General features: G+C 55.9%; 110 protein-coding genes, 2 tRNA genes and 1 pseudogene (2 of these 113 only partly in view). 50 read left to right on the plus strand and 63 right to left on the minus strand.

Annotated features, from left to right (window positions below):
- From ACSC94_RS08625 to ACSC94_RS08640, 4 genes are all read right to left on the minus strand, one after another.
- Window positions 1-332 carry the 5' portion of a YeaH/YhbH family protein gene (locus ACSC94_RS08625; protein WP_435640433.1) on the minus strand. 1,126 nt of this gene lie to the left of the window's left edge, so 332 of the gene's 1,458 nt are visible here — the first part of the coding sequence; the start codon lies at window positions 330-332; its stop codon lies off the left edge, out of view.
- Window positions 333-505: 173 nt separating this feature from the next.
- Window positions 506-2,569, minus strand: coding sequence for a PrkA family serine protein kinase (locus ACSC94_RS08630; RefSeq protein WP_435640434.1), 2,064 nt, complete (start codon window positions 2,567-2,569; stop codon window positions 506-508).
- 254 nt (window positions 2,570-2,823) lie between these two features.
- Window positions 2,824-4,002 carry an elongation factor Tu gene (tuf, locus tag ACSC94_RS08635; RefSeq protein WP_435640435.1) on the minus strand — a complete coding sequence of 393 codons (1,179 nt, stop codon included), beginning with the start codon at window positions 4,000-4,002 and terminating at the stop codon, window positions 2,824-2,826.
- 231 nt (window positions 4,003-4,233) lie between these two features.
- Window positions 4,234-5,127, minus strand: coding sequence for a hypothetical protein (locus ACSC94_RS08640; RefSeq protein WP_435640436.1), 894 nt, complete (start codon window positions 5,125-5,127; stop codon window positions 4,234-4,236).
- A 180-nt stretch (window positions 5,128-5,307) separates the two neighbouring features.
- On the opposite strand from ACSC94_RS08640, the gene ACSC94_RS08645 reads away from it, so the two are divergent.
- The 3 genes from ACSC94_RS08645 (at window position 5,308) to ACSC94_RS08655 (ending at window position 8,426) form a co-directional block, all read left to right on the plus strand.
- A complete protein-coding gene (locus ACSC94_RS08645) occupies window positions 5,308-6,108 on the plus strand; it encodes a hypothetical protein (protein ID WP_435640437.1) in 801 nt (266 codons plus the stop codon).
- Window positions 6,109-6,110: 2 nt separating this feature from the next.
- Entirely contained in the window at window positions 6,111-7,793 is a 1,683-nt protein-coding gene (locus tag ACSC94_RS08650) for a methyl-accepting chemotaxis protein (protein WP_435640438.1), read from the plus strand.
- Between the two features lie 177 nt (window positions 7,794-7,970).
- Window positions 7,971-8,426, plus strand: coding sequence for a hypothetical protein (locus ACSC94_RS08655; protein WP_435640439.1), 456 nt, complete (start codon window positions 7,971-7,973; stop codon window positions 8,424-8,426).
- A 126-nt stretch (window positions 8,427-8,552) separates the two neighbouring features.
- On the opposite strand, the gene ACSC94_RS08660 is transcribed toward ACSC94_RS08655, so the two are convergent.
- A tRNA-Gly gene (locus tag ACSC94_RS08660) sits at window positions 8,553-8,626 on the minus strand.
- Window positions 8,627-8,783: 157 nt separating this feature from the next.
- Between ACSC94_RS08660 and ACSC94_RS08665 the strand changes: the two genes are divergently transcribed.
- A complete protein-coding gene (locus tag ACSC94_RS08665; RefSeq protein WP_435640440.1) occupies window positions 8,784-9,611 on the plus strand; it encodes a hypothetical protein in 828 nt (275 codons plus the stop codon).
- A gap of 126 nt (window positions 9,612-9,737) precedes the next feature.
- Here ACSC94_RS08665 and ACSC94_RS08670 read toward each other — a convergent pair whose 3' ends face one another.
- From ACSC94_RS08670 to ACSC94_RS08725, 12 genes are all read right to left on the minus strand, one after another.
- Window positions 9,738-10,676, minus strand: a complete 939-nt coding sequence (locus ACSC94_RS08670; protein WP_435640441.1) for a hypothetical protein — start codon at window positions 10,674-10,676, stop codon at window positions 9,738-9,740.
- A gap of 182 nt (window positions 10,677-10,858) precedes the next feature.
- Window positions 10,859-11,677 (minus strand): SAM hydrolase/SAM-dependent halogenase family protein, encoded by an 819-nt coding sequence (locus ACSC94_RS08675; protein WP_435640442.1) that lies wholly within the window; start codon window positions 11,675-11,677, stop codon window positions 10,859-10,861.
- A 23-nt stretch (window positions 11,678-11,700) separates the two neighbouring features.
- Window positions 11,701-12,495: a polysaccharide deacetylase family protein gene (locus ACSC94_RS08680; RefSeq protein WP_435640443.1), complete on the minus strand. Its 795-nt coding sequence runs from the start codon at window positions 12,493-12,495 to the stop codon at window positions 11,701-11,703.
- Entirely contained in the window at window positions 12,492-13,469 is a 978-nt protein-coding gene (locus ACSC94_RS08685; protein ID WP_435640444.1) for a glucokinase, read from the minus strand. The genes ACSC94_RS08680 and ACSC94_RS08685 overlap by 4 nt, the downstream gene beginning before the upstream one ends.
- Complete coding sequence (locus tag ACSC94_RS08690; RefSeq protein ID WP_435640445.1) at window positions 13,470-14,390, minus strand: cation diffusion facilitator family transporter; 921 nt, start codon at window positions 14,388-14,390, stop codon at window positions 13,470-13,472. It lies immediately after the preceding gene.
- 96 nt (window positions 14,391-14,486) lie between these two features.
- Window positions 14,487-17,567, minus strand: a complete 3,081-nt coding sequence (locus tag ACSC94_RS08695) for a MexW/MexI family multidrug efflux RND transporter permease subunit (RefSeq protein WP_435640446.1) — start codon at window positions 17,565-17,567, stop codon at window positions 14,487-14,489.
- Window positions 17,568-17,632: 65 nt separating this feature from the next.
- Window positions 17,633-18,769, minus strand: a complete 1,137-nt coding sequence (locus tag ACSC94_RS08700) for an efflux RND transporter periplasmic adaptor subunit (RefSeq protein WP_435640447.1) — start codon at window positions 18,767-18,769, stop codon at window positions 17,633-17,635.
- Window positions 18,770-18,987: 218 nt separating this feature from the next.
- The gene (locus ACSC94_RS08705; protein ID WP_435640448.1) at window positions 18,988-20,205 is read right to left on the minus strand and encodes a response regulator; all 1,218 of its coding nucleotides are present in this window, start codon (window positions 20,203-20,205) and stop codon (window positions 18,988-18,990) included.
- A 12-nt stretch (window positions 20,206-20,217) separates the two neighbouring features.
- Window positions 20,218-20,604, minus strand: a complete 387-nt coding sequence (locus ACSC94_RS08710; protein WP_435640449.1) for a response regulator — start codon at window positions 20,602-20,604, stop codon at window positions 20,218-20,220.
- Window positions 20,601-22,811, minus strand: coding sequence for an ATP-binding protein (locus ACSC94_RS08715; RefSeq protein ID WP_435640450.1), 2,211 nt, complete (start codon window positions 22,809-22,811; stop codon window positions 20,601-20,603). Before ACSC94_RS08715 ends, ACSC94_RS08710 begins: the two co-directional genes overlap by 4 nt.
- Window positions 22,812-23,019: 208 nt before the next feature.
- A complete protein-coding gene (locus tag ACSC94_RS08720) occupies window positions 23,020-23,550 on the minus strand; it encodes a rhodanese-like domain-containing protein (RefSeq protein ID WP_435640451.1) in 531 nt (176 codons plus the stop codon).
- Window positions 23,547-23,861: an ArsR/SmtB family transcription factor gene (locus ACSC94_RS08725; protein WP_435640452.1), complete on the minus strand. Its 315-nt coding sequence runs from the start codon at window positions 23,859-23,861 to the stop codon at window positions 23,547-23,549. The genes ACSC94_RS08720 and ACSC94_RS08725 overlap by 4 nt, the downstream gene beginning before the upstream one ends.
- Window positions 23,862-23,931: 70 nt before the next feature.
- On the opposite strand from ACSC94_RS08725, the gene ACSC94_RS08730 reads away from it, so the two are divergent.
- Window positions 23,932-24,279: a carboxymuconolactone decarboxylase family protein gene (locus tag ACSC94_RS08730; RefSeq protein WP_435640453.1), complete on the plus strand. Its 348-nt coding sequence runs from the start codon at window positions 23,932-23,934 to the stop codon at window positions 24,277-24,279.
- Between the two features lie 51 nt (window positions 24,280-24,330).
- Here the strand turns inward: ACSC94_RS08730 and ACSC94_RS08735 are convergent, their stop codons facing one another.
- Entirely contained in the window at window positions 24,331-25,104 is a 774-nt protein-coding gene (locus tag ACSC94_RS08735) for an META domain-containing protein (RefSeq protein WP_435640454.1), read from the minus strand.
- 30 nt (window positions 25,105-25,134) lie between these two features.
- Window positions 25,135-25,722, minus strand: a complete 588-nt coding sequence (locus tag ACSC94_RS08740; protein WP_435640455.1) for a DNA-3-methyladenine glycosylase I — start codon at window positions 25,720-25,722, stop codon at window positions 25,135-25,137.
- A gap of 93 nt (window positions 25,723-25,815) precedes the next feature.
- On the opposite strand from ACSC94_RS08740, the gene ACSC94_RS08745 reads away from it, so the two are divergent.
- The 3 genes from ACSC94_RS08745 (at window position 25,816) to ACSC94_RS08755 (ending at window position 27,762) form a co-directional block, all read left to right on the plus strand.
- A complete protein-coding gene (locus tag ACSC94_RS08745; RefSeq protein WP_435640456.1) occupies window positions 25,816-26,877 on the plus strand; it encodes an NAD(P)-dependent alcohol dehydrogenase in 1,062 nt (353 codons plus the stop codon).
- A 22-nt stretch (window positions 26,878-26,899) separates the two neighbouring features.
- On the plus strand, window positions 26,900-27,256 hold the full coding sequence (locus ACSC94_RS08750) for a NirD/YgiW/YdeI family stress tolerance protein (RefSeq protein WP_435640457.1): 357 nt from the start codon (window positions 26,900-26,902) through the stop codon (window positions 27,254-27,256).
- A 302-nt stretch (window positions 27,257-27,558) separates the two neighbouring features.
- Window positions 27,559-27,762 (plus strand): hypothetical protein, encoded by a 204-nt coding sequence (locus ACSC94_RS08755; RefSeq protein ID WP_435640458.1) that lies wholly within the window; start codon window positions 27,559-27,561, stop codon window positions 27,760-27,762.
- 39 nt (window positions 27,763-27,801) lie between these two features.
- Here ACSC94_RS08755 and ACSC94_RS08760 read toward each other — a convergent pair whose 3' ends face one another.
- Together ACSC94_RS08760 and ACSC94_RS08765 are read right to left on the minus strand one after the other, a co-directional pair.
- The gene (locus ACSC94_RS08760; RefSeq protein WP_435642166.1) at window positions 27,802-28,884 is read right to left on the minus strand and encodes an NAD(P)H-dependent flavin oxidoreductase; all 1,083 of its coding nucleotides are present in this window, start codon (window positions 28,882-28,884) and stop codon (window positions 27,802-27,804) included.
- A 2-nt stretch (window positions 28,885-28,886) separates the two neighbouring features.
- A complete protein-coding gene (locus tag ACSC94_RS08765; RefSeq protein WP_435640459.1) occupies window positions 28,887-29,675 on the minus strand; it encodes a hypothetical protein in 789 nt (262 codons plus the stop codon).
- A 164-nt stretch (window positions 29,676-29,839) separates the two neighbouring features.
- Between ACSC94_RS08765 and ACSC94_RS08770 the strand changes: the two genes are divergently transcribed.
- Window positions 29,840-30,193, plus strand: a complete 354-nt coding sequence (locus tag ACSC94_RS08770; protein ID WP_435640460.1) for a zinc ribbon domain-containing protein YjdM — start codon at window positions 29,840-29,842, stop codon at window positions 30,191-30,193.
- Between the two features lie 37 nt (window positions 30,194-30,230).
- Here the strand turns inward: ACSC94_RS08770 and ACSC94_RS08775 are convergent, their stop codons facing one another.
- The 6 genes from ACSC94_RS08775 to ACSC94_RS08800 all read right to left on the minus strand — a co-directional run bounded on the left by ACSC94_RS08775 (window position 30,231) and on the right by ACSC94_RS08800 (window position 36,321).
- Window positions 30,231-31,535 (minus strand): hemolysin family protein, encoded by a 1,305-nt coding sequence (locus ACSC94_RS08775; RefSeq protein WP_435640461.1) that lies wholly within the window; start codon window positions 31,533-31,535, stop codon window positions 30,231-30,233.
- A 77-nt stretch (window positions 31,536-31,612) separates the two neighbouring features.
- On the minus strand, window positions 31,613-32,398 hold the full coding sequence (locus ACSC94_RS08780; RefSeq protein WP_435640462.1) for a hypothetical protein: 786 nt from the start codon (window positions 32,396-32,398) through the stop codon (window positions 31,613-31,615).
- Window positions 32,399-32,584: 186 nt separating this feature from the next.
- Entirely contained in the window at window positions 32,585-34,756 is a 2,172-nt protein-coding gene (katG, locus tag ACSC94_RS08785; RefSeq protein ID WP_435640463.1) for a catalase/peroxidase HPI, read from the minus strand.
- Complete coding sequence (locus ACSC94_RS08790; RefSeq protein ID WP_435640464.1) at window positions 34,728-35,195, minus strand: Fur family transcriptional regulator; 468 nt, start codon at window positions 35,193-35,195, stop codon at window positions 34,728-34,730. The genes katG and ACSC94_RS08790 overlap by 29 nt, the downstream gene beginning before the upstream one ends.
- Before the next feature lie 65 nt (window positions 35,196-35,260).
- Window positions 35,261-35,920 (minus strand): outer membrane protein OmpK, encoded by a 660-nt coding sequence (locus ACSC94_RS08795; RefSeq protein ID WP_435640465.1) that lies wholly within the window; start codon window positions 35,918-35,920, stop codon window positions 35,261-35,263.
- Window positions 35,921-36,235: 315 nt separating this feature from the next.
- Window positions 36,236-36,321 (minus strand) — tRNA-Tyr (locus ACSC94_RS08800).
- Between the two features lie 101 nt (window positions 36,322-36,422).
- Here ACSC94_RS08800 and rlmB point away from each other — a divergent pair.
- From rlmB to polA, 5 genes are all read left to right on the plus strand, one after another.
- Window positions 36,423-37,991: a 23S rRNA (guanosine(2251)-2'-O)-methyltransferase RlmB gene (rlmB, locus tag ACSC94_RS08805; protein ID WP_435640466.1), complete on the plus strand. Its 1,569-nt coding sequence runs from the start codon at window positions 36,423-36,425 to the stop codon at window positions 37,989-37,991.
- 141 nt (window positions 37,992-38,132) lie between these two features.
- On the plus strand, window positions 38,133-38,744 hold the full coding sequence (locus ACSC94_RS08810) for a glutathione S-transferase family protein (protein WP_435640467.1): 612 nt from the start codon (window positions 38,133-38,135) through the stop codon (window positions 38,742-38,744).
- Between the two features lie 192 nt (window positions 38,745-38,936).
- Complete coding sequence (locus tag ACSC94_RS08815; protein ID WP_435640468.1) at window positions 38,937-40,196, plus strand: MFS transporter; 1,260 nt, start codon at window positions 38,937-38,939, stop codon at window positions 40,194-40,196.
- Between the two features lie 452 nt (window positions 40,197-40,648).
- Complete coding sequence (locus tag ACSC94_RS08820; RefSeq protein WP_435640469.1) at window positions 40,649-42,130, plus strand: TraB/GumN family protein; 1,482 nt, start codon at window positions 40,649-40,651, stop codon at window positions 42,128-42,130.
- 54 nt (window positions 42,131-42,184) lie between these two features.
- Window positions 42,185-44,986: a DNA polymerase I gene (gene polA / locus ACSC94_RS08825; protein WP_435640470.1), complete on the plus strand. Its 2,802-nt coding sequence runs from the start codon at window positions 42,185-42,187 to the stop codon at window positions 44,984-44,986.
- A 121-nt stretch (window positions 44,987-45,107) separates the two neighbouring features.
- On the opposite strand, the gene ACSC94_RS08830 is transcribed toward polA, so the two are convergent.
- On the minus strand, window positions 45,108-45,893 hold the full coding sequence (locus ACSC94_RS08830; RefSeq protein ID WP_435640471.1) for an ion transporter: 786 nt from the start codon (window positions 45,891-45,893) through the stop codon (window positions 45,108-45,110).
- A 17-nt stretch (window positions 45,894-45,910) separates the two neighbouring features.
- The gene (locus tag ACSC94_RS08835) at window positions 45,911-46,681 is read right to left on the minus strand and encodes a DUF1223 domain-containing protein (protein WP_435640472.1); all 771 of its coding nucleotides are present in this window, start codon (window positions 46,679-46,681) and stop codon (window positions 45,911-45,913) included.
- A 170-nt stretch (window positions 46,682-46,851) separates the two neighbouring features.
- Here ACSC94_RS08835 and ACSC94_RS08840 point away from each other — a divergent pair, with 170 nt between their 5' ends.
- The 5 genes and pseudogenes from ACSC94_RS08840 (at window position 46,852) to rplT (ending at window position 50,067) form a co-directional block, all read left to right on the plus strand.
- On the plus strand, window positions 46,852-47,409 hold the full coding sequence (locus ACSC94_RS08840) for a DUF4864 domain-containing protein (protein ID WP_435640473.1): 558 nt from the start codon (window positions 46,852-46,854) through the stop codon (window positions 47,407-47,409).
- A 125-nt stretch (window positions 47,410-47,534) separates the two neighbouring features.
- Complete coding sequence (gene gpt, locus ACSC94_RS08845; protein ID WP_435640474.1) at window positions 47,535-48,155, plus strand: xanthine phosphoribosyltransferase; 621 nt, start codon at window positions 47,535-47,537, stop codon at window positions 48,153-48,155.
- A 177-nt stretch (window positions 48,156-48,332) separates the two neighbouring features.
- The gene (locus ACSC94_RS08850) at window positions 48,333-49,175 is read left to right on the plus strand and encodes an alpha/beta hydrolase (protein ID WP_435640475.1); all 843 of its coding nucleotides are present in this window, start codon (window positions 48,333-48,335) and stop codon (window positions 49,173-49,175) included.
- 251 nt (window positions 49,176-49,426) lie between these two features.
- A pseudogene (gene rpmI, locus ACSC94_RS08855) lies at window positions 49,427-49,618 on the plus strand (50S ribosomal protein L35); the annotation flags it as partial.
- Between the two features lie 71 nt (window positions 49,619-49,689).
- Window positions 49,690-50,067, plus strand: a complete 378-nt coding sequence (gene rplT, locus ACSC94_RS08860) for a 50S ribosomal protein L20 (RefSeq protein WP_435640476.1) — start codon at window positions 49,690-49,692, stop codon at window positions 50,065-50,067.
- A gap of 86 nt (window positions 50,068-50,153) precedes the next feature.
- Here the strand turns inward: rplT and ACSC94_RS08865 are convergent, their stop codons facing one another.
- The 3 genes from ACSC94_RS08865 to ACSC94_RS08875 form a co-directional block, all read right to left on the minus strand.
- On the minus strand, window positions 50,154-51,008 hold the full coding sequence (locus ACSC94_RS08865; RefSeq protein WP_435640477.1) for a hypothetical protein: 855 nt from the start codon (window positions 51,006-51,008) through the stop codon (window positions 50,154-50,156).
- Window positions 51,009-51,075: 67 nt separating this feature from the next.
- Window positions 51,076-51,873: a hypothetical protein gene (locus ACSC94_RS08870; protein WP_435640478.1), complete on the minus strand. Its 798-nt coding sequence runs from the start codon at window positions 51,871-51,873 to the stop codon at window positions 51,076-51,078.
- Window positions 51,870-52,643 (minus strand): hypothetical protein, encoded by a 774-nt coding sequence (locus ACSC94_RS08875; protein ID WP_435640479.1) that lies wholly within the window; start codon window positions 52,641-52,643, stop codon window positions 51,870-51,872. Before ACSC94_RS08875 ends, ACSC94_RS08870 begins: the two co-directional genes overlap by 4 nt.
- 273 nt (window positions 52,644-52,916) lie before the next feature.
- Here ACSC94_RS08875 and ACSC94_RS08880 point away from each other — a divergent pair, with 273 nt between their 5' ends.
- The 4 genes from ACSC94_RS08880 to ACSC94_RS08895 all read left to right on the plus strand — a co-directional run bounded on the left by ACSC94_RS08880 (window position 52,917) and on the right by ACSC94_RS08895 (window position 55,974).
- On the plus strand, window positions 52,917-53,975 hold the full coding sequence (locus tag ACSC94_RS08880) for a hypothetical protein (RefSeq protein WP_435640480.1): 1,059 nt from the start codon (window positions 52,917-52,919) through the stop codon (window positions 53,973-53,975).
- 96 nt (window positions 53,976-54,071) lie between these two features.
- A complete protein-coding gene (gene pheS, locus ACSC94_RS08885; protein WP_435640481.1) occupies window positions 54,072-55,163 on the plus strand; it encodes a phenylalanine--tRNA ligase subunit alpha in 1,092 nt (363 codons plus the stop codon).
- Window positions 55,164-55,168: 5 nt separating this feature from the next.
- The gene (locus ACSC94_RS08890) at window positions 55,169-55,480 is read left to right on the plus strand and encodes a hypothetical protein (protein ID WP_435640482.1); all 312 of its coding nucleotides are present in this window, start codon (window positions 55,169-55,171) and stop codon (window positions 55,478-55,480) included.
- Window positions 55,481-55,527: 47 nt separating this feature from the next.
- Window positions 55,528-55,974, plus strand: coding sequence for an N-acetyltransferase family protein (locus ACSC94_RS08895; RefSeq protein ID WP_435640483.1), 447 nt, complete (start codon window positions 55,528-55,530; stop codon window positions 55,972-55,974).
- Between the two features lie 15 nt (window positions 55,975-55,989).
- Here ACSC94_RS08895 and ACSC94_RS08900 read toward each other — a convergent pair whose 3' ends face one another.
- Complete coding sequence (locus ACSC94_RS08900) at window positions 55,990-57,033, minus strand: peptidoglycan-binding domain-containing protein (protein ID WP_435640484.1); 1,044 nt, start codon at window positions 57,031-57,033, stop codon at window positions 55,990-55,992.
- 145 nt (window positions 57,034-57,178) lie between these two features.
- Between ACSC94_RS08900 and ACSC94_RS08905 the strand changes: the two genes are divergently transcribed.
- From ACSC94_RS08905 to ACSC94_RS08925, 5 genes are all read left to right on the plus strand, one after another.
- Window positions 57,179-58,273 carry a hypothetical protein gene (locus tag ACSC94_RS08905; RefSeq protein WP_435640485.1) on the plus strand — a complete coding sequence of 365 codons (1,095 nt, stop codon included), beginning with the start codon at window positions 57,179-57,181 and terminating at the stop codon, window positions 58,271-58,273.
- Between the two features lie 63 nt (window positions 58,274-58,336).
- Window positions 58,337-59,629: a hypothetical protein gene (locus tag ACSC94_RS08910; RefSeq protein WP_435640486.1), complete on the plus strand. Its 1,293-nt coding sequence runs from the start codon at window positions 58,337-58,339 to the stop codon at window positions 59,627-59,629.
- A gap of 97 nt (window positions 59,630-59,726) precedes the next feature.
- A complete protein-coding gene (gene pheT, locus ACSC94_RS08915; RefSeq protein ID WP_435640487.1) occupies window positions 59,727-62,144 on the plus strand; it encodes a phenylalanine--tRNA ligase subunit beta in 2,418 nt (805 codons plus the stop codon).
- A gap of 145 nt (window positions 62,145-62,289) precedes the next feature.
- A complete protein-coding gene (locus ACSC94_RS08920) occupies window positions 62,290-63,435 on the plus strand; it encodes a hypothetical protein (protein WP_435640488.1) in 1,146 nt (381 codons plus the stop codon).
- Window positions 63,436-63,488: 53 nt separating this feature from the next.
- Complete coding sequence (locus tag ACSC94_RS08925; protein WP_435640489.1) at window positions 63,489-63,932, plus strand: RNase H family protein; 444 nt, start codon at window positions 63,489-63,491, stop codon at window positions 63,930-63,932.
- A 53-nt stretch (window positions 63,933-63,985) separates the two neighbouring features.
- Here the strand turns inward: ACSC94_RS08925 and ACSC94_RS08930 are convergent, their stop codons facing one another.
- Window positions 63,986-65,707: a long-chain-fatty-acid--CoA ligase gene (locus ACSC94_RS08930; RefSeq protein ID WP_435640490.1), complete on the minus strand. Its 1,722-nt coding sequence runs from the start codon at window positions 65,705-65,707 to the stop codon at window positions 63,986-63,988.
- Window positions 65,708-66,171: 464 nt separating this feature from the next.
- Between ACSC94_RS08930 and ACSC94_RS08935 the strand changes: the two genes are divergently transcribed.
- A complete protein-coding gene (locus ACSC94_RS08935; RefSeq protein WP_435640491.1) occupies window positions 66,172-66,750 on the plus strand; it encodes a cold-shock protein in 579 nt (192 codons plus the stop codon).
- 109 nt (window positions 66,751-66,859) lie between these two features.
- Here ACSC94_RS08935 and ACSC94_RS08940 read toward each other — a convergent pair whose 3' ends face one another.
- The 5 genes from ACSC94_RS08940 to acpS form a co-directional block, all read right to left on the minus strand.
- A complete protein-coding gene (locus ACSC94_RS08940) occupies window positions 66,860-67,396 on the minus strand; it encodes a GcrA family cell cycle regulator (RefSeq protein ID WP_435640492.1) in 537 nt (178 codons plus the stop codon).
- Window positions 67,397-67,710: 314 nt separating this feature from the next.
- Entirely contained in the window at window positions 67,711-68,634 is a 924-nt protein-coding gene (gene era, locus ACSC94_RS08945) for a GTPase Era (protein WP_435640493.1), read from the minus strand.
- Window positions 68,631-69,329, minus strand: coding sequence for a ribonuclease III (gene rnc / locus ACSC94_RS08950; RefSeq protein ID WP_435640494.1), 699 nt, complete (start codon window positions 69,327-69,329; stop codon window positions 68,631-68,633). The genes era and rnc overlap by 4 nt, the downstream gene beginning before the upstream one ends.
- 5 nt (window positions 69,330-69,334) lie before the next feature.
- On the minus strand, window positions 69,335-70,168 hold the full coding sequence (lepB, locus tag ACSC94_RS08955; RefSeq protein ID WP_435640495.1) for a signal peptidase I: 834 nt from the start codon (window positions 70,166-70,168) through the stop codon (window positions 69,335-69,337).
- Between the two features lie 74 nt (window positions 70,169-70,242).
- Window positions 70,243-70,653, minus strand: coding sequence for a holo-ACP synthase (gene acpS / locus ACSC94_RS08960; RefSeq protein WP_435640496.1), 411 nt, complete (start codon window positions 70,651-70,653; stop codon window positions 70,243-70,245).
- A 264-nt stretch (window positions 70,654-70,917) separates the two neighbouring features.
- Between acpS and ACSC94_RS08965 the strand changes: the two genes are divergently transcribed.
- Genes ACSC94_RS08965 through ACSC94_RS08975 form a run of 3 tightly spaced genes read left to right on the plus strand, consistent with a single transcriptional unit; the run spans window position 70,918 to window position 75,287 of the window.
- A complete protein-coding gene (locus ACSC94_RS08965; RefSeq protein ID WP_435640497.1) occupies window positions 70,918-72,051 on the plus strand; it encodes a PE-PGRS virulence associated protein in 1,134 nt (377 codons plus the stop codon).
- Between the two features lie 55 nt (window positions 72,052-72,106).
- Window positions 72,107-73,270, plus strand: a complete 1,164-nt coding sequence (locus ACSC94_RS08970; protein WP_435640498.1) for a PE-PGRS virulence associated protein — start codon at window positions 72,107-72,109, stop codon at window positions 73,268-73,270.
- A gap of 22 nt (window positions 73,271-73,292) precedes the next feature.
- The gene (locus ACSC94_RS08975; protein WP_435640499.1) at window positions 73,293-75,287 is read left to right on the plus strand and encodes a hypothetical protein; all 1,995 of its coding nucleotides are present in this window, start codon (window positions 73,293-73,295) and stop codon (window positions 75,285-75,287) included.
- On the opposite strand, the gene ACSC94_RS08980 is transcribed toward ACSC94_RS08975, so the two are convergent.
- The 3 genes from ACSC94_RS08980 to rpoZ form a co-directional block, all read right to left on the minus strand.
- Complete coding sequence (locus tag ACSC94_RS08980; RefSeq protein WP_435640500.1) at window positions 75,284-75,883, minus strand: DUF2062 domain-containing protein; 600 nt, start codon at window positions 75,881-75,883, stop codon at window positions 75,284-75,286. The genes ACSC94_RS08975 and ACSC94_RS08980 overlap by 4 nt on opposite strands.
- 20 nt (window positions 75,884-75,903) lie before the next feature.
- Window positions 75,904-78,075, minus strand: coding sequence for a RelA/SpoT family protein (locus tag ACSC94_RS08985; RefSeq protein ID WP_435640501.1), 2,172 nt, complete (start codon window positions 78,073-78,075; stop codon window positions 75,904-75,906).
- 110 nt (window positions 78,076-78,185) lie between these two features.
- Window positions 78,186-78,602: a DNA-directed RNA polymerase subunit omega gene (rpoZ, locus tag ACSC94_RS08990; RefSeq protein ID WP_435640502.1), complete on the minus strand. Its 417-nt coding sequence runs from the start codon at window positions 78,600-78,602 to the stop codon at window positions 78,186-78,188.
- Window positions 78,603-78,930: 328 nt separating this feature from the next.
- On the opposite strand from rpoZ, the gene ACSC94_RS08995 reads away from it, so the two are divergent.
- Window positions 78,931-79,596, plus strand: coding sequence for an NYN domain-containing protein (locus ACSC94_RS08995; protein ID WP_435640503.1), 666 nt, complete (start codon window positions 78,931-78,933; stop codon window positions 79,594-79,596).
- Between the two features lie 72 nt (window positions 79,597-79,668).
- On the opposite strand, the gene accC is transcribed toward ACSC94_RS08995, so the two are convergent.
- From accC to ACSC94_RS09035, 8 genes are all read right to left on the minus strand, one after another.
- A complete protein-coding gene (gene accC / locus ACSC94_RS09000) occupies window positions 79,669-81,009 on the minus strand; it encodes an acetyl-CoA carboxylase biotin carboxylase subunit (RefSeq protein WP_435640504.1) in 1,341 nt (446 codons plus the stop codon).
- A 48-nt stretch (window positions 81,010-81,057) separates the two neighbouring features.
- Complete coding sequence (locus ACSC94_RS09005) at window positions 81,058-81,462, minus strand: four helix bundle protein (RefSeq protein ID WP_435640505.1); 405 nt, start codon at window positions 81,460-81,462, stop codon at window positions 81,058-81,060.
- Between the two features lies 1 nt (window position 81,463).
- Window positions 81,464-81,916, minus strand: a complete 453-nt coding sequence (accB, locus tag ACSC94_RS09010; RefSeq protein ID WP_435640506.1) for an acetyl-CoA carboxylase biotin carboxyl carrier protein — start codon at window positions 81,914-81,916, stop codon at window positions 81,464-81,466.
- Between the two features lie 95 nt (window positions 81,917-82,011).
- Window positions 82,012-82,446 (minus strand): type II 3-dehydroquinate dehydratase, encoded by a 435-nt coding sequence (gene aroQ / locus ACSC94_RS09015; RefSeq protein ID WP_435640507.1) that lies wholly within the window; start codon window positions 82,444-82,446, stop codon window positions 82,012-82,014.
- Window positions 82,447-82,932, minus strand: a complete 486-nt coding sequence (locus tag ACSC94_RS09020; protein ID WP_435640508.1) for a copper chaperone PCu(A)C — start codon at window positions 82,930-82,932, stop codon at window positions 82,447-82,449.
- Between the two features lie 10 nt (window positions 82,933-82,942).
- Window positions 82,943-83,602, minus strand: coding sequence for a DsbA family protein (locus ACSC94_RS09025; protein WP_435640509.1), 660 nt, complete (start codon window positions 83,600-83,602; stop codon window positions 82,943-82,945).
- A gap of 36 nt (window positions 83,603-83,638) precedes the next feature.
- Complete coding sequence (locus ACSC94_RS09030; RefSeq protein WP_435640510.1) at window positions 83,639-84,421, minus strand: DsbA family protein; 783 nt, start codon at window positions 84,419-84,421, stop codon at window positions 83,639-83,641.
- Between the two features lie 38 nt (window positions 84,422-84,459).
- Entirely contained in the window at window positions 84,460-85,824 is a 1,365-nt protein-coding gene (locus ACSC94_RS09035) for a M48 family metalloprotease (protein WP_435640511.1), read from the minus strand.
- Between ACSC94_RS09035 and ACSC94_RS09040 the strand changes: the two genes are divergently transcribed.
- Together ACSC94_RS09040 and ACSC94_RS09045 are read left to right on the plus strand one after the other, a co-directional pair.
- Window positions 85,823-86,245 (plus strand): hypothetical protein, encoded by a 423-nt coding sequence (locus ACSC94_RS09040; RefSeq protein WP_435640512.1) that lies wholly within the window; start codon window positions 85,823-85,825, stop codon window positions 86,243-86,245. The two genes, ACSC94_RS09035 and ACSC94_RS09040, sit on opposite strands and share 2 nt — an antisense overlap.
- A 1-nt stretch (window position 86,246) precedes the next feature.
- The gene (locus ACSC94_RS09045; RefSeq protein ID WP_435640513.1) at window positions 86,247-86,957 is read left to right on the plus strand and encodes an RlmE family RNA methyltransferase; all 711 of its coding nucleotides are present in this window, start codon (window positions 86,247-86,249) and stop codon (window positions 86,955-86,957) included.
- Window positions 86,958-87,001: 44 nt separating this feature from the next.
- On the opposite strand, the gene ACSC94_RS09050 is transcribed toward ACSC94_RS09045, so the two are convergent.
- A complete protein-coding gene (locus ACSC94_RS09050; RefSeq protein WP_435640514.1) occupies window positions 87,002-87,589 on the minus strand; it encodes a hypothetical protein in 588 nt (195 codons plus the stop codon).
- Window positions 87,590-87,865: 276 nt separating this feature from the next.
- Here ACSC94_RS09050 and guaB point away from each other — a divergent pair, with 276 nt between their 5' ends.
- Window positions 87,866-89,359: an IMP dehydrogenase gene (gene guaB / locus ACSC94_RS09055; RefSeq protein WP_435640515.1), complete on the plus strand. Its 1,494-nt coding sequence runs from the start codon at window positions 87,866-87,868 to the stop codon at window positions 89,357-89,359.
- Window positions 89,360-89,587: 228 nt separating this feature from the next.
- On the opposite strand, the gene ACSC94_RS09060 is transcribed toward guaB, so the two are convergent.
- Window positions 89,588-89,794, minus strand: a complete 207-nt coding sequence (locus ACSC94_RS09060; RefSeq protein ID WP_435640516.1) for a hypothetical protein — start codon at window positions 89,792-89,794, stop codon at window positions 89,588-89,590.
- A 68-nt stretch (window positions 89,795-89,862) separates the two neighbouring features.
- Between ACSC94_RS09060 and ACSC94_RS09065 the strand changes: the two genes are divergently transcribed.
- The 4 genes from ACSC94_RS09065 to ACSC94_RS09080 all read left to right on the plus strand — a co-directional run bounded on the left by ACSC94_RS09065 (window position 89,863) and on the right by ACSC94_RS09080 (window position 93,230).
- On the plus strand, window positions 89,863-90,432 hold the full coding sequence (locus ACSC94_RS09065; protein WP_435640517.1) for an N-acetyltransferase family protein: 570 nt from the start codon (window positions 89,863-89,865) through the stop codon (window positions 90,430-90,432).
- A 158-nt stretch (window positions 90,433-90,590) separates the two neighbouring features.
- Complete coding sequence (locus ACSC94_RS09070) at window positions 90,591-90,989, plus strand: hypothetical protein (protein WP_435640518.1); 399 nt, start codon at window positions 90,591-90,593, stop codon at window positions 90,987-90,989.
- Window positions 90,990-91,108: 119 nt separating this feature from the next.
- Window positions 91,109-92,458, plus strand: coding sequence for an RsmB/NOP family class I SAM-dependent RNA methyltransferase (locus tag ACSC94_RS09075; RefSeq protein WP_435640519.1), 1,350 nt, complete (start codon window positions 91,109-91,111; stop codon window positions 92,456-92,458).
- Window positions 92,459-92,498: 40 nt separating this feature from the next.
- The gene (locus tag ACSC94_RS09080) at window positions 92,499-93,230 is read left to right on the plus strand and encodes a hypothetical protein (protein WP_435640520.1); all 732 of its coding nucleotides are present in this window, start codon (window positions 92,499-92,501) and stop codon (window positions 93,228-93,230) included.
- Between the two features lie 183 nt (window positions 93,231-93,413).
- Here the strand turns inward: ACSC94_RS09080 and ACSC94_RS09085 are convergent, their stop codons facing one another.
- Complete coding sequence (locus tag ACSC94_RS09085; protein WP_435640521.1) at window positions 93,414-93,797, minus strand: hypothetical protein; 384 nt, start codon at window positions 93,795-93,797, stop codon at window positions 93,414-93,416.
- Window positions 93,798-93,929: 132 nt separating this feature from the next.
- Entirely contained in the window at window positions 93,930-94,910 is a 981-nt protein-coding gene (locus tag ACSC94_RS09090; RefSeq protein ID WP_435640522.1) for a hypothetical protein, read from the minus strand.
- 63 nt (window positions 94,911-94,973) lie between these two features.
- On the opposite strand from ACSC94_RS09090, the gene guaA reads away from it, so the two are divergent.
- The 4 genes from guaA (at window position 94,974) to ACSC94_RS09110 (ending at window position 98,406) form a co-directional block, all read left to right on the plus strand.
- Window positions 94,974-96,596 (plus strand): glutamine-hydrolyzing GMP synthase, encoded by a 1,623-nt coding sequence (gene guaA / locus ACSC94_RS09095; RefSeq protein WP_435640523.1) that lies wholly within the window; start codon window positions 94,974-94,976, stop codon window positions 96,594-96,596.
- Between the two features lie 4 nt (window positions 96,597-96,600).
- The gene (locus ACSC94_RS09100; RefSeq protein ID WP_435640524.1) at window positions 96,601-97,434 is read left to right on the plus strand and encodes a hypothetical protein; all 834 of its coding nucleotides are present in this window, start codon (window positions 96,601-96,603) and stop codon (window positions 97,432-97,434) included.
- Between the two features lie 26 nt (window positions 97,435-97,460).
- Window positions 97,461-97,706 carry a hypothetical protein gene (locus tag ACSC94_RS09105; protein WP_435640525.1) on the plus strand — a complete coding sequence of 82 codons (246 nt, stop codon included), beginning with the start codon at window positions 97,461-97,463 and terminating at the stop codon, window positions 97,704-97,706.
- Window positions 97,707-97,869: 163 nt separating this feature from the next.
- Window positions 97,870-98,406: a hypothetical protein gene (locus tag ACSC94_RS09110; RefSeq protein ID WP_435640526.1), complete on the plus strand. Its 537-nt coding sequence runs from the start codon at window positions 97,870-97,872 to the stop codon at window positions 98,404-98,406.
- A 159-nt stretch (window positions 98,407-98,565) separates the two neighbouring features.
- Here ACSC94_RS09110 and rlmN read toward each other — a convergent pair whose 3' ends face one another.
- Complete coding sequence (gene rlmN / locus ACSC94_RS09115) at window positions 98,566-99,702, minus strand: 23S rRNA (adenine(2503)-C(2))-methyltransferase RlmN (RefSeq protein ID WP_435640527.1); 1,137 nt, start codon at window positions 99,700-99,702, stop codon at window positions 98,566-98,568.
- A 217-nt stretch (window positions 99,703-99,919) separates the two neighbouring features.
- On the minus strand, window positions 99,920-100,288 hold the full coding sequence (locus tag ACSC94_RS09120; protein WP_435640528.1) for a hypothetical protein: 369 nt from the start codon (window positions 100,286-100,288) through the stop codon (window positions 99,920-99,922).
- A gap of 197 nt (window positions 100,289-100,485) precedes the next feature.
- On the opposite strand from ACSC94_RS09120, the gene ACSC94_RS09125 reads away from it, so the two are divergent.
- From ACSC94_RS09125 to ACSC94_RS09140, 4 genes are all read left to right on the plus strand, one after another.
- Window positions 100,486-101,373, plus strand: a complete 888-nt coding sequence (locus tag ACSC94_RS09125) for a PEP-CTERM/exosortase system-associated acyltransferase (RefSeq protein ID WP_435640529.1) — start codon at window positions 100,486-100,488, stop codon at window positions 101,371-101,373.
- Window positions 101,374-101,522: 149 nt separating this feature from the next.
- Window positions 101,523-102,935, plus strand: coding sequence for a threonine synthase (gene thrC / locus ACSC94_RS09130; protein WP_435640530.1), 1,413 nt, complete (start codon window positions 101,523-101,525; stop codon window positions 102,933-102,935).
- A gap of 57 nt (window positions 102,936-102,992) precedes the next feature.
- Window positions 102,993-104,255, plus strand: a complete 1,263-nt coding sequence (locus ACSC94_RS09135; RefSeq protein ID WP_435640531.1) for a M16 family metallopeptidase — start codon at window positions 102,993-102,995, stop codon at window positions 104,253-104,255.
- Between the two features lie 23 nt (window positions 104,256-104,278).
- Window positions 104,279-104,914, plus strand: a complete 636-nt coding sequence (locus ACSC94_RS09140; protein ID WP_435640532.1) for a GNAT family N-acetyltransferase — start codon at window positions 104,279-104,281, stop codon at window positions 104,912-104,914.
- Between the two features lie 11 nt (window positions 104,915-104,925).
- Here the strand turns inward: ACSC94_RS09140 and ACSC94_RS09145 are convergent, their stop codons facing one another.
- From ACSC94_RS09145 to ACSC94_RS09155, 3 genes are all read right to left on the minus strand, one after another.
- On the minus strand, window positions 104,926-105,507 hold the full coding sequence (locus ACSC94_RS09145) for a YqgE/AlgH family protein (protein ID WP_435640533.1): 582 nt from the start codon (window positions 105,505-105,507) through the stop codon (window positions 104,926-104,928).
- Window positions 105,508-105,525: 18 nt separating this feature from the next.
- Window positions 105,526-108,096: a penicillin-binding protein 1A gene (locus ACSC94_RS09150; RefSeq protein WP_435640534.1), complete on the minus strand. Its 2,571-nt coding sequence runs from the start codon at window positions 108,094-108,096 to the stop codon at window positions 105,526-105,528.
- Window positions 108,097-108,161: 65 nt separating this feature from the next.
- A complete protein-coding gene (locus ACSC94_RS09155; protein WP_435640535.1) occupies window positions 108,162-109,265 on the minus strand; it encodes a PQQ-dependent sugar dehydrogenase in 1,104 nt (367 codons plus the stop codon).
- Between the two features lie 213 nt (window positions 109,266-109,478).
- Here ACSC94_RS09155 and ACSC94_RS09160 point away from each other — a divergent pair, with 213 nt between their 5' ends.
- Window positions 109,479-110,117 (plus strand): M15 family metallopeptidase, encoded by a 639-nt coding sequence (locus tag ACSC94_RS09160; protein WP_435640536.1) that lies wholly within the window; start codon window positions 109,479-109,481, stop codon window positions 110,115-110,117.
- Here the strand turns inward: ACSC94_RS09160 and ACSC94_RS09165 are convergent, their stop codons facing one another.
- From ACSC94_RS09165 to alr, 4 genes are all read right to left on the minus strand, one after another.
- Window positions 110,118-111,104: a hypothetical protein gene (locus ACSC94_RS09165; protein ID WP_435640537.1), complete on the minus strand. Its 987-nt coding sequence runs from the start codon at window positions 111,102-111,104 to the stop codon at window positions 110,118-110,120.
- A 63-nt stretch (window positions 111,105-111,167) separates the two neighbouring features.
- Window positions 111,168-111,947, minus strand: coding sequence for an ABC transporter ATP-binding protein (locus ACSC94_RS09170; protein WP_435640538.1), 780 nt, complete (start codon window positions 111,945-111,947; stop codon window positions 111,168-111,170).
- Window positions 111,944-112,717, minus strand: coding sequence for an MlaE family ABC transporter permease (locus tag ACSC94_RS09175; RefSeq protein ID WP_435642167.1), 774 nt, complete (start codon window positions 112,715-112,717; stop codon window positions 111,944-111,946). Before ACSC94_RS09175 ends, ACSC94_RS09170 begins: the two co-directional genes overlap by 4 nt.
- Window positions 112,718-112,883: 166 nt before the next feature.
- Window positions 112,884-114,020: an alanine racemase gene (gene alr / locus ACSC94_RS09180; RefSeq protein WP_435640539.1), complete on the minus strand. Its 1,137-nt coding sequence runs from the start codon at window positions 114,018-114,020 to the stop codon at window positions 112,884-112,886.
- Window positions 114,021-114,080: 60 nt separating this feature from the next.
- Between alr and ACSC94_RS09185 the strand changes: the two genes are divergently transcribed.
- Window positions 114,081-114,511: the 5' portion of a hypothetical protein gene (locus ACSC94_RS09185; RefSeq protein ID WP_435640540.1), read on the plus strand. 340 nt of this gene lie beyond the right edge of the window; the window shows 431 of its 771 coding nt (coding positions 1-431); its start codon is at window positions 114,081-114,083; its stop codon lies beyond the right edge, outside the window.

Consider the following 114,511-nt stretch of genomic DNA (forward strand, 5'->3'; position numbering starts at 1 on the left):
TCGCCCTCACCACCGTTGCCAGCATCGCCGCCGCCACCGCCACCACCGCCGCCATTCGGACGACGGAAATGTTCGCCACCGACGAACTCTTTGTTACCCGGGTGCACGATATCGTTGATACCGCCTTGACCATGGCTGATGTGCGGCTGTTTCAAATCGCGTTTTGGAATGCTGACATCCGTGCCACCGGCACCAATGTCGGTCACATTGCCATCGCTGATCGCGCGATCGACAGCTTTTTTGATGTAGCCCTTGTAACGCTCACGAAAACGGCGGCGGCTGGCGGTTATTTGCCCGCCGGACTGACCACGACGGTCGATGATCTCGCTCACAGCTCTTCTCCCTGAAGAATTTTTTTATTGTTTACGCTATGCAACGCGGTTTAGGCCTCAAAAGCAAGCTTTTTCACGGCGTTCCATCGGAATGGACACAGCGCGGAATACCCTCCCGTATGGGTTCGTATTCCGCGCTGCGCCAGATTCGGACTTAAGATCAGGTCGTAGAGTTAACCCAATGTCGGCTTGCTCTTGCGCACGCGGGAATACCATTCGGTCAGAACGCGTGTCTGTGCCGGGGTATAACCTTTATCGTCCATGCGCTTCACAAACTCTTCGTGACGCTCTTGCGCTTTCTTATCCGCTTTTGCGGTGTAAGAGATCACCGGAAGAATTTCTTCCATGGTCGTGAACATGCCTTTTTCGATCACGTTGGCCAACGGCTTGTACGATGTCCAGGACGGGTTTTTGCCACCATTGTTGGCGCGCGCCCGCAGAACATAGTTCACAACTTCGTTACGGAAGTCTTTGCCGTTCATGATACCAGCCGGTTTCTCGAACTTTTGCAGCTCTTCTTCCAGATCCGCGCGGGACAAGGTCAGGTTTGTGTCCGGATCGCGGTAGTCTTGATCCTGGATCCAGTGATCTGCGTACAGCACATACTGGTCAAACTTGTTCTGACCGAAATCCTTGTAGCTTTCGACATAGGCGGTGCTGATCTCTTTGCCAACGAATTCAACATATTTCGGCAGCAGATGTTCCTTGATCAGGTTGATGCGGCTTGCAGCAACTTCACCAGCCAACTGTTCTTTCTTGATACGATCTTCCAGAACATTCATCAGGCGGATCGGATCGGCGCTGATCTCATCGTTTGCTTCGTTAAAGACTTTGGACAGGGTTTTGAACGCCCAACGGGTATCCGAACCATCCATGCCTTCTTCGATACCGGCTTCATCGCGATAATCCGTGAACGGCTTAGCTTTTTTGTCCGTCTCTTTCAGGTTTTCACCGTTATAGACACGCATCTTTGCATAAACGGTCGAATGCGCCGTTTCTTTCAAACGGGTCATAACGGACCATTCGGCCAGCATTTCCAACGTACCCGGCGCAATCGGAGCCTTGGCCAGCGCGCTGCCGTTCAGCAGTTTCTGGTAAATCTTCAGCTCTTCGTCAACGCGCAGCGTGTACGGTACGCGCACCAGATAGGTACGGGCCAGGAACGCTTCGTTTTCTTTGTTGTTACGGAACTTCGTCCATTCGGATTCGTTCGAGTGGGCCAGAATGATGCCGTTGAACGGGATCATACCGATGTTTTCCGGGCTGGAGAAGTTGCCTTCCTGCGTTGCGGTCAGCAACGGGTGCAGCGTCTTGATCGGCGCCTTGAACATCTCAACGAATTCCATGATACCGCGGTTACCTGTGCACAGGCCGCCGGAATATGCGAAGGAACGCTGATCTTTCTGGGAGTACATTTCCAGTTTACGAACATCGGTTTTACCAACCAATGCGGAAATGTCCTGCGTGTTTTCGTCAGCCGGTTCAGTTTTGGAGATACCAACCTGATCCAGTTTGGACGGCCAACGCTTGACCACCATGAATTTGGAGCGATCGCCCTCGAATTCTTTCAGCTTCTGCACAGCCCACGGGGACATAATGCCCTTCATGTAGCGGCGCTCGATGCCATAGGTGCTTTCCATGGCTTCGGCCAAGGAACGACCACCAACGCGTTGGCTCGGATCGAACAGACCCAGCGGATCTTCGTTCACCGGGGAGTATTCCAGCTTCATTTTCGGCACACGCTGGCCATTAACTTCGACATCTTCATATACCGGCTCGCCAGCTTCATCCAGCTCCGGAACTTCAACAGCCAGTGTGTAGAACGGCTCTTGCTCCATCAGCTCTTTCAGGCGCTCGGCCAAAGAGGATTTCGCGCTACCAACAGGGCCCAGCAGATAAAGGATCTGTTTGCTTTCTTCCAGACCTTGAGCGGCGGCTTTCAGGAATTTCGTGATCTCACCGATCGTTTCTTCCATGCCGAAGAAGTCGGAAAACGCCGGATAAACGTTCAGAACTTTGTTGCTGAAAATACGGGACAGTTTCGGGTCCGTGCTGGTGTCCAGCTTCGTCGGCTCGCCAATGGCCTTCAACAGGCGCTCATGAGCGTTGGCGTAAGCCCATTTATCTTGTTTGCAAAGGTCGAGATAGGCGCTCAGCGAAATCGGAGCGTCCTGCTGCTTGTTGACATAATCGTCTTGGAGTTGCCCCAAGATCCCAATGGATTCGTTACTCGACATAGCATTCTCCCTGCTTCTGGTCGTTTTTTAAATTCGCTCTTCTTTGCATAAGCGTCATTTACCTAATTTCATTACAAAGAACGTGTCAACAAGAAATTGTTCAGAAATTATTAACCACTCACTACATTCGTTTTTGCGGCGCGGGCATAAAAACAGAATCGGCGGAAATGCTGGACCCGGAAAAATGAATAAAAAAATCCCCTCCGTTTCCGCGAAGGGGATTTTTAATTGTTTGATCCGTGGATCGTGAAAAATTACTTCACAATCTTGCCAACAACGCCAGCACCGACGGTGCGGCCGCCTTCGCGGATAGCGAAGCGCAGACCTTCGTTCATCGCGATCGGGCAGATCAGTTCGACTTCGAAGTTTACGTTATCGCCAGGCATAACCATTTCCGTTCCAGCCGGCAGCGTTACGATGCCCGTAACGTCCGTCGTGCGGAAGTAGAACTGCGGACGGTAGTTCGTGAAGAACGGCGTGTGGCGGCCACCTTCGTCTTTCGACAGAATGTACGCTTCAGCCGTGAAGTTCGTGTGCGGGGTAATCGAACCCGGCGCGCACAGAACTTGACCACGCTCAACGTCTTCACGTTTCGTACCACGCAGCAGAGCGCCGATGTTGTCACCAGCTTCACCGCTGTCCAGCAGTTTGCGGAACATTTCAACGCCCGTTACGGTCGTTTTTTGCGTCGGGCGAATACCAACGATTTCGATCTCTTCGCCAACTTTCACGATACCCTGTTCAACACGGCCCGTTACAACGGTACCACGGCCAGAGATCGAGAATACGTCTTCAACCGGCATCAGGAACGGCTTGTCTTTCGGACGGGCCGGGGTCGGGATGAACGCGTCAACCGCTTCCATCAGAGCCTGAATCGATTTCTCACCAATTTCCGGATCGCGTTTTTCCAGAGCGGCCAGAGCGGAGCCCTTTACCACCGGAATGTCGTCGCCCGGGAATTCGTATTTGGACAACAGTTCACGGATTTCCATTTCAACCAGGTCCAGCAGTTCAGCATCGTCAACCTGGTCTACTTTGTTCATGTAAACAACCAGGGACGGAACGCCAACCTGACGCGCCAGCAGGATGTGTTCGCGCGTCTGCGGCATCGGGCCGTCAGCAGCGGAGCAAACCAGAATAGCACCGTCCATCTGTGCCGCACCCGTGATCATGTTCTTCACATAGTCAGCGTGGCCCGGGCAGTCAACGTGCGCATAGTGGCGGTTGGCTGTTTCATATTCAACGTGCGACGTGGAAATCGTGATACCACGGGCTTTCTCTTCAGGAGCTTTGTCAATCTGGTCATACGCCAGTGCTTCCTTCGAGAATTGTTGCGTGATCGCGGCCGTCAACGTCGTCTTACCATGGTCAACGTGACCAATCGTGCCGATGTTTACGTGCGGCTTATTCCGCTCAAACTTACCCTTTGCCATTTCTAGTCTCTCCTAAGTTTTTGGAAATGTTAAAATAGCGCGGCACCCTATCGACATTGGCGGAAACGGACGCCTCCAGCGCATTAGGTTGAGGGTTTAGGAAAGTTGGCGCGCTGTGTCAACTGGTTTTAACGGCGGGATTTTTCATGGTTTTTCACCACGGGGAAAACCGGCAAAAAGAATGCAGCAGATTGCGTCCGCAATGCGCCCTATAATTTTTCATAATCGAAATTAAACGAAACTCTTCAGCGCGATCAGCACGGCGGCACACGCCACCACACCCAGCCCGGACCAGATATCGCCGTTATTTTTGCGCCCCACGGCGGCATAAACGGCCAGAATAATGACCGCATCCAGCAATTTCACCGCCGGAACATAGGCCGGGTTATCCGCCGCATAATAGGCATAGAGGCTGAGCAGCACCGTCGCCGCCATGACCATGCCAATCAGCAGCCCGCCGCGGATCGTCGCCGGTGCAAAAAACGTCGCGGGCGAGATCGGGCGACGGATCATCCCATAGGTGCCGAGCAGCGTAATCATCATCAAACCTTCAACGAAAACATAGGCATAGGGCCCCTGTTCGATCGCCGCATTCTGGGTCGTCAGCTTGGCCAGCAACGGCCCAATCGACGCCGCAAACAACACGAACCAGACCGTCCGCAACGCCCCCATCGACACCGGGCATTTGCGCAGATTGCTGGCGCAAAAGACCCATACGGCCATCACCGCCCCGATCCCCGCAAAGACCCACGGTGACCCGAGATATTTGTGCAGCAGATCCGGGTCAATCACGAACCAGAGCAGAAAGCTGATCAGGATAGATGACGGCAGAACGCGGCTGACCGCCCCGGCCCCGGCCTTCGGAATACCGCGGAAAAACACCACGTCACTGATGGACCACAGCACCGCGCCCAGCCCCAAAAACAAGTAAAACAGCGGTTGCGTCGGCAAGCCATTGATCAGCACGAAGGGCAGTGTGACGCACACACACGCCACCTTGCACCAGATGGCCAGCGCATAGCCCTCGACCCGCAGCCGTTCCTGCAACAGCATTAAAACAGCCGACAAAATTGCTGCAGCGCACCCAAAAAGAGCCCATGCGGGCAGCAGAAGAGGAAAAGCCATAACGCGCCCAATCGCCCATTAAAAGATCTTTAATAACAAGGCCCTATACAAGACACCCCGGCCCCCGGAAACCGATAATAAAAACCGCGGGCGGGTCCATCTAAACACATGTTTCAGAGAAGAATGATACTATCTTATTCCTGAGTACCCAACCTGCGTAGTCAATGAAGGCTGTACCGAATGTCGCACCCTCCCCTACATCGCCCCCTACATCGCCCCCTGATCCTTGGGCTGTTTGCCGTTTCCACCCTGCTTTTGTCCACGGCCTTGCCGGCCCATGCGGAGCCCCCCACCAGCGCGCTGGTGTCGGAGGATTTGATTGGCGAAATTCGGGACTTTATCGACCGCGACATCGTCCGCCTGTCGATTTTGAACCAGAACCAGAAATACAGCGCCCTGGACCCCGCCGCGATCACCGCGCTGGACGAACAATGGGTGGCCGAACTGAAGGCGGATGAGAAGCCCTTGGTCGCCGCGACGTTGTCCAACCCGCTCTCCACCTATCTCACCCGGATTCAAGCGCACTCCTCCGGCCTGTACACCGAAATTTTCGTGATGGATAAAAACGGCCTGAATGTCGGGCAGAGCAATCTGTCATCGGATTTCTGGCAGGGGGATGAGGGCAAATTCCAAAAAACCTACCCCGTCGGCCCCACCGCCGTGTTTGTCGATGACGCCGAATTTAATGACGGCACCATGACATGGAACGCGCAGGTCAACCTGGCCATCGCGGATGAAGGCGGCAGTGCCGCGATTGGCGCCGTAACGGTTGAGGTGAACCTGACCGAACTGCAACGCCGCATGGATGCGCGTAAGGATGTGAAGAAAGCGGAAGTCGAACCGCAGGCAGAGGCAGAGGCAGAGGCAGAGGCAGAACCTGCCCCTGTAGCCGCCGCAGAGCCGGAACCCGCACCACCCGCCGCCGCTGAAACAGCAACCCCGCAAGCAAGCACCCCGACCGCAGAACCCACAGGTGAGTAATCATGTTACAAAATATGTCGCTACAGAAAAAACTGCTTCTGGGTATGGGCTTCACAATGCTGATCAGCGTTGCGGTCGGTGCCTATATCTTTATCAGCGTGCTGAGCCTGCAAAAAAGTCTGGAATACGTTGAATCCGTCAATCAGGTGCAGAGCGAAGTCTACGCGCTGGAGCGCGATCTGGCCGAGGTGAAAACATCGCTGGCCGACTTCCTCAATTCCGGCGATTTGGCCAAGCGTGATTTGTACCTCAAGGAACAGGCCCAGTTGGAGGCGGAGAAGGACGGCACCATCGCCCTGCTGAAAACCATTGGCGGTGATTATACCGCCAAGGGCGAAACGATTTATACCGACATTGCCGCATGGAAAGACACCATTGTCGCCAAGCAATTGGATTATATGACCCGGCCCGAAACCGTCGATCTGGCCCGCCTGATTCAGGCGTCCGAAGAAAATGCCGCGATCCAGCGCAATCTGACCGAACATTTGAACGCGATTAACACGCCGCTGACCGAATTGTTGCATGACAGTGCGCAATCACAACGCCGCGTGATGACGACAACGCGCATGGTGGTGATCGTCGGTGCCATTTTGATGTTTGCGGCTACCGTGGCCGTGTCCATCTTCCTGGTCCAGATGATCAGCAAACCGCTGGCCCGTCTGGTCGGCGTGACCAACCGGCTGGTGCAGAAACAATGGGACGTGTCCGTCACCGACACCGACCGCAAGGACGAGGTGGGCCAGATGGCCTCCGCCCTGTTGCTGTTCCGCAATAACGGGTTGGAAAACGAAAAATTGCAGGAACAACAACGCAAAGAAGACGAAGCCCGCCTGCAACGCGCGCAGAAGATCGAGGCGCTGGTCGCCCGCTTCCGCGATGATTCATCCGCAACCACCAACGCGCTGGAACAGGCGACGACGGACATGCAATCGGCGTCCGACATGATGTCGCACATCGCATCCAAAACCATGGATCTGTCATCCCGCGTGACCGAGGCCGCCAGCGAAACCGGAACCAACGTGCAAAGCGTATCCGCCGCGACCGAAGAACTGACCGCGTCCATCAATGAAATCAGCGTCCAGTTGAACAAAACCAGCCAGCAATCGGTTGACGTTCAGCGCGCCGCCGAAACCGCCGTGACGCAAATGAAAACATTGGAAGAAACCGCCAACGCCGTGGGCAGCGTCATCCAGATCATTTCCGACATTGCCGAACAGACCAACCTGCTGGCCTTGAACGCCACGATCGAATCCGCCCGCGCCGGGGAATCCGGCAAGGGCTTTGCCGTGGTCGCCAACGAAGTGAAAACACTGGCCAACGAAACCGCCAAAGCCACGGAAAAAGTGCGCGAACAGATTGAAAGCATGCAGGCCCAAGCCCAGGACGCCGTCGGCATGATCGACAACATCTCCACCGTGATCGAGGATTTAACCGCCGCCTCCGCCTCCATCGCCGCCGCGATGGAAGAACAAAGCAGCGCCACACAGGAAATTTCCCGCAGCGTCGCCAACGCCGCCGTCGGCACCGAAGACGTGGTCCGCAACATCACGGAAGTCAACCACTCCACCGAAGAAACCGGCACGACATCCAGCAAGGTGCGCGAGGTTTCCGAAGAACTCGCCAAACGCTCCGAAACCCTGAAAACCAGCATTCAGACGTTTATTGAGTCGATTAAGACGGCGTAGGGTTGGCAGAAAAAATCAATAAAAACCCCTCCCTGTCGGGAGGGGTTTTTTGTTTTACTCACGCCCGGGACTACGATTTGAACCCGACAATAAAAGTCCGGTTGCAACTTTAAAAATTACAATTCAATATACGACGACATAAGAAACACAGCTTTTCCTTTCAGAAAGAACTGGCGAATGAAGCTAAAAATTATCCCGTTAGTTGTTGTTGCCATTGCCTTGTCAGGATGCGTAACAACCCGACCACCAATGACAGACCAACAAATTGCAAACGTGAACGACGCAGCGTTATGTTCCCTATCCAATACAGAAAACGACATAAGAATTGACGCCGAAATCATGTCAAGAAAACTGGATTGTGATCCGGCCGCGCTAGTTTGCTCTGCAAAAGGCCTTAAAAAAGGAACATCAAAATATACGCAGTGTAAAAAAGAGAAGGCTGCCGAAAACAACCTCCAAGCCCAAAAGCGGGCTAACCCGGCCTTCGGATATTGCTACGATAGCGGCTTTGAAACTGGAAGCCAGGCAATGGCAACTTGCATGGCCGCATGGAGTGATCGCGAACAAAAAGCCAAACCCTCTTACACAAGCTGTAGCGCCAAAGGTAACTCTATCCATTGTGCCACTTACTAATCTTCATTGCGGAAAACATGCAAAAAACCACAGCCAAGTGAGGCCATTGTGCCCCTTGGCTGCCCGCCACTCGTTTTCTGTTATAAGCGTTGAGAAATCACATCCACGCGCTAGGCGGGATAAAATTGGAGCGGGTGAAGGGAATCGAACCCTCATAGCCAGCTTGGAAGGCTGGAGCTTTACCACTAAGCTACACCCGCGCTCCGATTGGATGGTCCATATCTAAAGCACGGATGGGCAAAAATCAAACCGAAATCCACGGTTTTCCGCCCGTTTCGCCGCGATCCCGGTCAATTAACAGAATCATAAAGCTTTTCGCCCACAATTCCCCTGAAGAACCATGAGGATTTGCCCGCGATGGCCGATGAACCGAATACCAATCCGGGCACCAACCCGGATCAGGAGACCCCGCTGAAGCCCGTGGGCAAGGCCGGGAAAGTCATTGCCCCGACGGCGACGCAATCGGGTGCGGGGGTGGCGTGGAACAACGGGGCCGCCACCTATGCCGGCAGTGACGGCAAGGACATGTTCAATGGCAGCGAGAAAGACGACATCTTCCTGTCCAACGGATCAACCAAAAATCAAGACACATCCGATCCGGGGCGCGACCGTGAGAGCATGAATGGGCACGCGGGCCACGACGTCGCCATTCTGCCCGGCTTTCGTGAGGATTATAAGGCGGTGATGCCGCACGCCACCCAATATCCGAGCGCCAGTTCGCCGGCATGGGAAAACACCGACACGTTGTATGGTCGCGTGATCGCGTTGGAAAATATTCATACGGGCGAAAGTTACGTGATGAACAATGTCGAATCCGTTGTGTTCGACAAGGGCGACCCGTTCGCGAACCCGAAGCAAGCGGTGAAAGGCCTGCCCGAAAAAATTGAGAGCGGCGCGATGCAGAGCGCCAGCACACAGGAATTGCATTTACAGGCGCAGGCCGATTTATCACCCGCCGAACAACGCGCCGCCAAAGTCGCCGCCACCCGCGAATGCGCGCAAGAGGTGGCCGGACAATATAAACTGGGCATGGGCGTTGAAGGCATGATCGACATGGCCGATAAGGTCGTGCAAAAACTGGATCAAAGCGGGATTGAGGTGGATAGCCGCAAACCGCCGGAAGCCGACCAGCCCACGTCGAATGTTACGCAACGGGCTTTTGCGATGGATATAAAGCCGATGTGATAATCGGAAGGCCCTCTCCCTAGCCCTCTCCCAGAGGGAGAGGGGACATGAGGGGTGAAATTAAAGCTCTCTCCACACAATAATCTCCCTCTCCCTCTGGGAGAGGGTCGGGGAGAGGGCCTTTTTTCAGCGCTTCAACACCGGCACCGCCCGGCCATCCTTGCGGTATTCGCAGGCCGACCCGCCCGCTTCATAAACATTTTTCAAATAATCGAAATAGGATTTCACGGTCGCATAGGTGCGCGGATAATGGCGGGACAGGTTGCTGCCCCCCTGCCCTGAGGCCTCGGCCCAGAGTTCCGCGAACACTTCACGGCGCAGGCGTTGGCCTTCGTCCTGTTTCCCGCCGATACGGATGGGCATGTAATAATCCAGCGCCACCACATCCGGCTTTGTCCCGCGAATATGGCGCAAATCGTCCGTGATGGCGGTGCGGTAATCGCGGCGATCCGTCAGGCGGCCCTCGGCAGGGCCTGCGCCATCTTCAACGCTGTAATTCCCCAGAATATCATCCGCCATGTGTCCGGTTTCATGGTTCGCGATGCGGAACCCGCGCGCGATCTCTTCGTAAAACCCGATGGAGCGATACGTGCCATTTTTATTTTTACGCACATCGGCAAGCATAAAGGGGAAATACAGGCGGCGTTCATATTCCAGATACAGCCCCGGCGTAGTGTAACCATTGGCCGCATTTTTGCGCGACGGCAACGATTCCGCCAGCCCGTACCGCGACCACACAAACACACCGCCGTCATTATAGGTCAGGGCCCGTGTATGGTGCGGAATGGTCGCGTAAATTTTATCGGCGCGCGCGTGCATTTTGGCATCAAAATGGGCCGATTGCATGACGAAGGTCAGCCCCTTCGTCCGGTATTCCGGCGCGGGATCAAGGCCAGAGGTCACGGGGATAATCGCGGCCCGGCGCTGCATTTCCTGCACCGCACATGGCGCGCCAAGCCGCTTGCTCAGGGCCGCATGATCAAAGGTTGCGGCAATATCGGCGGCCTGCACCGCAGATAAACCAAGCCCGGCCACGGCCGCGCAGAAAATTTTCGTAAGGGTCATAAGGCCCCGCCCCTGTTCGTTTTTTATTGTTTGATGGGCGTGACGCTATAACACCCGGGCGCGGGGGTGCAAGAATAAAGAAAAAGACCCTCTCCCCAACCCTCTCCCAGAGGGAGAGGGCTTTTGTTGCGCCTTACTTCCCCCTCTCCCCTTGGGAGAGGGTCGGGGAGAGGGCCTTGCCCTTAGCGCCAGTTGACCTTAATCCCGCCCGGCGGGGTGCCGAAGCTTTTCGAGGCGTTGCCGCCGCGTTTAACCATTTCGGCAAATTCCATGCGGCTGCCATCCGGCAAAGCCCAGCCCGAGCTGCCCTTGGCCAAACAATATTCACCATCCGCAACGGCGAAAATGCCCGTGCCGACCATGGCCACCTGTTCCCGGCCATTGATTTCCACGGTGACTTTTTCGCCGTGGTGCGTATCCAGATCCTTTGGATCGATTGAGCATTTCAAATTGCCGTAGCCGTCGGTGTAGACAACCGCATTTTTCGGCAGCGCATCCGGCACCGTATGCGTGACATCATCACCCAGCAGGCTTTCATCCCCGCGTGCAATCGCGCCCACGGCCACCGGGAAATTATCACGGGACCGGAATTGCGACCCCGCCGCCGACACGTTGATCAGGCGGATGGAATCGGTAAATGGTTTGATCAGGGTCAGGGAATACCCGCTGTTCACCGCAACGATGCGCACGCCGTTTTTCAATTTGGCGTAGACCAGGCCTTCACCTTCGTTATCCACGCGGGCTTGCGCCTTGTCCTTGCGCGGGGCCGTGTTGACGTAGAAAATATGGCGATCACCCAGCGGAGAATTGACCGCCAATTGCGCCAGCATAAACCCCGTGGCAATCGTATCGAACACAGGAACCGACGATAAACGCACGCTGAAATGCGCGTCCGGAATATCCATCAATTGCGCATCCAGACGGTCGGATACTTCGGCAAAGGCCATATCGCCCAATTGGCCGTAATCGCCAATGACCCGTACGAAATATTGTGTTGTCATGTTTGCACCCTTTTGTTGCGTGTTCAGATTTCGAATTTAAAGCCGCGGTCCAGCATATGATCGACCAACGCCAGCGTGTCATCGACAATATCGGCCTGATCATGCGCCAGAATAATGTGCGCGGTATCGGTGCGTTGCAGCCATGGATCGTTATCGATTTTGGCCTTCAGATCATCCAGCGTTTTATAGGGCCAATTGCCCTTGTGCCGCGGCGTGATCATCCAATCCGATGTGGAGAAGGTGAACATGGCATCAATCGCCTGCCCCATCTCGGTATCGCGATACCATGGCAAGGCGACATTGTTAAAGGCAGGTTTGGTGAAACCGTTGGATTTCAACCACAATTGCAATTGCGCTTTTTTGCTTTTGGCTTCTTCGCTGGGTGGGTCCATCGACACGTTCAGGCCATCGGCGAATAATTTAATCACGATATCGCGGTGTTCATCCGGCACCTTTTGGAAATCAACGACCCAACCGCCCGTGCCACGATCCATATGGGGAAAACGGAAATATTTCGGCCATGTATCCATGCCCGCATCGGCCCAGCATTGATCGAGCAGTTTTTGCGTGCGCGTAATTTCCGCCGTGATTTCATCGAACGTAATCTGGCTGGACCGACGGTGGTTATAGGCATGGTTGGCGACAACGAACCCCTTTTTAATCGCGCGCGTGACCGATGTCATGTTATTTTCCAGCAAATCCCCGCGGCAGAAGAAAATGGCCGGCACGCCGGACGCTTCCAACGCATCCACCATGTCATCCATACGGGTTGACGGGGAATCATCAATGGTCAGATAGGCAATACGCTGAGCAGTCATTTTCCATTCTTTCTGTCGCTGCGATCCATCGCAATCAACCCACGCAGGGCAATATACGGGTCATTGACGATAAAAACAGGGGTTTTTTCAAGATCGGCCCGCACGGACGGGGCCGGATTGAGCGTCATAAAATCCAGAACGCGCGCGCCATCGAACAGGCCACGTTCATGCAGCCGCGCCGTCAATCCACCATCCAGATACAATCCGCCATACGATTCCAGCGTAATCGCCACGTTGTGCATGAACAGCCCCAGAAATTCATGGAACAGGCGCAGCGTTTCAACAACGGACGGATTATCCGCATAATCCAGAACATTGGCCGCGTTTTCCAACGGCAACGCATCATCGCCATTCATCTGGCACACGGCGCGGTACAGCGTCGGCAGGCCACGCCCGCTGACCATATCTTCCACAATCACCATACGGTTCAGGCCATTTAATCGGCCAACCAATTCACAGATCAGATGATGTTCATCGTTTAAACACGCCGCCATCATGTGGCCGCCATGCGTGCCCTGCACCCGCCAGCGCCCGTTTTCCAACGGCAACGCATACGCCAACCCCAACCCCGTCCCCGGCCCCAGAATGGCCCGTGGATGATGGTGGTCCGACTGCGCACCCCGGACAACATGCAACGCATGATCGGGCACACAGGTCATGCCCCAAGCCGACGCCGCGAAATCGTTGATAACGCCATGCAACACCATGCCCCGCTTGCGCAATGCCGCCGGGTCAATGGCCCACCCTTCGTTATTGAAGAAACGATAGACCCCATCACCCAAATCATTCGCGGCCGCCGCAACAGCCACGGATTCAACATCATGGACACCACTTTCGGTGCAGTAAAAATTCACCGCATCATAAAGATCGGCAAAATTGGATACAGGATAACGACGCGGATCGATCGGGTCACGACCACCATTGTCCTGCGCCAAACGAATATGCGTTCCGCCAATATCACAAATCACGCGCATTTAATGGTGTACCCCCGGAACGGAATGGCGGCTGTCATCAATATCGCCGAGCGGGTCCATATGGATCATCACTTCAGCATTCGGAAATTCACGGACCAGCGCGATTTCGATATCGCGCGTAATGTCATGCGCGTGCATCAATTTCATATCCGGGTCCAATTCGACATCGAAATAAATGTAAATCTGCATGCCCGAAGCCCGGGTGCGCAGATCGTGGATGCCGTGAATACGCGGTTCGGCGCGAATGATCGCCTCGATCCGCGCCCGGGTTTCGCGCGGCAATTCGCGATCCAGCAGCATATCAATCCCCTGCCGCCCGATGCCCCAGGCCAGCCAGCCCAGCCACCCAGCCACACCGAGGGCAAAAACCGGATCAATCCACCACGGCCCGCCCATGGATTGCACGGCCAGCGCCGCAATCACACCGCCATTCACCACGATATCGGATGAATAATGCGCCCGGTCCGCCTGTACCGCCAGCGATGGGGCCGCCCGCAAAATATGGTTTTGCACCATCACCAGACCGACGGACAGAACAATGGCAATCGCCATGACGATAATGGCCACGCCATGGGCCTGCACATCCTGTGGCTCGACCAGACGACGCAGCGATTCCAGCGCCAGAAACACCCCGGCCCCGGTGATAAAGGCCGCCTGAATCAACGCGGCCAACCCCTCGACCTTGCCATGGCCATGGCGGTGGTTTTTATCGGCAGGCAGAAGGGAAATACGAATGGCCAGCGCATTCATCGCCGACACAACCGCATCGGACAAAGAATCGATGAGCGATGCCAGAATGCTGACCGATCCGGTCATAAACAGCGCGATGGTTTTGATAACGATCAACACGGCCACCGTCACGATGGAGGCGATGGCGGCATGCATGGCGCGTTTGGGTTGGTAGAGGGGTGTTTCATTCATAGCCTGTGCAGGATGCCATGATTTGCCCCCCTGTTCCAGACAGACACAAAAAAAGGGGCGGATTTAACCGCCCCTTTTCGTAAATTTTGCCGTGCGCTATTCCGCCTCGATCGCCGCAAATTGCTGGGCGCGGGTGGATTTAGAGGCCGCACGGTGGTCCTTTGCCAGAATCGTGTAAACGGACGGCAGCACGAACAACGTAAACAGCGTTCCGATAGTCATACCCGATACGATCACCACCCCGATGGAGAAGCGGCTGGCCGCCCCGGCCCCGTCGGCCAGAACCAACGGGATCAGACCCACAACCATGGCGGCCGTGGTCATCAAAATCGGGCGCAGACGCACGCGGGCGGCTTCCTCGATCGCGGCGCGGCGGTCCAGATCATGCTCCACCTGCGCCTTGTTCGCGAATTCGACCATCAAAATCCCGTGCTTGGAAATTAGCCCGACAAGGGTGATCAAACCAATCTGGGTATAGATGTTCATGGTGGCCACACCGATAAACAGCGGCAACAACGCCCCCGAAATCGCCAGCGGCACCGTTATCATCACGACCAGCGGATCGCGCAGCGATTCAAACTGCGCCGCCAGAACCAGGAAGATGGCGATGATGGCGAAGCCAAAGGTGACATACAATTGGCTGCCCTCGTTCACGAACTGACGGGAATCGCTCATCCAGTCATAGCTGAAACCCTTGGGCAACAGCTCGTCCGCTTTTTTATCGAGGAACGCTACAACATCCCCCATCGTCACGCCCGGCAAGGGCACAGCAGAGAAGGTCGCGGAGTTCAACTGGTTAAACTGGACCAGGCGGTCGGGCGATGACCGCATCGTTACACTGGCCACCGTGGACAACGGAACCATATCACCGCCAGCCGTGCGCACGTAATACTGGCGCAACGATTCCGGGGTGATGCGATCTTTTCGCGGCACCTGCGGAATCACGTCATAAGACCGCCCGTCAAGGCTGAACCGGTTGATATAGTTTTCACCCACCATCAGCGCGAACGTATCACCGATCGATTGCATGGTGATGCCCAGCTGGTTGGCCTTGTTACGATCGATCAGAACATCGACGAACGGCGTGTTAAAGTTCAGGTCCGAGTCCGTAACCATGAACAGACCGCTTTGCGCCGCAGATTTTTTCAGATCTTCCATGACGCGGTAAATGGTTTCATACCCTTCGGTCGAGCGGATAACCATTTGCACCGGCATACCACCCGTGGACCCCGGCAACGCCGGCAGGGAGAACGTGAAAACCATCTGCCCGTCGATACTGCCAAGCTGGCTTTGTATGCCTTGCTGGATTTCCGATGCCTTTCGGTCACGTTCGGACCAGTCTTTCAACAGGACACCACCAAAACCGTTGCTGGGCCCATCTGTCCCGACCAGGACGAACGTCGAACGCACCTCGGGCACGTTGCGCATAATTTCTTCCACCTGGCGGCCATAGACCATGGAATAATCCAGGTTGGCATATTGCGGTGCTTTCGTGGACGCCAGCACGATGCCCTGGTCTTCTTCTGGTGCCAGCTCACTGCGCGTACCGGCAAACAGGATGGGCAGGGAAATCAGGATGCACAGGCCAAAGAACAACGTCACCGGCCGGAATTGCAACGTCCCGTGCAGGCGGCGCGCATAGAACGCTTCCAGCTTGCTGAATGTTTTATCCACCTTGCGCGCGAACCAGGTTTCATTCATCCCATGCTTCAGCAGGATTGAACACATCATGGGCGACAGCGTCAACGCCACGATGCCCGAGATAATCACCGACCCCGCCAGCGTAAACGCAAATTCCTTAAACAGGGATCCCGTCACGCCACCCATAAACCCAATGGGCGCATACACAGCGGCCAGCGTGATCGTCATAGAAATAATCGGGCCCACGATTTCACGGGCACCTTCAACAGCGGCCTGAACCGGGGTTTTGCCGTGTTCGATATGGCGGAACACGTTTTCAACCACGACAATCGCGTCATCAACCACCAATCCGATAGCCATCACCATGGCCAGCAAGGTCAGAAGATTGATGGAAAACCCCATCGACAACATAATGAACGCCGCCCCGATCAGGGACAGGGGAATGGTCACAATCGGGATCAAAACCGAGCGGAACGTGCCCAGGAACAGGAAAATCACGACCATAACGATAAGCATCGCCTCGATCAGTGTTTTTATAACCTCGTGAATGGACGCATTGATGAAAATCGTCACATCGAACGGAATTGCAACCTTCATCGAAGGCGGCATCGTCTTTTCCAGGTCGGGCAGCATGGCGCGCACGTCCTTGACGATATTCAACGGGTTCCCGGTCGGCGTCGCGTTCACACCAATATAGACAGCGGGTGACCCATCCATCAATGCGGACTGGTCATAGTTTTCCGCCCCCAGCTCGATCGTGCCGATATCACGCATGCGCACGATACTGCCGTCCGAGCTTTTCACAACCATGTTGGCAAATTCTTCGACGCTCACCAGATCAGTGTTGGTTTCAATGTTGGTGATGATATAGCTGCCCTTCATCTGGCCGGGCGCGGATTGATAGTTGTTTGCGCGGATCGCAGCGGCCACATCGGTGGCCATCATATTGCGGGCCGCCATTTTTTGCGGGTCAAGCCATATGCGCATGGCCAACGTCTGGCCACCAATAATATCCAGCGACGCGACCCCATCAATCGTGGACAACATCGGTTCGACCACACGGTTCAGGTAATCCGTGATCGCGGCAGAGGGCAGCTCCTCGCTGGAAAAACCCATATACATGACGGACGTAACGTCACCGGTGGATTTGAGGATGATCGGATCGTTGGCCTCTTCGGGGATCAGGTATTTCACCTGATCCAGCTTGGCCTGAATATCCACCATGGCCCGGTCGGAGTTGGAGTTCAGGCGCAGGTGCGCCGCGACCGAACTGCTGCCTTGTCTGGATGTGGACACCAGGTATTCAACACCATCCGCCGTGGCAATCGCCTGAGCGATCGGCGTGGTCACGAAACCCTGCATCAAATCCGGTGACGCGCCGGGATAGCTGGTCGTCACGGTGATCACCGCCTGCTCGATCTCCGGATATTGACGGATGGGCAGGTCGAAAGCAGCACGCAGCCCGATCAGCAGGATCAGAACGCTGACCACAAAGGACAGGATGGGGCGTTTGATGAAAATATCGGTGAAAACCATGGTTTTTCCGTTTCTATTCTATAACTGTGACGATGATGCGATGCAGTCCGGCCAGTTTTCTGGCGTTATTCCTGCTTTCCGCTGTCTTTTTTCTTCTCGAAATCTTCGGCCAGCGCATCTTTCGGCGCGATCGTAACCGCCCCGCCGGATGTCAGTTTCAATTGACCGCCAGTAACCACGCGATCGCCCGCTTTCACGCCATCAACGATAACGACCTGATTTTTAAAACGGGCGCCGGTTTTGATGTAGTGACGCGTCGCGGTCAGCGTGGGCTCACCCGCTTCGTTCTTCCCTTCGGTCACGATATAGACAGAGTCACCATAGATGGTGAAGTCCACCGCCGTCTCCGGCAGGATCACCTGATCCGCGCCATCCGGCAGAATAACCGTAGAGCGGGCGAACATACCCGGCTTCAATTTTCCATCTTCGTTCGCCAAAATTGCCTGAACCTCCACGGTGCGGGTTTCATCACCCACTTGCGGTTCAATAGCATTGATCTTCGCAATGAAGACATCCGCCGGATAGGCGTCCACACGCAGCTCAACCTCTTGCCCGACGGCGATGTCGGCCAGCGTTTGTTCCGGCAGCGTAAAGTTCACGAACAATTCGGACAGATCGGTCAGCGTCACGATCGTATCGCCCGGGTTCAGATATTGGCCCAGATTGACCTGACGGATACCCAGCACACCATCGAATGGCGCGCGGATTTGTTTCTGACGGATCACGGCTTCGGTGCGGGCGATGCCACCTTCGGCTTCGTTCAATTCGGCGCGGTCACGGTCAACGGTGGACCGGGTCGATGCCACATCGACCAGCTTGCTGGAACGGGTCAAATTTTGCTGGGCTAATTTTGCCTGGGCCTGGAACCGGGTCAGGTCGCCCTTGTCCGGTTCGTCATTCAGTTGTACCAGCAAATCACCGGCAGCCACCAGAACACCAGCCTCGAACGTAATGTTGGTGACGCGGCCACCCACTTCCGGGGATACCGTCACCTGACGCACGGCCTGCAGCGTTCCGATCCCTTCCAATGTGCGGGATACAGGTTTGGTTTCCGCCGTGACCACCACGACCGGAGCCGGGGGTTGTTGCGACATCATGGCCAGGAACTGCCCCATCATCTTCTTTTTGAAGATGTCATAGCCGATCAATCCCGCAAACAGGATGCCGACCAGAATCAGGACGATGATGAAACGCTTTACCATGACATTTACCCTTTGCCTTTTTATACGCGAGCGCGCGTGTGGTTCACGCCCACCTTGTATATAAACTGTGTGGTTTAGTCTACTTGATTCGCCAGACTCGCACCAGACGAGGACAGAGCGCCCGTCAAAATGCTGAAACTCCTATGCAATATTCTTGCCAGCACAACAGGCCGCCATGGCACTGAGATATGACAAATGTTAGGCTTGTCTATCCCCTTCTATCCCTGCTCTATTCTTGGCCGGGAATCCTCCGCCGCAACCCCGGTTTTCAGGACCCGCAAGGTCCGGGCAATCAAATCATCCGGCATAAAGGGCTTGGTGACATAATCCTGCGCCCCGGCCTCCATTCCGCGGTCAATATCGCGCTGGTCCTTGTGACCGCTGAGCATAATAACCGGAATCGCCTCGGTCGCCGTATTCGACCGCACCCGCTTCAGCAGGGAAATCCCATCCACCTCGGGCATCATGACATCCAGAATAATCAGATCGGGCGCATTGGTCCGAATGATATCGAACGCATCCTTGCCATCCCCGGCCAGCACGACCTTAAAACCGCGATTGCGGAACTTGCTTTCCAGCAATTGCAAAATCAACGGGTCGTTGTCCGCGATCAAAACCGTGTAGCGGCTGGCATCCAGAATTTTTTCCACGCGGGAGACCAGATGATCCGGATCAAACGGCTTCACCACATAATCAATGGCCCCGGAATGCAAGGCCCCCACCACATCCTGCTGCTGTGCCCGGCCGGTCAGCATGACCACCGGCACATCGACAAAGGCCGGGTCCTGTTTCAAACGGCGCAAAACCTCATGCCCGCTTAAACCCGGCATCATGATGTCGAGGATGATCAGATCGGGCACGCCCTTCTGACACAGGGACAAAGCGGCATTGCCATCACGCGCATTGATCACATGAATCCCCTTCTGTGTCAGCTTCAGGGACAGCATCCGGCTCAGGCTTTCATCATCATCAACAATCAAAACATTCAGCACTTCTTTCACCAAGCCATCGCGCGCAGCAGCCTGATCGGCTTGCAGCGCCGGACCATCACCACCCTTGCTGGCCGCAGTGCGGCAGGTGCCCTGCAGAACTTTCATCAGCATTTCAAATTCCGGATAGGATTCATCATTCATCGTGCCGTCTTCGGGCATAGACCGAACCAGACGCTCCAGAAACACATCGGCCTTGCGTCCGGCCTCACTGACCGCAGGAAATCCGAATGTTGCACCCGACCCGGACATGCCATGGGCCAGCATCTGCGCCCGCAGTAAATCATCCTTCGTCAACGGGCTTAGTTGGCGTTGCGCCAGAATGTTATCAATCGCCTCAACCGATTTTTCGAGGCGGCGGATATATTCGTATAAAAGTTTCTGGTATGTCTCTTCGTACGAAGGACGCTTCACCATGTCGATATCATTTGGATTATGGTCTGTCATAATTTTTTGATCCTAAAATTTATCCCAAACATTACGCACCTGATCGGCCAGAATCATCGGGTCAAACGGTTTGGCAATGACACCCGCCGCCCCCAATTTCATCAATTCTGAAATTTCCTCCGGCCGAATTTTGGCTGTCATAAACGCCACCGGTATGCCCGCCAGCGCCGGATCGGCGCGCAACGCCGCAAGTGTTTCCGGCCCATCCATGTCCGGCATCATCACATCCAGCAGGATCATCTGCGGCGGATTGGCCCGCGCGGCGTCCAGTCCGTCCCGCCCGCAACAACAAACGGCAACGCTCATCCCGCCCACCATTTCCAAGGCCATCTGGGCCACGGTGCGAATATCCTCTTCGTCATCAATATATAAGATATGGTGCAGGGGAGCCTTTGTCATTTCTTCCATCCCGTTACGGTTTTATCGGTTTCACCCAGCAGGGTCATAATAATTTCAATCATCTCCGATTCCGGCGTGCGCGCCTTCACCAGACAGGCGGCCGCCAACGGTTTAATATCGTCCGGAATATCATAGGCGGAAATCACCACAATCGGGCACTTGTCCTTGTGCTTGATATGCTCCAGCAGGGACAGGCCACTGCCATCCGGCAACCGTAAATCCAGAATAATCAAATCAAAATCACGCCGATCAATCATAACATCCGCATCGCGCAACGTGCGCGCATTTCGTACAACAACGGTCGGCTCCAGCCCGCTGCGAATAACGCGGTAAAAATCGGGGTCATCTTCTACATGCAGAACGGATTTTTTCAACTGATCCACCAGCGGATCGTCGTCACTGACATTTTCGGCGGCGTTATAGATGGGAAGCTCAATAAAGAACGTCGTCCCTCGCCCCTCTTCCGTTTCAAACGACATCCACCCACCCATGCGTTCGCACAAGCCCTTAGCAATACTCAGGCCCAGCCCCGTCCCACCCTGCGCCCGCGCATCCGATGAATCGGCTTGGGCAAATTTTTCAAAAATGCGCGATTGAAACTGGCGCGGAATGCCGGGGCCGTGGTCGCGCACATACAAACGCACGCGTGTATCGTCAATCACATAACCAGCCTCAACCGTCGCCCCGCGCGGTGAAAATTTAATGGCATTGGACACCAGATTGGACAAAACCTGCTGGAACCTGTGCTGATCAACCAGCACCGATGTGGCCTGCACCATCGGACCAAGCCCCAGTTGCACACCGTATTTATCGGCATAACCCTGATTGGCCTGAACCATCTCCTGCAGCACCATGCCCACATCATGCGGAGCGATGTTCAGTTCCAGTTGATCCGCCTCCAGCTTGTTCATGTCCAGAATATCGTTGATCAACAAAATCAATCGGTCAGAGTTTTTATAAGCAATGTCCACCAACTCCTGCGCCTTTTGCGGCAAAGGCCCAGCAACACCACCCGCGACCAAACCCAACGATCCGCGAATGGAGGTCAGTGGCGTGCGCAATTCATGGCTGACGGTTGAAACGAATTCGTCCTTCATACGCTCCATGTCTTTGCGCTTTGTGATGTTTTCGACGGAAATAATGATCCCATTGGACTGGTCACCCTTGCCCCCGCCCCACGGGTGCAATTCCCACCGCGCCCAAATGTCCGGGTGATCGGGGTGTGTAATTTTATCCTCGGTGACAATCACCGTCTCCCCACCCAGACACCGATCCACCGCCTGTTGCCAGTCATCGCGCGTTTGCAGATAGGGCAGAACATCTTTCAATTCCATGCCCGTGGCCGTGTGATACCAATGGCTGTCAAATTCGCTGGACCAGCGGTCGCTGGCAATCACAAAGCGCAAATCACGATCCAACGCCCCGATGGCCGCAGGCGCATGCCGGATAAAGGCCCGCAACTGCTCATCCGTCCGCTCGATCCGGCGGCGGTCACGAATGGCGCGCTCGCGGCTGGCCGCCAGCCCCCAGAAGGACAGCAACAGCAAAACCCCCAGAACGATATTCCCCGCAATCACAAAACGGGAATAAGAAGCCATACGCAGGTCGGTTTCGTGCAACATCGTACGCGCAGATTCTTCACGAATCTTGATCAGCTTGCCAATCACGGTCCGGATGTCATCCATCGCGGTCTTGCCCTTACCGCTTTTGACCTTCTGCGCCGCGTCGTCAAAGCCACGATCCCGCACCTGCCGCAATGTGTCGAGGGTTGCAAGCCGTTTTTGCTCTACCCGATCCCGCAACGCGCTGACCAGCGCGGCGCTGTCCGGATCATGGGCCAGCTTTTGTTCAATATTGCGAATTTCACTGGCGATGTGGGTTGGGGCTGTGTCTTGGTCCAGAAACGGCGCGGACACGATGCGCCCATCATCCGCGAACGCCAATTGAGCGACATGCAAATCATAGAGGTGCAAAAGCGGTTCAAGAAAATCCGGATCGCGGGTCAGAATGTAACCACGTTGCCCAGTTTCCATGTCCTGCATCGTATTCAAAATATGATGCAGTTCACCGATGACGATATAATCGGCCGTAACCCGTTCATCGGCTTTACGAAAGCTGGACCATTGTATATAGGGCAAAACCCCCAGCACATTGACCAGAAGAACCAGAATCAGAAAACCAATGATCGCGTAATATCTGACTTTCACGGCAAGCCTGTCCGTTGATGCGCGGGCGTGGGTACAAAAGCATACGCAGAAAGGGGCCCAGCATCCGGCTGGACACGGGGGCCTGATTCTATTTAAGCGTTATTCCGCCTAAGAAAAGATGAAGGAACGGGCTGGGGTATGCAACCCAGCCCGTTGATTTTTAACAATTTTTCCATATACACAGCCCAAAAGGCTCGGATTGCGCGCCCTAGGCGTGATTCCACGGCATCCGCCGCAACAGCATGGCCAGACCGCACCATCCGGTTATCCCGGCCACAAACAACGCCGCACCCAAAATCCCCGCCAGCACAAAACCCAGCGTCAAACCCACAAAACCAAGGACCACCAGCGCCACAACCAGCGCACCGACCACCATTTGCACCTGACGAAAGATGGGCAGGACTGGGTCCGATGATCCAACCACAGGCAAGCCCGCCTGTTTCCACGCGGTAATGCCGCCTTCGATATTATAAACGTCATATTCACCGGCGTGATTGGCGGGCAAAGCCACACAGGCCCGGTTTCCGCGCCCGCCCATCAAACATTGAAAGATGATCTTGCGCCCTTTTGGCACATGCATCTGATCAAACAAATCCGGAATATGCGCCAACGGCACCGATGCGGCACAGGCGATATGTTCTGCGCTGAATTCATCGGGCTCGCGTACATCGATCAATATGGCCTCACCGGAAGACAGCCATTGATGGGCCGTTTTTGCATCAACATTATACACGCTCATTTCGCACCTTTTTTCTTGGCTTGCGGGCTGCAGAATTTTTCGTACAGAATGCCCATGATCTGCACCACATCATGCTGGGCAATGGTATAAAATAAAACGCGATGTTCACGGCGATAGGTCACGATGCCTTCGCGTTTTAATTTCGACAGATGTTGCGACATGGATGTTTGCGGAATGCCCGTCAGATCGATCAGATCACTGACGTTTTTTTCACCGTCCAGCAAATGGCACAGGATCATCAAACGGTGACCGTTTGATAGACCCTTTAAAAACGCGGCGGCCTTGTCGGCCTGTGCCAGCATGTCTTGCATTCGTCACCCCTTTACAATTTATATTTTTATGATATTATAATTTTATGAATTGATCAAGGAGAATGTGACCATGACAAAAGATTACAAGCAGCTCACCCAGGATATTTCCCAATATATGGCCGAACTGCGCACCCTGACCCCCGACGCGATGCAGGGTTTTTCCGCCATGGCCAAGGGCGCGACTGCTGATGGGGCGCTGGACAAGAAAACCAAAGAATTTATCGCCCTCGCCATCGGCGTCAGCCAGCGGTGCGACGGGTGCATTGGTTTTCACGCCAAAGCCCTGAAAAATCTGGGTGCCACGCGACAGGAAATCGCCGAAGTTGTGGCCATGTGCACCTATATGGGCGGCGGCCCGGCATTGATGTATGCGGCGGACGCCTTGCGCGCCTTTGACCAGTTTAGCGAAGAAGGCTGATCCAAATACAAAAACCCCCGGCACTTCACACCGGGGGTTTTTAAAACGTCTCTATTGCATGGGTGGAACATGCAGGACGATTTGCTGCCCCTGCGCGTTGCGCATGATCAACGATCCATCCGCCTGCGCCTGTAACTGCGTCATGCTGGCCAGCACTTGGGTAAACGCTGTTTCCTGTTGCGCGGCATCATCCGACAGACACGCCATGCGCGTCATCGCCATATCCGCCTTAATCGCAAGCGTATCGCCGTTCAGGTCATATGCACCCGTAAAACGGTTGCACCCGGAAAAGCCGCTGATGCGGCCCTGATCATCAAACCGCACCGTCAATGGGCGGTCGCCAACGGGGGCGGCATCGTTGATCATCTTCACCTGCCATTCCGTGTTCTGCACCAGCGAGGCCTGCGCCGGAACCGGGTTCATGCTGGCCGGGGTGCCCATTTTTGCGCCCTGTGCCTGGCAATTCAGTTCACCATGGCCGGGAATATTCGCCATCGCCGCATCCCCCTTGTTCCACAGCATGGCGGCGGGGGCGGTGCCCGCGGCCGTTTCATATTTTGCGCCGGACGCGGAAACGACCGATTGCAAATGATAGGTTTGATCACCAACCATCATCACGGCCTTGTCCTGCCCGTCAAAGGCGGCCCGCACAACAACCGACCCGCAATGAAAGGTCACAGCATTCTGCGCCGATGGGGCCAGCGCTTGTGTTTCTGTTTGCGTGGATTCAGGCGTCGCCGCATTCTCCGCAGCCTTGTCCTTCTTCGGCAGGCACCCGGCCAGCGCCAGCGTGGCCACACCCATTAAAATCATCGTCCGCATCATGGTCTTTATCCTCCTGTGGGGCGCAGTGTATCACACCTGTTTATGGCGAAAACAATCGATTGTGTGGTCATTCACCATGCCAATCGCCTGCATATACGCATACATGATCGTGGGCCCAACAAACGTCATGCCGCGTTTTTTCAAATCTTTGGACAACGCCACCGACTCCACGCTTTGCGCCGGAACATCTTTCATGGTTTTGCGTTTGGGGTTGATTGGTTTACCGCCAACGAATCGCCAGAGGTAATCATCGAACGATCCGAACTCCTTTTGAATGGCCATGAATGCGATGGCATTCTTGCGCGCGCCGAACACTTTCAATCGATTACGGATAATATCACTGTCTTTCAGTAATTTTTCCAATTCCGCGTCGGTCATTTTCGCGACCTTCTTCACATCGAAATTTTTAAAGACTTTGCGATAAGACTCGCGCCGCTTCAAAATCGTGGCCCAGCTCAGGCCCGCCTGCGCGCCCTCTAAAATCAGCATTTCGAAATGGTGGCGATCGTCATGCACGGGCACGCCCCATTCCACATCATGGTAATGAATGTAATAATCGGCCCCGGATTCAACGAATCCCGCCCCAGCCCAGCCGCAGCGTTGTTTTTCTTTAGCCATTTTTAATCACCCTTGCCCATTGTCAAAACCCATCTAGTTTTATCCGCACGTGTGATTTTTGACCACCCGCATTTTTTAAAAGGATCCTCCGCCATGACCACCAAGGCCTATGCCGCACAAACCGCCAAAACACCGCTCACCCCTTTTACGCTGGAACGCCGCTCCGTCGGTGCGAAAGATGTCGCCATCGATATTTTATTTTGTGGCGTCTGCCATTCCGATTTGCATACGGCGCGGGGTGAATGGGGTGGCGTCAAATTCCCGTCCATTCCGGGCCATGAAATCATCGGGCGCGTGACCCAAACGGGTGGCGACGTCAAAAATTTCAAAGTTGGCGATCTGGTCGGTGTCGGGTGCATGGTCGATAGCTGCCGCACCTGCCCGTCCTGTAGCGAAGGGCTGGAACAATATTGCGAAGGACCGGATGGTTTCACCGGAACCTATAACGGCACGATGAGTGGCCGTGGCGATAACACATTCGGGGGCTATTCCACCGACATCGTCGTGGACCAGCATTTTGTTTTGAAAATCAACCATGCCGAATCCGATCTGGCTGGGGTCGCGCCCTTGCTGTGCGCGGGCATCACCACATGGTCGCCCTTGCGCCATTGGAAGGTCGGACCGGGCAAAAAGGTCGGCGTGGTCGGCATTGGCGGGCTGGGCCATATGGGCATTAAACTGGCCCACGCGTTGGGTGCCCATGTCGTGGCCTTTACCACATCGGAATCCAAACGACAGGATGCCCACGATCTGGGCGCGGACGAGGTGGTGATTTCCAAAAACGCCGCCGATATGAAGAAACATACGTTCAGCTTTGACTTCATCCTGAACACCGTGGCCGCCCCGCATAATCTGGATGCGTTTATGTCCCTGCTGAAACGTGATGGCACCATGACGTTGGTGGGCGTGCCCTCGGAACCACACCCATCGCCGTTCGTTGGCAATTTGATCTTCAAACGCCGTCAATTGGCGGGGTCATTGATCGGCGGCATTCCGGAGACGCAGGAAATGCTCGATTTCTGTGCCAAGCACGGCATTACCGCCGACATCGAAATGATCAAGATGCAGGACATCGAAAACGCCTATGAACGCATGTTGAAAAGCGACGTCAAATATCGATTCGTGATCGACATGAACAGTTTGAAAACCGCTTAAGGTCACAAAAAGGAGAAGTATAATGAAAAAACTCGTTTTATTATCCACGGCCGTTCTGGCTCTGGGCCTCAGCACCGCCGCCCACGCCCAATATACCGGCCCGGGCGCCGCCGCAGACGCCAAAAAGGTCAGCGAGGTTCTGGCCAATGGCAAGGACGATGAACGTGTAACCTTGACCGGAACATTGGTCGAAAAGGTCGGCAATGAAAAATACATCTTCGCCGATGATACGGGCAAAATCCGTGTCGATATCGACAACGAAGATTTTCAAAATGTCGCCGTTGACGAAAAAACCACCATCGAAATTTCCGGCGAAATCGAAAAAGATTTCATGGAAACCCCGGAAATCGACGTGGACAAGCTCAGAACCGTGAAATAATCAAACGGTCCGTTTTCAAAAACCCCGCGCGTGTCGCGGGGTTTTATTTTAAGACAAAGCAAGCTCTTGTTATTTTCATATAAACAGAACAAAGAGAGTCTATTGGCACTCTCAGGGTCAGTGTGCTAATTTGTATAGGACTCGTGAAAGAAGCGGGGTTGCAGCCCCGCTTTTCACGAAATCTGTAAAAGTAGCCAATACAGATTAGAACTCTCAGTGCCGCAGATACTACGTAGCACAGTTCACACCGTCAAGCTTGGTTACATCATATAGCTATTCTTTAATTTGAAAGGAGAATAGGCATGAGTAAATCCACACGAAACTCTGGTACACATTGGTCCGACAAGGATACCAAACAACTAGAGAAACTGGCCGAGCAAAACACACCCACACGCGTTATCGGGCTTAAACTTGGCAGAACCGAAAGCGCCATCTACTCGAAAGCCTCAAATGAAGGCATCTCGTTATCGCCGACGAACCAATCACCTTATAATCGTCGCAAGTGATTTGACAGAAAGAAAACCCCGCGCGCGTCGCGGGGTTTTTTATGGGGCCACGCCGTTCATCAGTGCGGCACTGTCTTCCATCAATCTGCGCGTCAGATCCGCCGCTGTCATATCACGACACATATGCGCCGCCTGCCCGGACCACATTTGCATGCAATCCGTCCGCCCCGCGTGTTCCGATGCTTTCCGCAGCGGTGAAACAAAGTGCGAAGCGTAAGGAAAATCCGGGACCTCATCACTGATCGGGCCAACATCCTGAATAAAACGGTTCGCAATGCCCCGCGCCGGACGGCCGCTGAACACATTGGTTACAACGGCTCCATCATCGCGTACATCGTGCAACGCTTGCCGATAAAGCGGGGACACGTTCGCCTCTGGCGTAAAAAGATACGCCGTTCCCAATTGCACAGCGGACGCACCCAATGATAACGCCGCCACAATTCCCCGCGCATCGGCAATACCGCCCGACGCCACAACGGGACAGGATACGGCACCGACAATCTGCGGAACCAGAGCCCGCGTGCCGGATTGCGTTGCCAGATCCTGCGTCAGAAACATGGCGCGGTGACCACCGGCCTCAATCCCCTGCGCGATAATGACATCGCAGCCATTCGCTTCGAGCCAGATCGCCTCTTCAACCGTGGTTGCGGACGACAGAATAATTGCGCCGCACGCTTTGACACGGTTCAGTAAGACACGATCCGGAAGGCCGAAATGAAAGCTGACAATCGCGGGCTTAATATCCTCAACCACGGCGCAAAAGGTCGCATCAAAGGGCGCGCGCGTGACCGATGCGCCAACATGATCCGGATTGACGTTGAATTCATCATAATAGGGAAGCAGGTGTTTCTTCCATCGCACCTGCCGCGCCGGATCATCCGGGCCCTGATGATGGCAGAAAAAATTGAGGTTGAACGGTCCGGTCGTTTTTTCGCGGATCAGGGCACAGGATTGAACGATCTGATCCGGTGACAACAAAGCACAAGCCAAAGACCCAAGCCCGCCCGCCCCCGAAACCGCAGCGGCCAGCGCTGGTGTATCAACCCCCGCCATGGGGGCCTGAATAATCGGATGCTCAATCCCCAGAAGTTCTGTGATTGGATTGGTCCGCACGGGATTCATCGTCACGAACCATCTTTTTTCAAATCGTCCTGCAGGCGCAGCAGGCTAGCCTGACTGACTTCCGTCAGGCCACGACGGGGGCGATCAATATCGAGAATAACCAGCAACACGACCACAATCAAAAGCCCAAACAACGCCGTTGATATGGGTCGCCGCTTTCCGGCCAATCCACACCCATAACCGATAAACCCCATTCCCACCGCCGATACAAAGAACAGCAACGCAATCACAGATTCGGGCACATGATTATCCAGCGCCGCCTGCCGCTTCTCACGCGTGTCGATCACGTCATTCAAGGATTCGATGAACAGGCTCGCGGGTTCCGATTCCGGCATCGTCCGTGCCACAGCAATGGCCTGGGCCCATAATTTCTTCTCAATATCCGCGGCCGCCGCATTGGCCGTCGTAATACGGTCCGGATCGATACCGGCATTATAAAATTCAAGCCGTGCATCGACAAAGGATCGCAAATGATCCTGTACATCATGCGCCATGGCATCGGGCAGATATTGCGCGCGCAGATAGGCCGTGCCAATCGCATTGGCTTCCTGCACCACCAGTTCCTTGCGCACATCATACCGCGACACCGCCATGGCAAACGTAAAACCCAACAGCAAGGCCAGCAGACCCAGCAGGGCGCTTTTCAGCGTGTCGACATGGGATGACAACGCTGCATCTGGTACATGGTTGCTGGAACGCCGCCCCCCAAGGCGAAACCCGCCTTCGATCAATGCAATAAAAACGACAGTTAAAATCGGTAAAATAACGATTTCAGAGGTATTCCAGATCATGGCGGTGCGCTCCTGTTGAACCGTTACAAAGTCTACATTGTTTTACGCAGAAAACGAGAGGGCATGGTGATCACCCTCCTCGGGCAGTCCAACAGAATTGTAATTCCCGCGCATCCATAGTACGAAGAGATTACAGAACATCACCCTCACCAAAGCCGGAACCAATGACCGACACACAACCACCCTGCCCGCAATGCCAATCCGCCTACACCTACGAGGATCGGGGTTTTTATAATTGCCCGGAATGCGGACATATCTGGTCTGGAACGGCCAATGCCGGCGGGGGTGAAGGCGATGACAAAGTCGTTCGTGATTCCAACGGCACCGTTTTAAAGGATGGCGACACCGTCACCGTGATCAAGGATCTGAAGGTCAAGGGATCGTCACTGGTCGTCAAGGTCGGAACCAAGGTCAAAAATATCCGTCTGGTCGACGGCGACCATGACATTGATTGCAAAATCCCCGGTATCGGCGATATGGGCCTGAAATCGGAATTTGTGAAAAAGGTCGCAGAATAATAAAAACCCCGCGATGAATGCGGGGTTTTTATTTGATCTATGATGCGTCTTGCGCCGGAGGGGACATGCGCTGGATCAGGATTTTATCAATCCGCAACCCGTCCATATCAACCACTTCAAAACGCCAGCCCTTAAATTCAAAATGCACCCCGGCGACCAGAGAGCCACGCGCATGGGTCATGACAAACCCGGCAATGGTTTCGTAATCTTCGCCGGATGGAATATCTTCCAGACCGATGACCATGTGAATTTCCTCGATCGGCGTCAGACCATCGACCAGCCACGATCCATCTTCGCGCTCAACGATCAACGGGCCTTCGTCATGGTCGTAATTGGACGGCATCATCCCGACAATCGCCTCCAGCAGGTCAGACGTGGTGAACAGCCCGTCGAACGTGCCATATTCATCAATCACCGCGGCGATATGCAGGCTTTTACGGCGGAACAGCCCCAATACATCCAGACAGGATATGTTTTCATTCACGAACAAAACATCTTGCATGTAATCGCGCACGCGAAAATCCTGTGCCTTGGCATATCCGGCCAGAATTTGCTTCGCCTTCACAAAACCCAGCACATGGGTTTTGTCCTTATCAATCACCGGGTAACGGGAATGCCCGGCCTCGGCAATTTTGCGGCAGACTTCCACAAAACTGTCATCCACATCGATAAAGCTGACATCGGTCCGGTGCGTCATGATGGATTTGACATCGCGATCCCCCAATCGGATGACACGGCGGATCACATCGCGCTCTTCGCCTTCAATCGCGCCGCTCATCACACCTTCGGCGATTATGGCGGTGATTTCGGTTTCGGTGACCCCTTCGTCGCGCGGCTTAATCCGCATAATCATCATCAGGAACCGGGCCGATAATTCCAAGACCATCACCACCGGTGTACAAATTTTTGACACCTGCTTCATCAGCGGCGCCACCAGCATCGCGAATTTTTCCGAATTGTTCAGCGCCAGTTGTTTCGGCACCAATTCACCAACAACAACGGAGAAATAGGTAATCAGGCCAACGACCAGAATCACCGCCATCGTTTCCCCATAGGGCGCAATCAGCGCAATCTGGTTAAACGGCTCTTTCAATTTTTCGGCAATCGTCGCGCCACCATACGCACCTGCCAAAATCCCGACCAGCGTAATACCCACCTGCACCGTCGACAAAAACCGCCCCGGATTTTCCGCCAGATCCAGCGCCGCCTGCGCCGACTTTTTCCCTTGCTTGGCATATTGGCGCAGCAATGGCTTGCTGGACGACACAATCGCCATCTCCGACAACGCAAAAAACGCGTTCAGCAACAACAGAAGGGCAATAATCAGAATTTCGTTCGACATGATGGTCCGCAGGGCCAGAGGGGTTGAAGGCGAAGTAGGGCTACACTTGTAATATCATATTTATGAAGCCAACAACATTAAACATCCCCATCTACAGAGCGACGCTTTTGCAGCTGACCATTTAAAAACCACTTTTCCGCCCCACCCACACTGACCACAGCAGGCCCATCCTCACGGTGCAACATCCCGTTCTGAAACCACTTTTTGTGCCCCCAAAAACGACTTTTATAACCGACATCCGAAGCAGTCTTTGCTGGTGCCCCCACGCGATGATGCTTACCGTTCTGGTACCAAATTTCAAAATTTCCCCGCTCCATAATACCGATCATCGCTGGTCCACCATCACGGTGGCATAGTCCGTTTTTATCAAACCAGAACAAGGTATCCCGAACATGCACAACCTCTCCATCCAAGCGAGAGGAATTATCCGGTTTATGTTTCACATCGCTGGCAGAGAAATGCCCGGTGCGTGGGTCATAGCCCTCTAAAAACTCGCCATAACGGAAGGATAGCGTCAACCCATCAGCGCGAATAAAAGCCGGACCGCTATCGCGGTGTGGGCGACCACGCACATCCAACCAAAGTTGACTACCATCCGCATGAACATCAGTGGGGCCATCATCTGAACGAAATGGAAGACCGTTCACACGCCATTGGCGAATGCCGCATTTAAACTCTGCGGCTGGCAGATCTTCTTTACGATGGAGCCGCTGTTGACGATCCATCCAAAATCGATTGCCATGTTTGTCCACTTTTTCAATGCTGCCATCCTCTGCATCCAAAGGTTTTTCTTCCCACGGACAGCCCCATAAACACTCAAAAAATTTCACAAAAAGGCTATAAATGAACGCCAAAACCTGCATCAAAAATCCCATCAGAATTTTTTAAATTTTAAACCAGCACTCAAATCAACATCTTAGCAATGCTAACACAAAATCCAGATTTCGGTTATACCGATCAGACGCACTCTGCCGCATAAATTTTTGGCAAATACAACAAGGGCGCCGCAAAACATTACAGCGCCCTTGAAATATAAAAGCCAAACAGGATCAAATCAGATCAAACCGGTCCGCATTCATCACCTTGGTCCATGCGGCGATAAAATCGTGCACGAACTTCTCCTTGTTATCATCCTGGGCATAAACTTCGGCATAGGCCCGCAGGATGGAATTGGACCCGAACACCAGATCGACCCGCGTGGCGGTCCATTTCACCGCGCCGGTTTTACGATCACGAATTTCATACAGGTCCTTGTCCACCGGCACCCATGTGTAATTCATGTCGGTCAGGGTGACGAAGAAATCGGTGGTCAGCGCGCCCTCACGGTCGGTGAATACGCCATGTTTGGTGCCGCCATGATTGGTGCCCAACACCCGCATCCCGCCGACCAGAACGGTCATTTCCGGCGCGGTCAGCCCCATCAATTGGGTGCGGTCCAGCATCATTTCTTCGGTGCTGACGACATAGTCTTTCTTCACCCAGTTGCGGTAGCCATCATGCAACGGCTCCAACGGGGCAAACGATTCCGCATCCGTCATGTCTTGCGTCGCGTCCCCACGGCCCGGCGCGAAGGGAACGGTGACATTGAACCCGGCATCCTTCGCCGCTTTTTCAACACCAACATTGCCGCCCAGAACGATCACGTCGGCCACGCTGGCCCCCGTATCGGCGGCAATTTTTTCATAGATCGCCAAAACCCGGGACAGGCGGGCGGGTTCATTGCCCGCCCAATCCTTTTGCGGGGCGAGGCGAATGCGCGCCCCGTTGGCGCCACCACGGCGATCCGATCCACGGAATGTGCGGGCGCTGTCCCATGCGGTTGAAACCAAATCGGACACACTTAAACCCGCATCCGCAATTTTCGCCTTGACCGCGTTCACATCATATTTGGTGTTGCCGGCGGGGATCGGGTCTTGCCAGATTAAATCTTCCTGCGGAATATCCGGGCCGATATAAATGGATTTCGGGCCCAGATCGCGGTGGGTCAATTTGAACCATGCGCGGGCAAAGGCATCGGAAAACGCATCGAAATCATTCATAAAGCGCATGGAAATTTCGCGGTAGGCCGGGTCCATTTTCAACGCCATATCCGCATCCGTCATCATCGGGTTGTTGCGGATGGATGAATCTTCGACATCGACCGGCTTGTCTTCGTCCTTGATCGTCACCGGTTCCCACTGCATCGCACCCGCCGGGGATTTGCGCAATTCCCATTCATGGCCGAACAGCATTTTAAAGAAGCCATTGTCCCATTGCGTCGGGTTGGTGGTCCACGCGCCTTCCAAACCGCTGACCACGGTGTCGCGGCCAATGCCGCGTCCCTTGGTGTTCATCCAGCCGAGGCCTTGAAATTCCGGCCCGGCTGTTTCCGGGTCCGCGCTCAAATCCGACGCTTTGCCATTGCCATGGCATTTGCCAATCGTGTGACCACCGGCGGTTAAGGCCACGGTTTCTTCGTCATTCATCCCCATGCGGGCAAAAGTTTCACGCATTTGCGCGGCGGTGACCAACGGGTCGGATTTGCCGTTCACCCCTTCCGGGTTGACGTAGATCAAACCCATTTGCACGGCGGCCAGCGGATTTTCCAACGTGGCCGGATTTTTCACATCGCCATACCGGTTATCGCTGGGGGCCAGCCATTCTTTTTCATCGCCCCAGAAAATATCCTTTTCCGGGTGCCAGATATCTTCGCGGCCAAAGGCGAAACCGAATGTTTTCAAACCCGCTTCTTCATACGCCATGGTGCCGGCCAGAATAATCAAATCAGCCCAGCTAATTTTATTGCCGTATTTTTTCTTGATCGGCCACAACAGACGGCGGCCCTTGTCCGTGTTGACGTTGTCGGGCCAGCTGTTCAACGGGGCAAAACGTTGGTTGCCGGTGTTGCCGCCACCGCGGCCATCGGTGTTGCGGTATGACCCCGCCGCATGCCATGACACGCGCGCCATCATCCCGACATAGCTGCCCCAATCGGCGGGCCACCACTCTTGCGAATCCTTCATCAACGCGCGTAAATCGGCCTTCAACGCGGCGACATCCAATTTTTTCAATTCTTCGCGGTAATTGAAATTCGCACCCAACGGATTGGTCTTGGCATCATGTTGATGCAGAATGTCGAGGTTCAGCGCATTCGGCCACCATGCGGTGACGGATTGGCCCATTGCGGTCATCCCGCCATGGCTCACGGGACATTTACCTGTGCTTTTCAGGGCATTTTTCATGATCTTCTCCTGTATGATTGTTTGACGCAGTGTTTTGACACGCGGGGCATGTGCCCCAGAAAATCACCTCGGCCTGATCGATGACGTAGCCATGATCTTTCGCCGGGGACAAACACGGGGCCACAGCGGCGCAATCCGTGTCTTCAATATGGCCGCATTGGCGGCAAACAATATGATGATGATTGTCGCCCACCCGGGTTTCATACAACGACACCCGCCCCTTGGGCTTAATCTCCTGCAAAATCCCGGCTTCGGTCAGGGCGTTGAGGTTGTTGTACACGGCCTGCAGCGTCGCGGTTGGAATCCGCCGCTGGACCGCCGCGAAAATCGTGTTCGCATCGGAATGGGGGTGATCGTGCAAAGCCTGCAACACCGCCAGCCGCACGGCGGTCAGGCTGAGATTATGGTTTTTAAGCACAGGGGTGAAATCGGTATCCATGCCGATTTTTATAGCAGATCAAAAAATTGAATCAATCAATTTTATTTTGATTGGGGGGGACGCGGTTACAAATTCCACTTCACCTGCATCTGCGGCACGGATTCGGTCACGCCGTTGACACCATATTTATTGTGCCAATATTGGTACTCAACCCCGGCCCAGATCGTATCGCTTTTCCAATCCCACAAATCCCCCACATCCACCAACAATCGCGGCACGATCAATTGGTTGGGGTGGGATGTGTCTTCATGCCCGGAAAAATCGCTAAACCCTTCGACCATAAAATTCACACCGCCCAGCGCAAAGGGCCGTTGCCAAGCCAATGTCACCTGCCATGTCTGCCCATCCAGCGCAACATCATCCCGCACATAGGCATTGGCCGAAAAGAACCGAAAACCGGGCAGATCCAGATCCACCGCCGCGCCATATAAATAACGCGGCTTCAACCCCCGCCCGTTTTCCAGCGTGGTCGAAATCAAAACATCCTTGATCGGACCAAAAGACAAATCCGCCCCCGTGATTTTGCCCAAGGACAGACGCGGCGATATTTCAAAGTAATAGCTGGAATCCCCGCCATCGGGATAAGTCAGATCCGTAAACGCAAACAGATCGCCATACGTCCAGCCACTGGCATGTTCGAGCGTGACAATGGTTTGCTCTTCCTCCGCATCCAGCTTGTAATCATGGCCGCGCAGGATCTGGACATTATAATCCGCCCACTGCACCCACTCCCCCGCCATAGCGGGCAGTGGGAACAGGCATAAAAAGGAACAAACGCAAAGGAAACCGCGCATAGAACGCCCCATCCACGAATAAACAATCAAAATGAAAAAATTATACGACGCAGGATATTATGAAGCCTTTGCGAAATTATGCCAGATCAATACCTTAGCATAGCGATGCCCGGCGCATTCCGTCCCTATAGGCCATGGCAAATAAGAGAGAACCCCGCCTGAACCGGCGCCCTAAGCATATGCAAAATCACACAAAAATTGAATTTTGATACAAAAAACCCGCCATAAAAGGCGGGTTTTTGAAGATGGTGGAGGGGACAGGATTTGAACCTGTGTACTCGCTAGAGGGCAGATTTACAGTCTGCTGCCATTAACCACTCGGCCACCCCTCCGTACCTTCAACGGCTGGGGAAAGAAAAAGGTTTTTGCATTTTCTGTCAAGACATGATTTATGAGGCCACCCGTAAAATACAGAGAAAAAGTGAAAAAACTCATGGCACCCAGAGAAAACCCACCCGGCCGCGGTCCCCGTTCAGGAAAAGGACCCACAGATCGATCCACAGGACGATCCACAGGCGGCCGCCCCGGTGGTCGTGATGGGGGCTTTAAGCCGCGCCGTGAAGGCAGTTTCGATAAACCACGTCGCGAAGGCGGCTTCGACCGCCCCCGCTCCGACCGCCCGTATGGCGATCGTCCGCAACGTGAAGGCGGTTTCGACAAACCGCGCCGTGAGGGTGGATTTGATCGCCCCCGCCGTGAAGGCGGCTTTGATAGACCGCGCGATGATCGTCCGCGTTCCGACCGCCCGTATGGCGATCGCCCGCGTCGTGAGGGTGGCTTTGACAAGCCCCGCCGCGAAGGTGGTTTTGATAAACCACGGCGCGAAGGCGGCTTTGATCGTCCGCGCGATGATCGTCCGCGTTCCGACCGCCCGTATGGCGATCGCCCCCGCCGTGAAGGTGGTTTTGATAAACCCCGCCGCGAAGGCGGCTTTGACAAATCGCGTCGCGAAGGTGGCTTCGATCGTCCGCGTTCCGATCGCCCCTATGGTGATCGCCCGCAACGCGAAGGTGGATTTGATCGCCCCCGCCGTGAAGGCGGCTTTGATCGTCCGCGCTCTGACCGCCCGTATGGTGATCGTCCGCAGCGCGAAGGTGGCTTTGACCGCCCGCAACGCGATGGTGGTTTCGAACGCAAACCGCGCCGTGATGACCGTCATGAAGGCCGCGCCCCGTTCAAGGGCCGTGGTGAAGAGGTCGAAACCACGGACACAGCCGCCGAACAACCCAAACGTGATCAAATGCGCCTGAAGGCTGGCGGCCGTCCGAGCCACCGCCCGAACCTGTATGGCATGCACGCCGTCCGCGCCGCATGGTTGAACCCGAACCGCAACATCCATGCTTTGTATTTGAGCGAAGCGGCGATGGAAACATTCGCCCCGGTTCTGGAAGAAGCCACGAAAGCGGGCCTGACCCGTCCGGAACCGCTGGCCGTCAGCAAGGATGACATGGACCGCCTGTTCCCGCCGGGTGCCGTGCACCAAGGCATTGCCTTGGCCTGCGGCCAGTTGGAAGATGTGTCGATCGAAGACATCATCATCAGCGGCCAGACCAAAGCGCGTAGCGTTGTTGTTCTGCTGGATCAAGTGACCGACCCGCATAACGTTGGTGCGATCCTGCGTTCGGCATCGGCCTTTGGCGCGACGGGCGTCGTGATGCAGAAAATGCACGCGCCGGAATTGATCGGCGTGCTGGCCAAAACGGCGTGCGGCGCGGCGGATCATCTGGCTGTGGCCTATGAAACCAACCTGTCCCGGACGCTGGAAAAGCTGAAGGAAGACGGATACGTGACCATTGGCATGGACGAGCGTGGCGAAAAAACCATCGCCGAACTGGACCGCCCGGAGAAATGCGTGATCGTTCTGGGCGCCGAAGGCCCGGGCATGCGCCGTCTGGTGCGTGAAAATTGTGACGTGCTGGTCCGCCTGCCGACACATGAACCGATTGCCAGCCTGAACGTGTCCAACGCGGCGGCTGTGGCCCTGTATGCCATGCTGGCTTAAACCCGCATCAAAACCCGAACTTTTAAAAACCCTTCCGGGCCACCCGGGAGGGTTTTTTGCATACACGCCAACCTGAGCCCTTGAATGCCCCCCGCAATGGCCTAGTTTGAGAGCGGTCCATACGCAACAAGAGGAAACATTATGTCCTATACACTTTACTACAAGCCGGGTGCCTGCTCGATGGCGATGCACGTTATCCTGAACGAACTGAACGTGCCGTTCGAGGCCGTGAAGCAGGATGATTTGAAAGCGCCGGATTTCCTGAAACTCAACCCGCGCGGTCAGGTGCCTTTGTTGATCGTGGACGGCGAACCGGTGAAAGAAGGCGCAGCCATCATCACCTATCTGCTCGACACCCACGCCAATGACCTGATGCCCACATCCGGCATTGCCCGGGCCAAGGCGCTGGAATGGCTGATGTGGTGCAATTCATCCCTGCACCCGGCCTGCAGCCGGATGTTCTGGCTGAACAAGCAAACGCTGGATGAGGCGACGAAGGCCCAATTGGCCCCGTTGTTTATTGCCGGCATCCAAGCCCTGTGGGATGAAGCCGATGCCCGTCTGGCCACCACGAAATATCTGGCGGGTGATGCCGTCACCGCCGCCGATATTTTGTTGTCCGTCATCGCCAACTGGGGCCTGCCGGTCACGTTGGGTGCCAACGTGAAACGCGTATTGAAAGACGTAAGCGCGCGCCCGGCCTATCAAAAAACACTGGCCGCCGAACAAATTGAATACAAAGCCGCCGCGTAACATCGGCACAGCCTTTAAAAAAGCCGCCCCTTCACCGGGCGGCTTTTTTCATGCGCATCTGCAACACAAGGGGGCAATTGCCCTTTGCGCCATGCTCACGTACCCTTTTGCCCGGCATTATAAACACGGTCATTCCCGCGCACGCGGAAATCCAGAAGACCGGGATGACAAGAATGGGAGCATCGAAAAACCATGGGTGAATTATGGACCAACTTGAAAAGCGACCGCATGCTGGCGCTGGCGATTTTTGTCGCGGCACTTGGGTATTTTGTCGATGTGTATGATCTGGTCTTGTTCAGCGTGCTGCGTGTTTCCAGCCTGAAAGACCTCGGCTTGTCCGGCGAGGCCCTCACCGACAGTGGCGCGTTGCTGCTCAACATGCAATTGATCGGGTTTTTGATTGGTGGATTGATCTGGGGCGTCATGGGCGACCGCGTGGGCCGGAAGCAGGTGTTGTTCGGGTCCATCCTGCTCTATTCCCTCGCCAACATTGCCAATGCGTTTGTCACCGACATTCCGCAATATGCGCTGTGCCGCCTGCTGGCCGGGATTGGCTTGGCCGGGGAAATTGGCGCGGGCATTACGTTGGTTAGTGAAATGATGCCGCGCCATTTGCGCGGATACGGCACCACCATCGTCGCCACGGTGGGCGTGATGGGCGGCGTGGCCGCCGGGTTCACCGGACATATGTTGCCGTGGGAGACCGCCTATATCGTCGGCGGGGTGATGGGGCTGGCGCTCCTCCTGCTGCGCGTATCATTGTCCGATTCCAAAATGTTCAAGACCGTGCGCGATGATGACACGATCAAGCGCGGCGATTTGAAAATGCTCCTCACCTCTGCCAGCCGGATGAAACGCTATATCGCCTGCATCCTGGTCGGCACGCCGCCATGGTTCGTGGTGGCGGTGTTGATTACGTTCGCGCCGGAAATTGGCGCGGCGATGAATGTGACGGGGCCACTGTCGGTCGCGACCGCTTTGCCGCTGTGTTATCTGGGCCTGACCATCGGGGACGGGGTCAGCGGAATTTTGAGCCAGCGCCTGCACAGCCGGAAAAAAGTTATCGGCCTGTTCATGGGGCTGGGCACGATCCTGACCATCATCTTCCTGAATTTGAACGGCATCAGCCCAACCACCTACTACGCCTTCTGTTTCGCGATCGGGTTTTCGATGGGGTTCTGGGTGTTGATGCTGACATCGGCGGCCGAACAATTCGGCACCAATCTGCGCGCCACGGTGGCGACATCGGTGCCCAATTTCGTGCGCGGCACGGGGGCGCTGGTCATTTCCGCCTTCGTCATGCTGAAACCCGATCTGGGCGTGGTGAGCGCGGCCATGGTTGTGGGCCTGGCCACCTACGCCATCGCCGCCGCGGCCCTGCTGGGCATGCGGGAGACCTGCAACGTTGATCTGGATTTTGTGGAGGAAAGCACGGCCACCAAAACGGCATAAGAGCACGACACCTCACCCCAAAATTGCCGCTCCAGAATCGTCATCCCCACCCTAACCATTGTCATCCCCGCCCCAGCCCCCGTCATCCCCACCCCAACCACTGTCATTCCCGCCCCAGCCACTGTCATTCCCGCCCCAGCCACTGTCATTCCCGCCCCAGCCACTGTCATTCCCGCCCCAGCCACCGTCATCCCCGCCTTGTGCGGGGATCCGGAAAAGACCGGGATGATCTGCGCCTTTTGGCTCCCGGATCCCCGCACAAGGCGGGGATGACAAGGCGAGAGTTGATTATGTAAATATCTGAAATTGCAGTTTAACTTCGCTTTAACGCCTACGTTGTATAAAATAACCATACGTACGATTTTTAAGGGCTGGGGCTGTCCACCCCGGCCCTTCTCTTTTTCCTCTCCCCTGCGTCCCATCGCTTTTTTCAAGACCGGAGATTTTGTTTCATGCGTGGTTTCGGAATTCGTTGCCTGAGTATTGCCCTTTGCGCCCTGATCACCAGCGGCGCGGCCCATGCCAAGGACCCCGCCGAACATCTGTACAAACCCGACCCCGCATACCCACCGCAACCGGCCATGTTCGTTTTGCGCGATCATGATTCATCCGTTTATCTGTTTGGATCAGTCCACCTGTTACAAAAAGGAACAAAGTGGCGCACACCCTTGTTCAATGAATCACTTGCACACGCGGACACGCTCTGGCTGGAAGCCACGTTCCTCGACATGACAAATCCGGCCTTGCTGCGCGAATACTATAAATCTGGGTACGATATGCATGGCAACCTGACCAAGCGCATGACACCAGAGCAACGCAAAGATCTGGAAGATTTAATGTCTGATATTGGTATGCAAATGGCCGATATTGACCATTTGCAGCCATGGGCCGCCGCCGACGTGATCGAATCAGAATTTTATACCGCACGGGCAAACAACAAACACATCGAAACAGATCCCAATAAAAAATATAAGCGCCGGAAAATAATTCAGGGCGTCGAGATGATTTTAGAAAAAGGCGGACTGGGCATTCCGACAAAATCACTCGAACCCACCCGTGAAAATATGCTGAAACACTCGACTTTATCGGAATCCGATCAGATGGCCTATCTGATGAACACGGTGAACGATCTGCGTGGCGAAATATCCATTGAACAAGACAGCAAGATGGATCAGCTTTTCAAAGCCTGGGTCACGGGCGATTTAAATGACGTCCACACCAGCGGCAACAAAGATATGCAGGAAAAGACCCCTGGCCTGTACAACATGATGCTCACAACACGAAACCAACAAATGACCGATGCCATTATTCGTGAATTGAATGGCACAGGCACAGACTTCGTGGTCGTTGGTGCAGGGCATCTGGCCGGGCCGGACAGCGTTTTGCGCATGCTGGTGGAAAAAGGATATAAGCCAGAGCGGTTATACGACACGCATGAGCCAGAAATATCATCAACCAAGCGTAAATTCTTTGACCCGGGCTACAAGCAGGGAAAAATCTATCCGAAAAAACTGGATGTTTCGCTCCGCCCGTCAAAAGGTGACCGCGCAGATGAGGTCATTCTGCGCCTTAGCACTCCTTTAAATTACCAAATTTGCGGTGACATTTCCCCGCTCAATCACTGGGTCAAAGAGGAACAGGGCGCACTGACAATTTATGTCGGTCCTTATTACATTACACAATATCCAACAGCTAAAAACGATGATTGCGGAACACCCATCAAAGCGGCATCCCTAGATATACCGCTGGCGTTGGATGATTTGGTCGGCGACAAACCCCGCATTCTGCAAATGATGGCCCCCGGCCTCATGGACTCGTACAAGGTTACGTTAAGCGACAACACCTTGCTTTTTGAACCGATGGGTCCCTTGTCATTCTTTAAACCCCTGAACGGCCAAGATTTGCGATTGGATTTACAAAACCCCGCGCACTGATCAATCACGAATCTACGCTGGACTTGAACGCCACCTTGCGCCATTGTTTGCCCCATGGCACAGGCAAACGCACAAAACACAACCGATAATAACGAAATCTTTCTGGTGGACGGGTCCGGATATATTTTCCGGGCCTATTACGCCCTGCCCCAGAATTTGACCAACCCGCACGGTGTGCCCGTGGGGGCGGTGCTGGGGTTCGTCAATATGATGACGAAATTGCTGGCCGATATGCATGCGCCGTTTATCGCCGTGATCTTCGATGCCGCGCGCCAGAATTTCCGTTACGACATTTACCCGGAATACAAAGCCAACCGCGACGAAACACCGGAAGATTTAAAACCGCAATTCGGCCTGATCCGCGAAGCGACCAAAGCGTTCGGCATTCCCGCGTTGGAGATGGAGGGGTTTGAGGCCGACGATCTGATCGCCACCTATACCCGCATGGCGCGCGAACAGGGCAAAACCGTCACCATCGTCAGCAGCGACAAGGATTTGATGCAGCTTCTGGGCGATGGCGTGCGCATTTTCGACCCGATGAAGGCGAAATTCATGGGCCCCGAAGACGCGTTTGAAAAATTCGGCGTCACCCCGGACAAGGTGGTTGATGTGCAGTCACTGGCGGGCGATCCGTCCGACAACGTCCCCGGCGTGCCCGGCATCGGCATTAAAACCGCCGCGCAATTGATCAACGAATATGGGTCGCTGGATGAATTGCTGGCCCGTGCCGGCGATATCAAACAACCCAAGCGCCGCGAAGCCTTGATCGAGAATGCGGAGAAAGCCCGCATTTCGCGCCGTCTGGTGCAACTGGACGATCACGCCCCGGTTCCCGTCGCGTTCGAAGATATGCGCGCCCGCGATCTGGACAGCCCGTCACTGGCCGCGTTTTTGGCGGAACATGGATTTAAATCTGTGATTTCCCGGTTGGGGTTGAAGCACGACGCCCCGACGACACCCACACAAACCGCCAGCACCCAGACGACCGCCATTACCCCGATTGCCCGCCCATCTATGGGCGCGCCGATGGCGGACAATGTCTATACCCTGATCAACGATATCAAAACGCTGCAACACTGGGCGGAGCAGGCCCGCGCGGCGGGTATGCTGGCCATCGACACCGAAACCACCAACCTGACCCCGGCCATCGCTGATCTGGTCGGTATTTCCATGGCGATTGTGCCGGGGCAAGCGGCCTATATCCCCGTGGGGCACAAGGGCACGGTGGATTTGCTGGGCGGTGGCGACACCGTTATTCCGCAATTGCCGTTGAGCGACGTTGTCGCGGTGTTGAAGCCGTTGCTGGAAGATGAATCCGTCCTGAAAATCGGCCATAACATTAAATACGATCTGCAAATGTTTGCGGGCATCGGCATCAATGTCACGCCCGTCGATGACACGATGTTGCTGTCCTACGTTCTGGATGGCACCGAACATGGTCACGGGATGGATGAACTGTCTACCCTGATGCTGGGGCACGAGACGATTAAATATAACGATGTCGCCGGAACCGGAAAAAATCAGGTGACGTTCGATAAGGTGGACATTGCCAAAGCGCTGGATTATGCGGCGGAAGATGCCGATGTCACACTGCGCCTGCACCGCATTTTGAAGCCACGCCTGGCCCCGGAAAAAATGGTCGGCGTGTATGAAGATATCGAACGCGCCATTGTCCCCGTGATTGCCGAAATGGAATGGACGGGCATTAAGGTCGACACCACCGTTTTAAAACAGATGAGCCACGAATTCGGCATGAAGCTGGCCACGCTGGAAAGCGAAATCCACAAGCTGGCAGGCCACGAATTCAATGTGGCATCGCCGAAGCAATTGGGCGTGGTTTTGTTTGACGAAATGGGCTTACAGGGCGGCAGCAAGACAAAAACCGGCGATTGGTCCACCGCCGCCGATGTGCTGGAAGGCCTACAAGGCACCGAGATCATCGACAGGGTTCTGGAATGGCGCCAACTGGCCAAACTGAAATCCACCTATACCGACGCCCTGCAAAACGATATCAACCCGAAAACGGGCCGCGTGCATACGTCGTTTTCGCTGGCGGGCACCAATACGGGCCGCCTGTCATCGTCCGACCCGAATCTGCAGAACATTCCGATCCGCACCGAAGAAGGCCGCCGCATCCGTCAGGCATTCATCGCCGATGACGGTCACGTCTTGCTGTCCGTCGATTATTCTCAAGTGGAATTGCGTCTGGCCGCGGCGCTGGCCGATGTGAAGGCATTGAAACAAGCCTTCATCGACAATGTCGACATTCACGCGCTGACCGCATCGCAAGTGTTTGGCGTGCCGCTGGATCAGGTCACGCCGGAACTGCGTCGCTCCGCCAAGGCCGTCAATTTCGGCATCATCTATGGCATCAGCGGCTGGGGGCTCGCCAAGCAATTGGGCTGTGAACCCGGTGAAGCCAACGAATTCATCCGCAAATATCTGACCCGTTTCCGTGAAATTCAGGATTACATGGAATCGAAAAAGGACGAGGCCCGCCAAAACGGCTTTATCAAAACCGTGTATGGCCGCAAATGCGTGATCAACAATATCAACGCCAAAAACGGCGCATGGCGCGCCTTCGCCGAACGGCAAGCGATTAACGCCCCGTTGCAAGGCACCGCCGCCGACATCATGAAACTGGCCATGGCCAAAATGCCGGGTGCCTTGAAACAGGCCGGATTATCCGCGCGCATGTTGTTGCAAGTGCATGACGAATTGGTGTTCGAAGTGCCGGAAGGCGAAATCGAACAAACCGCCGCACTGGTCAAGCATGTGATGGAATCCGTGGCCGATGTGGGCGTGCCGCTCTCCGCCGAGGCGGGCTGGGGCAAAAACTGGGCCGCCGCGCATTAAACAGGAACAGCCACCTCATCGTCATCCCCGCCTTGTGCGGGGATCCGGGAGCCACAAGGCACAAATCATCCCGGTCTTTTCCGGATCCCCGCACAAGGCGGGGATGACGGCTTTTCTTTAATCAATCACGCGCTTTCAACATATCCTTTAATTCCGCAATATCGCCGCGCAGGGCATCAATATCATCCTGCCGCGCGATTTGGTGATGCTGTTCCGCGTCTTCTTCATCATGAATCATGTTCATGGCATCAACGATAATCCCGATAAACAGGTTCAGAACAGCAAACGTCGTCACCACGATAAAGCCGACGAAGAACACCCACGACCACGGATAATGCACCAAAGTCGGCGCGGCGATGTTTTCCGACCATCCCTCCAACGTCATCAATTGGAACAGGGTGTACATGGACGCACCGATAGACCCGAACAGATTTTCCAGCACCGGATCATCGGTATGACCGAAAATTTGTGTCGCCATGACCGCGGCGACATAAAACACCACCAGCAAAACCGCCAGAATGGACGCCATCCCCGGAATGGCCCGCAGCAAGGCCGACACCACCCGGCGCATTTGCGGCACGACGGAGATCAAACGGAACACCCGGAACACGCGAAACACCCGCAGGACCGAGAACATGGCAATCATCGGCAGCAATGAAATCGCCACCACGATAAAATCAAACACGTTCCAGCCATTGCGAAAGAACGACCCGCGCCACAAGACCAGCTTCATCGCCAATTCAACAACGAAAATACCAATGATGACCCGGTCAAGCATGTGCAGAAGCGGCCCGTGCGCCGCCATAATGGCATCATCCGTTTCCAGCCCCAGCATGACCGCATTGACCAGAATGACCGCGATAATAAAGCGGTTAAACACGCGGGAATTGACGATTGTTGCAAGCATGGGAAACCCTGTGAGACTTAACGCGAGAGATCTTCAATCCCGGCGGCGACGATGCGGGCCGTATCCGGGTCCTGTACGAACACAATAAACGCATCCGCATCCGGATCGGCCGGGGGCGTCACGCTCCACGCTGTCGCCGACCCATTCCAATCGCCCCCATTGATTAATTGACGAATCTGGTTGGTGTGCGGGGCCTTGGCATCATCCATCTGTTTTTTGACCAGCGCCATGCGCAGCATATACGGCTTCGCATCCGCTGCACGCATCATGGCGGGCAGGATGATATCGAACTGGCCCGCAACGGCCCCGGCCACAATATTCAACCGCGTCGCCGGGTTTTGTTGCGCGCCCTTCAACGCGACGGCCACATCCTGAATTTTATGGCCGGACATGTGCGACACGCCATTTAAAATCAGTTGCGGTGTATAACGCGGGCCGGTTTTGATCCGGTCCATATAAAAATCCTGCCGCGCGGTGCAGAAGGGACGCGCCAGCGGATCGGTTCCAGTCGAAAAATAATCCACGGAACAGGTGAACCCCATCACGCCATCCTGCCCCAACAGGTCCCGGAAATTGCGTTCGGCTTCCGGGCAAAACGGACATTGTTCGGATGTGAACAATTCCAGAAAAACGATGCCATGCCCCATGCGATCGGGCACATCTTCGGCCACAACTTCGACCGCCGGAACGGCGGGCACCACCGGTTCCGCACGTGCAGATGTATGCGCAAGCCCGTAAAAACACAGGCAAATCAAAGCCGTTAAAAGATAGTTAATGTGTCTGGGCATAGAATGGAACTGTATCCCGCCTGCAGGTCATGATGTTTTGGGCCATTGCTGTTTGATCATCGTATTCGATCACACTATGACCCGCGCGAGGCGGAAAAACAATCCGCCGAAAAGAGAATATGGCCGACCACACTCTTTAATTAAAGGCCGTTCTCTGTGGAGCATGTGCAATGTGGCACCCTAAAACCCCGATTCACATATTCCGTTGCTTCCTGATTGCGACCGCAACGGTGGTCAGCCTGTTTCTGGCCATGGACAGCGATGCCGCCAGCCGCCCATTGATCGGCCCGCCGCACGCAACCACAACACACCTGCATCGCACCGCGCTGATCGCACCGCCGCGTTACAGCCCGGATCGCACGCCCGACGATGCCACGATTCAAACCACAATTGAAACCGCGCTGAACGCCATTCGGACGCGCAATGTCGTGCAATGTTCCACCAATCTGACACGCGATTTTCGTGACCAGCTCGGCGGGCAGAACTCAACGCACCCGACCCGTCTTCTGGGCCATATCCGCATGGAATACTGGCCCGTTTATAACCATCGCGCTGTGGCCCTGATGGACCGCGATGTCCTGTCCGGCGGCATCGTGTTGCAACAGGTGCGCATGGTGGGCCGGGACAATAAACCCTTCACCGCCATTATCCGCCTGAAGGCGCAAGTGGACGGCGCATGGCTGATCGACGGCATCACCATACTGGACCGCAAGGGCCCCGCCGCCTGAAACCCGGCCCAGCCCGCCAACCAGCCAGCCGACCATAGGGTAAAAGCCTGTTTTTTTCGCGGCGAATGGGGTAAAACGGAGATCCGTTGAATCACCCCGCACCCAACAGGACTTAAGAAGACATTATGGCCAGCGCAACCAAAGCGAAGAAAACCCCCGCAAAAAAGCCCGCTCCCCAAAAATCAGCCCCGAAAAAATCAGTGCCAAAAAAATCCGCGCCCAAAAAGAGCGCCGTTAAAAAAAGCACGAAGAAAGCCACCGCCCCGGCACACCGCGATTTGTTTATTTCATGGGATCGTTTCCACGAAGATTCCAAGGCCTTGGCGTGGCGTTTGGATATGCCGAAAAAATGGGTTGGCATTATTGCCATTACACGCGGCGGATTGGTTCCGGCCTGTATCGTTGCGCGTGAACTGGATGTGCGTTTGGTCGAAACGCTGGGTATTTCCAGCTATGACCACACCAACCAGCGCAAGGCCGATGTTCTGAAGCTGCCGCAAGGTGTGGGTACGGGCAAAGGCTGGCTGGTCATCGATGATCTGGTCGATAGCGGCAACACCTTCAAAATCGCCCGCAACATGCTGCCCGATGCGCATTTCGCCGCTGTCTATGCCAAGCCAAAGGGCAAGCCCACCTGTGACACATACGTCACGGAAATCAGCCAAGACACATGGCTGCACTTCCCGTGGGATTTGACCATGCAATACAGCGCCCCGATCGCTGAACAAAAAACCCGCCGCGCATAAAGGGCTCTCACGTGTCATCCCCGCCAAATGGAGATCTGCACCGCAGATCGAAATGCGTGCGGGGATCTGGTACAATAACGGGCGGCGCAAGCGCCGCACATATCTCCCGGATCCCCGTCCTGCGCACCGCCTTACGGCGTTGCGCGCCGGGGATGACACTCAGATGAAGCATCTAAAATGACCGAACCATTTCAAATTCCGATCGGAAAGCAGGACTGGGTCACCGCGATCCATGACCCGGCGAAAACAAAGACGCCGTCCGATCTTTTGGTCATTCTGGTCCACGGGTTCCCCGGTGACCGCAAAAATTTCGGTGACGTGCTGGGAAACCTAAGCACGCAACTCAATGCCCAAGGCTATGACAGTTTGCGGTTCGAATTCCGCGGGTGCGGTGACAGCAGCAAGCGATCACAATTCTTCACACTGGAAACCGCGTTCGAGGACATGCTGTCCATTTTGAAATGGGCGCGGGACAACATGAAATTCACCCGCATCGTGATTGTGGCCGAGGGGTTGGGCGCGCTCAACACCCTCACCGCGCTGACCGACGCGTGGCGCGATCACGTCGCGGGGCTGGTGTTCCTGTGGCCGATCTTTGACCCGGGCAAAAGCTGGCTCGCCCCGCTCACCGAACAAATCGCCATGGCGGAAATTGCGGGCCTCGACCATGTCGCGGTGGAGAATGCCGAGCTGGGCCTGCCCTTCCTGCGACAGGTGCGCGATTACAAATTGCAAAAATTGCTGAGCCGCATCGCCGCGCCGACGCAAATCCATTACGGCGAATCCGACCTCTGGTCCGACCCGGCCAAAATTCCGGGGGTTCAGAACGCGCAGGTCGATCTGGTCCAGGCCGCCTTTCGCGCCGGAACAGCGGGCAGCAAAGCGGGCGACAAAACTGCCGGACGGCTGGAGATCACCGGCTACGCCGACGGGGATCAGGGTTTGAAAACCACCCACGCCAGAAACATTATGACAAAAGAAATCCTGGGATTCCTCAAATCCCTGACCCCGCCCGCCTAACCCCCATCCCCACTCTGTCATTCCCGCGCAGGCGGGAATCCAGGGGACCGGGATAGTTTTACGCCTGATGGCTCCGGATCCCCGCCTGCGCGGGGATGACGAAGGGAGAGGTTTGGTCAGAAAAACACCCTTTTTCCCTTGATTTTACCCACAGACCCCGTCTATATAGCCGTTCGTAACGCGAGGGCTGGCCCTGGAATTCGGCATGCCTTGCCCCCGCACGTTGTAACCCCCTGAAAAAGGAGAGGAAAATGCCGAAGATGAAGACCAAGAGCGGTGCGAAAAAACGTTTTCGCGTCACCGCCTCTGGCAAGGTTAAATTTAAACCTGCCAAAATGCGCCACATGCAAATGAACAAACCGAAACAGATGAAACGCAAAGCGCGTAAGATTCTGACGATGTTCAAAGCTGACGGTGTGAACACGCTGACATTCCACATGCCTTACAGCTTGAAAAAGCTGACTCGTGCTGTGCGTCCGAAGCGCAACCCGAAAAAAGCTGAGGGAGGTCAATAATGGCACGCGTTACCGCCGGACCGAACACAAAGTCCAAAAAGAAAAAGGTATTTGCCGCAACGAAAGGTCACTATGGCCGTCGTCGCAATTGCCTGAAAACAGCACGTCAATCGGCTGAAAAAGCTGGTCAGTATGCGTACCGCGACCGTCGTACAAAGAAACGCAATTTCCGCAGCCTGTGGATCATGCGTATCAACGCCGGTGCCCGCGAACATGGCATGACGTACTCCGTTTTCATGAACGGTTTGAAACTGGCTGGCATCGAGCTGGACCGCAAGGTTCTGGCCGACATCGCCGCCCTGGCTCCGGCCGATTTCGCAATCATCGCGAAACAGGTTGCTGATGCTCTGGAAAAAGCTGGTAAAAAAGCTGCTTAATCCTTAAGCGCTTTGATCGCATTAAAAAGCCCCGGAGAAATCCGGGGCTTTTTGTTTGTCTGCTGTGTCGCGTAAAAATCGCAACCTTAATTCAATCGTGGCACCGTTTCTCGTGGGACAACTTTTTGCGGGATATATTCCGCGCCATCCTCCGTCAATCGCGGCGCCGTTTCCAACAATGTGGTGTCCATATGAACTTCAACACGTTGGTTCATAGGGTACGGTTTGTGCGGTGGCTCCAACGCGGTATCGACCACAGACGCGGACATAAAGGCCGCCAGGGCGGCACCCGCCAAAGCCCCCAGACACGTGCCCTTTGCAAATTTCTTTCCATTGGACAGTCCAAACGACTTCACATCCTCGTGCATGGCATCTACGGCACCAAGGCCGTGCACACCTGTGATAACCGCACCCATAACGGCAGACAAGACGCCGATAGACCCGGGCAGTGTTGCACCAATCCCCATCAGCGCCGCGCTGAACCCAATGCCGCCCGCAAACAATCCCGCGTGTTTGGTGAAGACAGAGCCTATAGAGCTAACGCCCATCCCGACGATAGCCGGCGCCACCACAAGAGCAAAAGCACCCCCCCCAGCCAAAAATTCAGCCGACAGCCCGGAATACCCAGCCGCCGCCACCATGCCACAGGCCAACGCCGCACCAGAAGCAGAGGACAACAGCCCCCGTCGATAATCAGATGTTCCCGTTTTCACAGGCACAGATACAGCCGGTTGGGCCACGGTTTCTTCTGCCGATGGGGTTGGGGGCACCTGCACAATGATGTCATCAATAGCCATCAGCCCCGTGGTGGATTTACCCTGCTCTCCCACCTGCATAAAAATGGCATCGCCCATCGAAATCGTACTGAATTTATACGACGCATCCCCCGGCTTGTAGCCGCAGGACTGAGGAGGATTTGAAGAATTTTTGTGCATGGTCATGGTTATATTTCCCTTACAATTTTCCCACAGGATGCGCACCGAAAATAAATCGGCAACGCTTTTTCTATCATGATCGCGGAACCAGAAATTCGTTATGGATTTGCACGCGGCGCTTCAGCGTCTGAACTGAAAAATCACACTCCGCCGCTGCGGCACCCATCGGATGCGTCGCATCGCGCGCGGGCGTGCAAAATTCGGCCGCCGGATCGGAGAGCGCCACCGCCGTAAACGCGGAAAGGGCGGCCCCAGCCAGACAGCCCAATACGCCACCGGTCACCAACTTCCGTACACTGGAAATTCCGCTGGCTTCCGTGGACAGTCCCATTTGCATGCCCCCGAGCAGGGTCGTGACCGCCACGGTACCCGCGCCCGCAACCAACAGCACGCCGCCCAAGCCAGAAAAAGGCAAAAGCCCCACGCCCATACCAAAAGCGGATGCACACAGCCCCGTGCTCGCCAGCATGGTTTTTTTCGATGCGGGCGTTGGCAGTGAAGGCATGCATGACAACGCGCCAATAAGACCAAACGCCGGCAACAGCAGCGTCGCCATGGCCGCCGATCCACCCGCAATCATCAGGCCGCAGGTCAGCGCACTGGCCGCCGCCGTCGCCACAAAGCCACAGCGAAAATCGCGCGATTCCTTGATGGGTTCCGGCGGCAATGCCACCACTGATTTTTCCGCGGCACCAGGGTCCTGCACAATAATATCATCAAGGCTCATCAAGCCTTGTGCTTGCGCGCCCGTCACATCGGACTGCATCAGTAAAACGCCATCCTTTGAAATTGTGCTGAATCTATATCCCACATCCCCGGATTTGAAGCCGAGCGGACGGGAGAGATCAGATGGATCGTTTTTTAAATTCATGGCGATACCTTAGGCCGGGTAAAATATCGCGTTTCCAGATGCATGCCCCGTTTCAGACTTTCTGTAGACGACGCGCAGGACATTTCCGTAGTGGAGTTGCGATGGTAAGCGCAATATTCCATTTCCGGTTCCACGGGCGTTGATACCGCTGTAAACGCCGACATCGCCATGCCAGCCAGACAGCCCAGGGCCGTTCCCGCCGCCAGTTTGAAACCACCGGACGCACCGCGCTTCTTTACATCGGGTGGCATTGCCGCCGCACCGAGCGCCGTCGACACGGTCGCCGAAGCGCTCGCAACAATCATTATTCCGCCTGCTGCTGAATATCCCAGACCCGCGGCAAACACAGATGTGAGCAAGCCCACGCCAGCCGCGGCAAACACGCCGCTTTTGGATTGCGAGGCGGAATATCCTCCGTTTAGAACAGACATCATGCCAGCAAATGACAGGGCAAGACCCGTAAAATCCAGATCAAGGCCCGTGAAAAGAACACCGCAGGTCAACGCGCTGGCCGCCGTCGATCCCAGTAATCCGTTATAAAAATGACGCTTCCCGCTGCATGGCGTGGGCGAAGCATTCAAAACTGTTTGGCCCGGTGCCGTAACCGCCTGAACGATAATGTCGTCCACACTGGTCACCGGCACCACAGCCTTATCCGCCTGCACCAGAACCGTGTCATTCATGGACATGGTGCTGAGCTTATAACTGGACCCGCCCGGCATGAAGGCAAACGGATTGGCGGCAGGTTTGAAATCACGTTCGTTGGTCATGGCCGAACACCCCGGACAATAAATATGAAAATAGAGGTCCGTTAGACCACAACCCCCACCCACTCGTCAAACATTTTTCATATAATTAGACGGGGCTAATATCCTGCTTTTCCAGCCAAAGGCCGGGTTTTCGGGGCCCGCGCCTTATTTCCCTGTGAGACCACACAATTCCTGCCCCCTGCCCATCCTCGTCCAGATGCTCAAGGCCTTTTTCCTTGTCCCCGCCTATCCCACCTGTTACCGCTGAAAGAAAAGCAGGGAAGGGCTGGCCAAATGTGGCCGATGGATTCGTTTAAAAAAATGGGGCGCGTGCGCCGGGCGTTTGCCTATGCCGGATTGGGATGGATGGGGTTCAACCTGTCCGGGCCGTTGATCGTCGCACCCATTGGGGACCAGACGGATCATCTGGTGCAAACCCTTGATGCGCACAAAGACACATTACGCGATCTGGCCGGAAGCACCCTGACCATTTTATTCCCCGAACAGCGCGCCGCGAAATTATACGCCATCACGCAAACGAACCCCGACCTGCGCACCCTTCTGTCGGATGGAACCACGGGCTCTTACTATGAGTTCTTCGGCTTCCAGCCCGCACAATATCTGGTTGGCCCCAACAGTATGTTGAGTGTTGCCACGATGGGATTACGCGGGCCGTGGATTCAATGCACCGTCTTTACGCCGTCCGATCGGCTGACCATGGACACGATACGGGGCGCTCTTCTGCCTATTCACGCGCCGACAAAGATTGCATATTTCCCAGGCACATTGGCGGATTACCGTCGCCTGTTCCTGTATCACGAAGCGGTGCACTGCCGTGACGGACTGAAACACGGCGCGGAAACCGAATACAATGCCGATAAACAAAGCATGCGGGCCTATCTGGATGACGGCGGGAACCCAGAGGTGGTGCGATCCGTCATTTCCATGCGCATATTAAATGCGATGAACAACCATATCTTCTATCCCGACATCGACGATCAAAACGAAGAAGCGGTCGCCCTCAAGGAATACGTCATGGGGCCGACACTGGCGCATGATTTTCTGGGCGCTTCGCCACTGCCCTTGGACCGGGCCAGCCAAGCCCACCATGATGCCGCGCACGCTTTACGCACGTACGCCCAGAACAGGGGACAAGATGCCTTCGACATGATCGTTGCGCCCATGCGCCATGCCGCCATTCTGGATATTCTGTCCGACCCGAACGCAAGACTGAGCCCGGATGCCCGCATCGTGCTGGAGGCAAACCGGAAGGCGTATGAATTCTTCACCTCGCCGCGAACAGCCCCGGCCAAGACCGCGAAAACAGCCCCCACGCCGCACCCAAATACATAAAAACCGTCCGTTTCCGCACCGAACCCTTTGTTTTTTGCCGCCGGAATGGTAAAAACGGGACGTATTTTGACGTGATCCGGACCCTTTGACAGCGATATGACCGATATGACCAGCAATATTGCCACCCTGAAAACCGAATTGACCCAGATGGTGGAACAAGCCACCGATCTGGCCGCGCTGGACGCCGCGCGCGTGGCCGCGTTGGGGAAAAACGGACGCATCACCGCGCTGATGAAGAATCTGGGCACCATGACCCCGGATGAGCGCAAGGAAACCGGCGCGGCGCTGAACGTTCTGAAAGATGAAATCGCCGATCTGATCGCGCGGCAGGATGCCGCCCTGAAGAAACAGGCGATGGACCAGAAACTGTCCGCCGAAACCATCGACATCACTTTGTCCCCGCGCCCCGAGCGCAAGGGCCATATCCACCCGATCAGCCAGACGATGGACGAAATCGCCGCCATCTTTGCCGATATGGGATTCGTGATTAACGAAGGCCCGGACATCGAAGACGATTTCCACAATTTCACCGCCCTGAATTTCCCGCCCGGCCACCCGGCGCGCGAAATGCACGATACGTTCTATCTGCCCGATGATCCGGATGCAGCGGGCGAAGCCGCGAAGAAATTGCTGCGCACCCATACATCCACCGTGCAGGTACGCACGATGATGAAACAAAAACCGCCGATCCGCATGATCGTGATGGGCCGCACCTATCGCTCCGATTACGACATGACCCACACGCCGATGTTCCATCAATGCGAAGGTTTGGTGATCGATAAATCCACCAATATGGGCCATTTGAAGGGCTGCCTGCTGGATTTCGTGCGGGCGTATTTCAACATTGACGATCTGCCGCTGCGTTTCCGCCCCAGCTTCTTCCCGTTCACGGAACCGAGCGCGGAAGTGGACATTGGCTGTTCGCGCAAGGACGGCGGATTGAAAATTGGCGCGGGCGATAGCTGGCTGGAAATTGGCGGCTGTGGCATGGTGCATCCGAACGTGTTGAAAAATTGCGGCATTGATCCCGAAGAATATCAGGGCTTCGCCTTCGGCATGGGGATCGAGCGCATGGCGATGCTGAAATACGGCATTCCCGACCTGCGCACCTTCTTTGAAAGCGATGTGCGCTGGCTGGAGCATTACGGGTTCGACCCACTGAACCGCCCGAACCGCGCAACGGATTAAATTGCATGACCACAACACCGGCTTTGGAAGAATGGAACCACCAAATCATCATGCTCGCGCAGGCGATGATTGGGGCCATTTCTCCCAATTTCAGACAGGTGACCCTCTCACATGAAAAGAGTGAATGGGTTTTAGAATTTTATCTTGAAAACAATATTTCTGAAGATGTTGAAGAGATTGAGGACATTGCTTTCCAATATGAAGCGTATCAGGACTCGAACCTGAAATACCGATCAGAACTAACTGTGGGACACGGACCACTGCCCGAAAATTCAGTTACAAAACGTACCGTGTACCGACGAAAAGAAACCATATAATCCCCCTCCATTGCGCCCATGGCGCTTCACCCCTTAGAATAACCACCATGACCGCACCCATCATCGCACCACTGAATAAAGACGATTACGATGGATGGTTGCCGTTGTGGCAGGCGAATATGGAGGGCACGGTTACGCCCGACATTACCGCCAGTACATGGGCGCGCATTTGCGACCCGACATTCCCCGTTCATGGCCTGTGCGCCCGCCTTGAAAAAGGCGGACCAATCGTTGGCATCTGCCATTTCATCCTGCACCCGACGACGGGCAGTTTGAAATATGCCTGTTACATGCAGGATTTGTTCGTGGACCATTCCGCACGTCGCCGTGGCGTGGGCCGTGAACTGGTGATCCAACTGGCGGCATTGGGTCAAGCAGCAGGATGGGCGCGCCTGTACTGGCTGGCGGAACAGAAAAATGCCGCGGCACAATCATTGTACCGCGACATTGGAATCAAGTTGGATTTTTCACTGCACGTTCTGCCCCTCGGTTAGACGAAGCAAAAAGCGCTAGAGCCGCATATTCAAGCGAATACCACCAATATTCACACGGAAGCCGTTATTGCTGACCCCCACTTGCGGTGTGTTGATGCGGAAATCACCATTGCTGTTGGCGTTGTAACCCGGCCCGTTGACGCGGATGCCGTTGTTATACGCGCCCCCATGGGACGCGCTGTGGTTAAAGCTGGGGCTGGCGCTCCCGCGGTCGTAATTGCGGACTGAATCCTGATTCATCGCCGGAGCGGCCGGTGCCGGCTCAGCAGCAAACACGCCGTCATTCATCGCTGGTTCAGACGGGGCCGCAGACACAGCCGGGGCCACATTCGTCACATCCACCATCGGCGGTGTGCTTTGCGCCGGAATTTCATAGGAACTGCCCGCATCGACCACAGGCGGTGGCGGCGCGGCAGGCGGTAATTCAACAGACGGCGGAGCCGCAGATGGACCAGAGGCCACTTGTTGTTGCGGCTGAATATCCGGCGTTGGCGGCATCAATCCCACTTGATCCAGCAACGCGCCTTGCGTCAATGGACCGACAACGCCGTCCACTTTCAATTCCGCCCCATGGGCATTCAACACATGTTGAATGGCGCGGGCATCATTCACATCCATCTGCCCATTCGCGCCATCGCGCAGGGCCGTGGCCATATTGGCAATCACTTTCGGATCGCTTTGCACCTGTTCGCGCATATGGGCCATGACATCATTCATGCTGGCCCCATCGGCGATATTATGCTGGGCGCGATACGCATCCAGTGCGGCGGTGGTTTTCGGGCCCATGTCATTATCAACCGGGCCGGTATCAAACCCCATCATGCGCATCAAACCCTGCGCTTCGCCGACATTAAAAGATTCTGTTTGCTGAGCCGCCGCCGGAGCCGAAACCGGGGCCGCAGCAGGCTGGGATAAAGACGCGTGCGGCGCGCCTTCGACCTGCGGCACATCCGGGTCCGGGGCCATGCCCTGCTCCGCGCGCCAACGGGCCATCTGCAGAGCCGCTATCTCATTGATATCGGCAAGCATTTGCTCATCTGGTTTGTTTGGATCGGCCATTCCTACCCCCGCATTCCTACGTAGCCTGTGCTCACACGGTAGCGGAAAGGCTTTAATTTTCCGTAAAGTATTTTCCAAATAAAGCCTTGTTTAACGATTTTTGCATAAGATCGGGGCAGATCAAGCGGGGGCAAGAACGGGGTTTATGGCGTCCATCACAACAGACAAACAGACAGCAGCGACCGCCCCGGCGCATCTTTATGCCCCGGTGGAAACGCGCACCTATCTGCAAAATATCGGCATTAACCCCGAATCCCTGCCCCGTCTGGCGGGCATGGATGTGTTGCTGGTCGATGGGACGATCGTGAACAGGGATATGGCCGACCCCGGTACATCCGAACTGGCCGACAACGCCCCAAAGAATTATCGCGCCCGGGCCATGGATCTGGAGGGGGCCCCGGCCCCGCTGAACAATTATTCCATGCGCTATGTTCTGGCGCTGGAAGAGTCGATTCAAAACCCATCCCCCGCCGCGGGCAGCGTCGAACACGACAATAATCCAGACAATAAAATCTGCATCATCGCCTTGCCGGAAAATCATCTCTCCGCCCGCACGGCGGTTGGGTTTTTATCCGGCGTCCCGGAATCATTATTGCCGGATAAAATTCCAGGTAATGATGGCGACTGGATGAAAATGATTTTGGCCCATGAAATCGACCATTGCATCAACACGGACGGCACAAATTTTCAACGTGAAGTCAGCGCTGATAAGGCCGCATTGCGCCAGTTACAGGCCGAATTTCAAAATTCCGCTACCCCCGAAATCCGCACCGAAATGGGCCGGATGTTTGAACAAAGCCGCGCCCTTGGCACCTTCACAAAATTTAATACCGACCATTCCACCGGCGCGTTCATCGACCACACCGCCGCCGACCATACCCAGCACGATCATTTCGCCATGAATGTGCCATATGATGTCGAGATTCCAGCCAAAGCCATTGTGAGCAAGGTGGTTGATCATTATGCGGCGGCCTCCGGCGAAACACGAAGCGAGGCGCAAAACCATCTCGCTGAAACGCCGGGGCTGTTTTACAACACGCTGAAACAACTGAACCATCAGGGCGCGTTTAAAGAAGGCGACACACAACAGGCCATTGCCACCGAATACCTGAAAGCCGCCGAAGAATTTTCGCCGCGTTATTACGAAAGCCTGCAAAAAGCCGCCGCGCAAATGCCCGATGCCACGCCCAACGCACCAGACCCACAAAAACCCGCCATCACGCCAGGAATGGGGGCATAGATTAGCAAGCTCACCCCCATCACATCACCGGACGGACACCGTTTACTGGCCACGCCGGAAACGTTGGCGGCGTTGGAGGGTATTGCGGAGCATCTGCCGGATGTGGCCGGTGGCAATATCATTATTATCACGCAAGACGATATCAAAACCGCCCCTGAAAACATGACAATGCAAGACGGATTAAACAGCGCACAGATGTATGCGCGCGGCATTCAGGCGCTGATGACCGATGAGGGATTGAAACTGGCCGATTCAGCCGGCGACTTCCCCGAGACCGAATATTTCGACGCCTTGGGCGGTGCGATGGATCACGACGGAAATTACGGCGCGGTTTCCTTTCCCTTTGAAAAGGACGGTGAGAAATATCATATCCTTCTCGCTCCGCAATTGCCTGTGCCTTTGGACGTTTACTACAACCTGTCGGAAAGTGGGTCGATTTTATCCGGGCCCGCCGAGATGGACCAGAAAAGCGCCACCGCCATGGTTCTGTCGCATGAGGCCGGACATATCTATTCCTACAACCAAGGGCGATTGAGCAATATCACGCTGGAGGGTGAAGTACAGGCCGACCAGCAGGGATTTTACGGGTACGATTTGATGCGGGATCGCGGGTTGGACATTCACCCCGATGGCGTTGCGATTACGCAGGCCCTGCGCGATATTGCCGTTATCAATACATTGCAGGATGATTTCAGACACGCGGCCAAACCCGCGCTGGAACTGCATGATCACGACACGGGCTTGCTGGCCGCTGGCGACCATACCAGCACCGCCAGCTTTCATGATCACGCCGAAGCCATCGATAATTTCTTCCGCCAAACCAACGCCATGATCGGGGCCAGTTATCAGGGCACCTATGCCGCGATCCTGAGTGACCCCAGTATGCGCAGCGATGAACGCAAAGATTTAAAAGACGACAAGGCCCTGATGGTCGCCACCTATCACCCCTATGATCCAGATATTGAAACCGCCCTCGCCCTGCGACACGCGGAGCAAAACCACCCGGCGGCGGATTCACCCAGATCATTCAGCCACGCCGATAATGTCCATCTGGGGTCCGAAATCGGGGGCAATTACCCCGAAACACAATATGCCTTCGCCCGCGCCATGCGTGAAAGCGGCCTGTACGACCATGACCCGTTGCAGAAGGCCTATGCCGATCGGTATCTGGCCGCGTTTGAAAAACTGAACCCGGAACAGGCCACAGAAGGGGCCGCCATGGCCGCACAATTGGGACAGGCGATGAAGGACCATCAGGCCACCCTGAACGCCGAGGCCCCCGCCCCCATCGAACAGGCAAACAACCGCCCGCACGCCACACCGATCACCGCCCCGTCCTCGCCCGGCGGGCTATAGCCCCTTAAAATCCCCTGTTTTCAGCACTTTGCCCTTCCCCCCCGGCGTCATTTTTTCTATAAACAAGGGGTCAAAATGACCTGCGCTGGAGATTTTTATGAAACTGACCCTCGACTGGCTGAAACAGCATCTGGATACGTCCGCTTCGCTGGATCAAATCACCACCGCCCTGACCGCTGTCGGTCTGGAAGTGGACGGGGTTGAGGATCGCGCCACCGCGTTCGCGCCGTTCTTCGTCGCCAAGGTCGAAAGCGCCACGCGTCACCCGGACGCCGACCGGTTGCAGGTGTTGATGGTCGATACGGGATCGGAAAAATTACAGGTCGTCTGTGGCGCGCCCAACGCGCGCGCCGGGATGAAGGGCGTGTTCGCCCCCGCCGGGTCCTACATTCCGGGCACGGGCATCACACTGAAAAAAGGCGTGATCCGTGGTCAGGAATCCAACGGCATGATGGTGTCGGAACGGGAAATGGGCCTGTCCGATGCACATGAAGGCATTATCGAAGTGGCCAATGATGTGGCCATCGGCACAAAATTCGCCGATCTGTACCGTTTGAACGATCCGGTCATTGAGATTGGCCTGACCCCGAACCGCGCCGATTGCGCGGGCATTCGCGGTATCGCGCGCGATCTGGCCGCCGCCGGGTTGGGCACGCTGAAACCGATCAACGAAACTCCGGTCGCGGGCACATTTAAAAACCCGATTGGTGTGACGTTGGATTTCGATGCGGATTCCAAGCACCACTGCCCGCTGTTTTTGGGTCGCTATATTCGCGGCGTGAAAAATGGCCCGTCACCGCAATGGTTGCAGGATCGTTTGAAGGCCGTTGGCCTGCGCCCGATTTCGGCGCTGGTCGATATCACGAACCTGATGACATTGGACATGAACCGTCCGCTGCACGTGTTCGATGCTGATAAATTAAAGGGCGGCATTGTTGTCCGCACCGCCAAGGCTGGCGAAACGCTGGACGCGCTGAACGATAAATCCTACACGTTGGATGATGGCATGGTCGTTGTGTGCGACGATTCCGGTGTTCTGGGGCTGGGCGGCGTGATTGGCGGCACATCCACGGGCGTGGCCGATGAAACGGTCAACGTCTATGTCGAAGCCGCCTATTTCGACCCGAACCGCACCGCCCGCACGGGCCGCGCGTTGCAGATCAATTCCGATGCGCGGTACCGTTTCGAACGCGGCATCGACCCGGCATTCACGGTTTCCGGCATGGAAATCGCCACTCGTTTAATTCAAGAGATTTGCGGTGGCGAAGCCAGTGATGTCATCACCGCCGGATCGGTTCCGGATTGGAAACGCACCATTGCGTATGACCCGGCCCTGACCCAAAAACTGACCGGCGTGGATATTGCCGTTGATCAGCAAATCAAAACCCTGACCGCGTTGGGCTTTGCCGTATCCGGCACCGCCCCCACCTTGTCCATCATCCCGCCCGCATGGCGCGGCGATATTGAAGGGCGCGCAGATATCGTTGAAGAGGTCTTGCGCATTTACGGGCTGGACAACATGCCCGCCATATCGCTGGCCAAAACCACGACCGTGACACACAGCGCCGACACGCCGAACGTCACCCGCATGCGCAAAAGCCGCACGGCATTGGCCGCGCGCGGTATGGACGAAGCCGTCACATGGTCCTTCATGGACCGGGCCGTCGCCGATGCGTTTGGTGTGAATGATAACGGGCAAGCCGCGTCGCTGACGCTGGCCAACCCGATTTCCAGTGAACTGGACACGATGCGCCCCAGCATCCTGCCCAATTTGATTCAGGCCGCATCGCGCAACCGCGCCCGTGGCTTTGCCGATTGCGCCTTGTTCGAAGTTGGCCCGATTTTCCGCAGCGCCAAGGTCGACGGTCAAGCGATTGTGGCCAGCGGCATGCGCGCCGGCAACGCAGCCGCCCGCCATTGGTCCGGCCCGCAAGCCAGCCGCGCCATGGACGCATTCGATGCCAAGGCCGATGCCTGCGCCGTTTTGGATGCGTGCGGGTTCGTATCATCCAACGCGCAAATCACGCGCGATGCGCCGGGTTATTACCATCCGGGCCGCAGCGGTACGCTGCGTCTGGGCAAGGTTGTGCTGGCCCATTTCGGTGAAATTCACCCGGCGGTGCTGGACGAATTGGATGTGAAGGGTCCGGTGGTGGGCTTTGAAGTGTTTCTGGATGCCATTCCGCAACCGAAAAACAAAAGCGCGGCCAAGCCGTTGCTGACCCTGTCGCCGTTCCAGCCGCTCAGCCGCGATTTCGCCTTTATCGTCACCGCGAATACGGACGCCGACGTGATTATCCGCGCGGCGAAATCCGCCGATAAAAACCTGATTTCCGACATTCAGGTATTTGACGTGTATCAGGGCAAGGGCGTTGAAGACGGACACAAATCCGTCGCCATCGCCGTCACCCTGCAACCCACGGACAAAACCCTGACCGATGCGGATATCGAAGACATCAGCGCCAAGATTATCAAAGGCGTGACCGAGAAAACCGGCGGCAAATTGCGGGCATAACGCCACACCCCATCTGTCATCCCGACAGAGCCGCGCTGTAGCGTAGCGAAAGCGGGCGACGAGGGATCTCCCCTGCCACGCCCCTGTGCAGGAAGATGGGATCCCTCACATGCGTTCGGGATGACAATGGGCACGCAGGAAATGAATGAAGTTCGGCCCGGAATGCTCTACACTGATTCGAACACGCGATAAAACCGGATCAGGCACACCAGTGGGCATTTATTTCTGTATCAACGATCTGATTGACGCTTTGACCGATGCGCCGGATGGCACCGATCCGGCGCAAATTCTGGTCACGGTCGGCACCAAAACGCCGGAGTGTGACGGGCACGGCGATGACGCGATGACGTTGTCATCCCAACCCAATATCCTGAACATGAATGAACCGGCGGGCGTGTACAAACTGGCCACGCTGCTGGACGAAGTGCCGTTGTACCACATCAACATGGAATTGTTGCTGGACAAGGCGCTGACCATACGCCACCACAACCATCTGGTTGACACCGCCCTGCTGACCGCCTTTGGCGGACAGGCTCTGCCCAACACATTGCAGCGCACCGACGGCCCCAGCGATGCCACCATCGTGATTGAGGGCAGCTTGCGCCACCCGATGATCGGGCATGTGGACCGCGTGACACTGGCCAAAATTTACATGAATTTTTACCGCGCCTTGACCCACGGGCATGAGGATTTCGATTTCGAAACCCATATTCTGGGCCGCCACCCCGAACCGTTCCGCACGCAATTTGATGGATACCTCATCGGCACGCGCGGCGCGATGCGGGCCGACATCCTGCTCGGTTTTGGCATTCGCGCCGATTACGACCCGCGCCGCCCGTTGGAAAAATATGTCGAGGACGGAAAGAAACGCGCCAAGGCCATGCAACTGAGCGACCCGCGCGAACTCTGCTGGGCGTGGATGGAGGCCGATGCGTTCCAGACCCGCCGCTGCCGCGATCTGGACCGGTTGCTCAGCCGCCTGCCCGCGCTTGGCAAAACCGCCAAACCGCCCGCCTGGGTGCGCACCGATGTGTTTCACTGTCTGGAGCGCGAAGCGATGAAGCAAGTGTTCGCCGCGCAAATGGTCGCCATCGATCCCGATTTGCGCATTCTGGGCCCCAACGCCCCGCACACACGCGCCGCCATCAACACCAATGCCAAGGGTGGGTTGGATGATGCGCTGCAAACCTTGCTGGGTGACACGCTGACGCCCGATGCGAAAAAATCGGAAACGGCCCGCAGGTTCCACGAACTGGGCCAAATTCGCCAGCGGGAAACAGCGGCACTTTAACCACCACCCCTATTTGTTTGACAGTTCCGCGCGACAAGCCGCATAACAGTCCCATGAAACCCATCATTCAAATATGGTGCGACGGCAGTTACCGTCAGGCCCACAAAACATCCGGCGCGGGCTGGGTCATTCATCATGATGATGGCCGCGTGGAAGAAACCACCCTGACTCTGCCGTCTTTAAGAAATTCATTTAATTATGGGTCGCAGATTGCCGAATTGTCCGCCGCGATGAATGCCATGAACGCCCTGCCCGCGGGAAGCTGCGCCGTGGTTCATATGGATTGCCAGATCGCGCTGGACTCGCTGCAGGCGGGCCGTTTGCTGCTGAATGCCCGCAAACCCAGCCCGTCATTACAGGCCACATTCAAACGCGCACTCAAAGCCCGCGACCGTCTGGGCCATGTAACCTTTGCATTGGCCAGCGACAGCACCGACCCCCGCATGAAAATCGCGCACCAACTCTCGCGCGATGCGTCAGCCTATCATCCATCATAGGATTTTCTGGATAGAAAAAAGGCGGGGATTGAACCCCGCCTTTTCTTTTTATCTTACGCCGCTTCGCGTTTGGCCTTGTCTTCGGCCAGAATATCTTTCCGCGACAATTTACCGATCATGGTTTTCGGCAGTGGGGTTTCGCGGATTTCCATGTGGCGGGGCATTTCGATTTTGGAAATTTTGTCCGCCAGAAACGCCAGCATGTCTTTTTCGGTCAATGTGACACCAGCCTTCGGCTTGATCCATGCTTTCACCGCCTCGCCACGTTCATCATCCGGCACGCCGGCGACGATGCATTCTTCGACGCCCGTGTGCAGGTAGATCGCTTCCTCGACATTGCGGGGATAGACGTTATAGCCGTTGGTGATAATCAGGTCCTTGATCCGGTCGACGATGTAGACATAGCCTTCCTGATCCATCGTGGCGACGTCACCCGTGTGCAGGCGGCCACCTTTCAGAACCAGATCGGTTTCTTCCGGTTTGTTCCAGTAGCCCTTCATCACCTGCGGCCCGCGCACGCACAATTCGCCGCGCTCGCCTTGCTTCACCAGTGATACGCCGTCTTCGGTGCTGACGATCTCGACAATCGTGCCCGGCACCGGCATGCCGATCGACCCGGCCTTGTTCACGCCAACGATCGGGTTCACGCACACGACCGGAGCCGATTCCGTCAGGCCGTAGCCCTCAACCACGACGCAGCCAGTGTTGCGCTCAAACGATTTTTTCACCTCAACCGGCAACGGCGCGCCACCGGAAATGCAGTAACGCAACGATTTCAGGTCGAATTCCGCCAGTTTCGGGTGGTTGTTGATGCCGTTATAAATCGCCGGAACGGCCGGGAAATAATGCGGCTTCTTCTTATCAATTGCCTTCAGCGTGACATCCAGTTCAAAACGCGGCGCCGGAATGATGATTTCAAAGGCGGAGCGCACACTGAAATTCATCACGGCCGTCATGGCGAACACGTGGAAGAACGGCAAAACGCCCATCATCTTCTGCTGCCCCGCGCCACCATGCCCACCCAGCCAGAGGCTGCACTGATGCGCGTTGGCCGTCACGTTGGCATGGGTCAGGGCCGCGCCCTTTGGCGTGCCCGTTGTGCCGCCGGTATATTGCAGAACGGCGATGTCATTCATCGGATCAATCGCAACCGGACGCGGTTTGCCACCGCCCGCAGTGATTTCGTGAACCCACAGCACCTTGTCACTGGCCGCAATCTTGGCCTTGTCTTTGGCCTTGAAAATCGGGAACAGCAGGCTTTTCGGGAAGGGCAGAATATCGGTAAAGCGTGCCACGACCAGTTTTTGCAACGATGATGTTTTCAGCATCTCGTCCATTTTCTGGTGCAGCATCTGCAGGTCCAGCGTCAGCATGATGGTCGTGCCGCTGTCTTCGATCTGGTGGCGCAATTCGCGCGGTGTGTAGAGCGGGTTGAAATTGACAACCGTCGCCCCGGCTTTCAGCGCGGCATAATAGCCGATGATAAAGGTCGGGCAGTTCGGCAGGAACATGCCAATGCGCGTGCCCTTGACCACGCCCATATCCTGAAACGCCTTGGCCAGCGCATCAACCTGCGCGCCAATTTCGGCCCAGCTCCAAACCTTGCCCATGAAATCAATGCCGGGCCATGCGCCATGCGCCGCGACCGTTTTGTCCAGCATGGATGTTACCGGCCCCGTATCGATGTCACAGCCCCAGTTCAATCCCTCCGGATAATGCGACAGCCACGGATATTGCGCAGAAGAAGACGCGGACGACATGGTTTCAACAGACATAATAAAGCCCCCAATTGGAAATGGACGTGAAATGGAAACAGAGCGTGCGCGCCCAAAACCACACTTTGTGCGGCGCACAATTAACCCTTTGAAGAATCACATAAAAATACTAGTGCGACACCGCGCCTTTGACCATCGCTTTGAGTCAAAAAGAATAATTTTTCACCGCCCACCTTTTCCCGCCCTGCACAACCCCTCTGCGGATTTTCGGGAATCCGGTTTTTATGCAGAAAGTCTAGTTTAGAGAATACTAAAGTGTTGTTTTGTTGGAATAAAAGCTGGATTTTTTACAAAGATTAACGCATCATTACCCAGAGATAGGGTGGAACAACGGTGGAACAAGGCTGGAACGGCCGGGCATCGTTTTTAGATTTTTAAAAATTTTTTTTCGCCCGATTTCGGGTTCGTCGTTTGTCTGGCGGATTCTGTTTTAAACAAAGCATTTAAATACTGGAATGAATACGATGAGTCACTTTGTTGGTAATAGTGAAGACGATTTTCAAACAGACACACTGCCCGCTGTACGTGCCAAATTAAAATGGTTCAACGGTCCGAAGGGTTTTGGGTTTGTCGTTCCCGATGGCGAAGATATTGATGCCTTCCTGCACGTCACAACGCTGCAACGCGCGGGCGCAACGTCTCTGGGTGATGGTGCCGATTTAATGTGCCGGATCAAACGTGGCCCACGGGGTGCCATGGTGACGGAAGTTACAGAAATTCTCGACCTTGGTGCTCTGCCGGAAACTGCAATGCCGACCAGCGCGCCGCGCATGCCTGAATCCAGCCTCTACCGCATGGAGACGAGCGAAAACACCGGCGCCGAAAAGGGCGTGACGATGGAAGGCACCGTGAAATGGTACAAGCCGGAAAAGGGTTTCGGTTTTATCATTCCGGAAGATCAGGCCAAGGACGTGTTCGTTCACAAGGCCTGCCTGGAACGCCATGGTTTGCTGGGTCTGGAACCCGGCCAGCGCGTGCGGATGCAGGTGCGCGCCGTGGCCAAGGGCCGCGAAGTCATTGATTTCGAATTGATGAACGGTTAATCACCGCCACATGAAAAAATAAAAAGGGCCCGATGATGGGCCCTTTTCTTTTATCCGGATTTGGAAGTGCGGGGTTCAAGCCCGCCCATCTTTTTAAACGCGTGCGGGATTATGCCCGCACGACATCCTTCAATTCCTCTTCGGCATGCACCGCACTGCCTTCGCGCTCGAAATCCTCGGCGTTCAACTGGCGGGAACGGCTCGGGGCCTGATAGGCCAGTTTCGCGTGCGCGCCGCAATAGGGCAGACCCGCTTCCGATGAGCAGCCACAGAAGTGGAAGTTGGAATCTTTCGGATCACCAACGGGCCAGCGGCACATACGGTCTTTCAATTCGACCATGCTGACGCCTTTGCCGTTATTGGCGGCTTGCGGAATGGCAATCGCCACACGCGCCGCAGCCCGTACAGGCACCGCCACGTCCTCGACAACACGCACCGCCGCTTTGACAGCGACCGGAGCAGCATCAGGCGTTTTGCTATTTTGTTGAATGGGGGATACACGGTTGGAGAGTTTCAGGCGGTGGGCTTTGCCGATGACGGCGTTGCGGGTCAATCCCCCGCCCAGAGCTTTCGCAATTTCCGCCGCGGACTTCCCCTCGCCCCACAGCTGTTTTAGAAGAGATACGCGTTCCTCGGTCCAGCTCATTTTTATAGTCTCCCCGTTTGAAATCTCTTTTAAAGTCGTCACACACACGCATTGATCAGGACAAAGCCCTGATTCAAAAAAGAAAATTATTCATTCTGTGCAGTGGGGGTAATGTAACAGGTGGGTGATTCGCTGGTCCAGAGTCCTGCGAATCACCAGACGTTTTATCCACACATTTGAACGTTCGCACATGCGACGAATCTTGAAACGTGATTTTTCCAAGTCGCGAATCGATCGCAATAAAAAAGCGACGCTTTTCAGCATCGCTTTAGAATTTCTACAATCACACGCACTATTATGCGCGGTTGCGGACCTTACGCACCGGGGTCGAGGCCCCAAACGCTGTAACGATCCGGATCATCCATCCAGTTTTCTTTGACTTTGACGAACAACTTCAAATGCACGCGGCATTCCAACAGGGATTCCAATTCCCGGCGCGATTGCGTCCCGATGGCTTTCAACCGCGTTCCGCCCTTGCCCAGAATAATCGGCTTGTGCGCTTCGCGGGCCAGATAGATGATCTGGGAAATCTTCACACTGCCATCATCGAAGCTTTCCCATGTTTCCGTTTCCACGGTGGCGGCGTACGGCAATTCCTGGTGCAAGTTATCGTAGATCTTTTCGCGCGTAATTTCCGCGGCCAGCAGACGTTCAGGCAAATCCGACAATTGATCGCCCGGATAATGGTGCGGGCCTTCCGGAATGGTTTGTGAAATCCAGTCCAGCACGTCCTGCACCCCGCGCCCTTTCAGGCCGGAAATCATAAAGGTCGCCGTAAACGGAATGCGATCATTCAATTCCGCACTGATTTTCAGCAATTTGTCGGCGGGCATCTGGTCGATTTTGTTGAGCAGCAGGATCAGTTTCCGATCCCCCAGCGCGCCATCCTTCACCCGTTTTTCGATGGTGTCCAGCAACGCGCGGGTGTCTTTATCAAACCCATCTTTCGACGCATCGATCAGCAGGGCGGTAATATCCGCATCCGCTTCGCCGTTCCACGCGGCGGCGACCATGGCGCGGTCCAACCGGCGCTTGGGCGCAAAAATACCCGGCGTGTCGATCAGGATGATCTGGGTCGCATCATTATCCGCCATGACGATGCCGCGCACGTTGATGCGGGTCGTTTGCACCTTGCGATTGACGATGGAGACTTTGGCCCCGACCATCCGGTTGATCAGGGTTGATTTGCCCGCATTCGGGGCACCGATAATGGCAACGAAGCCACAACGTTCGGTCATGAACGGTTATCCTTTTCTATGATGTCCAGCAGGCGTGTTGCCGCTGCTTTTTCCGCCGTGCGGCGGGATGGTCCTTGTTCAGCCACTTCGTCAAATCCTTCGACAAACACCGATACGGTGAAAATGGGGGCGTGGTCCGGGCCGGACCGTTCAATCATTGTATAACGCGGCAACGGGTGTCCGCGCCCCTGTGCCCATTCTTGCAATGCGGTTTTCGGGTCACGCGGCGGGCTTAAATCCGCCTGTAACAAATCACCCCACAGGGATTCAATGGCGGACACGCACGGGTCCAACCCGGCATCCAGATACAGCGCCCCGATGATCGCTTCGATCACATCGGACAGGATATTGTCATTTTCCGCCCCGCCCGCCGCGCGTTCGGAATGCGAGAGATGCAAGGCCGCACCCAGGTCAATGGCCTGCGCCACCAGCGCCAACGTCGTGCCCGACACCAAAGCCGCATGACGGCGGGCCAGATCGCCCTCGCTTTCATGCGGGAATGTGTCGAACAAAAACCGCGCCAGCACCAGACCCAGCACACGGTCGCCCAGAAATTCCAGACGTTCATAATTCACCGCCGCGCCCGTTGATGAATGGGTCAACGCCGCGCGCAATAAATCGGAATTGGCAAAACGATGATTCAAACGATCCTGCAGATCGTTGATGGCCTGATCCATGTCGGGGGTTCCCGCCATTGGCATCAACCCGCCGTTTCCGGAGCGGGTGCTTCGACCTTCACCGGCTCCACCGACATCAGCAGGCGGTTATAGCGAATGGCCCCCGGCCATTTCCACACCTCGGCCAGCGATGCGCTGCCGTTGGTGGAGAAGAACAGGAATGAGGCGCGCCCGACAATGTTTTCATACGGAATAAAACCGACATGGTTCATCACGCGGCTATCCTGTGAATTGTCGCGGTTATCGCCCATGGCGAAATAATGCCCGTCCGGCACAGTGTATTCCGGTGTGTTGTCCAACGGGTGATCATCACCCTCTTCATAAATACTGTGCACCACACCGTTGGGCAGTGTTTCCAGATATTCATTCATAACCACGATGGACCCGTCTTCGTCCACGCGCTTCAGGCCGACGGATTCACGCGGCACGACCTGACGGTTGATATACAGACGACCATCAACCACTTGCACCGTATCGCCCGGCATGCCGACGATGCGTTTGATGTAATCAATGCGCGTATTGGTTGGCAATTTGAACACGATGACATCGCCGCGCTCTGGCGTCTCGGCCCAGACGCGGCCCTCAATCGGGGCCAGACCAAACGGAAACGAATACCGGGAATAGCCATAGGCCGGTTTGCTGACGAACAGGTAATCGCCCACTTCCAATGTCGGCTTCATCGACCCCGATGGAATGTTGAACGGTTCATACAGGAATGTGCGGATCAACAGCGCCAGCACCACAGCGATCATCGCCGTTTTGATAAATTCGCTCCACTCTTCGCTGGCGCTGAGCGGCGGAGATTTTGGGGCCGCATTTTGAGCGTTTTTCGGGTCAGCGGGCGTTTGATCGCTCATCGCGGAATTCTCTGTTCTGGAAGGATCGGTGTACGTCATGGCTAGGTTTTATCGAATGTTTCCCGCAAAATCCATTAAATATCCGGAATCGCCTCGATCATCACATGGGCCATGCCCAAAGGCGGTTCATCGGTCAGGGTCAGATGGATCACCGGACGCATCCCTGTGGGCACCATGGTGGCCAGCCGTTGGGCCGCGCCACCGGTTAAATGCAGGGTCGGTCGCCCGGCCGGATCATTCACCACCCCAATATCCCGCATGAAAACACCCGCTGCGAACCCCGTTCCCAGAGCCTTGGAGCAGGCTTCCTTGGCCGCAAAGCGCTTGGCGTAGGTGGCAATATGCGTCCCCGCCCCCCGGCGCGATTCCGCCTTGGCGCGCTCAGTTTCCGTAAAGCATCGCAAAGTGAACCGATCCCCGAACCGGGCGAGGGTTTTTTCAATTCTGCGGATATCGATCAGGTCTGAACCCGTCCCAATGATCATATCTTAACAACCAACCTATTGATTTTACTGTATATGCTGCAATAGCACACATCCGCCCCTTGACGGGTAAATCTTTATTTAAAACAATAGCATAAAATGAATCTGAGAGAGCAGATTTCGTCGGGCGCGAAAACTTAGACGAATTTCAAAAAAGACATTTTTGAATTCATGGGCAGGAAGGGGACTCCTTTGCCACGTCGCGCCGCATTTTTGCAATGTGCTTTTGCAATTTTAAAAAACCCGGCATGCCACACGATCATATTCATGATCGCGTTGGGCGGAACGTTCCTCATTTCCAAACCGGCCTTCGCCGCCTGTACAGCGCCCATCAAAAACGAAGGCGCGATTGAATGGTTCACCGCCGATCAGAAATTCAAATATTGCGACAACACCAACTGGGTCACGATCGGAACGGGCGGATCATGGACCGTGAGCGGTTCAGATATTTATTACAACACCGATCTGGTCGGCATTAACACAACAGATCCGGTTGTCGCGCTGGATGTTGGCGGCAGTATGCGCATGGGGGATAACGGCGCCACCTGCACCGCCGCGCGCGAAGGCGCCATGCGATATAGCGCCAGCAACACAGTTGATTTTTGTGATGGAACGTCATGGAAATCTTTTTCCGGTGTCACACCATCCGCCTGCCCGACAACGGAATACACAACACCAGGTTCACACACCTTCACTGTTACAACGGGATGCACAAACCTCATTCTTGAATCCTATGGCGCGGGTGGCGGCGGCGGATGGGCCAGTTATGCGGGTGGCGGTGGTGGTTCATCCCGCATTGAGTATCCGGCCAGCACTATTGTGTCTTTGGGTGGCGGCGGTGGTGGCGGCGGCGGCGATTCCGGCGGGCCCGGCGGCGGCGGTGGCGGCGGCTATGGCAAAAAATTGATGACCCTGAGCGTGGGCAACGTTTTGAACATCTATGTCGGTCAAGGCGGACAAAACGGATGCAGCAACAACGGCGGCGCGGGCGGCGATCCATCGGGCGGCACATTGGGAAACACCAGCAATGGCGGAAACTCCACCTATGGCGGCGGGGGTGGTGCCGATTCAGGATACAGGGGCGGCCTATCCACCTATGGCGGCGGCGGCGGTGGTGGTGATAGCGCCAACAACAACGGTTCCACAACCGATTACGGTGGCGCAGGCGGCGCGGATACCTCGTATCTGTGCGGCATATCCACCTATGGCGGTCCGTGCGGCGGTTCGAAATCGGGCGGCGGCGGCGGATATGGAATCGGTGATGCCGCCCTGCAAGGTTCTAGCGGCAATAACAGTGCGGGCGGGACCGCTGCCGGGGGCGGACCCGGCACCGGCGCCAATCCGGGATCAGCATGCATTCGCGGCGGCAATGGAAAAGTTGTGATCCGCCCGCAACAATAGGTAAGAAATTTATAAAATCATGTCGAAACATGTAGAACCCATTTTGAAACAAAAAATGCCTGCGTCCCTTGCGGGCGTTCTGGCGTGCGTCATTCTGGTGGGCGTATCGGCAACGCCCGCATACGCGGCCTGCACATCACCCGCCGCATCCACCGGATCGCTGGAATGGTTTTCCGGCACCAGCGAATTTAAATATTGCGACAACACAAACATCTGGATTTCCATCGGCGGAGCCGGGTTGCCCTGGGTCAAAAGCGGCAGCAACATCTATTACAACACCGGCAGCGTCGCCATTGGCTCCACAAATCCACAAGGCCTGACCCTGAACGTCAATGGCGGCCTTCGCCTTGCTGATAGCGGCACCGCCTGTAACAGCACCTACGAAGGCGTGATGCGATACAGCGCCGCAAAGAACATTGAATTTTGCAATGGCACAAGTTGGAAAGCCCTCGCCGGGCCCGGCATTGAAACATGCACGGTTCAGGAATACACAACGCCGGGCTCCTATTCCTATACCGTCCTTCCCGGATGCGAGGATCTGGCGATCGATGCCTATGGTGCTGGCGGCGGTGGCGGCTACGCGAGCTATGGCGGCGGCGGCGGCGGATCGTCCCGCGTTCAGGATGAATCCAGCACGATCCTCGCGCTCGGCGGTGGTGGTGGTGGTGGCGCAGGCGACTCAGGCACACAAGGTGGTGGCGGTGGCGGCGGATACGGCAAGAAAATTGTCACGCTGAGCGCTGGTGACAATCTGCTGGTCGTCGTTGGTGAAGGCGGAGAGAGCGGTTGCGGCACCAATGGCGGGCTGGGTGGCAATCCGGATGGCGGCACATTCGGCAACACCAGCAATGGCGGTAACGCTACATATGGCGGCGGCGGCGGGGCCGATTCAGGATACCGCGGCGGTATATCCACCTATGGCGGCGGCGGTGGCGGCGGTGATAGCACCAGCAACAGTGGATCGACAACCGATTACGGCGGCGCGGGCGGGTCGGACAGTCAGTTTGCATGTGGGACATCCACCTATGGCGGGCCCTGCGGCGGCGAAAAATCCGGCGGTGGTGGCGGATACGGCATCGGCGATATTGTTCTGACCGGTCTGAACGGCAACTCGTTCCAAGGCGGATACGCCGCCAATAGCGGGCCCGGCCAAGGATCGGCGGACGGTTCGTCATGCGCGCGCGGCGGCAATGGCAAGGTCGTTATTCGCCCCTTCTAATATCAACAGGAAACATGAACGCATGAACACCCAGACATCCCACACGATCCAACGGCGATTACTGCGATCCAGCGGGATACTGCTTGTTGCGGGGCTTCTTGCCACCGGATCATGGTCCAGCACCGCGCATGCGGCATGCACCAGCCCAGCCGCCGCGGCAGGATCAGTTCAATATTCAACCGCCTTGCAAGCGCACCTATACTGCGACGGAACAACTTGGCGAGAATTTTCCGGCTCATTCTGGAGCCGAAACGCATCGGACATAACAGAGCTTTATTACAGCGCAGGCAATGTCGGGATTGGCCTGACCACCCCGATCGTGCCGCTGGATGTATCCGGCAGTATTGGCATTGCCTATGATTCGCAAGCCTGTACCAGTACGATTGAGGGCACGCTGCGTTATAATCCGGCGGACAAAAACTACTCCTATTGCGATGGAACAAGCTGGAAGATTTTCGTATCCGGCTTTCAACCCCCCGCCTATGACTGCGAACCCGTTTCATTCACAACACCCGGCGAACATTCCTATACCGTTCTTGCTGGCTGCACAGCCCTGACATTCGATGCGTGGGGCGCGGGTGGCGGCGCCGCATACAGCGTTTATGGCGGCGGCGGCGGCGGATCATCACGCGCTGAAAAAATGTCAGACTCGTCCATCATCGCCCTTGGCGCGGGCGGCGGCGGCGGGGCCGGGAACAGTGGCGGCGGCATCGGCGGCGGCGGAAGCGGCGGATACGCAAGGAAGAAAACAACCCTGACCGCAGGCGATGAACTTTTAATCGTGGTTGGCGGCGGAGGCTATAACGGCTGTAGCGGTACAGGCGGCATCGGCGGATACGTCATGGGCGGCACAGCCACCGATACCAACCCCGGCGGAGATTCCACCTATGGCGGCAGCGGGGGCGGCGACAGTGGACAAAGCGGCGGAGACACCACCTATGGCGGCGGCGGCGGCGGCGGCGATAGCGCCAACAACGCGTCCACATCCAGCTATGGCGGCGCAGGCGGATCAGACCCGTCTTTCACCTGCGGCACATCAACCAATGGCGGGAAGTGTGGCGCGTATGGCACGGGCGGTGGCGCGGGCTTCGGTACCGGGGACATTGCCCTGTTCGGCCGCCCCGGCAAAGAAGGCACCGGGGGCGCAGCCCCGGAAAGCGGAACAGGAACTGGTTCATCAACAGGATCTACCTGTTCATCCGGCAGCAACCAGAAGGGCGGCGATGGACAGATCACCATTACACCAACCGCACAACTGACACCGACGCCATGCACACCGATACAGTTTGATACCCCCGGCGAGCATCTTTATACCGTTCCATCCGGTTGCACGACATTGGATATGGAGGCCTATGGCGCTGGTGGCGGCGGAGCCGTTACAACGGCCTCCGGCGGTGGTGGCGGCGCCAGCGCCGTTCAAATCGCCAACGGCACAATTCAGGTTGTTGCAGGTGGCGGCGGCGGCGGCGGTGGCAACAGCGGAACCCCGCGCGGCGGCGGTGGCGGCGGTGGGTACGCCATTAAAACAACAACCTATGCCGCAGGCACTATGTTGCGCGTCATTGTCGGCGAAGGTGGAAGCAATGCCTGTACCGCACGGGGCGGCCCCGGCGGCGGCGGCGGCAGAGATCAAGGCCTGGGCGGTGATTCCGCTGCGGGCAAAGTCGGTGTGTATGGCGGCGGCGGCGGCGGCGATTCGGGCTATACTGGCGGATCATCCACCTATGGCGGCGCAGGCGGCAGCGGTGACAGCGCCTTCAACGGATCAACCACGAACTATGGCGGCGCCGGGGGTGCTGATACTGGCTTTACATGCGGCACATCGACCAATGGCGGGGCGTGTAACCTTCAAAATGGCGGCGGCGGCGGCGGCATTGGCGATACTGTGATATTGGGCACAGCCGGGTCCGGCGGCACGGGTGGCGCGGCCGCCAATAGCGGCCCAGGAACAGGTGGAAGCCAGGCCTCCAGTTGCACTCTGGCCGGAAACGGACGCGTGGTGATCACGCCAAACTAATCGGCGTTTTCATCCTTTTTCCGCTCCGCATGTTCACGGTGCAAAATCTTGTCGCGCAATTTTTGCAAGCGCTCGGCATGATATGCCTTCTGCATCTGTTTCACAGGCCAGTAGAAAAACACATACGACACAAACCACGACACAATGGCCAGCAGATACCCACCGACCATCATTGGCAAAAGCAGCTTGTAAGGATGGGCCAGCAAATAGGACAGTTGCAGCCCCTCAGCCGGTATCGCCAGCAATCCGGTATAACCGAACAGGCCGAACACCCATTCCCCTAATTCATACGACATCCACCAGATCAGCGGAAACGTCGTCGGGTTGCCAAACAGCGTGCCCAGAACCGCAGCAAACAAATTCGCGCGCAAGACATAGGCCACCAAGGCGGCCTGAACAAAATGGGTGCCGATCAGGGGACTGAACGAAATCGCCACACCTGTGGCAATGCCCGCGGTAATGGAATAAGACGAATCAGACCGGCGAAACATGCGGTGGCGGATATAATCCCACGTCCGCCCCCACCCCATGGATGGCCAGAGTATTTCACGCAAACGCTTGATCGGGTGCAGCTTGGTGCGGCGGCGAAACAGCATGATGATGTATCACAAACCCGCTATCGCCCGCGGGACCGTTGCACCGACGCAATCTGTGGCGTCGCGCGCAGGGCCGCGATGATGTTGTTCAAATGTTTGATGTCATTCACATAGACATCCAGAATCATGTCCCAGAAATCAAGCGACCGGTTTGTGATTTTCAAATTGGTGATGTTGCCGCCGTTTTTACCGATCACGGTGGAAATAGTACCCAGCGCCCCCGCCACGTTGGCAATGGTCACATCGATCCGGCCAATATGCGATTCCGGTGAATCCGGCCCATCGCCCCATGACACATCCAGCCAACGTTCCGGCGTATCGGCAAAGTTTTCCAGCGTTTCACAATCAATCGTGTGAATGGTCACACCCTTGCCCGTCGTCACGATACCAACGATACGATCACCCGGCAGCGGGTGACAGCACCGGGCGAAGTGAACGGCCATGCCGGGGATCAACCCCTTGATCGGCATCGGGCGGGATGACGATTCCGTCTTGCGACTGGTCACACCCGCTTCGTTGACATCCATTTCATTGGGTTTGCGCGCCGGGGCGGCCTTGTGGCTGGGGAAAATCGCGCGGAACACATCGCGGGCCACGAAATTACCCTGCCCGATCCCGGCCAGAATATCGTCCGTCACTTCCGCGCCACGGAACTGGCCCATAACCCCGGACAAGCCCTTTTCACTATATTCGTAGCCTTCGGCCTGGAACACTTTCTGCAACATGGCCCGGCCCAGCGTCGCGTATTCATCGCGCTGTTGCTGGCGCACATAACGACGAATGTGCGACCGCGCCTTGCCCGTGGCAACAAACCGTTCCCATGTCGGGGACGGCGTCTGGTTCTTGGCCGTGATAATATCGACCTGATCCCCGTTTTGCAGCTTGGTGTTCAACGGCGCAATACGCCCGTTGATCTTCGCCCCCGTGCAACGATCACCGACGTTGGAGTGAATGGCATACGCGAAATCGACCGGGGTCGATCCGTTCGGCAATTCCATCAAATCGCCCTTGGGCGTAAAGACGAACACCTGATCCTGGAACAGTTCCAGTTTGGTGTTCTCTAAAAACTCTTCCGGGCGTTGTTCGTTTTCGATCAGGTCCAGCAATTCACGCAGCCAGCGGAACTGGCGCGCATCCTTCATATCCGCCTTGGACGCGCCGCCCTTGTACGCCCAGTGTGCGGCCACGCCGAGGTCGGCCTCTTCGTTCATTTCCTTGGTGCGGATCTGCACCTCGATCCGCTGATTTTCCGGGCCGATGACCGTACTGTGAATGGAACGGTATCCGTTCGGTTTCGGGGTCGAGATATAATCCTTGAACCGGCCCGGCACGGTCGGGTACTGGCTGTGGATGATGCCCAGCACGTGGTAGCATTGCTCCACATTCTCCACCAGCACACGGAACGCCATGATGTCGGAAAGCTGTTCGAACGACACGTTCTTGCGCTGCATCTTGCGCCAGATGGAATAGCGCGTTTTTTCACGCCCCAGAACGACGCCGTTAATGCCGGCATCCTTCATGGTCTTGCTCAGCGCCTTGATGATGGTATCGGCCATATCTGTGCCTTCCTGGCGCAGATAGGACAGGCGGTTGGTGATGCTTTCGCGCGCTTCCGGATTCATCACGCCAAAGGCGCGGTCTTCCAGTTCTTCCTTGATCTGGTGAATACCGATCCGTTCCGCCAGCGGCGCATAAATTTCCAGCGTTTCACGCGCGATGCGGCGTTGTTTTTCCGGCTTCGCGATGTGGTGAATGGTGCGCATATTGTGCAAGCGGTCGGCCAGCTTGACCAACAACACGCGAATATCGTCCGACATGGCCAGAACCAGCTTGCGGAAGTTTTCCGCCTGCTTGCCCTCGACTGTCTGGCCTTCGATCCGGGACAATTTACTGACGCCGTTGACCATGTTGGCCACGTCGTCGCCGAAAAGTTTTTTCAACTCCTCGATCGTCGCATCCGTATCTTCCAGCGTGTCATGCAAAATGGCGGTGACAATCGTCGCCGGGTCCATTTTCATATCCGCCAGAATGGCCGCAACCTCCACCGGGTGCGTGTAATACGGCTCGCCCGAGGCCCGGACCTGCCCGTCATGCTTCACACGCGCATATTCGATCGCCCGCTCGATCAAAGCGGGGTCGATATCGGGGTTATAGGTCTTGATCTGGTCGACCAGATCGCTGGACAGGCTCATGGAAGGGGCACCACGCGGGATGAAAACGACTTCAGTAATATAAAGGGGATACGGGAATAAAAAAAGCCGGGTTTCCCCGGCTTTTTACGAATTCTTACGCGAAGGACCGATTACAGGTCGTCATCGCCGTCCGGCGTGCCGCCGGCCAGATCTTCCAGTGACGGTTCGCCGTCAGCATCGTCGAAATCATCCTCATCATCGGAATCACGGTCCAGATCCATCGCAGCGGATTGGGCGGCCAGAGCATTCCACTCTTCCTCGCCATCCATCTGATCGATGATGTCTTCGCTGTCGTCCATTTCGATGACGCGCTGGTTGTTGCGGATCAGTTCTTCTTTCAGATCTTCAACGCCAACGGTTTCTTCGGCAATTTCGCGCAGGGCGACAACCGGGTTTTTGTCGTTGTCGCGGTCCAGCGTCAAAGCCGCACCGGAACCGATTTTGCGCGCCCGTTGGGCGGCCAGCATGACCAGTTCGAACCGGTTTGTTACTTTATCAACGCAATCTTCTACGGTAACGCGTGCCATTCGTTGGTCCTTCTTAAAGGGAAAATCCTTGAAAACTCCCCGGTTTATACGGGGTTGTGGACAAAAGTGCAAGCCCGAAGCGTCCCAAATCCATAACCAGCCCCCTCACCGGCAGCCCCCCTTGTCGGTCGCCGCTCCCACCATATCTCCATGGGCCTATTCCGAGGTTTAGAGTCTTGGGAAAAAGTGCTTTTTAGCTTCATATTATGTTGAAATGATGTAGAATATCCTTATATGAAGAACTGCTAATATTTTTGTTGCCGGGACCCCATAATACCCGGACCACTCAGTAACTGTTTGATTTTGTAAAGAAAGAACACACAACGCCATGCGACGTCAAAAAAACCAAATTGCAAACATCCCCTTCTATCCTGAAGAGAAGCTTGCTTTGTTCATCGACGGGTCGAACCTGTATGCGGCCGCGCGCGCGCTGGAATTCGACATTGATTATCGCCTGCTCCTGAAATGGGCGGCGGATCAGGGCCGTTTGGTTCGCGCACTCTATTACACCGCCCTGATCGAAGATCAAGAATATTCGCCGATCCGCCCGCTGGTCGATTGGCTGGATTACAACGGCTACACCATGGTGACCAAACCGACGAAGGAATTCGTTGATGCTCAAGGCCGCCGCAAGATCAAAGGCAATATGGATATCGAACTGGCCATCGACATGATGGAAATGGCCGACAATGTCGACCACATCATGCTGTTCTCCGGCGATGGCGATTTCCGCCGCCTGATCGAAGCGGTTCAACGCAAGGGCGTGCGCGTCACCGTTGTGTCATCGATTAAAACCAGCCCGCCGATGGTGGCCGATGAACTGCGCCGTCAGGCCGACCATTTCCTGGAACTGGAAATGCTGGCCAACGCCATTCAACGCGCCGGTGGTCCGCGCACAGCGGCCAATGCACAACCGACCGACGGCGTTGACGACGAAGACGAAGACGACAATTTCGGCAACGCCTTGCCCCCGAGCATTCTGGGCGCTGAATAAGCGACCAACGAAACAAGAAAAAACGGTCCCGAAATTCGGGACCGTTTTTTTATCTCTTCTATCCTGTTGCGCTTAACGATCAGCCAGCTTTTTCTCCAGCCAGTGAATGTTGTATTCACCCGACGTAAATTCCGGCTGTTCCATGATCCACATTTGCAGCGGCAGGGTTGTCTTCACGCCCTCAACCACCGTTTCGCCAATGGCGCGGCGCATACGGCGAATGCATTCATCGCGGTTGCGGCCATGCACGATCAGCTTGCCCACCATAGAGTCATAGTACGGCGGAATGCGATACCCGGCATAGATCGCCGAATCAAACCGCACGCCCAGACCGCCCGGTGCGTGGAATTGCGTAATCGTGCCGGGGGACGGCATGAACGTGTCCGGGTCCTCGGCATTGATACGAATTTCAATGGCGTGGCCGCGGAAGCGGATGCGATCTTTGTTCACGCTGAGCGGTTCACCGGCGGCAACGCGAATTTGTTCCGCGATCAGATCAATACCCGTGATCATTTCCGTGACCGGGTGTTCCACCTGAATCCGGGTGTTCATTTCCATGAAGAAGAACTGACCGTTTTCGTACAGGAATTCAATCGTGCCTGCACCGCGGTAGCCCATCTTGCGGATCACTTCAGCGGCCAGCGACCCGATCTGGTCGCGCTCGGCATCGGACAGAACCGGGGACGGGGCCTCTTCCACCAGTTTCTGGTGGCGGCGTTGGGTAGAGCAATCGCGCTCACCCAGATGGATGGCGTTACCATGCGTATCGCCAAACACCTGAATTTCGATGTGGCGCGGTTTTTCGAGATATTTTTCAACATAGACCGTGTCGTCACCAAAGTTTGCTTTGGCTTCGGACCGGGCGGTTGAATAGGCTTCCTGAAATTCTTCGGGGCTGCGGACCACTTTCATGCCCTTGCCACCACCGCCGGATGCCGCCTTGATCAGCACCGGATACCCGGCGTCTTTCGCAAAGGCCAGACCCGCTTCAACCGATTCCAGCGCCCCTTCGGACCCCGGCACGACCGGCAAGCCCAGCGCCTTCACCGTTTGCTTGGCCATCACCTTGTCGCCCATCGTGGCGATGTGTTCCGGCTTCGGACCGATGAACGCAAAACCGTGTTCTTCGACCATGCGGGCGAATTGTTCGTTTTCCGACAGGAACCCGTACCCCGGGTGAATAGCCTCGGCCCCCGTTACGGCGGCCGCGGTCAAAATCGCCGGAATGTTCAGATAGCTTTCACGCGACGATGCCGGACCGATACAGACGCTTTCATCCGCCAGACGCACAGCCATGGCATTGGCATCCGCAGTCGAGTGAACGGCGACAGTTTGAATACCCATCTCGCGGCAGGCGCGGATGATACGCAGGGCAATCTCACCCCGGTTCGCAATCAGGATTTTCTTAAACATGTTTCAGAACCTCAGAATCTCAGAATCTCGGAATCTCAGAATTTTTGATTAGAGTTTTGATATTAAGGTTTGCAGCATGCGCGTTACCGCATCATAGGCCGCACCCCAGTTTTGGGCGGCAGAGTCATCAATATACCCAAGTTCGCGGGCATAATCCGTCCACACCTGCATTTCATGGGCCGATCCCAAAGCGATCAACAAGAACCGCTTAAAGTCAGCTTTTGACGATTGTTGTTTTGCAAACCCCTCCGCAATGTTGGCACAAATGCTCTTGCTGGACCGACGAATCTGATCTGCTAAAGCGTATTGTTCAATTTGCGGAAATGTCAGGCTAGCCTTATGAACAATCAAAGAAGTCTCGAACGCCTTTGCGTAAACATCCAAATCGCGAAAAGTCCGAGCAAAAGCCCGAACATTCCGAGATTCCGGCGTTCCGAGATTCTGAGATTCCATACTATTCGATGACCATCAAAACGTCGCCGTATTCAACCGGCTGACCGTTTTCGATAGCGATTTGCGTAACAACGCCACCTTTTTGGGCCTTGATCGGGTTCATCACCTTCATGGCTTCGATGATCAGCAGCGTATCGCCGGCTTTCACCGTTGCACCCTTCTGTACGAAGGACGGTGCGCCCGGTTCAGCTTGCAGATAGGCGGTGCCCACCATCGGCGAAACAACGGCGCCCGGATGGTTGCCAGCAACCGTGGACGGCGCCGACAGGTTTGCAGCCTGAGGAATGGTTGGGTCGGACGCCATGCTGACCGGCATGGCCGCACTGCCGCTGAACACGGCACCGCCGCGTGCAACGCGGATGACCTGTTCGCCTTCGGCGACTTCGATCTCCGTCAGATGGGTTTCGTCCAGAAGTTCCGCCAGCTTGCGGATGGCTTTTTCGTCAATTTTCATGGGATATCAATACCCTGCCTAGAGAAATTTTAATCGTGCATCTGCTTACAGAAGGATGGGGGAAATGTCAAAGGGGAACCGCACCCTCCCCCCTGTCAATTTGACAATAAGTGTTCAATTCCAAGGAGATAGCTCTGCGGCCCCATCCCTTTGAACACGGCCGAAGCGACCGGTTCGACATAGGAAATGTGGCGAAACGGCTCCCGCGTGGACGGGTCGGACAGATGCACCTCCACCACCGGGACGTGCAAAATCTTCAGCGCGTCATGGATCGCCACCGATGTATGGGTATAGGCCGCCGCGTTGATCACCACGCCGACCAGATCCGGGTCATGGGCCGCGTCCTGAATCCAATCCACCAGAACGCCTTCGTGATTGGATTGGCGGAAATCAATCTCATGCCCCGCCTTGTCCCCCGCCGCACGGCACAGCGCCTCGATATCGGCCAGCGTCGTCGTGCCGTAAATATCCGGTTCACGCCGCCCCAGCATGTTCAGGTTCGGCCCATTGAGGACCAGAATTTTTTTCATTTAGTGCGCGTGTCCCGTGTGGTCATCGCCATGATCATGCCCATGGTCATGATCCGCTGGAACATCGCCCGCGGCGCGGACCAGAACGGTCGTTTCAACCTTGCCCGCTTTTTCAAACACCAGCGTCAAAGGGAAGGTCTGATCCTTCACCAACGGCTCAGACAGATCCATCAGCATGATGTGGTTTCCACCCGGTTTCAGGGCGACGCCCTCATCCGCGCTCACATCAAAACCATCGGTTTTGCGCATTTTCATGATGCCATTATCATTGGCATGCGTGTGCAGTTCCGCGCGTTTGGTGACCGGCGTTTCAGCCCCAATCAAACGATCCGCCGCATCCGCGCCAACGGTCAAAAACACCGCGCCGGTTTTGGTTCCGGATACGGTGGCAAAGCTGTACGCATCATGCACGATCACATCGGCATACGCCGCAGAAGACAGAACACTGAGCATCAAAGCAGTCAGGGCAGCGGAACGCATTTTCATGATTGATCCTTTATTGGGATAGTGTTGTACGGACATGATTAAAGAAGGCGATAAAATCGCCGGGCTTGAACACGCCATCTTTTGGCGGCGCGAAGACCAGATGATCATTAAACACAAAGGATGGTAATGCCGGCGGCTTCACCGCATCCATCAAGGCACGCCCCGCATTCAGCGCATCATCGACGCGCGGGTCATTCATATCGGCATTCAATTGATCGAAATCGACCCCGGCACCCGCCGCCAGCGTTTTGACGACATCATCGGTCAACGCGCCGTCATAATTCATCAATGCGTCATTAAACGGCGCGAATTTATCCTGCAACCCGGCGGCCAGCGCCAGACGGGCCAGACGCTGATTATGCGGGTCAGACAGCGGAACGGGTTGGACAATAACCTGAATATCCCCCGCGCCCGCACCAAGATCGGCCAAAGCCTGCGCCAGCGCCTGATGCGCCTGTGTGCAGGCATCGCAACTGCCATAACGGGTCAGGGCGACCACACGAATAACGGGGTTTTTGCTGTCCGCCGCGTGCATCACCTGCCCGGCGACGGCTTGGGTAATGTGGGATTGTGTTTTTTTCCATGACAATGTCCGCATCGTCATGGATGCCGCCAGAAAGACCAGCAGGATCGCGAAACCGCCCAAACCCCACACAAGGATACGTCGCATTATGCCCCCCACCGGTCTTTCGGCGTTATTTGGTTCTTAGTTTTTCTTGTCCAGCTTGGCGCGTTCTTCGGCAATGATGGCTTGCATGCCTTCCAGCCCCAGATAGCCGCGCACCGGCGTTTCGTTGATCACGAAGCCCGGCGTACCGCTGATGCCCAGTTCACGGGCCAGCGCAATGTTGGATTCGATCTGCTTGGCCACGTCGGCGCTGGCGGCATCCTTTTTCATCTTCTCAACATCCAGCCCCAGATCCTTGCCAATATCCTGCACCTGCTCTTCGCGCATCTGGCCACTCAGCTTCATCAGGCGGGAGTGCATTTCGAAATACTTGCCCTGCTTCCCGGCAGCCAATGCATATTTCGCGGCCATGTGGGACGTTTCCGACAGGATCGGGAAATCGATCATGACGAATTTCACGTCCTTGTCCGATTCCAGAATTTGCGCCATGTCGGTGAAGGCGTGTTTGCAGTATCCGCAATTGTAATCATAAAATTCGGCGATCACGATGTTGCCCTTTGGGTTGCCCGCAACCGGCTTGCCCGCATCGTTGAACAATGCGTCTTTTTTCGTCACGATCAGATCTTTCATCGCATCGACCTGCGCTTGTTCCTGATCGACTTGATGCTGGGCCACGGCCTGCATGATCACTTCCGGGTTTTCCATCAGGTAATCATGGATGATTTCGTTCAGGGCCGCTTTTTGATCGGTGGTAAACGCATCCTTCGTCGCGGCGTGCGGGACGAGGGCAAAGCCCGCGACCGATACGGCCAGAACGGAAACAGCAACGGCGGAGAGGCGCAGTTTGGAGGAGAATGTCACGGGCATGTCCTTTCGCGTGAAACAAGTCGGTTTAAGTTTTAGTCTTTATCGGTGCTTTGTTCAACATGGCTGAGGATATCCTGCGCCCGAATCCAGGGGGCGGAGCCTTTTTTCAAGCCTTGTGCGGCCACTTCGGCCTGACGTTTTGCATAGTCGTTATTTCGTTGCAGCAGCGCTTCCTCGGCCAGATGCAGACGGGCCATCGCGTCATTGCCCTGTTTCCCGTAAGCGGTGGCCAACAGGCGATGCACGCGCGGCGAGCGCGTTTCGGTGCGCAGGGCTTTCTGCAACTGGGTGATCGCTTCATCCAGCGACGCATTCGATTCAATCAGCGCATGGGCGTAGGAAACGCGCAACAACGGCGCATTGGAATCCAGCGTCACGGCTTTGCGATAGAACGGCACCGCCTCTTTCACCTTGCCGAAATCGACCAGCATCTGGCCTTTCAGTTCGTTGAAATACGGGTTTTCCGGTTCGTCCTTCAGCAACGCATCCATCTGGCTCAGCGCGTCATTGACGCGGTTCTGGCGATAGGCGGCAATGGCGCGGGCATAACGCGCGGCCATCGATGTATCCCGGTCGGCATAGACCCATGGCACCTGTTCCGGCGTGATAAAGCCGACCAGCTTGGCAATCATGCGGGCGTGGTCTTCGTTCCAGACCGCAGGCACGGGCTTGGCGTTGTCAAAGCTGTTCCCCTGCAACACCGTTTCAACAGCCTGAATCCGGTCGCGGGTCAGCGGGTGGGTGCGGACATATTCAGATTGCTGGCTGGCGGGCAGCAATTCTTCATTTTCCATCTGTTTCATAAAGCTGAGGAACCCGGCCCCGTTCATGCCCGCCTTGGACATATAAGACAGGCCTGCTTGGTCCGCGCTGGATTCCTGCACCCGGCTGAACGCCATAAAGCGCCGTTCCGCCATCGACCGCGACCCCATCGACACGGCCCCGGCCGCCCCGCCATCACCCGTGGCAATGGCTGCGCCAATCCCGATCAGGGCACCCAGAATGGTTTCATAGGATGCTTCTTCCAAGGCCTGCCGGGTGCGGATCAAATGCCCGCCGCTGATGTGGCCCAATTCGTGGGCGATGACGCCGATCAATTCTTCCGGCGTTTTTGTGCGTTGAATCAAGCCGGTATAGATAAAAACATTCTGCCCCCCGGCGACGAAGGCGTTCAGGCTGGAATCCTGCACCAGAATGAAATTGACCGATTTCGGGTCCAGCCCGGCGGCCAGAACCACGGGTTCGGTCCATATTTTGATGGTTTTTTCAATTTCCGTATCGCGAATCAAGGTGGGGCTGTTTTGCGCAAAACTGTCCCCGACCGTGCCCAGCAACAGCCCGGTCAACATCACAAAACCCAGAACAGGGCGCACCCCGCGACGACGGAACAATTTCATGAATCCCAGCATTTCTGATAAATATGGTGCAAAGATGACGCAATGCCAGCCCGAACGGACCCCCAACTCTAATATGACCGCCCTTCTCTATCAATGGATTGATCTGATCTGGATCCCGATTGCCTTGGTGGTGGTTCACCGCGGTCAGGTTTTGAAGAGTCTCGCCTTCATTCTAGCCTGTGTCCTAACCTTACGGACACAAATCGAGATTATGGAGTCGATCGGCAAGGGGGATGGCATCCTCCACTGGCTCGATATGGGTCTGTATGAACGCGGATTGATCATTTATGGCCTGTTAATAGGGGTTTTTCTTGTATTGGCGCACTTTTCCCCGCATACAAGGGGCGTAATCTTTCTAGCAGCGACCTTGTCCCTGTATGTACTGGGCCTCTGTGTTTCGATGCTTGCGATGGTGTTTTAAGATGACTGAGAAAAAAGGTTCCGGCTCGGGTACGGGTTCAGGCTCCGGTACGGGCAATTTGCGCGGCAACCAGCGCAATGTGAAGGTCAAGAACAAGAGCTTGAAACTCTCCTCCCGCCGCTGGCTGCAACGCCAGTTGAACGATCCTTACGTGCTGGAAGCCCAGAAGGCGGGCTACCGCTCCCGCGCGGCGTTCAAGCTGGTCGAAATGGACGAACAATTGGGCCTGATCCGCAAGGGCATGAACGTCATCGATCTGGGTGCCGCACCGGGCGGCTGGTCCCAGGTGGCCGCGGCCAAGGGCGCGCATGTGGTGGGCCTTGATCTGCTGCCCATCGATCCGTTGCCGGGCATTGCGTTCCTGCAGATGGATTTTATGAATGACGATGCGCCCGAAGCCTTGGTCACGGCGCTGGACGGCCCGGCTGATCTGGTGCTGTCCGATATGGCCCCGAACACGACGGGCCACCAATCCACCGATCACATCCGCATCATGGGGCTGGTCGAAGCCGCATATGATTTCGCATTGGAAGTTTTGAAACCGGGCGGCTGCTTCGTTGCCAAAGTGTTTCAGGGCGGCACGCAGGCCGAGTTGCTGGCCCGCATGAAGCGCGATTTCAAATCCGTCAAACACATCAAACCCAACGCCAGCCGTAAAGAATCCGCCGAACAATATGTTGTGGCCACCGGGTTCAAGGGCATCAGCGAATAACAAAAAACCCCGCCAAATGGCGGGGTTTTTTAAAATACTGCGGCTTAGCGTTTCAGAAAATCGAACAGGCCCGGTTTCTTGTTCTGGACGGCCCCCTTCGGCATTTCATCGACAATTTTGCGCATCGTATTCAGATCCGCGGATTGTTTGAAGGCGCCGTGATATTTCGATCCTTGTTCGCTGGAATCCATGGCGTCGGCCACAACGTGCAGCGGAATGCTTTCCACCACGTCGCCAGAACCGAAATGTTTTTCCATTTTTTCCAGTTTTTTACCCAGGAAACGATCCAGATCGTTCAGCGTTTTGCGCTCGCCGTTCTGGGCTTGCAGGCAGGCATCGATCACTTTTTCCGTCAATTCCATCACCTGATCCAAACCGCCGGCATGACCGTCGATCAGCAGATCGGAATAATGGGACAGGATGTTCGTTTCACCCAAATTCGGGCACAGGGTGCGGATGTTGGCTTGCAGGGATTTGTCCAGCGTCTTGCGCGCTTCGCGGTCCAGGCGCTGGCCATCATAGGATTTGTGAAAGTCCCAGTCGAAAATGTTGGTCATCACCGCTTCGGCGGCGGACATGTCCGGCGTCTCAGCGCTGGTTTGTTTATTGGCTTCATCGAATGACTTACGCATCGTTTTACCCTCTATGTGCGATCCAAAGTGGACAAATACAGGATACGCCTGTTGCAGCGCAGCGCGTACAAAAATCGCTGTTTTAAAGGGGGTTTTGGCAAATTTGATCCAGAATTTCGCATCTGCACAATTTTGGGTAATTTTATTTCGCGTTTTCCAGAATATTGGAAATAATTGAGTCCTTTCAGGCCTCTGCGGCTGGCCTATTCCACCCCCCTGCTCTATAAATGAGCGTCAAGATTCACCCGCCCCCGGTGCCCCAAAAGGATTTTGACCATGGCCATCCAGACCACCCCCAAAGCCGATAAAGTTCTGCGCGAAGGTTTGACGTTTGATGATGTGTTGCTGGTCCCCGGCGCATCCGACATTCATCCCGCCGATGCGGATACGCGCACGCGGCTGACCAAATCCATTGCCCTGAACATTCCCGTCCTGTCCGCCGCGATGGATACCGTCACCGAAGCCGAGATGGCGATTGCATTGGCACAAGCGGGCGGGCTGGGCGTCATTCATCGCAACATGACACCAGAGCAACAGGCCGACATGGTCCGCCGCGTGAAACGGTTTGAATCCGGCATGGTCGATAACCCGATCACGATTGAACCGGACGCAACATTGGAACAGGCTTTGCGCCTGATGCGGCATAATCGCATTTCCGGTATTCCCGTGACGGAAAAAAGCGGCAAGCTGGTCGGCATCCTGACCAACCGCGATGTACGCTTTGCCGAAAACGCCGCCCAGCCCGTGCGCGAATTGATGACCGCCGATCATTTGATCACCGTGCCGGCCGATGTCAGCCGCGATGAAGCGCGCCGCCTGCTGCACAAACACCGCATTGAAAAATTGCTGGTCGTGGATGATGCCGGGCGTTGCACCGGGTTGATCACAGTGAAGGACATCGAAAAATCGGATTTGAACCCGCAGGCCAGCAAAGACCGCGTGGGCCGTTTGCTGGTCGGGGCCGCCGTGGGCACGGGCGAAACCGGATTGCACCGCGCCGTGATGATGGAGGATGCGGGGCTGGATGTTCTGGTCATCGACACCGCGCATGGCCATTCGAAAAACGTTCTGGACACCGTGCGCCGCGTGCGCAACGCGGTGAAGGGCGATATGCAGATTATCGCCGGCAACATTGCCACGGGTGATGCGGCCCGCGCATTGATCGATGCGGGCGTGGATGCGGTGAAGGTCGGCATTGGTCCCGGGTCCATCTGCACCACGCGGATTGTCGCCGGTGTGGGCGTGCCGCAACTGACCGCCATTATGGATGTCGCCGCCGCCTGCGCCCCGCACGGCATTCCCGTGATTGCCGATGGCGGCATTAAATTTTCCGGCGACATGGCCAAGGCGATCGCCGCCGGAGCCGATTGCGTCATGATGGGCGGATTGTTCGCCGGAACCGACGAAGCGCCGGGTGAAGTGGTGTTGTATCAGGGGCGATCCTACAAATCCTATCGCGGCATGGGATCGGTTGGCGCCATGGTGCGCGGATCGGCGGATCGGTATTTCCAAGGGGCCGTGACACAGGAACAGAAACTGGTCCCCGAGGGGATTGAGGGCCGCGTGCCGTATAAAGGCCCGGTGGGTAACGTATTGCACCAGATGGTCGGCGGCCTGCGCGCCGCGATGGGATACACCGGATGCGAAACCATCGCCGCCATGCACGCACGCGCCGAATTTATGCGCATGACCGGGGCCGGATACCGCGAAAGCCATGTGCATGATGTCACCATCACACAGGAAGCCCCGAATTACCGGCAGAGTGAATAAAAGAAAAACCACAGATGGGCACGGATCAACACGGATTTGATCTTCGTCATCCCGGCGCAGGCCGGGATCTTCCTGAGGTTAAGAAAAATTTTTGAACTGTGATGGCGGCAGAAGATACCGGCTTTCGCCGGTATGACGGATTTCATTTGTGTTGATCCGTGTCCATCTGTGGTTACAAAAAAACAGCGGGGCATAAAGCCGCCGCTGTTTTTTTCAAATTTAAAAAAATTACTGCGCCGGTTGGGCGGGGGCGGATTCTTGAATGGCTTCGCCAGCATCTTCGACCGCTTCGCCAATGGCATCGCCGGCCTGCTCCATCGCGGCTTCCATTTTTTCGGCCGGTGTTTTGGGTTTCTGGGTTTCTTGATACCCGACATAACCGACAACACCGATCAAGATGATGGTCACAACGATCAAAAGGGTTTTTGTATTCATGGTTTGGGTTTCCTTTGTTTTTGTGATTAAACTGACCGTCACTATACACGCCTAAGGATATAGTTCGAATGGATAGCATGACAATTCGCGCCGCGACACACGATGATATTGACGTTTTGGCCCGTATTTTGGTCAGCGGTTTTCATGCGACCTATGACGGGTTGGTGGACCCGGAATGGCTGGCGGCGAAGACCGAGGACGAATATCGCGGTAAATGGCGCGAATGGCTGGACAGTGACGGGTTTGGCGCGCTGGTGTCCTGCCTGCCCGATGGAACGCCCGTGGGCGTGGTCAGCTTCGGCAAACTGAAAACCCCACCCCCCGGCGTATCGCTGATCCGCCCGCTTTATACGGCGGAAATCTATGCCATCTATATCTTGCCGGAACATTGGCGGCAGGGGCATGGCCTGAAACTGATGCAGGCCGCCACCGAATCGCTGCTGGCCATGAAACACAAATCCATGTGTTTGTGGGCGCTGGAGGCCAACAAGCGCGCGGGCGCCTTTTACACAACACTGGGCGCGCAGCGAATCGGCAAGCGCGATATCGAGGCCGGATCACGCAAGGCGCGCGAAGTCTGCTTCGCGTGGCGCGACACCAGACCGATTCTGGCAACAAAAAAAGCAGATTCTGCATAATCGGGCGCTGGATTGTGGCGGCATTGTGTCAGGGGCCGCTCAATTGTGATTTTCTCATGACATTCAATGACTAAGCCCATTTTTTCACTTTGTATTCATCATCAAATCCTATATTGGAATCGCATACCGCACATTTGTTCCTGAGGAGGACACATATTATGAAGGCTCTGTTGAGTGTATTGACTGCTGCTGTTGTTCTGGCTGCCCCGGTTGCTGCGAAAGCTGACGACCACGCTGCCCCGGCAACCGAAATGAAAGCTGAAATGGCTGCTGAAGTTGCTGCTCCGGCTGTTGCTGAAGAAGCAACCATCCTGACCTACACCCTGGCTGATGGCACGAGCGTTGTTGTTGAAGCTGACGCTGTATTCGTTCTGGACAAAGATGGCAACCGCACGGCTGCTCCGGATGGCGAACACAAAACCGTTGACGGCCAGACCCTGAACGTTAAAGAAGGCAAACTGGTTAAAGAAGAAGCTGCTGCTCCGGCAGAAGCTGCTCCGGCCATGGAAGCCCCGGCTGCTGACGCTCCGGCAACAGAAGCTCCGGCTGCTGAATAATTTCGGACCCGGGCTTTACCGCCCAACCGATGCAAAAACCCCGCCCAACGGCGGGGTTTTTCATTTTGCACCGAATTTCCTGTACTTTCCGCGTCCATCTGTGGCAAAACCCGCCCATCATGACACCGGGCGCACGGCTCAAGGCCGTTTTAGACATTCTGGACAAAATCGATCATAGCCGCATCCCTATGGATGGCACGGTGGGCGACTATATGCGCTTCCGCCGGTATATCGGCTCCAAGGACCGGGCGGATATTGTTGAACGCCTGTACAACATGGTCCGCGCCAAGGCGCGCCTGAACTGGTGGATGGATCACCTGTCCGCACCGGACACCAACCGCGCGCGCGCGATTTTGTGGATGATGCTGGGCGAAAATGTCGACGGTCCGCGTTTGGAAAAAATGTTCAACGGTGGCAAATACGACCCCGAAGAACTGAACGACGACGAAATCAAATTGATCCGTGCGGCGACTGGCCACACGATGAACCACCCGGACATGCCGGAAGCCATCCGCGTCGAATGCCCGCCGCAGCACGAAGATGCGTTGCGCAACCTGTGGGGATCTGACTTCGCGGCGGAGATGGAAGCGATGCTGACATCGGCACCGCTGGATCTGCGCGTCAACCTGCTGGCCACGGACCGCGACGCGGTGCGCGCCTCGCTGGCGAAGGACGGCGTTGAAGTTGATGATGCGCCGTTATGCCCATGGACATTGCGCGCGCGGAACAAAGCCTTCCTGTCGAAAACAAAGGCCTTTACCAAAGGTCACGTCGAAATTCAGGATGAAGGATCGCAATTGATTGCGTATCTGTGCGATGCCAAACCGGGTTCGCAGGTTCTGGATTATTGCGCCGGGGCTGGCGGTAAGACGCTGGCGTTGATCAACGCCATGCAGATTGAGCGCCGCCCGAAGGGCCGCATCGTTGCCATGGATCTGGAAGAAGCCCGATTGGAACGCGCCCGTCCGCGGTTCCGCCGCGCCCATGCCAGCGATATTATCGAGATCCGCCCATTGTCCGATGAACGTCATCGCAAATGGCTGCGCCGTCAGAAGGAAACATTTGATGTCGTTTTGACCGACGTGCCGTGCAGTGGCACGGGCACATGGCGTCGCAACCCGGATACACGCTGGCGCGCCTTTGGCCCGTCGCTGGATGCGCTGGTGCAGACGCAAGCCGAAATTCTGGACAAGGTCGCCGGTGCGGTGAAACCGGGCGGACGGTTGGTGTATGCCACCTGCTCCATCCTGCCACGTGAGAACGAAGACCAGATCGAAGCGTTTCTGGCCCGCCACCCGGATTTTGAAATCTGGCCGATTGCCGAGGCGTTGCCGGACATGGGCAGCAAACTGGCCGCCAAACCGGGCGCGCCCTTTATGCGCCTGTCCCCGCACCGCCACAACACGGACGGGTTTTTCGCCGCAATTCTGCGCCGCAAAGGTACGCAAGCCCCTGATTTAGAACAGTAAAACAACAAACCCTTGTAGAGTTTTCCATAAGAGCGTAAAAATGTGTGATATTTCGAACAACGTCGCAACAAAGAATGGCGTAGGAATTTCATCGATCATGGCAGCACAGTTGAGAAATCTGATGGGCAAAACCGTTGCCCAAGCCGCACAAAGTTTGCAGGAAGAATCCGGATATATTTGGGTTGCAGAAAGCCAAGGGCTTCTGATGTCACCGGATGAATCACATCTCTTCCGCCTGTCCCATGTTCCAGAGGTCGCGACCGCCTTTGCCGAGGCCTGCCGCTGCCATGAGAACAACCCACATTTGCCGCGCGTGTTCTGCCATATCAAACTGAGCGAACGCTCTTATCTGACGATGATCGAACCGCTGGTCCCGTTCCACAAATTTGGCAAAGATGAATTGTGCACGACCATGTTTGGTCAGGCGCGCGCCTTCGCCGCATTCTTGTCTGGCGATGAAATGCACAAAGCCCCGCATGAATGTATGCGCCACGATGCCCAACTGACCGAAGCTGCAAAAATTATCGTGCAGACCGCCCGTCAGGCCAAAGACCACGCCAAACGCGTTGCCATCGACACAACACCGCCCAGCGTCATGTTCCGCAAAACAGCCGAAGGCGAATGCCAAGCGGTTTACGTGGCCCCGTTGGTTCTGGATGGTCACCACAGCATTGATAAGAAAACGCTGGCAAAGATCGAATCACGATTCTCGGACAACGAACTGCGCAACCCGGCATCACCGTTCTGGCCGCAGGCAACGCTCGCACACTAATCCCATACCGTCATCCCCGACCAGTGGAGACGCGCCCCTTGGCGCATCGGAACGCCGAGCGGGGATCCAGATTAAAAAGAGAGCACGCTAAAAGCGTGCTCACACATCATGCCGGATTCCCTTCCCGTCGCTCCAGAACGCCTGCGGCGTTCTTCGCTCCGCCGGGAATGACGAAAATATATTCTAGCGAACCAGCTTCTGGAACAAATCCTTCTGTTGCCCCAAGACGGGCAGCGTATGCCCGCCCATCACGCCCACACGGATGGAATCGTCTTCACACCGCGCATTCGGCCCAACCGATTCAATCGCATCGGCCACGATGTGAACCACATCCCCAAACGGCGCGCGCATGGAAATGGTTTTCACATCCATCCGCGCCAGCGTATCCGCCGCAGGCCCGGCCACGGCAAAATGCGTATCGCCGTTTTTCATGTGCAGGGAATGAATGTCCGTGTTCTTCACCACACTGATGGCGGCAATGTCGGCCACGTTGATCTGCACCGGGGCCTGATCGGCGCGGGCGAAAATCAGGGTCAGGCTCTGGGTGTTCAGGGTCTTGGTCATCATGCCACATCCTTCATGGTCCGCCAGCGGTGCCTCTTTGCGGGCCTCGGCATGGGGATTCTCTATTAACGGTTGTGGTTATAGAAAATGGGGGTGCGGATTGTCAAACAAATTTCGCACGTGCAGCAAAGAAGATCAGGCTTCAATCCCGTTATAATGCGCAACCTGCCCCGCCGCGCTCAGCCGCGCCCATTCATGCTGGGCCAGATTGGCAAAGGGCGTGACCCGCACGACATGCACCGCCGCCTGTGGCCCGTTATAGGGCCGGGCGGCCACCACAGCGAACAGGGCATCGTTGGTCGCATCCGGGGCCTCGGCCGGTACGGGCGGCCCGTCACATTGCACGATGCGCCCGATATTCGCCCATTGCGATTCCGCGTACATCAGCGGCCCGATCATGGGGGCGGTGGTGTACAACACTGCCTGCCGCAAATTCCACGGTTCATCCACGCCACCTTTTTTCTGCGCCCGGCAGGCGGTGTAGATTGCCTGAATCTCCGGGGTGAACAGCGGCGTCTGCGCGCTCGCGCGGGCATCGGCCCCGTCATAAATTGTTCCATCCGGTGTCACAACACGCGCCGAAACCGGCAACGTCACATCACCGCGCACACACGGAATCATGCGGTTTTCCAGCGGTCCGGCCATGTCGGCGTGATAGGGTTCATCGTTAAAACCGGCCACCACGCGCGTATCTTCATACGATGCGCCATAGGCGAGAACAAAGGCTCCGGCTGCGATCAACCCCTCCGCCATCAACGCGCGCGCCACGATTTCGATTTTGGAATAACAGGCCGGGCAGCTTTCCCCGCTGGAGGCCAGAACGACAATCGCATGATCGCGCCCAACGGTTTTGAGCGTATCGCGCAGCGTGCGCAGCACAGTGGGTTGCAGCACCTGATCCTCGGCATGCGCCCCGGCCAGACCCGTTTCCAAAACGGCGTTACACACCGGCCCGGCCACGGGCACCAGCGCGCCATTGTCACGGTTATAAACCGACAGCGATGCCCCAAACGGCCCGCCATGGCCCGAACGCACATTTTGCACCGCCGCCGCATCCGTCGCGGCGACAAGATCGGGTAAAAGATGGCTCACAAAATCGGCATTGTAGAATGTCATAAGCCCCTTATAGCACAGGCAATATGCTTGGTTTCCAGTAAAATTTCGTCTATATGTTTTGCCATGCAAAATGATCTCGCCGCGGCCAAAGCCGCCCTTGAACCGACCCTGAATCACGACCGGATTTTGATCCTGGATTTCGGGTCCCAAGTCACACAATTGATCGCCCGCCGCTTGCGCGAAAATGGCGTGTATTGCGAAATCTGGCCGTTTAACGCGGCCAGCGATGAACGGATTTACGAGTTTGGACCGAAGGGCATCATCCTGTCCGGCGGCCCGGCCAGCGTGACCGAAACCGGGTCCCCCCGCGCCCCCGATTGCGTGTTCGCCATGGGCGTGCCCGTCTTCGGCATCTGCTATGGCCAGCAAACCATGGTGGAACAACTGGGCGGCAAGGTGGAAAGCCACCATGCAGAAACCGATGGATCGGATGGGGGGCGCGAATTTGGCCGCGCCCATATCGACATCGTCACCCCGTCCCCCATCACCGATGGGTTGTGGACCGTCAGTTCCAAGGAACAAGTGTGGATGAGCCACGGTGACCGCGTCACCAAACTGCCCGCAGGATTTACCGTGATCGGGCAATCCAGCGGCGCGCCCTATGCCTTTATCGCCAATGATGAACGCCGTTTCTATGGCGTGCAATTCCACCCGGAGGTAGTGCATACACCGCATGGCGGGCAACTTCTCAAAAACTTCACGCACAAAATCTGCGGCTGCTCCGGCGACTGGACCATGGATTCGTTCCGCGATGAAATGATCGCGAAAATCCGCAAACAGGTGGGCAAGGAGCGCGTGATCTGCGGCCTGTCCGGCGGCGTCGATTCATCCGTGACCGCCGTGCTGCTGCACGAAGCGATTGGCGATCAATTGACCTGCATCTATGTCGATACCGGATTGATGCGCGCGAATGAAAGCGAACAGGTCGTGAGCCTGTTCCGCGAACATTACAACATTCCGCTGATCCACGAAGACGCCTCGGAATTATTCCTGACGCGTCTGGCGGGCGTATCGGACCCGGAAACAAAACGCAAGATTATCGGCGCCAGCTTCGTCGAAGTGTTCGATGCGTGCAAAGCCCGCGTCGGCGATGCCACATTCTTGGCGCAGGGCACATTATACCCCGACGTCATTGAATCGGTCAGCTTCACCGGCGGCCCCAGCGTCACCATCAAATCGCACCACAATGTCGGCGGCCTGCCCGAGGGCATGACGCTGAAACTGGTTGAACCGTTGCGTGAATTGTTCAAGGATGAAGTGCGCGCGCTCGGCATTGCGCTTGGCATGCACCCGGACTTCGTCAAACGCCACCCCTTCCCCGGCCCCGGCCTGGCCATCCGTATTCCCGGCGAAATCACGCGCGAGAAACTGGACATCCTGCGCAAGGCCGACACGGTCTACCTCGAAGAAATTCGCAGCCACGGCCTGTATGACGCCATCTGGCAAGCCTTCGTCGTCCTGCTGCCCGTCCGCACCGTCGGCGTGATGGGTGATGGCCGCACATATGACTACGCCTGCGCCCTGCGCGCCGTGACGTCCACAGACGGCATGACCGCCGACTACTTCCCCTTCGACCACAGCTTCCTCGGCAAAGTGGCCACACGGATTATCAACGAAGTGCCGGGGATTAACCGGGTAACGTATGATATTACCAGCAAGCCACCGGGGACGATTGAGTGGGAGTGATGACATGCCTTTGCTAGAGACTTTAATAGAACCCCAAAACGTGGCTGGATTATGGGCTGTTATAGGCGCTACCAGCGCCGCATCCATAACCCTATTAGGCATATTTTTTAACAATCTCTACGAAAACGCGAGAAGAAGAAAAGAACGTGAGCACACCCTCGTTCGCGAGGCCTATTTTGGAGGGGTCGAGTACTTAACTTATTGCCAAAACAAAATACAATCCATTTTAAGAAACGGGTCATTGATCGCAGAAGATCACGATAGAGAATATAGCGAAAAATTTTACAAACTCTTCATGATAGCCTCACCAAAAGTCATTGATATATATTCAAAACTCTCTATCCAATACAATGATCAGCTCTTTTCTTTAGGAAAAGAAGCGCTTCTATTGCAAGAGTGCATTGGTCAAGTGGCCCTTCATAAACAAGGTATAGATATGGCCCTTGAAGCAATGAAAATTGCCAATCAGAACATGGACGAATACAACGATAAAAATAAAAACGTCCCAGAGCTATGGGAACTTCACACAGAGCAATACAACAACGCTGTATTAGATTTTGAAAAAAACTCTGAGCAACGTGATGCCGCACATAAAAAAGAGCTTCTTTTGAGAATAAAGCTTTTAGAAAGTGGCATGAAGGCGTTTGCTGAATCAAGCCAACCCACTCATGCAGCCCTTTCATGCATGAGAGAAGAACTTGACAGAAGCCTTTCAAGAAGAGAGTTCAAAAGAATTCAAAACAACATAAATCTTATGCAAGAAAGAATGACACAAGCATACAACGCCTTCATACAAGAACTTGAAGCCAAAATAGCCACCATGGAACAAGCGGCATAAAGCTCAACAAGAAGAGGACTAAAAACATGACCAGCAAATTCAACTTCATTAAAAACAGCCTGATGGGTTCCAGCACGATGCCGGGGTCGGCGTTTCGGGGCATGACCGGGTTGAGTGTGGGGAACCACCATCATCATGGGCATCACCACCACCATGCCGATGGATCGTGCTGTGACCACGATCACAGCCATGACCACAGCCACGATCATGGTGATTGCGGGCATGACCATGTGCATGATGAATCATGCGGCCATGACAAGACCGGGAAATAGGCCCGAAACACCACCCATCGCGGGATTAAACGCAGGGGGACGCATTGGCATCCCCCTGTTTTTATTTATGAAACCGCCCCTTATTTTCGCCATAAACGGGCCTCACCCTGAAAGAAGGAGGGCCGGAATGGGCCCGGAATCAGGTTTTGAGGAGAATCGTGGCATGACCGCATACACACAAACAATGGATCTGCGTTCCATTTTGAAACACGGGTTGGTTGCCTTTATGGCGGCTGGGTTGGTTATGGGGGCGTTTGCATCCGTGGCCATGGCCGAGAAAGGTGGCAAAGACAATGGCAAGCCGGAGCATGTCCAGAGCCAGCATGAGGACCGCGGCGATGACCGGGGGCATGAAGGCCGCCATGGCGACGATGATCTGGTCAGCATTTTGATCGGTGACAAGGATCGCCACACATTGAACGATTATTTGAACCGCAATTACCGCAAGGATTGCCCACCGGGATTGGCGAAGAAGAATAACGGATGCCTGCCGCCCGGCATTGCGAAGAAATACCGCATCGGGTACCCGTTGCCGGATGATGTCCGGTTTATGCCCTTGCCGCGTGATTTGCGCGACCTGCTGTCCCCGCCCCCGCGCGGATACCAATATGTTCAGGTGGACAAGGATATCTTGCTGATCGGTGAAGCCAGCAAGAAAGTGATCGACGCGGTGACGTTATTGTCCGCCGTCGGGAACTGATCCAACACACCCCACAAAAACAAACCGCCGCACCCCATGGGTCGGCGGTTTTTTGTTGGGGTTTTTCACCTGTCATCCCCGTGAAAACGGGGATCCATAGGGCATCGATGCAGCATCGTATGGATTCCCGCTTGCGCGGGAATGACAAGAAGAAGAGTGTTAAGTCGTCGGCTTCGCCCGTTGGCTTTCGGATTTCAACTGGCCACAGGCGGCCAGAATATCCTGCCCGCGGGTTTTGCGGATCGGGGCGTCAAACCCTTCGCCGTTCAGGATGCGGGCAAAGGCATGGATGCGGTTGCCGCTGGAGCATTCATACGGGCTGTTCGGCCACGGGTTGAACGGGATCAAATTGACCTTGCACGGAATACCGCGCAGCAATTGCGCCAGCTCGCGGGCCTGATCGTCGGAATCATTCACGTCTTTCAACATCACATATTCGAACGTGATGCGGCGATTATCGCTGAGGCCCGGATAATTGCGGCAGGCGTCCAGCAAGTCGGCCAACGGGTATTTGTTATTGATCGGCATAATCTCGCTGCGCACCGCATCGTTCGGCGCGTGCAGGGAAATGGCCAGATTGACGTTGAGTTCTTCGCCACATTGAACGATCTGCGGCACGACGCCGGAGGTGGACAAGGTGATACGGCGTTTGGAAATGCCCAGACCTTCTTCGTCCATGCAAATCTGCATCGCCTTCGCCACGTTGGCGTAGTTGTACAGCGGTTCGCCCATGCCCATCAAAACGATGTTGGTCAGGTCACGGCCCTGGTTCGCGTCTTTCTTTTCCCCCGCAACCGGCCATTCGCCCAGAACGTCGCGGGCATACATAATTTGTTGCAGGATTTCATGGGGGCCAAGGTTACGGACCAAAGGTTGCGTGCCCGTGTGGCAGAAGCGGCAGGTCAGCGTGCAGCCCACTTGCGATGATACGCACAGCGTTCCGCGATCGGATTCGGGAATGAAGACCATTTCGATCTGTTGCCCATCCGCCATGACCAGCAGCCATTTCATCGTACCGTCGGTGGATTTTTGCTCCGTCATCACGCCGGGGCGTTCGATGGAGAATTTTTCGATGAGCGTATCGCGCAGGTCACGCGGCAGATTGGTCATCGCCTCGAAATCCGTCACGCCGCGGTGGTAAACCCAGTGCCAAACCTGTTTCGCGCGGAATTTGGGCAGGCCATGTTCCTCCAGCGCCGCGATCATTTCGGGCAGGGTGAGACCGATCAAGGCAATGCGGCCGGCCGCGTCGGTGCGCGGGGCGGCAAATTTCGTGGCATGGGATGTAACGCTCATGCGCGCATACATACAGGAGCGGGGCCGGAAAAGTCAAAGAAAAGCGGAAAAACAGGACTTTTCAGGGGGCTATGCCCCCTATCCCACCGTATGGGGCTTTGGCGAATCCCCTTGCCGATCCCCATGGAAACCCCATATCATTACTGGGATGGCCACGATTGATCCGCCAAGTTTGAGTATGTCGGATCTGGCAAATCAAAAATCGGACCATCCCATTCTATTCATTCAAAGGGGAACGGACACCATGTTTGCGAAAATCAAAGAATTGCTGGGCGGCGGCAAAGGCGAAACCGCACAAAAATCCGGTTGCTGTGGCGCGCATGCCCAGCGTATGGAAAAGAACGAATCCTGTTGTGGGGCCAGCAAGGCCGAAGCAGAAGAGAAACCCCAAGGCGGGTGCTGCGGCGGTCATGGCCATCACCACGGGCATGGTCATCAGCACTAATTCCTCGCTGATTGATCCAAAGACATGAACCCGCAAGAGCCAGTACGGCCCGGGTTCTATGCCAGGAAGGCGGTCCAGATGAGTGGCCGCCTTTCTTGTTTTTGAAGGATAGGGCGCATCGCCCGCCCAGCTTTTTCCCATTTATTTTCAACACCCTTACACCGCCCGCGCCCATGCGCATTTTGCGAAGGATCGTGTTTTAGCAAAATCCCCATCAAATTTACGACAACGCTTTGATTTAATTAAAAAAATCGTAAGCATAAACGCGTATTATAAAGCTGGGACTATTTGTGAAATTAAATTTTGTACTGAAGCCGTTTTATTTGGAGGTTTCCACCATGTCGACCCAGGATTTTCTGGCCACATGTCTGGACAGTGTGCGATCCAAATCTTTCTATCCCGCGTACCAGAAAGCGTTTCGCATTATTCAAGCAGACACCAATGCCCTGAAGGAAGTTGTGTTCCGTCTCCGATACGAGATTTATTGTGTCGATAACGACATGGAACAAACCAGCGGTGCCTCGACCAGCGCGATGGAGAAAGACGCGTTTGACGATAATTCGCTGCACTATCTTCTGTATCACAAAATGACGGATGAACCGGTTGGAACGGTGCGCGTGGTTATGCCGCGCACGGACCGCCCGTTGAGCAGTTTTCCGCTGCAATTCGTCTGTGACCACCCTTTGCTGCATATGCCGGACCGGGTGCATCGCTTCTGCGAAGTGTCCCGCCTGTGCATGACGCGGGATTTCCGCCGCCGTCCGGGCGATGGCCGCGTGTTGCCCAGCTATAATGAACAGGATCAGGCCGTGCGCATGAATGCCGATGGCACAACGGTGTTTATTCGCCGGGTCATTCCGTTTGCACCGCTGGGCCTTCTGCGCGCCGCATTCGAAGGGGCGCTGGACAATGGCCTGACCGATTGCGTCTGCGTCATGGACCCGGACCAGCTTTATGCCCTGCAACGCATCGGTCTGTCCTACCGTGTTCTGGGCCCGCGTCTGGATATTGGCGGGCAGCAGCAGCCGATCATTTTCAATATCAAACATGCGCTGGACAATATGATCCTGCAAAACCCGCCTTGTTGGGAAATCGTGTCCGACCGGGGCCGCCTGCACATCAAGGCGAACGAGCTGGACCAGAACCAGTGGCAGGACCAGATTTTCGACCAGCAATGCATGGATATGATTTTCGAGCGGTTAACCACCCCGCCACCCCGTGCATAGAGAGGGCCACCTGTTTCTTTTCCTAAGGTTTTAGTCCTGAACTTTGACCCAACTTCGCCGCCATCGGTCCTTTGTGACCGGGCGGTTTTTCTTTTTTTATGGTTATACGGGTTCTTTTAACCGGGTCCGGTCTATGCTCAAATAATCCTATGATTCGTTATGTTTCCACCCGGGGTCCGGGCACACCACAATCCTTTACTGATGTCATGCTGGCCGGGTTGGCGCCCGATTCGGGGCTGTATATCCCCGACATGTGGCCAGAGATCGACCGCGACCTGCTGTCACATCTGGCGGGCACGCCCTATACCAACGTGGCCATGGAAATCATGACGCCGTTTATCGGCAAAGCCGTGCCGCCGGAAATGTTGTTTAAAATCCTGCAAGACACGTATGAAGGCGGATCATTTGACCATGCCTGCGTGGCCCCGCTGGTGCAGGTGGGACCGAGCGCATGGGTCATGGAATTGTTCCACGGGCCCACATTGTCGTTCAAGGATTACGCCCTGCAATTTATTGGTCGGCTGTTCGATTATTTGTTGGAACAGAAGGGCCAGCGCCTGACAATCATCGGCGCGACATCGGGCGATACCGGATCGGCCGCGATTGAGGCGTGCCGCAAGTGTAAGAATATCGACATCTTCATCCTGCACCCCAAGGGCCGCACGTCGGAAATTCAACGCCGCCAGATGACAACGGTGGATGCCCCGAATGTGTTTAACATCGCAGTTGAAGGCACGTTCGATGATTGCCAGACCATGGTGAAAACCATGCTGGGCGACGCGAAAATGCGCGGGGATTTGAATTTGTCCGCCATCAATTCCATCAACTGGGCCCGCATCATGGCGCAGATCGTGTATTACGCGACCGCCGCGCTGGCGTTGGGGGCGCCGCATCGCCCGGTGTCCTTCGCCGTGCCCACCGGGAATTTTGGCAATGTTTATGCCGGGTGGTGCGCACGCCGTATCGGCCTGCCCATTGATCAATTGATTGTGGCGACGAACAAGAACGACATCCTGACCCGGTTTTTTGAAACGGGCGATATGCGGATGGAACGGGTCACACCGACCTTGTCCCCCAGCATGGACATCCAGATTTCCAGCAACTTTGAACGCTATCTCTGCGACCTGATGGGGCGGGATTATGAGGGCCTCAAGAAACTGATGCATGCCTTCAAGGTGCAAAAAGCCTTCATTATGAATCCGGATTCGATGCAGAAGGCCAAGCGCGAATTTACCGCGCAACGCTGTGACGATGAAACCACGTTGCAAACCATGCGTGATTGTTACCTGCAATCCGGTGTGATGATCGACCCGCATACGGCCGTTGGCCTGTACGGCGCGATGACCAAACGGGACGATCCGTCCGTGCCAGTCGTGGCGCTGGCCTGTGCCCACCCGGCCAAATTCCCCGATGCGGTGGAAAAGGCCATCGGCATCCGCCCGCCCATGCCCGCCGCCCTCGATGGACTGCTGGGCAAGGCAGAACATTACATCGTCCTGCCCAACGATCTGGGCAAAGTCCAGACCTATATCCGTAACGAAGCCACGGCGGTTCGCCGCTAACCCCTTATTCGCGCACACCCTTGCCGCAACCCCAGGATTGATCTATCTCTAAACGCTATGAGCATTGAAATCACAACCCTGCCCGGGGGTCTCCGGGTTGTTACCGATTCAATTCCGTCCATGGATTCCGTGGCGATTGGCGTTTGGGCCGCCGTGGGCACACGCCACGAAGATATGGTCCATAACGGCGTCGCCCACATGGTTGAACACATGATGTTCAAGGGCACCAAAACCCGCACCGCCGCCCAGATCGCCGAAGCGATCGAGGATGTCGGCGGCAACGTCAATGCGTACACCAGCCGCGACATCACCGCGTACCATGTTCACCTGCTGAAAGACCACACGCCGCTGGCGATGGATATTTTGTCCGACATCCTGCAACACACCACCATGCCGGACGATGAGGTTGAGCGTGAGCGTGATGTCATCCTGCAGGAAATCGGGATGAGCAACGACACGCCGGACGATCTGGTGTTCGATTTGTATCAGGAAACCGCCTACCCCGATCAGGCGCTCGGCGCGCCCATTCTGGGCCGCAACGATATTATCGCGAATATGCAGCGCGATACGTTGCAGGGCTATGTCAATCGCTGCTACACCCCGAAAAATCTGGTGCTGTCCGCTGCGGGCAATATCACGCACGATGCGCTGGTGAAAATGGCGACGGAGCGTTTCAACGCTCTGCCGCAGGATCAAACGGTTACAACCGCCGCCGCCAATTACACCGGCGGCCAAAGCCGCGCGGAAAAGGATCTGGAACAAAGCCATATCGTTCTGGGCTTCCAAGGCATTTCCCGCCATGACGAGGATTATTACGCGGCTGTTGCCCTGTCCACCATTCTGGGCGGCGGTATGTCGTCACGATTGTTCCAGGAAGTGCGCGAAAAACGCGGGCTGGTGTATTCCGTGTTCAGCTTCCACAGCTCCTACGCCGATGATGGCCAGTTTGCCGTGTACGCGGGCACAGGCCCGGAACGGCTGGGCGAATTGGTCCCGGTCGTCTGCGATGAATTGAAAAAGATCGCCAATGACGTGGTCAGCGACGCCGAATTGAAACGGGCCAAAACGCAAATGAAATCCGGCCTGTTGATGGCGCGCGAATCCATGATGACCCGCGCCGGGCAACAAGCCAAACACCTGATCTATTTCGACAAGAAATTGGATGTGGCGGAATTGTTGCACAAGATCGATGCCGTGACGGATGCCGATATTCTGCGCCTGTCCCAGCGGATTTTCGCAACGGTTCCCACGGTGGCCGCCCTCGGCCCGCTGAAGCAGCTCGAATCCTACGAAACGCTGCGCGCCCGTTTGCGCGCTTAAGGTTTGACGGAAGGGGGGGACGTATGAACATTGCCAATCTGCTGCGCCCCGCCGCGACGCCGACACGATCCCTCTCTCTATCGCTCAGCGGTGAGCGTGTTGTTATCCGTTACCCGGAACGGCGCGATCTGGACCAATGGATCGCCGTGCGTCAGCGCAACCGGTCCTATCTGCAACCATTCGAACCGACATGGCCGGGCGATGCCCTGACCCCGGCCGCCTTTAATAGACGCTTAAGCCGGCAACAGCGTGAAATACGCGCGGGCCACACGTGCCCGTTCCTGATTTTTCGGCTGGATAATCTGCATCTGGTGGGGGCCATCAATATCAACAACATCGTGCGCGGCCCGGCGCAATTCGCGTCCATGGGTTATTGGCTGGATGAACAATCCCAGGGTCAGGGATACATGACCGAGGCCGGAATGTTGGCGTTGGGCTACGCTTTTGGCCCTTTAAAACTGCATCGTCTTTATGCCGGGTGCGTGCCGCATAATGGCCGCAGCAAATCCCTGCTGACCCGGCTAGGGTTCGAAGAAGAGGGCTATGCCAAGCGCTATCTGCAGATCAACGGCGAATGGCAGGACCACATCATGTTCGGCCTGAGCATCGAGACGTGGAAAACGACGTTGCCGGGCTCAACACTGAGCGTTCCGGCGTAACCGGATCACCCCTATGCGCGACCCGCTGCGCCCGACAGCATCGCCGGATTAACACCCATGCGCTGGATGGCGTTTTCCCATTTACGCGCGGCATCAACGCCGAACACCAGATCGGCGGCGGCGTCCGTGATCAGCCAGGCATTATCCTGAATTTCCTGTTCCAGCTGTCCCGGTGACCACCCGGCGTAGCCCAGAACGAACAACATCTGTTCCGGCCCGCGCCCCTGAACGATTTCGCGCAGGGCATCCAATGTGCCCGTCACATGAATATCGCTTTTGACGCGCACGGTATCTTTCTGCGCGAAATCGGCGGAATGCAAAACGAAACCGCGCCCGGATTCCACGGGACCGCCACTCAACACTTGCAGGCTGTAGAGAATGTCTTCGTCCACATCGTCACTGGCGACATTCAATTGCGTCACCAGTTCGGAAAACGCAACACCCGGCAACGGATTATTGATGACCAGACCCATGGACCCCTTGTCATCATGCGCGCACATGAAGATCACCGCCTTTTGAAAGCGGGAATCACCCATATTGGGCATGGCCAGCAGCAATTTGCCGACCAGAAATGTGTCCGAATAATCCGTCATTTATTTATTCCATTCACCTTAATACAAGCCACCCGTGCCCGTGGTCACCGATTGCGGGCGGGACCCGCCATTATTATCCGGCTGCGGGCCATAGGACGGGGCGACAGGATACGCCCCCTCATCCACCACCACACCCGGCACGCTGCCATCGGGCATTGGTTGCGTGTAGGGGGAGAGTAAATCGCTGTCGCTGCGCCATGGCTGATCCGATGCTGTGCCTTCATAGGGCAGATCGCGCTGGAAGCTGGACATCACGGAAATGCCCTGGCCATCCAGAATGTAGATTTTATCGGTGGGTTCGGTTCCAGCCAGAAACGCTTCCCAGATGGTTTTCTTATCGCCCGGACGCGCACGCGCGCCGCTTTCGGCGTTAATCTGCACCTGACGAATGCCGGGCGGGATACGGAACGGGGTGGCGGGCTGGTCTTTCAACGCGCCTTCCATGAAATCCTTGAACACCGGAACGGCGGCGGAGGCCCCGGTTTCCTTCGCCCCCAGTGATTTCGGCTCGTCATACCCCATGAACACACCCACGGCCAGATCGGGCGAGAAGCCGACAAACCACGCATCTTTGGAATCATTGGTCGTTCCGGTTTTTCCGGCCAGCGGCACACCCAGCGACCGAATTTTCGCCGCTGTCCCGCGTTGAACCACGCCTTCCAGAATGGACACCATCTGGTACGCCGTGCGCGGGTCGTTGATTTGTTCGCGTGTATCGGGCACGACGGGCGCATCCTGCACCGCCCATTCGATCAGCGGGCCACAGCCGTCGCACTGGCGCGTGTCATCACTGTAAATCGTTTTGCCGCGGCGGTCTTGAATCCGGTCGATAAAGGTCGGGGTAATTTTCTTGCCGCCATTGACCAGCATGGCATAGGCCGCCGTCATATCCAGAACGGTTGTTTCCTGCGCCCCCAGCGAGTTGGCGAGGTTGGTTTTCATTTTATCAAAGATACCGAATTTTTCGGCATAGGTCGCAACCTTGTCCATGCCGATATAATCGGCCAGACGCACCGTCATCAGGTTCCGGGATTTTTCAACACCGACACGGATCGGCGTCGGGCCGTAATATTCATTGGAATAGTTGGTCGGCCGCCATTTCGGCAGGCCCGGCCCCTGATCAATCACCAGCGGCGCGTCCAGAACCAATGTGGACGGCGTAAACCCGCTATCCAAAGCGGCCAGATAGATAAATGGTTTGAACGCCGAACCCGGCTGGCGTTGCGCCTGTGTCGCGCGGTTGAAGGAGCTGTTGTCAAAATGCCAGCCCCCCTGCATCGCCAGAACACGGCCCGTGTGCGGGTTCATTGCAATCAACGCGCCATTCACCTTTGGCACCTGACGCAAATGAATGGTCTTTTTTTCTTTGCCGTCTTCGGTTTTGTCCGTGACGGTTTCAACCATCACCACATCCCCAACGATCAGCGGCTTGGGCGATGTCCATTTCACATCATCCGCGCGCAGCGCCCCACGGCCACCGGACGCCAGACCGATTTTCACCGCATCGGTGGAACTTTCCGTCACAATCGCCATATCCCAGTGGCGCAGCATGCCTTCTGGCCGCGGCACGATGGCCAGACGATCGGCCCAGTTATCGATTGAATCCAAATGCGACGCAGGCCCGCGCCAGCCACGACGACGATCAAACGCCATCAACCCGTCACGCAGCGATTTTTCGGCAATCGCCTGCAGCGTCGGGTTCACCGATGTCCGCACGGCCAGGCCACCTTCATACAGGGCATCCTTGCCATAGCGGGCTTCCAGCTCACGGCGCACTTCTTCGGCGAAATACGGGGCGCGCACAATATCACCGCCACCACGGTCCACGACAGTCAGCGGTTTGGCCTTGGCGATGTCGGCCTGTTCATCTTCGATATACCCATTGACGACCAGACGATCGATCACCCAGTTGCGGCGTTCAATCGCCGCGTCATAATGACGGGTCGGGCTGTAATTGTTCGGCCCCTTTGGCAAGGCGGCCAGATACGCCGCTTCTTCGATGCTCAATTCCGACAAAGATTTGTTGAAGTAGTTGAGCGCGGCCGCAGCCACACCATAAGAGCGCTGGCCCAGAAAAATTTCATTGAGGTAGAGTTCCAGCAAGCGATCCTTGCTCATCGCCTTTTCCATGCGGAAGGCCAGAATGGCTTCGCGGATTTTGCGCTCATAACTGACTTCGTTGGTCAGCAGGAAGTTTTTCGCGACCTGTTGCGTAATGGTCGATGCCCCCTGCGGGCGGCCACCGCTTTTGAAGTTGGTGACAACGGCGCGCGCAATGGCGATCGGGTCCACGCCCTGGTGCGTGTAAAAATTTTGATCTTCGGCGGCGATGAATGCGTTCTTGACCAGATCGGGCATGGATTCGATGGGAACAAAGATGCGCTTTTCGGCGGCGTATTCTTCCATCAACCGTCCGTCACCGGCATAGATGCGCGTGGTGACCGGCGGGTTGTAATCTTTCAACGCGCTGTAATCGGGCAGATCGCGGCTGTAGGTGCTGATCACCACAACGACAACGGCCACCCCGGCGATCAAACCGAGCATGCCAAGGGAGAACAACGCCAGAATCGAATAATAGAGCCATTTCATGCCTCTTTTATCGCACAGGAATCGGGCAGGATAAAGGCCACAAAGGGCGTGTTTATCGCAAAAGATTACGGGGTCGGCACCAACCGCAGCAACCGCCCATCCGACGAATCGGTCAGCAGGTAAATGGCCCCCTCCGGCCCGACCCGCACATCACGGATTCGCTCGCCCAAATCCTTCAGATAGGTGTCCTGCCGCCCGATTCGCTCGCCATCAACCTCCAACACGCGCAAGGATTTCCCAACCAGCGCCCCGACCAGCAAATGCCCCTGCCATTGCGGAAACAAATCACCGTCATAAAACGCCATGCCACTGGGCGCGATGGACGGGGTCCAGTGCATCAAGGGTTGTTCCATACCCGGCGCGGCCGTGCGGTCGGTAATTTTAAAACCGGTGTAATCAATGCCATACGTGATTTCGGGCCAGCCGTAATTGCGGCCGGGCTTGATAATATTCACCTCGTCCCCACCACGCGGCCCGTGTTCATGTTCGAAAATCACACCCGTGCCCGGTTGCAACGCCAGCCCCTGCACATTGCGGTGACCATAGGAATAGATTTCCGGCTTCGCGTAATCCTGTTTCACGAACGGGTTATCATCCGGCACAGCGCCATCGCGATCAATCCGGATCAGCTTGCCCAGATGGTTGCCCTTGTTCTGGGCCTCGCGCATGTCATAGCGCTCCCCCAAGGATAGCAGCAACGTATCATCCGGCAGGAACAGCAATTTCCCGCCAAAATGCTGGTCCGATCCGGATTTTGGGGCGGCGCGGAACAGGATTTTCGCTTCCACCAGCATATGATCGCCCAGCGACAGGCGCACCCGCGCAACCTCCGTCCCATAACCGCCATTCCCCTGTCCGGCATAGGCGATATAAACGCGGTTATTTTTGGCAAAATCGGGATCAAGCGCAATATCGAACAACCCCGCCTGCCCCCGCGCCACAACACGCGGAACACCCTTGATCGCGGTGCGCGTTTGTCCCTCTTTTGTAAGGTGCCACAACGTGCCACCGCGTTCAGTGACCAGAAAATCACCGCCCGGCAAAAACGCCAGCGCCCACGGATGATCCAGCTTTTCCGCCACCGTTTCGACAACAAACGGATCATCCGCGGCGTGGGCAGAAGGCAGATCCATCATCAAAAAAATAAAAAGTAAGAACAAAACACGCATTTTAAAATCCCCTCTGCCCGTCATACCGGCGAAGGCCGGTATCCAGTGGATAGACCGTATAGATACCGGCCTTCGCCGGTATGACAGATGATAAAGCGTCACCACAAAGAATAATAAAGCAAAATGACTGTGTGTCTTGGTGTCTTTCTACCTTTGTGGTAAATCCTTCTGATGAATGATGTTTTGATTATACCACCGTCGGACCTTATCGACATGAGCGCTTGGGCGGCCCGTGACGGCCTGCCTTTGCAGGTTGATCTGGTCTATGCGCAAATCAACCATCCGGAAAATATTTTTGGCCGGGCGCTGTACCGCGAAACGGCACGGTTCTGGCTGCACCGTGATTTTGCCGCCATTGTCGCCGATGCCGCAAAAATCGCCTATGCCCAGCGCGAATGGATTTTTATTCTAAAGGACGGCCTGCGCCCGGTTGAAGCCCAAGCGATGATGCAGGAAACCGCCATTGTAAAGGCCAACCCGCAATGGCTGGTCGAACCGCGCCTGCTGTCCCCGCCCGGCATGGGTGGCCACCCGCGCGCGATGGCGGTGGATATTACGCCGTGCGATGACAATGGCGTGCTGATCGATATGGGCACGCTGTTCGACCACTTGACCACCAACCCCGCCGACAACCCGGCGGCCCGCGCCAACACCAATTTGCCCGCGCATGTTCTGGACAATCGCAAATTTCTGGAAGACTGCATGATGATGGCGGCGGCCCGGCACAACAAACCGATGCTGCCTCTGCCCGCCGAATGGTGGGATTTCAGATTCCCGAAAACCTACACCGATGCCTACGCCCCCATTCACGACCGCGATTTGCCGGATGATATGAAGATGGTGGCGGCTTAATCAGACAAGGCATTTCTGCAAAAATGCGCGAACGGCTGTTCGCACGGGTGTTTTGCTGAGATAACGGTCCGCCATAATCGTCTGCGATTCTTTAAACACATCCCGCAGGGACGATTGGCTCAGCAAACGGTTCAGGGAGAAATTGGCAATAATGTCGGCATTCCACGGTGCCTGTTTGTGGCGAATCGCGTCACAGAATTGGTGGTATGCATTCACAACATCCCGGTCCAGATCGTTATTGCGCGCATAGGACAACGCACCGGCAAAAACTTCATCCGGACTGGCCCCATCCAAGCCATCAAGCAATCCAGCCCGCGCATCCCGTGCAATCGCGCGCAGGGATTGGCCCGTGAAATAACGCGGGCCAAAACGAGACATATTGGACAGACGGGCATCCGCGATCACATCCAGAAAAGGAAGAATTTCCGGGCCAAACCGTTTCAACATATGAAGGGCAGCAAAGGAATCACAAATAGATTCTTCAACAAAAACATCACGCCCATCACGCTTGTGCAAGGGATGGCGGTCGAGCCGGATCAGGGCATGGGACAGTTCATGATAGAAAAACATCCAGCCCATGACCCCCGGATTGACAACCGCCGCGTTAAAATCCAGCAAGCATGACGGTACGCTCTGATCCGACATGGCGTACAATACGTAGCGCGTGTTTTTGATCTGGTTGCAATCAGCAAGAATAAGCGCCACTGGCGACTGATGCGCAATACAGCAGAACGAAAATGTCTGCCCTGCTTTCGCAGCCTCTTTGTGCGTCTGTAAACTCGAACTGAGGGCCAATGGCCAAAAGGAGGGGAGTTCTTTGCGCACTGCGTACGAAAGCTGTTCTTCCAGATCGCGAGAGACTTGCCAGCTATCATCAGGGCCATTGCTATGGTTACAAATCGCAATCCGCCCCTTCACATCGGGATACAGGCGATCCAGTTCAGCGCGAAAATCCGCGTATGTGGGAACAGCTTTTTTGTTTAACATAACCAAAAAATAAGCCAAAAGACGTCGTCTGTCAATTTTCAACGCATTGGTATTAAACGATAATTAGGCCGCCTTGCCGATGCCGTTTTGAATCGGCCCCTCGGCCCGGCCGTGGATGAACTGGTCCACATACGGGTTGCCGGAATTGTCCAGTTGTTCCACCGGACCGGTCCAGATGATGCGGCCTTCGTGGATCATCGCGACATCATCGGCGATTTTACGGACACTGGCCATATCATGCGTGATCGACAAAGCGGTGGCACCCAGTTCCTTCACCGATTTCACGATCAGATTGTTGATGACATCGGCCATGATCGGGTCCAGACCCGTGGTCGGTTCATCGAAGAAAATGATTTCCGGGGATGTCGCAATGGCGCGGGCCAGACCCACACGTTTTTGCATCCCGCCCGACAATTCCGCCGGCATCAATTGGCCCGTGGCTTCATCAAGGCCCACAGCGATCAGTTTTTCAACGGCAATGTCATACGCCTTGCGACGGTCCATGCCACGGCCATGGATCAAACCAAAGGCCACGTTTTCCCAGACCTTGAGCGAGTCGAACAAGGCCGCGCCCTGAAACAACATGCCGAATTTGCGCATGACTTCATCACGCCCCGCAGAATCCAGCCCAACGGATTCACGACCATCAATCAGAATGGATCCGGAATCCGGACGGATAATGCCCAGCACGCATTTCAGCATGACGGATTTGCCCGTCCCCGACCCGCCGATAATCACCATCGACCGGCCCGTCTGCACGTTCAGATCCACGCCCTGCAAAACGCGTTTGGACCCGAAGGATTTATAAACATTCGACAGATGCAGCTTCGTCGTTCCGGTCATGAGAAAAACACCTGCGTCAGGAGATAGTTGAAAATCAGGATCAGGATGGAGGCGGACACAACCGCATTCGTGGTCGCCGCGCCAACGCCCTGCGCCCCGCGTCCGGAATTGTACCCGTGATAGCACCCCATCACCGCCACGATCAGGCCGAACACAGCCGCCTTGATCAAACCGGAAATCACGTCGATATTTTCGACGACATCCCATGTTTGCGACAGATAGCGACCCGGGTTAAAGCCCAGATTATAAATGCTGACGATATAACCGCCGAACACACCGACAATATCGCCCAGTAAAACGAGGCAGGGCAGCATCAGCGTGCCGGCCAGAACGCGCGGCGCGATCAGATATTTGAACGGGTTGACGGACAGGGTGGTCAGCGCATCAATTTGTTCGGTCACGCGCATCGTGCCAATTTCGGCGGCAATCGCCGCACCGACGCGGCCCGCCACCATCAAACCGGCCAGCACCGGAGCCAGTTCGCGGGTCATCGATAAAACGACCACACCGGCAATCGCCCCTTCGGCATTAAAGCGGGTGAAGCCCGTGTAGGATTGCAGCGCCAGCACCATGCCCGTGAACAACGCCGTCATGCCGACGACGGGCAGAGAATAATAACCAATGTCGATCAATTGACGCAGAACCAGACGCGGGAAATAAGGCGGCAGGAAAATATGCGCAACGGACTGGCCCGCAAACAACGACAAGCGCCCCGCACCCCGGATCAGCCGCATGATCGTGCCGCCGATGGTTTCACACGCATCCAGCAATTTTTCCGTGATGGGGTGGGCGTGGATCTGCTTGTGCAGCGGGGGTTTGCCCGAACCCCCTCCAGGAATACCCGGCGTCTCGATCTTGGCTTCGCTGGTCATAATCACATTGTCCATCTGCATTGAATACGGAAGTCTTCTTACCCGCAAATGCCCGAAAAATCCATTATTTTTCGGCTGCTAGGCCTGCATGAGCGTCCGCCTGAATCCCCGGATGGATATAGGTCCGGCGGTAGCGCGCGCCAAGGCTGGTCAGGATTTCATAGCCAATCGTCCCCGCCCGTCCCGCCAGATCATCGGCGCTTTGCCCCGGACCGATCACATCGACCAGATCGCCGGGTTTGAGGCCCGGGACCGCCCCGGCATCCACCGTGACCAGATCCATCGACACCCGCCCCAAAATTGGGCACGCCACGCCATTTGCATAAAGCACCCCCGCCCCACTGAGCGCGCGCAGGAACCCATCGGCATAGCCAAGCGCGACCGTGGCCACCCGCGTCGGGGCCTCCGCACGCCATGTGGCCGAATATCCGACACTGTCCCCGGCGGGAACGGTGCGGACCTGCAACACCGGCACTTGCAACCGGATGACCGGGGCCATCGGGTTGGCCGCTTCCGGCGTCGGGTTCAGGCCATAGACCGCCATGCCGGGCCGGACCATATCCAGATGATAGGATTGCAGGCGCATCGCGCCCGATGAATTGGCGATGGACCGCGGCACACCCGGACAGGTCCGGCGCGCCACATCATCGAACAGAGTAAATTGCCGCGCCGTCATCGGATGGTCGACCTCATCGGCGCAGGCAAAATGGCTCATCACCAGATGCAGGTTCAACCCGGCCAAGCGGGTCGGGTCATCCAGAATCGCCGCACGGTCGGTGGCATCCAACCCCAAGCGGTTCATTCCCGAATCGATATGCAAAATGCAAGGCGCCCCGGCGGCAAAGCTGCGCCACGCGCTGACCTGCCCCAGATCGTTCAGCACCGGGGTCAGGCGATGCGCCCGGTAATCCTGCGCCGCGCCGGGATACAACCCGCCCAGAACCGCAATATTTTCCGCCCCCGGGAACAGGCCGCGCAACGCCACCCCTTCATCCGGCGTGGCGACAAAAAACGTCTTCACCCCACAGGCGCGCAAGGTTTGCGCCACAGGGACCAGCCCCAGCCCATAGGCATCCGCTTTGACCACACCGGCGACTGCACAATGCGGGCCGACAACATCCTGAAAATGGCGGATATTGGCGGATATGGCGTTTAAATCAATGGTCAGGCGACCGCCTGTTAACGGATCAGATATCATCATGGGCCATAATTTATCATAGTTTCCCGTTCGGGTCAGAGCAGTTTTGCGGTACCATAAATTATGATGAATCAGCGTAATTTTAAAATCTCAACACCTGACCGCGCCACCGAAAATGGCAACGTCCTGTTCTTGATCCTGATTGCCGTGGCGTTGTTTGCGGCCCTGACCTTTGCCGTTGTACAAACGCGGGGCGGCGGCAGTGACGCCAACAAGGAAAAACTCCAAATCGCCGCATCACAACTGGCCCAATATGGCGGCGATATCGAAGCCGCCATTTTGCGCATGCGCGTGGGCAAGGGCATGGGCCCGGACGTGATGAGCTTTGAAACGCCGTTCCTGTCATCCGCCAATTACACCAACCCGGATTGCGCGATTGATGATTGCAAGGTCTACCTGCCCAAGGGCGGCGCCATTTCATACAACACCCCCAACGACGAATGGCTGGATTGGAGCCAGAACACGCAACCCCATTGGGGCGGATGGTTGTTTAC

The organism is Micavibrio aeruginosavorus (assembly GCF_051245535.1).
Classification (GTDB): domain Bacteria; phylum Pseudomonadota; class Alphaproteobacteria; order Micavibrionales; family Micavibrionaceae; genus Micavibrio; species Micavibrio aeruginosavorus_D.

Excerpts from the sequence above, each read along its gene's own strand:
- ACSC94_RS09020 (WP_435640508.1), bottom strand. The coding sequence starts at position 82,932 with ATGAAAATGCGTTCCGCTGCCCTGACTGCTTTGATGCTCAGTGTTCTG.
- ACSC94_RS08775 (WP_435640461.1), bottom strand. The coding sequence starts at position 31,535 with ATGTCGAACGAAATTCTGATTATTGCCCTTCTGTTGTTGCTGAACGCG.
- ACSC94_RS08750 (WP_435640457.1), top strand. The coding sequence starts at position 26,900 with ATGAAAAAACTCGTTTTATTATCCACGGCCGTTCTGGCTCTGGGCCTC.
- ACSC94_RS08670 (WP_435640441.1), bottom strand. The coding sequence starts at position 10,676 with ATGACCCTTACGAAAATTTTCTGCGCGGCCGTGGCCGGGCTTGGTTTA.
- rlmN (WP_435640527.1), bottom strand. The coding sequence starts at position 99,702 with ATGAGCGTTACATCCCATGCCACGAAATTTGCCGCCCCGCGCACCGAC.
- rnc (WP_435640494.1), bottom strand. The coding sequence starts at position 69,329 with ATGGCGGGAACCCCCGACATGGATCAGGCCATCAACGATCTGCAGGAT.
- ACSC94_RS08640 (WP_435640436.1), bottom strand. The coding sequence starts at position 5,127 with ATGGCTTTTCCTCTTCTGCTGCCCGCATGGGCTCTTTTTGGGTGCGCT.
- ACSC94_RS08675 (WP_435640442.1), bottom strand. The coding sequence starts at position 11,677 with ATGACAACACAATATTTCGTACGGGTCATTGGCGATTACGGCCAATTG.
- ACSC94_RS08995 (WP_435640503.1), top strand. The coding sequence starts at position 78,931 with ATGCGACGTCAAAAAAACCAAATTGCAAACATCCCCTTCTATCCTGAA.
- ACSC94_RS09050 (WP_435640514.1), bottom strand. The coding sequence starts at position 87,589 with ATGCGTAAGTCATTCGATGAAGCCAATAAACAAACCAGCGCTGAGACG.
- ACSC94_RS08665 (WP_435640440.1), top strand. The coding sequence starts at position 8,784 with ATGGCCGATGAACCGAATACCAATCCGGGCACCAACCCGGATCAGGAG.
- ACSC94_RS09170 (WP_435640538.1), bottom strand. The coding sequence starts at position 111,947 with ATGACCGGAACGACGAAGCTGCATCTGTCGAATGTTTATAAATCCTTC.
- ACSC94_RS09060 (WP_435640516.1), bottom strand. The coding sequence starts at position 89,794 with ATGAATACAAAAACCCTTTTGATCGTTGTGACCATCATCTTGATCGGT.
- pheS (WP_435640481.1), top strand. The coding sequence starts at position 54,072 with ATGACCGATATGACCAGCAATATTGCCACCCTGAAAACCGAATTGACC.
- ACSC94_RS08655 (WP_435640439.1), top strand. The coding sequence starts at position 7,971 with ATGAAGCTAAAAATTATCCCGTTAGTTGTTGTTGCCATTGCCTTGTCA.
- ACSC94_RS08700 (WP_435640447.1), bottom strand. The coding sequence starts at position 18,769 with ATGGTAAAGCGTTTCATCATCGTCCTGATTCTGGTCGGCATCCTGTTT.
- ACSC94_RS09040 (WP_435640512.1), top strand. The coding sequence starts at position 85,823 with ATGAATCCCAGCATTTCTGATAAATATGGTGCAAAGATGACGCAATGC.
- ACSC94_RS09110 (WP_435640526.1), top strand. The coding sequence starts at position 97,870 with ATGACCGCATACACACAAACAATGGATCTGCGTTCCATTTTGAAACAC.
- ACSC94_RS08820 (WP_435640469.1), top strand. The coding sequence starts at position 40,649 with ATGCGTGGTTTCGGAATTCGTTGCCTGAGTATTGCCCTTTGCGCCCTG.
- guaA (WP_435640523.1), top strand. The coding sequence starts at position 94,974 with ATGCAAAATGATCTCGCCGCGGCCAAAGCCGCCCTTGAACCGACCCTG.
- ACSC94_RS08685 (WP_435640444.1), bottom strand. The coding sequence starts at position 13,469 with ATGCGCGTGATTTGTGATATTGGCGGAACGCATATTCGTTTGGCGCAG.
- ACSC94_RS08965 (WP_435640497.1), top strand. The coding sequence starts at position 70,918 with ATGATCGCGTTGGGCGGAACGTTCCTCATTTCCAAACCGGCCTTCGCC.
- ACSC94_RS08970 (WP_435640498.1), top strand. The coding sequence starts at position 72,107 with ATGCCTGCGTCCCTTGCGGGCGTTCTGGCGTGCGTCATTCTGGTGGGC.
- ACSC94_RS08920 (WP_435640488.1), top strand. The coding sequence starts at position 62,290 with ATGAAGTTCGGCCCGGAATGCTCTACACTGATTCGAACACGCGATAAA.
- ACSC94_RS08780 (WP_435640462.1), bottom strand. The coding sequence starts at position 32,398 with ATGCAGGTTTTGGCGTTCATTTATAGCCTTTTTGTGAAATTTTTTGAG.
- ACSC94_RS09045 (WP_435640513.1), top strand. The coding sequence starts at position 86,247 with ATGACTGAGAAAAAAGGTTCCGGCTCGGGTACGGGTTCAGGCTCCGGT.
- rpoZ (WP_435640502.1), bottom strand. The coding sequence starts at position 78,602 with ATGGCACGCGTTACCGTAGAAGATTGCGTTGATAAAGTAACAAACCGG.
- ACSC94_RS09005 (WP_435640505.1), bottom strand. The coding sequence starts at position 81,462 with ATGGAATCTCAGAATCTCGGAACGCCGGAATCTCGGAATGTTCGGGCT.
- alr (WP_435640539.1), bottom strand. The coding sequence starts at position 114,020 with ATGATGATATCTGATCCGTTAACAGGCGGTCGCCTGACCATTGATTTA.
- ACSC94_RS08720 (WP_435640451.1), bottom strand. The coding sequence starts at position 23,550 with ATGAGCGTGTATAATGTTGATGCAAAAACGGCCCATCAATGGCTGTCT.
- ACSC94_RS09150 (WP_435640534.1), bottom strand. The coding sequence starts at position 108,096 with ATGAAATGGCTCTATTATTCGATTCTGGCGTTGTTCTCCCTTGGCATG.
- gpt (WP_435640474.1), top strand. The coding sequence starts at position 47,535 with ATGGCCAGCGCAACCAAAGCGAAGAAAACCCCCGCAAAAAAGCCCGCT.
- ACSC94_RS09105 (WP_435640525.1), top strand. The coding sequence starts at position 97,461 with ATGACCAGCAAATTCAACTTCATTAAAAACAGCCTGATGGGTTCCAGC.
- ACSC94_RS08705 (WP_435640448.1), bottom strand. The coding sequence starts at position 20,205 with ATGACAGACCATAATCCAAATGATATCGACATGGTGAAGCGTCCTTCG.
- ACSC94_RS09160 (WP_435640536.1), top strand. The coding sequence starts at position 109,479 with ATGAGCGCTTGGGCGGCCCGTGACGGCCTGCCTTTGCAGGTTGATCTG.
- ACSC94_RS08830 (WP_435640471.1), bottom strand. The coding sequence starts at position 45,893 with ATGCTTGCAACAATCGTCAATTCCCGCGTGTTTAACCGCTTTATTATC.
- ACSC94_RS08630 (WP_435640434.1), bottom strand. The coding sequence starts at position 2,569 with ATGTCGAGTAACGAATCCATTGGGATCTTGGGGCAACTCCAAGACGAT.
- ACSC94_RS08850 (WP_435640475.1), top strand. The coding sequence starts at position 48,333 with ATGACCGAACCATTTCAAATTCCGATCGGAAAGCAGGACTGGGTCACC.
- ACSC94_RS08935 (WP_435640491.1), top strand. The coding sequence starts at position 66,172 with ATGAGTCACTTTGTTGGTAATAGTGAAGACGATTTTCAAACAGACACA.
- ACSC94_RS08840 (WP_435640473.1), top strand. The coding sequence starts at position 46,852 with ATGTGGCACCCTAAAACCCCGATTCACATATTCCGTTGCTTCCTGATT.
- tuf (WP_435640435.1), bottom strand. The coding sequence starts at position 4,002 with ATGGCAAAGGGTAAGTTTGAGCGGAATAAGCCGCACGTAAACATCGGC.
- ACSC94_RS09165 (WP_435640537.1), bottom strand. The coding sequence starts at position 111,104 with ATGTTAAACAAAAAAGCTGTTCCCACATACGCGGATTTTCGCGCTGAA.
- ACSC94_RS08870 (WP_435640478.1), bottom strand. The coding sequence starts at position 51,873 with ATGAATTTAAAAAACGATCCATCTGATCTCTCCCGTCCGCTCGGCTTC.
- polA (WP_435640470.1), top strand. The coding sequence starts at position 42,185 with ATGGCACAGGCAAACGCACAAAACACAACCGATAATAACGAAATCTTT.
- ACSC94_RS08650 (WP_435640438.1), top strand. The coding sequence starts at position 6,111 with ATGTTACAAAATATGTCGCTACAGAAAAAACTGCTTCTGGGTATGGGC.
- ACSC94_RS08760 (WP_435642166.1), bottom strand. The coding sequence starts at position 28,884 with ATGAATCCCGTGCGGACCAATCCAATCACAGAACTTCTGGGGATTGAG.
- ACSC94_RS08755 (WP_435640458.1), top strand. The coding sequence starts at position 27,559 with ATGAGTAAATCCACACGAAACTCTGGTACACATTGGTCCGACAAGGAT.
- ACSC94_RS09145 (WP_435640533.1), bottom strand. The coding sequence starts at position 105,507 with ATGACGGATTATTCGGACACATTTCTGGTCGGCAAATTGCTGCTGGCC.
- ACSC94_RS08835 (WP_435640472.1), bottom strand. The coding sequence starts at position 46,681 with ATGCCCAGACACATTAACTATCTTTTAACGGCTTTGATTTGCCTGTGT.
- ACSC94_RS08975 (WP_435640499.1), top strand. The coding sequence starts at position 73,293 with ATGAACACCCAGACATCCCACACGATCCAACGGCGATTACTGCGATCC.
- ACSC94_RS09035 (WP_435640511.1), bottom strand. The coding sequence starts at position 85,824 with ATGAAATTGTTCCGTCGTCGCGGGGTGCGCCCTGTTCTGGGTTTTGTG.
- ACSC94_RS09070 (WP_435640518.1), top strand. The coding sequence starts at position 90,591 with ATGAAGGCTCTGTTGAGTGTATTGACTGCTGCTGTTGTTCTGGCTGCC.
- ACSC94_RS08865 (WP_435640477.1), bottom strand. The coding sequence starts at position 51,008 with ATGACCATGCACAAAAATTCTTCAAATCCTCCTCAGTCCTGCGGCTAC.
- ACSC94_RS09140 (WP_435640532.1), top strand. The coding sequence starts at position 104,279 with ATGAACATTGCCAATCTGCTGCGCCCCGCCGCGACGCCGACACGATCC.
- acpS (WP_435640496.1), bottom strand. The coding sequence starts at position 70,653 with ATGATCATTGGGACGGGTTCAGACCTGATCGATATCCGCAGAATTGAA.
- ACSC94_RS08905 (WP_435640485.1), top strand. The coding sequence starts at position 57,179 with ATGGCGTCCATCACAACAGACAAACAGACAGCAGCGACCGCCCCGGCG.
- accB (WP_435640506.1), bottom strand. The coding sequence starts at position 81,916 with ATGAAAATTGACGAAAAAGCCATCCGCAAGCTGGCGGAACTTCTGGAC.
- ACSC94_RS08880 (WP_435640480.1), top strand. The coding sequence starts at position 52,917 with ATGTGGCCGATGGATTCGTTTAAAAAAATGGGGCGCGTGCGCCGGGCG.
- accC (WP_435640504.1), bottom strand. The coding sequence starts at position 81,009 with ATGTTTAAGAAAATCCTGATTGCGAACCGGGGTGAGATTGCCCTGCGT.
- ACSC94_RS08645 (WP_435640437.1), top strand. The coding sequence starts at position 5,308 with ATGTCGCACCCTCCCCTACATCGCCCCCTACATCGCCCCCTGATCCTT.
- ACSC94_RS08735 (WP_435640454.1), bottom strand. The coding sequence starts at position 25,104 with ATGATGCGGACGATGATTTTAATGGGTGTGGCCACGCTGGCGCTGGCC.
- guaB (WP_435640515.1), top strand. The coding sequence starts at position 87,866 with ATGGCCATCCAGACCACCCCCAAAGCCGATAAAGTTCTGCGCGAAGGT.
- ACSC94_RS08940 (WP_435640492.1), bottom strand. The coding sequence starts at position 67,396 with ATGAGCTGGACCGAGGAACGCGTATCTCTTCTAAAACAGCTGTGGGGC.
- aroQ (WP_435640507.1), bottom strand. The coding sequence starts at position 82,446 with ATGAAAAAAATTCTGGTCCTCAATGGGCCGAACCTGAACATGCTGGGG.
- ACSC94_RS08730 (WP_435640453.1), top strand. The coding sequence starts at position 23,932 with ATGACAAAAGATTACAAGCAGCTCACCCAGGATATTTCCCAATATATG.
- ACSC94_RS09065 (WP_435640517.1), top strand. The coding sequence starts at position 89,863 with ATGGATAGCATGACAATTCGCGCCGCGACACACGATGATATTGACGTT.
- ACSC94_RS09090 (WP_435640522.1), bottom strand. The coding sequence starts at position 94,910 with ATGACATTCTACAATGCCGATTTTGTGAGCCATCTTTTACCCGATCTT.
- ACSC94_RS08690 (WP_435640445.1), bottom strand. The coding sequence starts at position 14,390 with ATGAATGAAACACCCCTCTACCAACCCAAACGCGCCATGCATGCCGCC.
- ACSC94_RS08980 (WP_435640500.1), bottom strand. The coding sequence starts at position 75,883 with ATGCTGTTTCGCCGCCGCACCAAGCTGCACCCGATCAAGCGTTTGCGT.
- rplT (WP_435640476.1), top strand. The coding sequence starts at position 49,690 with ATGGCACGCGTTACCGCCGGACCGAACACAAAGTCCAAAAAGAAAAAG.
- ACSC94_RS08680 (WP_435640443.1), bottom strand. The coding sequence starts at position 12,495 with ATGACTGCTCAGCGTATTGCCTATCTGACCATTGATGATTCCCCGTCA.
- pheT (WP_435640487.1), top strand. The coding sequence starts at position 59,727 with ATGAAACTGACCCTCGACTGGCTGAAACAGCATCTGGATACGTCCGCT.
- ACSC94_RS09025 (WP_435640509.1), bottom strand. The coding sequence starts at position 83,602 with ATGCGACGTATCCTTGTGTGGGGTTTGGGCGGTTTCGCGATCCTGCTG.
- ACSC94_RS09125 (WP_435640529.1), top strand. The coding sequence starts at position 100,486 with ATGTCGACCCAGGATTTTCTGGCCACATGTCTGGACAGTGTGCGATCC.
- thrC (WP_435640530.1), top strand. The coding sequence starts at position 101,523 with ATGATTCGTTATGTTTCCACCCGGGGTCCGGGCACACCACAATCCTTT.
- ACSC94_RS09080 (WP_435640520.1), top strand. The coding sequence starts at position 92,499 with ATGTGTGATATTTCGAACAACGTCGCAACAAAGAATGGCGTAGGAATT.
- ACSC94_RS08925 (WP_435640489.1), top strand. The coding sequence starts at position 63,489 with ATGAAACCCATCATTCAAATATGGTGCGACGGCAGTTACCGTCAGGCC.
- lepB (WP_435640495.1), bottom strand. The coding sequence starts at position 70,168 with ATGAGCGATCAAACGCCCGCTGACCCGAAAAACGCTCAAAATGCGGCC.
- ACSC94_RS08985 (WP_435640501.1), bottom strand. The coding sequence starts at position 78,075 with ATGAGCCTGTCCAGCGATCTGGTCGACCAGATCAAGACCTATAACCCC.
- ACSC94_RS08790 (WP_435640464.1), bottom strand. The coding sequence starts at position 35,195 with ATGGATACCGATTTCACCCCTGTGCTTAAAAACCATAATCTCAGCCTG.
- ACSC94_RS08810 (WP_435640467.1), top strand. The coding sequence starts at position 38,133 with ATGTCCTATACACTTTACTACAAGCCGGGTGCCTGCTCGATGGCGATG.
- ACSC94_RS08770 (WP_435640460.1), top strand. The coding sequence starts at position 29,840 with ATGACCGACACACAACCACCCTGCCCGCAATGCCAATCCGCCTACACC.
- katG (WP_435640463.1), bottom strand. The coding sequence starts at position 34,756 with ATGAAAAATGCCCTGAAAAGCACAGGTAAATGTCCCGTGAGCCATGGC.
- ACSC94_RS08815 (WP_435640468.1), top strand. The coding sequence starts at position 38,937 with ATGGGTGAATTATGGACCAACTTGAAAAGCGACCGCATGCTGGCGCTG.
- era (WP_435640493.1), bottom strand. The coding sequence starts at position 68,634 with ATGACCGAACGTTGTGGCTTCGTTGCCATTATCGGTGCCCCGAATGCG.
- ACSC94_RS09135 (WP_435640531.1), top strand. The coding sequence starts at position 102,993 with ATGAGCATTGAAATCACAACCCTGCCCGGGGGTCTCCGGGTTGTTACC.
- ACSC94_RS09075 (WP_435640519.1), top strand. The coding sequence starts at position 91,109 with ATGACACCGGGCGCACGGCTCAAGGCCGTTTTAGACATTCTGGACAAA.
- ACSC94_RS08900 (WP_435640484.1), bottom strand. The coding sequence starts at position 57,033 with ATGGCCGATCCAAACAAACCAGATGAGCAAATGCTTGCCGATATCAAT.
- ACSC94_RS08890 (WP_435640482.1), top strand. The coding sequence starts at position 55,169 with ATGACCACAACACCGGCTTTGGAAGAATGGAACCACCAAATCATCATG.
- ACSC94_RS08895 (WP_435640483.1), top strand. The coding sequence starts at position 55,528 with ATGACCGCACCCATCATCGCACCACTGAATAAAGACGATTACGATGGA.
- ACSC94_RS08930 (WP_435640490.1), bottom strand. The coding sequence starts at position 65,707 with ATGTCTGTTGAAACCATGTCGTCCGCGTCTTCTTCTGCGCAATATCCG.
- ACSC94_RS09085 (WP_435640521.1), bottom strand. The coding sequence starts at position 93,797 with ATGATGACCAAGACCCTGAACACCCAGAGCCTGACCCTGATTTTCGCC.
- ACSC94_RS08765 (WP_435640459.1), bottom strand. The coding sequence starts at position 29,675 with ATGATCTGGAATACCTCTGAAATCGTTATTTTACCGATTTTAACTGTC.
- rlmB (WP_435640466.1), top strand. The coding sequence starts at position 36,423 with ATGGCACCCAGAGAAAACCCACCCGGCCGCGGTCCCCGTTCAGGAAAA.
- ACSC94_RS09155 (WP_435640535.1), bottom strand. The coding sequence starts at position 109,265 with ATGCGTGTTTTGTTCTTACTTTTTATTTTTTTGATGATGGATCTGCCT.
- ACSC94_RS08695 (WP_435640446.1), bottom strand. The coding sequence starts at position 17,567 with ATGGTTTTCACCGATATTTTCATCAAACGCCCCATCCTGTCCTTTGTG.
- ACSC94_RS08740 (WP_435640455.1), bottom strand. The coding sequence starts at position 25,722 with ATGGCTAAAGAAAAACAACGCTGCGGCTGGGCTGGGGCGGGATTCGTT.
- ACSC94_RS09120 (WP_435640528.1), bottom strand. The coding sequence starts at position 100,288 with ATGGGAAAAAGCTGGGCGGGCGATGCGCCCTATCCTTCAAAAACAAGA.
- ACSC94_RS09100 (WP_435640524.1), top strand. The coding sequence starts at position 96,601 with ATGCCTTTGCTAGAGACTTTAATAGAACCCCAAAACGTGGCTGGATTA.
- ACSC94_RS08875 (WP_435640479.1), bottom strand. The coding sequence starts at position 52,643 with ATGACCAACGAACGTGATTTCAAACCTGCCGCCAATCCGTTTGCCTTC.
- ACSC94_RS08725 (WP_435640452.1), bottom strand. The coding sequence starts at position 23,861 with ATGCAAGACATGCTGGCACAGGCCGACAAGGCCGCCGCGTTTTTAAAG.
- ACSC94_RS08710 (WP_435640449.1), bottom strand. The coding sequence starts at position 20,604 with ATGACAAAGGCTCCCCTGCACCATATCTTATATATTGATGACGAAGAG.
- ACSC94_RS08745 (WP_435640456.1), top strand. The coding sequence starts at position 25,816 with ATGACCACCAAGGCCTATGCCGCACAAACCGCCAAAACACCGCTCACC.